Origin of the sequence: Xanthomonas hydrangeae, from assembly GCF_032697525.1 — a bacterium.
GTDB classification, from domain to species: Bacteria; Pseudomonadota; Gammaproteobacteria; order Xanthomonadales; family Xanthomonadaceae; genus Xanthomonas; species Xanthomonas hydrangeae.
The window spans coordinates 4,312,922-4,428,264 of record NZ_CP103836.1; the positions used below are offsets into that span (position 1 = coordinate 4,312,922).

78 protein-coding genes, 1 other RNA gene and 2 pseudogenes (2 of these 81 running past the window's edge) are annotated in these 115,343 nt (G+C 64.0%); 50 read left to right on the forward strand and 31 right to left on the reverse strand.

Annotated elements, in window-relative coordinates:
• From NYR97_RS18420 to NYR97_RS18460, 9 genes and pseudogenes are all read left to right on the forward strand, one after another.
• Positions 1-13,271, forward strand: the 3' portion of a protein-coding gene (locus NYR97_RS18420; protein WP_316695196.1) for a two-partner secretion domain-containing protein. 748 nt of this gene lie to the left of the window's left edge; 13,271 of the gene's 14,019 nt are visible here — the last part of the coding sequence; the start codon falls outside the window, past its left edge; the stop codon is at positions 13,269-13,271.
• Positions 13,272-14,183, forward strand: coding sequence for a hypothetical protein (locus NYR97_RS18425; protein ID WP_205391625.1), 912 nt, complete (start codon positions 13,272-13,274; stop codon positions 14,181-14,183).
• Positions 14,184-14,574: 391 nt separating this feature from the next.
• Positions 14,575-19,641: pseudogene (locus NYR97_RS18430) on the forward strand (hemagglutinin repeat-containing protein); the annotation flags it as partial.
• Between the two features lie 19 nt (positions 19,642-19,660).
• Positions 19,661-19,855: a DUF4926 domain-containing protein gene (locus NYR97_RS18435; protein ID WP_316695198.1), complete on the forward strand. Its 195-nt coding sequence runs from the start codon at positions 19,661-19,663 to the stop codon at positions 19,853-19,855.
• 72 nt (positions 19,856-19,927) lie between these two features.
• Positions 19,928-20,164: a hypothetical protein gene (locus tag NYR97_RS18440; protein WP_316695199.1), complete on the forward strand. Its 237-nt coding sequence runs from the start codon at positions 19,928-19,930 to the stop codon at positions 20,162-20,164.
• Positions 20,165-20,401: 237 nt separating this feature from the next.
• Positions 20,402-21,246, forward strand: a pseudogene (locus NYR97_RS18445) (hypothetical protein).
• Between the two features lie 112 nt (positions 21,247-21,358).
• Positions 21,359-21,847: a TspO/MBR family protein gene (locus NYR97_RS18450; RefSeq protein ID WP_425613006.1), complete on the forward strand. Its 489-nt coding sequence runs from the start codon at positions 21,359-21,361 to the stop codon at positions 21,845-21,847.
• Positions 21,848-22,369: 522 nt separating this feature from the next.
• On the forward strand, positions 22,370-24,877 hold the full coding sequence (gene thrA, locus NYR97_RS18455; RefSeq protein ID WP_316695201.1) for a bifunctional aspartate kinase/homoserine dehydrogenase I: 2,508 nt from the start codon (positions 22,370-22,372) through the stop codon (positions 24,875-24,877).
• A 29-nt stretch (positions 24,878-24,906) separates the two neighbouring features.
• Positions 24,907-25,857 (forward strand): homoserine kinase, encoded by a 951-nt coding sequence (locus tag NYR97_RS18460; RefSeq protein WP_316695202.1) that lies wholly within the window; start codon positions 24,907-24,909, stop codon positions 25,855-25,857.
• A gap of 74 nt (positions 25,858-25,931) precedes the next feature.
• Here NYR97_RS18460 and NYR97_RS18465 read toward each other — a convergent pair whose 3' ends face one another.
• Entirely contained in the window at positions 25,932-26,246 is a 315-nt protein-coding gene (locus NYR97_RS18465; RefSeq protein ID WP_316695203.1) for an EthD family reductase, read from the reverse strand.
• Positions 26,247-26,419: 173 nt separating this feature from the next.
• On the opposite strand from NYR97_RS18465, the gene thrC reads away from it, so the two are divergent.
• Together thrC and NYR97_RS18475 are read left to right on the forward strand one after the other, a co-directional pair.
• Positions 26,420-27,727 (forward strand): threonine synthase, encoded by a 1,308-nt coding sequence (thrC, locus tag NYR97_RS18470; RefSeq protein ID WP_316695204.1) that lies wholly within the window; start codon positions 26,420-26,422, stop codon positions 27,725-27,727.
• Between the two features lie 101 nt (positions 27,728-27,828).
• The gene (locus tag NYR97_RS18475; RefSeq protein WP_205391620.1) at positions 27,829-28,575 is read left to right on the forward strand and encodes a murein L,D-transpeptidase catalytic domain-containing protein; all 747 of its coding nucleotides are present in this window, start codon (positions 27,829-27,831) and stop codon (positions 28,573-28,575) included.
• Between the two features lie 248 nt (positions 28,576-28,823).
• Here NYR97_RS18475 and NYR97_RS18480 read toward each other — a convergent pair whose 3' ends face one another.
• Positions 28,824-29,489: a Crp/Fnr family transcriptional regulator gene (locus NYR97_RS18480; RefSeq protein WP_425613083.1), complete on the reverse strand. Its 666-nt coding sequence runs from the start codon at positions 29,487-29,489 to the stop codon at positions 28,824-28,826.
• Between the two features lie 203 nt (positions 29,490-29,692).
• On the opposite strand from NYR97_RS18480, the gene hisS reads away from it, so the two are divergent.
• The 11 genes from hisS (at position 29,693) to NYR97_RS18535 (ending at position 40,582) form a co-directional block, all read left to right on the forward strand.
• Entirely contained in the window at positions 29,693-31,129 is a 1,437-nt protein-coding gene (hisS, locus tag NYR97_RS18485; RefSeq protein ID WP_316695206.1) for a histidine--tRNA ligase, read from the forward strand.
• A gap of 224 nt (positions 31,130-31,353) precedes the next feature.
• Positions 31,354-31,680 (forward strand): YerC/YecD family TrpR-related protein, encoded by a 327-nt coding sequence (locus tag NYR97_RS18490; protein WP_205391618.1) that lies wholly within the window; start codon positions 31,354-31,356, stop codon positions 31,678-31,680.
• 9 nt (positions 31,681-31,689) lie between these two features.
• The gene (hisG, locus tag NYR97_RS18495) at positions 31,690-32,604 is read left to right on the forward strand and encodes an ATP phosphoribosyltransferase (protein ID WP_023903812.1); all 915 of its coding nucleotides are present in this window, start codon (positions 31,690-31,692) and stop codon (positions 32,602-32,604) included.
• The gene (gene hisD, locus NYR97_RS18500; RefSeq protein WP_316695207.1) at positions 32,601-33,896 is read left to right on the forward strand and encodes a histidinol dehydrogenase; all 1,296 of its coding nucleotides are present in this window, start codon (positions 32,601-32,603) and stop codon (positions 33,894-33,896) included. The genes hisG and hisD overlap by 4 nt, the downstream gene beginning before the upstream one ends.
• A complete protein-coding gene (gene hisC, locus NYR97_RS18505) occupies positions 33,893-34,984 on the forward strand; it encodes a histidinol-phosphate transaminase (protein WP_316695208.1) in 1,092 nt (363 codons plus the stop codon). The genes hisD and hisC overlap by 4 nt, the downstream gene beginning before the upstream one ends.
• A complete protein-coding gene (gene hisB / locus NYR97_RS18510; RefSeq protein ID WP_316695209.1) occupies positions 34,981-36,108 on the forward strand; it encodes a bifunctional histidinol-phosphatase/imidazoleglycerol-phosphate dehydratase HisB in 1,128 nt (375 codons plus the stop codon). The genes hisC and hisB overlap by 4 nt, the downstream gene beginning before the upstream one ends.
• Positions 36,105-36,707, forward strand: a complete 603-nt coding sequence (gene hisH / locus NYR97_RS18515; RefSeq protein ID WP_023903816.1) for an imidazole glycerol phosphate synthase subunit HisH — start codon at positions 36,105-36,107, stop codon at positions 36,705-36,707. Before hisB ends, hisH begins: the two co-directional genes overlap by 4 nt.
• Positions 36,704-37,438: a 1-(5-phosphoribosyl)-5-[(5-phosphoribosylamino)methylideneamino]imidazole-4-carboxamide isomerase gene (gene hisA / locus NYR97_RS18520; RefSeq protein WP_316695210.1), complete on the forward strand. Its 735-nt coding sequence runs from the start codon at positions 36,704-36,706 to the stop codon at positions 37,436-37,438. Before hisH ends, hisA begins: the two co-directional genes overlap by 4 nt.
• Positions 37,432-38,208, forward strand: coding sequence for an imidazole glycerol phosphate synthase subunit HisF (gene hisF / locus NYR97_RS18525; RefSeq protein ID WP_205391611.1), 777 nt, complete (start codon positions 37,432-37,434; stop codon positions 38,206-38,208). Before hisA ends, hisF begins: the two co-directional genes overlap by 7 nt.
• The gene (gene hisIE / locus NYR97_RS18530; RefSeq protein WP_316695211.1) at positions 38,198-38,824 is read left to right on the forward strand and encodes a bifunctional phosphoribosyl-AMP cyclohydrolase/phosphoribosyl-ATP diphosphatase HisIE; all 627 of its coding nucleotides are present in this window, start codon (positions 38,198-38,200) and stop codon (positions 38,822-38,824) included. The genes hisF and hisIE overlap by 11 nt, the downstream gene beginning before the upstream one ends.
• A gap of 171 nt (positions 38,825-38,995) precedes the next feature.
• Positions 38,996-40,582 carry a calcineurin-like phosphoesterase family protein gene (locus NYR97_RS18535; RefSeq protein WP_316695212.1) on the forward strand — a complete coding sequence of 529 codons (1,587 nt, stop codon included), beginning with the start codon at positions 38,996-38,998 and terminating at the stop codon, positions 40,580-40,582.
• A gap of 287 nt (positions 40,583-40,869) precedes the next feature.
• Here NYR97_RS18535 and NYR97_RS18540 read toward each other — a convergent pair whose 3' ends face one another.
• Positions 40,870-41,961 (reverse strand): C13 family peptidase, encoded by a 1,092-nt coding sequence (locus tag NYR97_RS18540; RefSeq protein ID WP_316695213.1) that lies wholly within the window; start codon positions 41,959-41,961, stop codon positions 40,870-40,872.
• A gap of 212 nt (positions 41,962-42,173) precedes the next feature.
• On the opposite strand from NYR97_RS18540, the gene NYR97_RS18545 reads away from it, so the two are divergent.
• Positions 42,174-42,237: non-coding RNA, sX9 sRNA (locus NYR97_RS18545), on the forward strand.
• 187 nt (positions 42,238-42,424) lie between these two features.
• Here the strand turns inward: NYR97_RS18545 and mtnC are convergent.
• The 5 genes from mtnC to NYR97_RS18570 all read right to left on the reverse strand — a co-directional run bounded on the left by mtnC (position 42,425) and on the right by NYR97_RS18570 (position 48,420).
• The gene (gene mtnC, locus NYR97_RS18550; RefSeq protein ID WP_316695214.1) at positions 42,425-43,123 is read right to left on the reverse strand and encodes an acireductone synthase; all 699 of its coding nucleotides are present in this window, start codon (positions 43,121-43,123) and stop codon (positions 42,425-42,427) included.
• Positions 43,124-43,125: 2 nt separating this feature from the next.
• Complete coding sequence (locus NYR97_RS18555; RefSeq protein ID WP_316695215.1) at positions 43,126-43,692, reverse strand: 1,2-dihydroxy-3-keto-5-methylthiopentene dioxygenase; 567 nt, start codon at positions 43,690-43,692, stop codon at positions 43,126-43,128.
• A 39-nt stretch (positions 43,693-43,731) separates the two neighbouring features.
• Complete coding sequence (locus tag NYR97_RS18560) at positions 43,732-44,385, reverse strand: methylthioribulose 1-phosphate dehydratase (protein ID WP_205391605.1); 654 nt, start codon at positions 44,383-44,385, stop codon at positions 43,732-43,734.
• Between the two features lie 1,028 nt (positions 44,386-45,413).
• Entirely contained in the window at positions 45,414-46,844 is a 1,431-nt protein-coding gene (locus NYR97_RS18565; protein WP_006451508.1) for an amino acid permease, read from the reverse strand.
• A gap of 103 nt (positions 46,845-46,947) precedes the next feature.
• The gene (locus NYR97_RS18570) at positions 46,948-48,420 is read right to left on the reverse strand and encodes an amino acid permease (RefSeq protein WP_205391603.1); all 1,473 of its coding nucleotides are present in this window, start codon (positions 48,418-48,420) and stop codon (positions 46,948-46,950) included.
• A 142-nt stretch (positions 48,421-48,562) separates the two neighbouring features.
• On the opposite strand from NYR97_RS18570, the gene NYR97_RS18575 reads away from it, so the two are divergent.
• Positions 48,563-49,150 carry an NUDIX hydrolase gene (locus NYR97_RS18575; protein WP_316695216.1) on the forward strand — a complete coding sequence of 196 codons (588 nt, stop codon included), beginning with the start codon at positions 48,563-48,565 and terminating at the stop codon, positions 49,148-49,150.
• Between the two features lie 536 nt (positions 49,151-49,686).
• Here NYR97_RS18575 and serA read toward each other — a convergent pair.
• Complete coding sequence (gene serA / locus NYR97_RS18580; RefSeq protein ID WP_316695217.1) at positions 49,687-50,928, reverse strand: phosphoglycerate dehydrogenase; 1,242 nt, start codon at positions 50,926-50,928, stop codon at positions 49,687-49,689.
• Positions 50,929-51,136: 208 nt separating this feature from the next.
• Here serA and NYR97_RS18585 point away from each other — a divergent pair, with 208 nt between their 5' ends.
• From NYR97_RS18585 to NYR97_RS18595, 3 genes are read left to right on the forward strand one after another with little or no spacing between them, the layout of a single operon-like run.
• Complete coding sequence (locus NYR97_RS18585) at positions 51,137-52,555, forward strand: FAD-binding oxidoreductase (protein ID WP_316695218.1); 1,419 nt, start codon at positions 51,137-51,139, stop codon at positions 52,553-52,555.
• A 34-nt stretch (positions 52,556-52,589) separates the two neighbouring features.
• The gene (locus tag NYR97_RS18590) at positions 52,590-52,883 is read left to right on the forward strand and encodes a DUF2388 domain-containing protein (RefSeq protein ID WP_006451514.1); all 294 of its coding nucleotides are present in this window, start codon (positions 52,590-52,592) and stop codon (positions 52,881-52,883) included.
• Positions 52,880-54,739: a DUF7844 domain-containing protein gene (locus NYR97_RS18595; RefSeq protein WP_316695219.1), complete on the forward strand. Its 1,860-nt coding sequence runs from the start codon at positions 52,880-52,882 to the stop codon at positions 54,737-54,739. The genes NYR97_RS18590 and NYR97_RS18595 overlap by 4 nt, the downstream gene beginning before the upstream one ends.
• A 177-nt stretch (positions 54,740-54,916) precedes the next feature.
• On the opposite strand, the gene NYR97_RS18600 is transcribed toward NYR97_RS18595, so the two are convergent.
• From NYR97_RS18600 to NYR97_RS18620, 5 genes are all read right to left on the reverse strand, one after another.
• Positions 54,917-55,309 (reverse strand): hypothetical protein, encoded by a 393-nt coding sequence (locus NYR97_RS18600; RefSeq protein WP_316695220.1) that lies wholly within the window; start codon positions 55,307-55,309, stop codon positions 54,917-54,919.
• The gene (yeiP, locus tag NYR97_RS18605) at positions 55,309-55,875 is read right to left on the reverse strand and encodes an elongation factor P-like protein YeiP (RefSeq protein ID WP_055823478.1); all 567 of its coding nucleotides are present in this window, start codon (positions 55,873-55,875) and stop codon (positions 55,309-55,311) included. The genes NYR97_RS18600 and yeiP overlap by 1 nt, the downstream gene beginning before the upstream one ends.
• A gap of 100 nt (positions 55,876-55,975) precedes the next feature.
• Entirely contained in the window at positions 55,976-56,746 is a 771-nt protein-coding gene (locus tag NYR97_RS18610; RefSeq protein WP_316695222.1) for an SDR family oxidoreductase, read from the reverse strand.
• Between the two features lie 150 nt (positions 56,747-56,896).
• A complete protein-coding gene (locus NYR97_RS18615; RefSeq protein WP_316695223.1) occupies positions 56,897-57,793 on the reverse strand; it encodes a hydroxymethylglutaryl-CoA lyase in 897 nt (298 codons plus the stop codon).
• The gene (locus tag NYR97_RS18620; protein WP_316698351.1) at positions 57,790-58,587 is read right to left on the reverse strand and encodes an enoyl-CoA hydratase-related protein; all 798 of its coding nucleotides are present in this window, start codon (positions 58,585-58,587) and stop codon (positions 57,790-57,792) included. The genes NYR97_RS18615 and NYR97_RS18620 overlap by 4 nt, the downstream gene beginning before the upstream one ends.
• A gap of 116 nt (positions 58,588-58,703) precedes the next feature.
• On the opposite strand from NYR97_RS18620, the gene NYR97_RS18625 reads away from it, so the two are divergent.
• From NYR97_RS18625 to recJ, 12 genes are all read left to right on the forward strand, one after another.
• Positions 58,704-58,952, forward strand: a complete 249-nt coding sequence (locus tag NYR97_RS18625; RefSeq protein WP_104576802.1) for a FeoA family protein — start codon at positions 58,704-58,706, stop codon at positions 58,950-58,952.
• Positions 58,949-60,808, forward strand: a complete 1,860-nt coding sequence (gene feoB / locus NYR97_RS18630; protein ID WP_210761784.1) for a ferrous iron transporter B — start codon at positions 58,949-58,951, stop codon at positions 60,806-60,808. Before NYR97_RS18625 ends, feoB begins: the two co-directional genes overlap by 4 nt.
• A 1-nt stretch (position 60,809) precedes the next feature.
• Positions 60,810-61,064, forward strand: coding sequence for a DUF6587 family protein (locus NYR97_RS18635; protein WP_205391593.1), 255 nt, complete (start codon positions 60,810-60,812; stop codon positions 61,062-61,064).
• Positions 61,065-61,122: 58 nt separating this feature from the next.
• The gene (locus NYR97_RS18640; RefSeq protein WP_205391592.1) at positions 61,123-61,623 is read left to right on the forward strand and encodes a nuclear transport factor 2 family protein; all 501 of its coding nucleotides are present in this window, start codon (positions 61,123-61,125) and stop codon (positions 61,621-61,623) included.
• A gap of 258 nt (positions 61,624-61,881) precedes the next feature.
• Positions 61,882-63,084, forward strand: a complete 1,203-nt coding sequence (locus NYR97_RS18645) for an aminotransferase-like domain-containing protein (protein WP_316695224.1) — start codon at positions 61,882-61,884, stop codon at positions 63,082-63,084.
• Positions 63,085-63,228: 144 nt separating this feature from the next.
• A complete protein-coding gene (gene dapB / locus NYR97_RS18650) occupies positions 63,229-63,945 on the forward strand; it encodes a 4-hydroxy-tetrahydrodipicolinate reductase (protein WP_316695225.1) in 717 nt (238 codons plus the stop codon).
• A 239-nt stretch (positions 63,946-64,184) separates the two neighbouring features.
• On the forward strand, positions 64,185-65,318 hold the full coding sequence (carA, locus tag NYR97_RS18655; protein ID WP_316695226.1) for a glutamine-hydrolyzing carbamoyl-phosphate synthase small subunit: 1,134 nt from the start codon (positions 64,185-64,187) through the stop codon (positions 65,316-65,318).
• The gene (locus tag NYR97_RS18660; RefSeq protein ID WP_316695227.1) at positions 65,315-65,671 is read left to right on the forward strand and encodes a hypothetical protein; all 357 of its coding nucleotides are present in this window, start codon (positions 65,315-65,317) and stop codon (positions 65,669-65,671) included. Before carA ends, NYR97_RS18660 begins: the two co-directional genes overlap by 4 nt.
• Before the next feature lie 114 nt (positions 65,672-65,785).
• Positions 65,786-69,028, forward strand: a complete 3,243-nt coding sequence (gene carB, locus NYR97_RS18665) for a carbamoyl-phosphate synthase large subunit (RefSeq protein WP_316695228.1) — start codon at positions 65,786-65,788, stop codon at positions 69,026-69,028.
• A gap of 8 nt (positions 69,029-69,036) precedes the next feature.
• Positions 69,037-69,501: a transcription elongation factor GreA gene (gene greA, locus NYR97_RS18670; RefSeq protein WP_172453391.1), complete on the forward strand. Its 465-nt coding sequence runs from the start codon at positions 69,037-69,039 to the stop codon at positions 69,499-69,501.
• Positions 69,502-69,544: 43 nt separating this feature from the next.
• A complete protein-coding gene (locus NYR97_RS18675) occupies positions 69,545-70,465 on the forward strand; it encodes a phosphoglycerate mutase (protein ID WP_316695229.1) in 921 nt (306 codons plus the stop codon).
• A complete protein-coding gene (recJ, locus tag NYR97_RS18680) occupies positions 70,462-72,204 on the forward strand; it encodes a single-stranded-DNA-specific exonuclease RecJ (RefSeq protein ID WP_316695230.1) in 1,743 nt (580 codons plus the stop codon). Before NYR97_RS18675 ends, recJ begins: the two co-directional genes overlap by 4 nt.
• A gap of 900 nt (positions 72,205-73,104) precedes the next feature.
• Here recJ and NYR97_RS18685 read toward each other — a convergent pair.
• Both NYR97_RS18685 and NYR97_RS18690 read right to left on the reverse strand, forming a co-directional pair.
• The gene (locus NYR97_RS18685; RefSeq protein ID WP_316695231.1) at positions 73,105-74,142 is read right to left on the reverse strand and encodes a DUF1176 domain-containing protein; all 1,038 of its coding nucleotides are present in this window, start codon (positions 74,140-74,142) and stop codon (positions 73,105-73,107) included.
• Between the two features lie 101 nt (positions 74,143-74,243).
• The gene (locus NYR97_RS18690; RefSeq protein ID WP_316695232.1) at positions 74,244-75,458 is read right to left on the reverse strand and encodes an acyltransferase family protein; all 1,215 of its coding nucleotides are present in this window, start codon (positions 75,456-75,458) and stop codon (positions 74,244-74,246) included.
• 166 nt (positions 75,459-75,624) lie between these two features.
• Here NYR97_RS18690 and NYR97_RS18695 point away from each other — a divergent pair, with 166 nt between their 5' ends.
• The 6 genes from NYR97_RS18695 (at position 75,625) to rpfC (ending at position 83,606) form a co-directional block, all read left to right on the forward strand.
• The gene (locus NYR97_RS18695) at positions 75,625-76,455 is read left to right on the forward strand and encodes a LytTR family DNA-binding domain-containing protein (RefSeq protein WP_316698353.1); all 831 of its coding nucleotides are present in this window, start codon (positions 75,625-75,627) and stop codon (positions 76,453-76,455) included.
• A 221-nt stretch (positions 76,456-76,676) separates the two neighbouring features.
• Positions 76,677-77,802 (forward strand): peptide chain release factor 2 gene (gene prfB, locus NYR97_RS18700; RefSeq protein WP_104591659.1). Its coding sequence is split into 2 segments (ribosomal slippage): positions 76,677-76,751 and positions 76,753-77,802, totalling 1,125 coding nucleotides; the frame shifts between segments, so codons are not numbered across the junction.
• Between the two features lie 183 nt (positions 77,803-77,985).
• The gene (gene lysS, locus NYR97_RS18705) at positions 77,986-79,503 is read left to right on the forward strand and encodes a lysine--tRNA ligase (protein ID WP_316695233.1); all 1,518 of its coding nucleotides are present in this window, start codon (positions 77,986-77,988) and stop codon (positions 79,501-79,503) included.
• 138 nt (positions 79,504-79,641) lie between these two features.
• On the forward strand, positions 79,642-80,778 hold the full coding sequence (gene rpfG / locus NYR97_RS18710; RefSeq protein ID WP_074057552.1) for a cyclic di-GMP phosphodiesterase response regulator RpfG: 1,137 nt from the start codon (positions 79,642-79,644) through the stop codon (positions 80,776-80,778).
• Between the two features lie 10 nt (positions 80,779-80,788).
• Positions 80,789-81,406 (forward strand): RpfH protein, encoded by a 618-nt coding sequence (locus tag NYR97_RS18715; protein ID WP_316698355.1) that lies wholly within the window; start codon positions 80,789-80,791, stop codon positions 81,404-81,406.
• 7 nt (positions 81,407-81,413) lie between these two features.
• A complete protein-coding gene (rpfC, locus tag NYR97_RS18720; RefSeq protein ID WP_316695234.1) occupies positions 81,414-83,606 on the forward strand; it encodes a sensor histidine kinase RpfC in 2,193 nt (730 codons plus the stop codon).
• 13 nt (positions 83,607-83,619) lie between these two features.
• Here rpfC and rpfF read toward each other — a convergent pair whose 3' ends face one another.
• Together rpfF and rpfB are read right to left on the reverse strand one after the other, a co-directional pair.
• The gene (gene rpfF / locus NYR97_RS18725) at positions 83,620-84,489 is read right to left on the reverse strand and encodes a diffusible signal factor synthase RpfF (protein ID WP_228328034.1); all 870 of its coding nucleotides are present in this window, start codon (positions 84,487-84,489) and stop codon (positions 83,620-83,622) included.
• A gap of 178 nt (positions 84,490-84,667) precedes the next feature.
• Positions 84,668-86,350 (reverse strand): fatty acyl-CoA ligase RpfB, encoded by a 1,683-nt coding sequence (rpfB, locus tag NYR97_RS18730; protein ID WP_210761778.1) that lies wholly within the window; start codon positions 86,348-86,350, stop codon positions 84,668-84,670.
• A 97-nt stretch (positions 86,351-86,447) separates the two neighbouring features.
• Here rpfB and NYR97_RS18735 point away from each other — a divergent pair, with 97 nt between their 5' ends.
• Complete coding sequence (locus NYR97_RS18735; protein ID WP_205391577.1) at positions 86,448-86,897, forward strand: YybH family protein; 450 nt, start codon at positions 86,448-86,450, stop codon at positions 86,895-86,897.
• A 209-nt stretch (positions 86,898-87,106) separates the two neighbouring features.
• Here the strand turns inward: NYR97_RS18735 and acnA are convergent, their stop codons facing one another.
• Positions 87,107-89,875, reverse strand: a complete 2,769-nt coding sequence (acnA, locus tag NYR97_RS18740) for an aconitate hydratase AcnA (protein ID WP_316695235.1) — start codon at positions 89,873-89,875, stop codon at positions 87,107-87,109.
• 151 nt (positions 89,876-90,026) lie between these two features.
• Between acnA and NYR97_RS18745 the strand changes: the two genes are divergently transcribed.
• The 4 genes from NYR97_RS18745 (at position 90,027) to NYR97_RS18760 (ending at position 94,394) form a co-directional block, all read left to right on the forward strand.
• Positions 90,027-90,275: an AbrB/MazE/SpoVT family DNA-binding domain-containing protein gene (locus NYR97_RS18745; RefSeq protein ID WP_002806474.1), complete on the forward strand. Its 249-nt coding sequence runs from the start codon at positions 90,027-90,029 to the stop codon at positions 90,273-90,275.
• Complete coding sequence (locus tag NYR97_RS18750) at positions 90,272-90,682, forward strand: type II toxin-antitoxin system VapC family toxin (RefSeq protein ID WP_006451233.1); 411 nt, start codon at positions 90,272-90,274, stop codon at positions 90,680-90,682. Before NYR97_RS18745 ends, NYR97_RS18750 begins: the two co-directional genes overlap by 4 nt.
• Before the next feature lie 75 nt (positions 90,683-90,757).
• The gene (gene acnB, locus NYR97_RS18755) at positions 90,758-93,349 is read left to right on the forward strand and encodes a bifunctional aconitate hydratase 2/2-methylisocitrate dehydratase (RefSeq protein ID WP_316695236.1); all 2,592 of its coding nucleotides are present in this window, start codon (positions 90,758-90,760) and stop codon (positions 93,347-93,349) included.
• 196 nt (positions 93,350-93,545) lie between these two features.
• Positions 93,546-94,394, forward strand: coding sequence for an alpha/beta fold hydrolase (locus tag NYR97_RS18760; protein ID WP_316695237.1), 849 nt, complete (start codon positions 93,546-93,548; stop codon positions 94,392-94,394).
• 657 nt (positions 94,395-95,051) lie between these two features.
• Here the strand turns inward: NYR97_RS18760 and NYR97_RS18765 are convergent.
• The 12 genes from NYR97_RS18765 to NYR97_RS18820 form a co-directional block, all read right to left on the reverse strand.
• Positions 95,052-97,394: an EAL domain-containing protein gene (locus tag NYR97_RS18765; RefSeq protein WP_316695238.1), complete on the reverse strand. Its 2,343-nt coding sequence runs from the start codon at positions 97,392-97,394 to the stop codon at positions 95,052-95,054.
• A 6-nt stretch (positions 97,395-97,400) separates the two neighbouring features.
• Entirely contained in the window at positions 97,401-98,477 is a 1,077-nt protein-coding gene (locus NYR97_RS18770) for a protein-glutamate methylesterase/protein-glutamine glutaminase (protein WP_006448344.1), read from the reverse strand.
• Entirely contained in the window at positions 98,474-99,070 is a 597-nt protein-coding gene (gene cheD / locus NYR97_RS18775) for a chemoreceptor glutamine deamidase CheD (protein WP_006448345.1), read from the reverse strand. The genes NYR97_RS18770 and cheD overlap by 4 nt, the downstream gene beginning before the upstream one ends.
• Complete coding sequence (locus NYR97_RS18780) at positions 99,067-99,930, reverse strand: CheR family methyltransferase (protein WP_023903866.1); 864 nt, start codon at positions 99,928-99,930, stop codon at positions 99,067-99,069. Before NYR97_RS18780 ends, cheD begins: the two co-directional genes overlap by 4 nt.
• Before the next feature lie 242 nt (positions 99,931-100,172).
• Positions 100,173-102,551, reverse strand: coding sequence for a methyl-accepting chemotaxis protein (locus NYR97_RS18785; RefSeq protein WP_316695239.1), 2,379 nt, complete (start codon positions 102,549-102,551; stop codon positions 100,173-100,175).
• Positions 102,552-102,635: 84 nt separating this feature from the next.
• Entirely contained in the window at positions 102,636-103,019 is a 384-nt protein-coding gene (locus NYR97_RS18790; RefSeq protein WP_005993867.1) for a hypothetical protein, read from the reverse strand.
• 312 nt (positions 103,020-103,331) lie between these two features.
• The gene (locus tag NYR97_RS18795) at positions 103,332-103,817 is read right to left on the reverse strand and encodes a chemotaxis protein CheW (protein WP_006451575.1); all 486 of its coding nucleotides are present in this window, start codon (positions 103,815-103,817) and stop codon (positions 103,332-103,334) included.
• A 147-nt stretch (positions 103,818-103,964) separates the two neighbouring features.
• A complete protein-coding gene (locus NYR97_RS18800; RefSeq protein ID WP_316695240.1) occupies positions 103,965-104,750 on the reverse strand; it encodes a flagellar brake protein in 786 nt (261 codons plus the stop codon).
• Positions 104,751-105,568: 818 nt separating this feature from the next.
• Positions 105,569-108,241 (reverse strand): methyl-accepting chemotaxis protein, encoded by a 2,673-nt coding sequence (locus tag NYR97_RS18805; RefSeq protein ID WP_316695241.1) that lies wholly within the window; start codon positions 108,239-108,241, stop codon positions 105,569-105,571.
• A 349-nt stretch (positions 108,242-108,590) separates the two neighbouring features.
• Positions 108,591-110,849, reverse strand: coding sequence for a methyl-accepting chemotaxis protein (locus NYR97_RS18810; RefSeq protein WP_316695242.1), 2,259 nt, complete (start codon positions 110,847-110,849; stop codon positions 108,591-108,593).
• 520 nt (positions 110,850-111,369) lie between these two features.
• On the reverse strand, positions 111,370-113,628 hold the full coding sequence (locus NYR97_RS18815; RefSeq protein WP_316695243.1) for a methyl-accepting chemotaxis protein: 2,259 nt from the start codon (positions 113,626-113,628) through the stop codon (positions 111,370-111,372).
• Between the two features lie 473 nt (positions 113,629-114,101).
• Positions 114,102-115,343: the 3' portion of a methyl-accepting chemotaxis protein gene (locus tag NYR97_RS18820; RefSeq protein ID WP_316695244.1), read on the reverse strand. The gene runs 1,233 nt beyond the window's last position; only the last 1,242 of its 2,475 coding nucleotides appear in the window; the start codon falls outside the window, past its right edge — the gene reads right to left on this strand; it ends in the stop codon at positions 114,102-114,104.

Here is a 115,343-nt window from a genome sequence, read left to right on the forward strand (position 1 = left end):
CGATCGGTATCGACGTGGCGCAGCTGGGCGGCATGTACGCCGACCGCATCCGCCTGATCGCTACCGAAGCCGGCGTCGGCGTGGTGAGCCGTGGCACCTTGGCAGCGCAAAGCGGCGATCTGCAGATCGACAGTGCTGGCCAGGTGAGTCTGAGCGGCACCACTGTGGCGCGCGATGGAATGAGTGTGCGTGCGGCAAGTGATCTGGATCAGCGCGGCGTACTCGGTTCGCAGCAGGGTGATGTGCGTCTGCGTGCTGCGCGCATGACGTTGGCCGGCGATCTGGTTGCCGCCGGTGGATTGGATGCGCAAGCCAGCGGCGTGGTGAGCCATATTGGCCGCAGCAGTGCCGGGTCGATCCGTCTGTTCGGTTCGGAATTGAATGCCGATGGCAGCCTGCATACCGCCGGCGCCTTGGATTTGGCCGCTGATGGTGTGCTGCGCAGCGGCGGGGTGGCGTATGCAGGCGCGGGTGCCAACGTGCGCGCGTCGCGGATTGCCTTGACGGGCATGCTGCAGACTGGCGCTGCAATTGCATTGAATGCAAACGCGATCGATGCACTCGGCACCGTGGATGCTGCGACGACACTGCGCGTGAGCGGTGGCGGCGACGTGCGCCTGGGTGGACTGGCGCAGGCCGGGCAGGGCGCCGATGTGCAGGCTGGCGGCCGGCTGGAATTGCAGGGTCAGTTGATTGCGGCGGATGCAGTGGCGCTGAACGCGGCGAGGATCGACATCACGCAGCGCGGTGCGGTGTCTACGGGTGGCGATCTGGACTTGCGCAGTGCAGGTGCATTGAACAATGCCGGTAGCAGCTACGCCGGCCGTGATCTCCGTCTCCAGGCAGCGACTGTGACCACGGCGGGCAGTCTATCTGCTGCGCGCGATGCGCAGGCGGCGGTTGCGGGTGGTCTGGTCAATAGCGGCAAGTTCGTTGCGGGCAATGCGCTGAGCATTGATGCGGCGCAGTTGGAAAGTCGCGGCGATATCGGCAGTCAACGTGGCGATGCCACGCTGCGTAGTCGCGGTGGTCTGACCCTGAGCGGCAACACTGTGGCAGGCGGTGCATTGGCATTGGACGCCGCAGCAGGTGCGCAGGTCTCCGGCACAGTCAACGCGGGCAGCTTCAATCTTCGTAGTGGCAGCGAGACCGCAATCTCCGGCACCCTGCAGACCACTGCTGGTGGGTTGGTGATCGCCACCGGCGGCGATCTTTCCAGCGAAGCGCTTGTGCGTTCGGCAAGCACGATCGATCTGCAGGCAAACGGCGCACTGCGTCAACGCGGGCAACTGCGTAGCGATGGTGCGTTGCAGTTGCGTGGCGCGGCGATCGAACACAACGGTGTGATCGATGCAGGCGGCGATCTGCGTATCGCAAGCGCTGCCGATCTAGTGTTGGACGACACCGTGCAGAGTGCCGGCACGGCCACATTGCAGGCGGGCGCAGTACTGGATAACCGCGCGAAGGTCATCGCCGCCGGTGCGCTGGCTGTGGATGCAGCAACGCTGCGCAATGCACAGGGTGCGGCGTTTTCGTCGGATGCCGATGCACGCGTGCGTACGACTGGCGCGATAGACAATGCCGGCAGCCTGTATGCGGCGAACGATCTGCAGCTCGTCGCAGGCACGTTCACGCAAAGCGGTAGCGCCAGTTCGGGCAACACGCTTTCGGCAACTGTGAGCGGGTCATTCGACAACGCAGGCAATGTGGTCGCCAAGAATGCGCTGGAGATCGATGCCGGCAGCTTGCGCAGCACCGGTCAACTCGGCAGCGAAGCGGCGAGTGTTCGTCTGGGCAGCCAGGGCGATATCGCGCTACAAGGCGTTGTCGCCGCTGCGACCACGCTGCAGGCCAACGCCGCTGGCGATCTGCAGCAGGCAGGGTCGTTGAGGGCTCAATCACTGGCATTGAGTGCCGGGCGTGATCTCACCGCCGCTGGCACACTGCAATCGACGTCCACATTGGATCTGCAGGCACAACGCGCACTCAGGTTCGCAGCCCAGGGCCAGGCCGGCGGTGACGCTTCGATGCGCGCTGCCGCACTGACAACCAGCCAGGATGCGGTGTTGCAGAGCGCGGGGGTGATCGCGCTGGACGGTGCGGCCATCGACAGCCGCGGCAAGCTGGATGCGGGTAGCGATCTGCAGATCCGTAGTCAGGGCGATCTGGCGCTGGCGGGCGTGGCTCAAGGCGGCCGCGACGTCGCCTTGAATGCCACCGGCGCGCTCAGTAACGCAGCGCAGGTGTTTGCAGGCCGCGATCTGTCGTTGCAGGCAGGTAGCCTCGACAACACCACGAGTGGTGTGTTGGCGGGCGAGGGCAACATCGCCCTGACCACTACGGCACTGCTGAACAACGCTGGCCGCGTGCAGGCCGGTGGCGATCTGCAGATCAGCGCAGCAAATATGGACCAGGGCGGCAGCGCTTCTGCAGGCAAGGCGCTGCACGCCACCATCGCAGGCACGCTGGCCAATCGCGGCAATCTGATCGCCAAGGATGCGTTGCAGGTCGATGCGGCCACGCTGCGTAGCAGTGGGCAGTTGGGTAGCGAGCGGGCCGATGTCACGTTGAACAGCCTGGACGCGCTGCAACTCGATGGTGTGGTTGCAGCGGCCACTGCATTGCGTGCGACTGCCGGCGGCGACTTGCAGCAGGCCGGTTCGCTCAAGGCACAATCGATCGCATTGCAGTCGGGGCGCGACCTCTCTGCAAATGGCACTCTGCAATCGGCATCCACGTTGGATCTGCAGGCGCAGCGCACGCTCGCTTTGAACGGGCAAGCATCGAGCACCGGTGACGCGAGTGTCACCGGCGCGAACATTGTGACTGGTGCAGCAGCAGTGCTGCAGAGCGGTGCCACCATCACCCTGGATGGCGGCTCCATCGAGAGCCGCGGTTCGCTCGATGCGGCGACCGATTTGAACGTGCACAGCGCCGGTGATCTTGCACTGGCTGGCGTGGTCCAGGCCGGGCGCGATGTTGCGCTGACTGCTGCGGGTGCATTGAACAATGGCGCTCAAGTCGTCGCGGCGCGCGATCTGCGTGTGGAAGCGGCTACTGTCAACAACGCCACGGCTGCGACTTTGGGCGCGCTACGCGACCTGCGTGTCGATGTGGCTGGCGTGTTGGAAAACAATGGCAGCCTGCATGGCGAACGTGGCCTTGCACTGAACACCGGAGCCCTGCTGCAGCGCGGCCGTGTTTATAGCGGCGACGCGGTGTCGATCACTTCGACGGGCGCATTCGAGAACGCGGGCCAGTTGGTGTCCGGCAAGGACCTGACCATCGCTGCCGACAGCATCGTCAGCAGTGGGCAACTGGGCTCGGTCAACGGCGCACTGACGCTGACCAGCCAGAACAATATCGATCTGCAAGGCGTTGTGGCTGCGAAGACCACACTGCAAGCAACGGCGGGTACCGACCTGCTGCAGGCCGGCTCGCTCAACGCGCAGGCCGTCACGTTGCAGGCTGGCCGCGATCTCACTGCCGGTGGCACGCTGCAGTCCGCGTCTACGCTGGATCTGCAGGCGCAGCGCACCTTGACGTTGAACGGTCAGGCACAAGCCGGTGCCGACGCCAGCTTGCGTGGTAACACCATCGCCACCAGTCGCGATGCCGTGCTGAAAAGCGTCGGCGCAATCACCCTGGATGGTGCGGCAATCGACAGCCGCGGCACGCTCGATGCCGGTACGGATCTGGGTGTGCGTAGCACGGGTGGTCTTGCGCTCGCAGGCGTGGCGCAAGCCAATCGTGATGTTGTGCTGAGCGCAGCCGCGACCTTGAGCAACGCGAGCCAGGTCGTTGCAGGCCGTGATCTGTCGGTGCAAGCCGGCAACGTCAATAACCTGGCCGCTGGTGTGTTGGCGGCCGATGGTAGCGTCACGCTGAGTACCGGCGCGCTGCAGAACGCCGGCAGCCTGCAGAGTGGCGGCGTTCTGCGCATCACCGCCGCCAGCATGGATCAGAGCGGTGCTGCCATCGCAGGCAAAGCATTGACTGCAACCGTGACTGGAACACTGGACAACCGTGGCAACCTCATCGCCAAGGATGCGCTGCTGGTGGAGGCAGGCACCTTACGCAGTAGCGGCCAGCTCGGGAGCGAAGCCGCCAGTGTCACTCTGACCAGCCAAGGCGATATGACGCTGCAAGGCGTTGTCGCCGCAGCGACCACACTGCAGGCAACGGCGGTTGGCGATCTGCAGCAGGCCGGCTCGCTCAAAGCGCAATCGATCGCGCTGCAGGCAGGTCGCGATCTCACCGCCGCAGGCACGCTGCAGTCGGCAACCCAGCTCGATCTGCAGGCACAACGCACACTGACCTTCAACGGGCAAGCCGTGTCTGCAGGCAATGCCACGTTGCGCGGCGCGGGTATTGCAACCGGGCAGGCTGCAGTGCTGCAGAGCGGTGGCGCGATCAGCCTGGATGGCGCGTCGATCGACAGCCGTGGCGCACTCGATGCAGCCACTGATCTGAATCTGCGCAGCACCGGCGACCTGGCGGTTGCCGGTGTGGCGCAAGCCGATCGCAACGTGGTGCTGAGCGCAACCGGCGCCTTGACCAACGCAGCGCAAGTCGTCGCTGGTCAGACCTTGAACGTTACGGCAGCCAGCGCAAGCAATGCCGCTAACGGCGTCTTGCTCGCGCAAGGCGATGCCACCTTCGCCATCGGCGGCTTGCTCGACAATGCCGGTGCCGTCCGTGCCGGCAACCAACTCACATTGGGTGTCGGTTCGTTGCGTCAGACCGGGCAGGCCTACGGCCTGCAACGCTTGGGTGTGATCGCCAGTGGAGCGGTGGACAATCGCGGTGACCTGATCGGCGGCAACGGCTTGCGCGTGGAAGCGGCGCAACTCAGCAGCAGCGGCCAGTTGGGCAGCGAGCGTGGCGATGTCGCATTGATCAGCCGCAGCAACCTGCAGCTCGGCGGCAGCCTGGCATCGGCTGGCAGCTTCTTGGCGCAGGCCGATGGGGCGTTGGCACAGAGCGGCACCCTGAGCGCGGGCAGCACGCTGGAATTGCGCTCGAAGGGCGACTTGAGCGTGGCCGGCCAGGTCGGCGCTCAGCAGGTCACCTTGACCAGCGATGCAGTGTTGCGTCAACAGGGCACCGTCAGCGGTACGACGGTGGGTCTGCAGGGTGCGCGTATCGAGAATGCGGGGCAGACCACCGCCTCGGGCAACTTGAGCCTGCGCGCGGGTGAGATCAGCATCGCCGGCACGGTGGGTGCCGGTATCAACGCAGACGGCAATCTCGGCAGCGGACTCACGCTGAGCCTGATCGCCGATCGCCAGCTCAGCGCCTCCGGCAAATTGCTGGCCGGCGGCAACCTCACCGCACAGGGCAGTCAGCTGCAACTTGCGGGTGCCAGCACACGTGCCACCGGCAATGTTGCACTGACCACCGGCGGCAACCTCGATCATCGCGGTGGCGACTTGCTCGCTGGTGGAACGCTCACCGTGCAGGCAGGCGGCAACATCGACAACAGGCGTCTCAACAACGTCGCAGGTCAAATGCAGGCCAACCAGCTGAGTATCGACGGCGGCAGCTTGAGTAATGTCGGCGGCCGACTGGTACAAAGCGGCAACGGGTTGACCCGCGTCAGTATCGGCGGCGCCATCGACAACACCGGTGGCACCCTGGCCAGCAATGCGCAGGATCTGAGCATTACTGCGGCCAGCCTGGAGAATGCGCAGGGACGGATCGAACACGCCGGCACCGGCGCCCTGTCGGTCACCAGCCGTGGTGCGTTGGGCAACAGCAGTGGGCGCATCCTCACCCAGGGTCAACTGACCCTGGACGCCAGCGGCGCGTTGAACAACCAGGGCGGCGCGATTGCCGCAGCGGGCGATGCAGTGTTGACTGCTGCCGGCCTCAATAACGTCGGTGGTTCGGTGTCCGCACGTGGATTGAGCGTGCAAAGCACTGGCGCAGTCGACAACCGTAACGGCTTGCTGCAGGCCAGTGGTGGCGCGCTAACCTTGCGCGCCGACAGTCTCAGCAATGCAGGCGGTACCGTGCAGGCAGTTGCCAATGCGGGCGCGGGCGGCAGCTTGCGCGTGGATCTCAACCGCGGCCTGGACAATGGCAACGGCACCATTGGTGCCAGCACCGATGCAGTGATCACGGCAGAAAATCTCAGCAGCGCAGGCGGCAGCCTGCAAGCCGCACGCGACCTCAGCGTCACCGCACGCGGCCAGCTGGACAATCACCAAGGCGGCAAGCTCAGTGCGGGGCGCGATCTCAACGTTGCCGTCACCGGTGCGCTGCTCAATAGCGGCGGCCAGCTCGATGCCGGCAACACGCTGACCGCATCGGGCGGCCTCATCGACAATACCCAGGGCAGCATCGTCAACAACGGTGGCGGACTGACGCGCATCACCACGGGCGGGGCCCTGACCAACACCAGCGGCAATCTCGGTGGGCGCGGCAGCGTGGTCATCGATGCCGCCCGCATTGCCAACAACGGCGGCCAGCTGGTTGCTGGTGGCGATCTCATCGCCAATACCAACGGCTTGAACAACCAGGGCGGCAATGTCTATGCCGGCGCGAGCTTTCTATTGCAACGCGCAGGCGCCACGCTGGACAACCAGAACGGCAGGATCAAGGCCGAGCAGGCGGTGCGCCTGAACCTGCAGAATCTGAGCAATGCCGGTGGTCAGATCGGTGCCGGCAGCGCGACCGGCGGTGCTGGCGATGTGGTGATCGATACCGTCGGCTTCGACGGTGGCGGCAGCATCCTGGCGCAGAACCTGCTCGATCTGACCTTGCGCAGCGACTATACGCATCGCGCCGGCGCAGACCTCACCAGTAACGGCAATTTCAACCTGCGCGTGGGCGGGAGTCTGGTCAATGAGTCCACGCTCAAGGCTGCGCGCGCCCTGGATATCAGCGCTGGCAGCATCACCAACCGCGCCGGCGCGAGCATCCTGTCCAACGACACTCGCCTCAACGGCAGCAGCATCGACAATGCCGGCAGTATTTCCGGCAATGGCGCACTGTCGCTGGTGGCCAACAGCATCAACAACACCGGCAGCATCGTCGGCGGCAACGTCTCGGTGAACACCGGCACTCTGGTGAACGGTGCAGATTTCGGTGGTGCTACGGGCAATGCTGCCTATGGCTCTGCCTTGCTCGGCTCCACCGGCAACATGAACCTGATCGTGCGCGATCAGCTGCTTAACCGCGACGCGCGCATCTTCAGCCTGGGCAATATCGCCGTCGGTGGCGCGCAGGATGGCGGCGGTACGTTGGTAGCGCGTACGGGTGTGGTGAATAACCTGTCGGGCAGTATTGAGGCGGATGGGAATATTTTGATCGCGGCTGGGCAGTTGAATAATCGACGGCGCGTAGTCGATGCTAAAACTGGACCGCTAACAGATGCAGAGCGGGCTGCGGCCAATGCGGCAATGCCTGAGGATGTCATTAGACGAGATCCGAGACCCGGCACTTCGGGCGCTGGCGGTGTCCGTTATGCGGGTCATGATCCTGGCGTTTATCGCACTTATAACGTGCGCGAGCGTGAGCAGTTAATTTCGGCCAGTGCAGAAGGACGTATTGCAGCAGGCGGAAATATCGGTCTGTCGGGCTATGTGATCAATAACGCGTCGACGGTAGCCGCGGCAGGTGCGCTGCTGGTGAATCAACGCGGCGTCGGAGGTTTGTCAGACGGAATGCTTGCGAGCAGCGATGACGTGCTGAATCAAGCGTTGGCGCTAAAGCAGGTAGCTGATTACACAGATACCGAATACACAGCTAGGGCAGTCTATAACGACTGTATGCAGCGGCCCGGCCAGAGCGTCGTCTGCTATTGGGAAACCGATGAGCGCGTCGTGGGCTCTGGCACCTTGGATAGCAGCTACCTTGCGCTAGGTGCGAGCATGACCGGCGGCCAAGGCGTCAGCATCAACGGTGCCAACATCAGCAACGGCGCCGTCGGCAGCGATGGTCGCAGCATCAGCGGCGCCTCACTCACTGGCGTTGGTGCACAAGGTGGGTTGAACGGGCGCACCACGCAAAGCGCCGGTGGAGTTGGCGGTCAAGCAGTGATCGGCCGTGCAAACGGCGGCGCGTCCGGCATCAGTGTGGCCACCGGTACTGCCGGTAGCGCAGGCACCCAAGTCGGCGCCAATACGCAGGACGCAACGCTTGCCACCTCGGGCGGCATCGTGAAGATGTCGGTGGCACCGGTGATGTCCAACGACAGCGGGCTTGTGCACAGCACTGTCGATCAGGCAAACGTGCAGACCACCGCTGCTGGCACCGGCGTTGTTGCAGGTGCGAACGAAAGCCGCACCCGCGTTGACCTGGCCAGCATTCCTGTGACCAATATTGTTGGCGGCGCGCAAACCTCGCTGACGCAGATCGATCTGCCCATTGGCGGGCTATATCGCCTCTCCAGCGGCACCGGCACCGATCGCACCGCAATGAGCCGCGCCGCCAACGGGCTGGGCGGCATCAACGCCTGGCGCAGCAACGGCCCCGGCCGTCGTTACCTGATCGAGACCGATCCGCGCTTCGTCAATTACGACAACTTCATCAGCAGCGACTTCCTGCTGGACAAGCTGGGCGTGGACCCGGAGTGGACCCAGACCCGCCTGGGCGATGGCTTCTACGAGCAGCGCCTGGTGCTGGACCAGATCACCCAGCTCACCGGGCGCCGCTATCTCGGCAATTACGCCGATGGCGTGGCGCAGTACCGCGCCTTGCTGGAATCTGGCGTGGCGGCGGCAGGTCAGCTGCAGCTGAGCATGGGCGTAGGCCTCACCGCCGCGCAGGCCGCCGCGTTGACGCAAGACATCGTGTGGATGGTGGAGCAGGACTACCAGGGCCAGAAGGTGCTGGTGCCGGTGGTCTATCTGGCCTCCAACTCGCTGCAGTTGCGCGGCAACGGTGCCTTGATCGCCGGCGGCAACGTCGAGCTCAACGCCACCAACGCCATGAGCAACCAGGGCGTCATCGCGGGTGCCGATGTCAGCATCACCGCCGGCAACCTGCTCAACCAGGGCCGCATCAGCGGCACCGGCAGCGTGGCCCTTGAAGCCCGCAACGACCTGCTCAACCAGGGCCAGATCCAGGGCCGCGATGTGGCGTTGGTTGCCGGCAACAACCTGGTCAGCGAAGCATCCAAGGCCGTCAACGGTGTCGGCATCCTGTCCGGCATCAGCGCCAGTAACACCCTGCAACTGTTCGCCGGCAACGACATGACGCTGACCGGCACCCGCGTGCAGGCCGATGGCAGCGCGGCGTTGATCGCAGGCAACAACCTCAGCCTTACCCCAAGCGCGTTGCGCAACGACAACGGCCTGCTGCGCGGCGGCGATGCGGTGTCGATTACCACCGGGAAGGATCTGGTGATGTCTGCAGGCAACGACCTGCAACTGCATGGCGTGACCATCAAGGCCGGCGGCGGTGCCGCACTGCAGGCAGGCAACAACCTCTCGTTGACCCCGACCACTGGTCTCGACGGCAAGGTCGCTGCCCGTACCAACATCAGCACCGGCGACAGCCTGCAACTCACCGCAGGCAACGACCTGACCATCCGTCAGGCCGAGGTCAAGGCAGGCGGCGATCTCATCGCGGCAGCAGGCAACAACCTCAACGTCGAATCCGTCCTCAACGAGAGCGAGACCAACAGCTACAAGACCCGCAACGGCAAGACCCGCGTCACCACCACCACAACCACGCAAACCATCGACCAGCAGGCGCTCACTGCCGGCGGCAACCTGATCCTCAGCGCCGGCAACGACGTCAACCTGGTCGCCGCCAAGCTGGACGCCGGCAAGGGTCTTGGCATCAGCGCCGGCAACGACATCAATGCCAGCACGCTGACCACGGTGGACACAAGCAACACGCTCGAGACGCGCAAGCGCTTCAAGCAGACCACCAGTACCAGCGACGAAACCGTCCACGGCACCGAGTTCAGTGCCGGTGGCAACCTCGCCATGCAGGCGGGCAACGACATCACCCTGACCGCCGCATCGGCCGCCACCAAGGACGGCGGCATTACTCTGGCCGCCGGCAACGACGTCAACCTGCTTGCCGCCAGCGAGCAGCACGATGCCGTGCAGGACATGACCAAGAAAAAGAAGGGCACGTTCTCCAGCAAGACGACGACCACGCATGACGAGTGGCACGACAACGTGGCGGTCACCACCACGCTCAGTGGCGACACGGTGCAGATCGCGGCGGGTAACGATCTGCTGTCGCAAGGCGCACAGGTCGCCAGCACCGGCGATGTGGTGTTGGCCGCAGGCAACAACATCACACTGGACACGGTGCAGAACACGCACAGCGAGGAACACGAAAAGACCGTCAAGAAGTCTGGTCTCTACGGCGGCGGCGGATTCAGCGTCGCATTGGGCGTCACCAAGAAGACCGACGGCCTGGACGTCACCGAGGTGACCAACAACGGCAGCCTGGTCGGCAGTACCGATGGGTCGGTGACGATGACCGCCGGCAACAAGGTCGCCATCACAGGCAGCGATGTGTTGAGCGCGACAAGTACCACCATCGTCGGCAAGGAAGTCACGATTGCCGCAGCGGAAAATACCGTAGATACGGTGCAAACGTTCAAGCAGCAGAGTGCGGGCATTACTTTGGGTATCAGTGGTGGCGTCGTCGATACCGCATTGGCGGCCTATGGTGCCGCCAAGCGGATTTCCGATGTGGACGACGATAGGTTGAAAGCGCTCTATGCGGCGCGTGCTGCTTACGCAACGGGTGCGACGGTCGATCAAGCCAAAACGACACCAGACAATCTCTTGGCTGGCTATCAAGGTCAAGCGGTCGGTGGCAATGTGGCAAAACCTGGCAAAGAGCCAGCGAGTGGACTTGAAGGGGCAGGTGCCGCAACTGGCATGAGCTTTCGTCTCGGCATTGGTGCGAGCAGTTCGTCAAGCAAGACCAGCACACATGAAGAAAGCACCGGGGGCAGCCGTATCCTCAGCAACGGCAATGTCACCATTGCAGCCACCGACGGCGATCTCAATGTCATCGGCAGCAAGATTGCCGGTAACAACGTGGCATTGGCCGCAGCAAACAATCTCAACCTGCTCAGCAATCAGGAGACCAACACCACTAAGTCCGAGAACAAGAACGCTGGCGGTGAGATTGGTGTCAGCGTCGGTGCAACGACTGGCTACTATCTGACAGTGTCGGCAGGCAAGGGCAGCGCCAAGGGCAATAGCGATCTACGCACAGAAAGCGTGGTCACTGCCAACGACACGTTGACCTTGGTGAGCGGCAACGACACTACGATCCAGGGTGCACAAGCTGTTGGCAACAAGGTCCTGGCGAATGTCGGCGGCGATCTGCTGATCAAGAGCGAGCAGGACACCAATGAGTACAAGAGCAAACAACAGCAGGCCAGTCTGACCCTGGCGACCGGCTCGGGCAGTGGCGGCAGCTACAGCCAGCAGAAGGTCAACAGCAGCTACACCAGCGTGACTGAGCAGAGCGGCATCCAGGCTGGCAATGGTGGCTTCGACATCACTGTGGGCGGTAACACAAAGTTGGTCGGCGGCGCGATAGCCAGTGCAGCCGATTCCAGCCTCAATCGGCTGTCAACCGGCAGCCTGACCGTCGAGGACCTCCAGAACAAAGCGGAGTACAAGACCAGCGGTGTGACAGTTGCCGGCGGCACAGGTAGCAGCATGGCCAGTGTCGGCATCGGTGCCGGACTGAGCATGTTGGGCAATGCCAGCGACAGCTCAAGCAGCACGACCAAGAGCGATATCGCGGCCGGCACGATCCAAATCCGCAATGGCGACGAGTCTGCGTTGGCAGGGTTGGATCGCAGTGCCACCGAGTTGCAGCAGTCTGGGCTGAAGGAGATTTTCGATCAGAAGAAGATCGAAGATCAGAAGGAGTTGATGGGGCTCGCGGGGGAGATTGGGTTTCGGATAGCGGGTGATGTTGCCTCGGCTATGTATCAGAAAGCCCAGCTTGATTTGGCCAGCGCACCGGATGAAGCGTCGAAAGCTCAGGCACTGGCACGTCTGGACGCATGGAGCGATGGGGGTACGAACAAGATTTTGCTGCATGGCCTGACAGGTGCGGCGATTGCGGCACTCGGCGGCGAAGACGTTCTGCAAACAGCAGCTGGTGCAGCGGGTGCTGAAGCAGCCAAGGTTGCGATGTCGGATTATTTGGTCAAGAACGGCGTTACCGACCCAGCCACTTACAACGCACTCATGGAGCTAGGAAGTGCGGCGCTTGGTGGTATTGCGGGGGGACAGGTTGGCGCAACAACCGCGCTGGCGGGAGATCAGTTCAATCGGCAGTTGCATCCTGATGAAGTGACATGGATTCGCCAGAACGCTGAAGCGTTTGCATTACAGGAAGGCATCAGTGTCAGTGAAGCGAAGCAGCGTCTGACGGTGGAAGCTGCGGCGCAAGTGGATTCAGTGATCGCAAAGAAGGTCGGTATCGAAAATATCGACACAGAAGCGCTAGCTTTTCTGAATTCCAATAAAAATGAATACAAGTGGGGTCAGGCCTTTAAAGCAACTGATGACGAGTATGCCAATTTCCACCAGTATGGAAATCTTCTTACGAAGAATCCGGATCAATTCCGCGAGGTATATAACGCTCTTGGCGCATCTGGAATAGCGAAGGACTCCTTGCAGCAGGTATATCAGAGCGAGCTGTTGGCTTGGTCTACTGCGACGCGTGGGTCGGACGGTGTGGCCATGCTCGAGACGTTTACCGGTGATGTAGGGATGGCGGCAGGCATCATCCGTAATATTGCACAAGGCGACACCCAGGCTGCCGGCACGAGCATCGCTCTTGCGGCGATGCCGACAATTGTAGGAAAAACAGTTGGTCCCCTGTTGCGCCCTCTGGCGAAGGCGGCTGACGAAACGCTCTGGCTAAATGGTCAGGTCATTAGTAGTACTTGGATGAATGCCAAGAATGAGCTGACTTGGATCAATCCACTGACTGGTGCGAAGGAAGCAGTTCCTGCAACGGCTAAAATTCATGTGGATCACGTCCTGCCACAAAATGCTATTCGGCAAATTGAAGGTTTTGATTCTTTGCCAAAAAGCGTTCAGAATGAGATTCTGAAAGACCCTGCGAATCTGCAGCCAATGATCAAATCAGCGAACTGTTCAAAGGGGTGTAAGGTAGAGGCCGAGGGTGCGGGGTGGATGACGTGGAATGGAAAGCCGGTTAGTGAAAGGTACAAGATGTACTTGGAAGAGGCGCAGCAAGATTTTCGGATGAAAGTTTCAAAGATTATTGATGATAATAATGCGTTAAAAGGAAAGTAAATGAAGAATTTGTCGGGTCGAAGCGATCGGTCATGGGAGTTGATGGGTGTCTTCAAAGATGAGTTTATTTTGGAATTCAATGGGGGTATTTATTCTGATGTGGATGGTATTTGTGATAAATATAATTTTTTGCATGAGCGAGACGGTGCTGGATATAGGAATGTCGACTATTCTGGGTTGCTTTTAAATGGTAAGAATTGGACTCTAGAACCTTTGCGGCTGCTCCAGCCGAACTCCTATCAAGCTTTTCAAGAAGCTGCGGAGCCATTGTTGCTCGGTGTTATGTTAATCGAGGATTTGAGGAACCCAGGAGGTCCTCCGATGGTTCGGCCAATTTTATTTCTAGAGGTGCATGGTAGGATGGTGGAAGTCTTCGCAACGTTCCCAAGCTCGACTTACGAGGACGGTAACGACTGCTTCGGTTCTTTGCTCAGCTTGCCGGATGGCTTGGCGAAGTCCTGGTTGTGGCGAACCGACGGATGGCGTATTCCAGGAAGTGTAGGTGAAGGTCCTATGACCAATCGTCAGTTGATTGGGCATCCTTCATCAAGGTGGCGGGATGCGGATACTTATTTGGATAGCCTGGGTAAAGGGTGGAAAAAGAAGTATTTACCGAAAATAAAAGAATTATTCCCTGATGCAGTGACGAATATAAATGGCGTAAAAAGAATTAAGTTTAGATGCTTTTTGGATACGAGGCCGGTAGGCGTCGGTGGTCCAGAGGGAGATCAATTCTTCGTTTGCTCGACCCGTCAGGATCAGGTGGTCTACCATGTCCATGAAGGGGATGTTGAAAATTTACGCGTGTTGCGTAATCCGGAGGATGCGATAGATCGTTATTGCGCTCATGTATTGCGCCGCAAACCGGGTCAATTTGACTTCAGCGATTGGAGTGAGCCATTTCGTCCTTAATAGTGGGACGGTGGTGGATTTGATATTGGTTAGATATGGCACTCATAGTGCTGGACCCAGCAAGTAAAGTTCCTCCGGAATTTGCTCTTTGAAAATTTAGTAATAGCCAGCTCAAAATTATGCTCGGTGGGTGTGGTTATGATCGGCACGGCTCTAGCCATCAATCTGATCGCTGAGGCCGGAGTCTGTAAATTGCAGCCTCCGTTTGCGGCGCGTGCATTGACCACTTGGCACCGATCGCACCGCAATGGGTCGCGCAGCAACCGGCCTTGGTGGCATCAACGCCTGGCGTAGCAACGGCCCGGGCCGCCGTTACCTGATCGAGACCGATCCGCGCTTCGTCAACTACGACAACTTCATCAGCAGCGACTTCCTGCTGGACAAGCTGGGCGTGGACCCGGAGTGGACCCAGACCCGCCTGGGCGATGGCTTCTATGAGCAGCGTTTGGTGCTGGATCAGATCACCCAGCTCACCGGCCGCCGCTATCTGGGCAACTACGCCGATGGCGTGGCGCAGTACCGCGCCCTGCTGGAATCCGGCGTCGCGGCCGCAGGTCAGCTGCAGCTGAGCATGGGCGTGGGTTTGACCGCCGCGCAGGCCGCAGCGTTGACGCAAGACATCGTGTGGATGGTGGAGCAGGACTACCAGGGGCAGAAGGTGCTGGTGCCGGTCGTCTATCTGGCCTCCAACTCGCTGCAGTTGCGCGGCAACGGTGCCTTGATCGCCGGCGGCAGCGTCGAGCTCAACGCCACCAACGCCATGAGCAACCAGGGCGTCATCGCAGGCGCCGACGTCAGCATCACCGCCGGCAACCTGCTCAACCAGGGCCGCATCAGCGGCACCGGCAGCGTGGCCCTGGAAGCCCGCAACGACCTGCTCAACCAGGGCCAGATCCAGGGACGCGATGTGGCGTTGGTGGCCGGTAACAACCTGGTCAGCGAAGCGACCAAGGCCATCAACGGCGTTGGCGTCCTGTCCGGCATCAGCGCCAGCAACACCCTGCAACTGTTCGCCGGCAACGACATGACGCTGACCGGCACCCGGGTGCAGGCCGATGGCAGCGCGGCGCTGATCGCCGGCAACAACCTCAGTCTCACGCCCAGCGCCTTGCGCAACGACAACGGCTTGCTGCGCGGTGGCGATGCGGTGTCGGTGACCACAGGCAAGGACCTAGTGGTCTCGGCAGGCAACGACCTGCAACTGCACGGCGTCACCATCAAGGCCGGCGGCAGCGCAGCGCTGCAGGCGGGCAACAACCTCTCGCTGACCCCGACCACTGGTCTCGACGGCAAGGTCGGCACGCGCACCAACATCAGCACCGGCGACAGCCTGCAATTGACCGCCGGCAACGACCTGACCATCCGCCAGGCCGACGTCAAGGCCGGCGGCGATCTGATTGCCGCAGCAGGCAACAACCTCAACGTCGAATCCGTCCTCAACGAGACCGAGACCAACAGCTATAACAGCCGCAACGGCAAGACCCGCGTCACTACCACCACGACCACCCAGAGCATCGACCAGCAGGCGCTCACTGCCGGCGGCAACCTGATCCTCAGCGCCGGCAACGACGTCAACCTGGTCGCGGCCAAGCTGGACGCCGGCAAGGGTCTTGGCATCAGCGCCGGCAACGACATCAATGCCAGCACGCTGACCACGGTGGACACAAGCAACACGCTCGAGACGCGCAAGCGCTTCAAGCAGACCACCAGTACCAGCGACGAAACCGTCCACGGCACCGAGTTCAGTGCCGGTGGCAACCTCGCCATGCAGGCGGGCAACGACATCACCCTGACCGCCGCATCGGCCGCCACCAAGGACGGCGGCATCACTCTGGCTGCCGGCAACGACGTCAACCTGCTCGCCGCCAGCGAGCAGCACGATGCCGTGCAGGACATGACCAAGAAGAAGAAGGGCACGTTCTCCAGCAAGACCACGACCACGCATGATGAGTGGCAGGACACGCTGGCAGTTGGGACGTCACTGAGTGGCGATTCGGTTCAGATCGTTGCAGGTAACGACTTGCTGTCGAAGGGCACCCAAATCGTCGGCACTGGCGACGTCACGCTTGCAGCAGGCAACAACCTGACCTTGGAAACCGCTCAGAACACGCATAGCGAAGAGCATGACAAAGTCACCACCAAGTCCGGTCTGTTCGGAAGTGGCGGTATTGGGGTGACGCTCGGTAAGCAAAAGGTCACCACTGGCGCCGACATCGACCAGATCACGCATACCGGAACGACGGTCGGCAGCCTTGAGGGTGACGTCACCCTGGTGGCCGGCAACAAGTTGGCGATCACCGGCAGCGATGTCATGGCGCTTCAAGGCGACCTGACCGCGACCGGCAAGGACATCGCGATCACCGAGGTCTACAACGACACTGATACGGAACAGCGCAGCAAGTTTAGCCAAGGCGGTTTGTCGCTGACCTTGAGCTCGGCTGCGATCAGCCTGGCGCAGGCGGCAAACGACAGCTACAAGGCCAGCAAGGAGGTCAAGGGCGACAGTCGCATGGAAGCACTTGCGCTCGGATCGGCGGCCTACAGTGCATATGGCGCAGGTCAGGCCCTCGCACAGGCAGGCGGTTCGCTAGGCGGCAGCGCAAAAGATGCGGCTCAGGGGGCCAATCTGAGCATTGCAATCAGCATCGGCGGCAGCAAGAGCGAGAGCAAGAGCACGCAGACGGCCAGTGTCGCGCAAGGCTCCAAGCTACAGGCAGGCGGTGACGTCAACCTGATTGCGACCGGTGGCGGCGACCAGAGCAACTTGTTGATTCGTGGGAGTGACATCAAGGCGGGCAATGATCTGCTGCTGGCAGCCGATCACGATGTACTCATCGAAGCAGCCAAGAACACGGCCGAGCAAAAAAGTACCAGTAAGAGCAGCAGCGCGTCGCTGGGTGTCGGCATCACTTACGGCCCGGATGGTGCCGCATTTGGCGTGATGATCAGTGCAGCTGGATCGCGCGGCAAGGCCAATGGCGAGGACGTGACCTACAGCAATAGTCATCTGGCTGCGGGCAACACGGCCACGGTCATCAGTGGCAATGACACCACGCTCAAGGGCGCGCAGCTGTCGGCGGACAAGGTGATCGCCGATGTCGGTGGCAATCTGAGCATCGAGAGCCTGCAGGACACCAGCACGTACGACAGCAAGGACAAGAGTGTTGGCGCGAGTGTGACCTTTGGCGCAGGGTTTAGTGCCAGCGCGAGCTACAGCAGCAACAAGGTCAGTGGCGACTTCGCCAGCGTGACCGAACAGAGCGGTATCCAGGCCGGCGACGGCGGTTTCAACATCCGTGTCGGCGGCAATACCGATCTGAAAGGCGCGGTGATCGCCAGCACCCAGGCGGCGGTGGATGCCGGCGTCAACCGCCTGCAGACCGGCACGCTGACCTATAGCGATATTGAAAACACCAGCAGTTACGACGCCAAAGGGTTCAGTCTGTCGGGCGGATATAGCAAGGGAACAGGCGACAAGAAGCAGCAAGGAGAAACCGGTCAGGTCCAGCCGACAGTCAACAACGGCGCAAACTGGTCGTGGCAGAACTTCCAGACTGGAAGCACCGGTACAGCGGCTGGCATTGGGAGCAAGAGTGGCGATGCGACATCGACCACCACCAGCGGGATCAGTGGTGGCAGCTTGCTCATCACCGACGAGGCTGGGCAACTCGCCAAGTCTGGTAAGACCGCTGCAGATGCATTGGCGGGTCTTAAGCGCGATGTGATCAGCGGCGATGACGCAGGTGGCTTGACCAAGCAATGGGATGGTCAGGCACTGCGTGACCAAGTTGCCGCGCAAGCGCAGATCACCGCCACCGCAGGGCAGCAGGCAACGAAGTTTGTTGGCGATTACGCACAGGGAAAAGTTGACAAGGCAGCCGAGCTCTATGCCGAAGCCGAAGCAACCGGTGACGACAGCAAGCGGGTCGAAGCTGATCAGTTGATGAAGGATTGGGGCAATGGCGGCACGTTGCGTGTGCTGTCACATGCGGTTGTGGGTGGTCTGACAGGTGGCACAGAAGGAGCGCTAGGCGCAGCCGCAGGCACCGTGGCGGCACCGTACCTGGCAGAAGCGTTGGGGAAAGCCGGAATCAATAAAGCGGTGGCTGCCACGTTGACAGGGTTGTCAGCGAGCGCGCTAGGCGCTGCGGCCGGTGGTGCTGCAGGCGGTGCCGCAGCCTTGAATGAGGTGTCCAACAATTACCTCGGCCACCAAGAGCGGATGGAATATGCTACGGCGCTGATCGCTTGTTCCAAGTCTGGCACCCAGTGTGAGCGCGCCGAGCAACTGAAGGCGCTGTCGGAAGAACGCAATCTCGCGTTGCGCGGTGCGTGTAGCGATCCAGCCAGCGGCGGATGCGCGGAGCAAAAACAGCTGGCCGCTGCAGCCATGCAAGATCAGCTCGATCACGCTGGGGAATACACCGCTTGGCTTGCGGGTCATGTGCCTGAGTTGGCTGGCCTGTTTAATTCCGACAAGGACGGAACGCTGACCAAGGACTTCGTCACCCATGTGACGACTGCGGATCTTGGCCACAAACTGGCGTGTGCGATGGCGGGTGATTGCAGCAACCAAGCGCTGGTTTCGGCAACATGGAACGGTAGCATCCCGCTATCAGTTGCAACCGCTGATTCTGCGCTGCGCGCGGCGCTGGGTATGGGAGCAGGTACGGTCGGTGCTAACGGCCGGGTCTGGGAAATGGTTGCCGGTGTGGTAGAGCTGGCCAAAGGTATGAGTCCTGCAGGCCAGGTCGGGAAAACGGTTGATCAACTAGCCTACCTGTGGGGGAATGGTTACGCAGCTACTGCCGAGAAGAACTTTGACGACGCAAAGGGCGCGTTAAATGCAATAAAAACTGGTATCAGCGGCTATGCAGAGGATCTTGCGTTTGCTGCCTACACGAACACGCACGGCTCTTGGGATATCTATGACATAGCCAAGGCGGGTGCAATTGGTGGCAAGGTCAGCGTTGACGTGTTCTCGCTTGTTGCGCCAGAACTCTATGCAGGAAAGGGCGGTATCGCTGCAAAGGCAGCCACAAGCGTGGGCGACGCGTTTAAGGCTGATGATGTAATTGAGTACATAAATGGCTTACGGCCTAATCAAGGTGTGAAAGGGCCAGACTTAGTAGAGGGTGCCCAGTCGCTTGTTGGTGCTAATCGTGCTGTCATCGATCCGCGTAAACTGACAGAGTATGCGCTGGATCCTAGTCATCCTGTTGGCGGAAATAAAGCGCGCGTTTTCGAATCCGTGCTAGGTTTTACCAAAAATAATTCAGACATGCTCATGAGTCAGATTAAGGGTGGTATTATGAATAACACCCCGGTCCCAGGAAAAGTTGACCAATATGGAGTGCGGTTCACCGTTGATATTCCAGTTGTGGGCCCAAAGGGTAGCGGCATAGTTCGGAGTGGGTGGATATATAGGCCCGGCTCAGATACGCCGGAATTAACGACAATATTTGTGAAATAAAATTATGTTTAAAGTAAATGATGTTGTGCAAATAGTCGTTGATATTCCTCAATGCGGTATCGTAAGCGGTTCAGTTGGTGCGATAGTTCACGTGTTTTCGGTGCCGAATGAGGCTTATGAAGTTGAATTTATTGATGCGGACGGTAAAGCTGTTGCATTGCTTACACTTGTGGCTTCCGAAATCGAGAAGGTCAAATAAATATAATTAAAAATTTTCGAATAGAGGTTATATGGATTTGTCGCGGGAGTGAATAAACTAAGGTTTTTTTAAGTGAAGATTGATGAAATGGCCTGCCTTTTCTTCAGATATGCTGAGGCGCAAGGGATGCCTTACAAGTGTCTTCCTCTGGGGACTGATGTTGAGGAATTCGGTGCTCCATACATAGAGATTAATGAGTCTGGAGTTTTAGCCATTGTTGCAAAGGATCGTGGTAATGAATGTCTAAGGAAGGAAACAAATTCTCCTGAAGTTCTAGCGAGGTGGATTTATGAAATCTATAACAAATAAATTATTTAACAATAAAGTTACTGGGGGCGAATTAGTTGGAAGGGGGATTATTTTTAAAATCTTTCACTGATAGTCGGCGCTAGGTTCAAGAGTACGGGCCGCTCGGCAACCGGCCTAGGCGGCATCAATGCCTGGCGCAGCAATGGCCCGGGCCGCCGTTACCTGATCGAGACCGATCCGCGCTTCGTCAACTACGACAACTTCATCAGCAGCGACTTCCTGCTGGACAAGCTGGGCGTGGACCCGGAGTGGACCCAGACCCGCCTGGGCGACGGCTTCTACGAGCAGCGCCTGGTGCTGGACCAGATCATCCAGCTCACCGGCCGCCGCTATCTGGGCAATTACGCCGATGGTGTGGCGCAGTACCGCGCCTTGCTGGAATCCGGCGCGGCTGCCGCAGGTCAGCTGCAGCTGAGCATGGGCGTGGGCTTGACCGCCGCCCAGGCCGCCGCGTTGACGCAAGACATCGTGTGGATGGTGGAACAGGACTATCAGGGTCAGAAGGTGCTGGTACCGGTCGTGTATCTGGCCTCCAACTCGCTGCAGTTGCGTGGCAATGGCGCCTTGATCGCCGGCGGCAACGTCGAGCTCAACGCCACTAATTCCATGAGCAACCAGGGCGTCATCGCAGGCGCCGACGTCAGCATCACCGCGGCAATCTGCTCAACCAGGGCCGCATCAGCGGCACTGGCGCTGTATCGCTGGAAGCCCGTAACGACCTGCTCAACCAGGGCCGGATCCAGGGTCGCGACGTTGCACTGGTGGCCGGCAACAATCTGGTCAGCGAAGCATCCAAGGCCATCAACGGTGTCGGCATTCTGTCCGGCATCAGCGCCAGTAACACCCTGCAACTATTCGCCGGCAACGACATGACGCTGACCGGCACCCGCGTGCAGGCCGATGGCAGCGCGGCGTTGATCGCAGGCAACAACCTCAGTCTCACGCCCAGCGCCTTGCGCAACGACAATGGCTTGCTGCGCGGTGGCGATGCTGTCTCCGTCACCACAGGCAAGGACCTGGTGATATTGGCAGGCAACGACCTGAAACCGTGTCAGCCTCCCGTAAAGTTGATCCATCCATGATCATAGGTGTGCGTTCTGTTTGCATTGCCTGGACAGGCTATGTGGCAACGTGCCCGACATCCGGATGCCTGAATAGCATGCTCTCACTCGCTAGTTCTGTATGGAGATGTCGATGACCAAGAAATCGCAGTGGCTTGGACTGCTGGGTTCGCTGATGCTCTGCTATCTGGTGGCGGCCCTGGGAGCGATGGCGTCGATCAAAGCGGCAAGCTTCTACGCCGAGCTGCAGCGTCCTGCGTGGGCGCCACCAGGGTGGTTGTTCGGGCCCGCGTGGACTGTGTTGTACGGAATGATGGCGGTGTCGGTGTGGTTGGTATGGCGGCGCGGTGGGTGGAACAGTACGCGTGGGGCGCTGAGTCTGTTCGTGCTGCAGTTGGGGTTGAACGGGTTGTGGAGCTGGTTGTTCTTTGCCTGGCACTTGGGCGCCTGGGCGTTTGTCGATATCGCGGCGCTGTGGTTGGCGTTGGTGCTGACGATCGTGGCGTTCGCCAAGTGGCAACGGGTTGCTGCGTGGTTGTTGGTTCCGTATCTGCTGTGGGTGAGTTTTGCGGCGGCGTTGAACTATTCGGTGTGGCAGCTCAATCCGCAGGTGCTTGGCTAAGGGCTGTATGGATCAAAAGTGGCCGATGCACTTCTGCGTTCGGCGCGAGATGGGCGCGCGGCCGCTAGGCGGAATCGGCCGAATCCGACCTCGTCTGGCACCAGGTCTCCGCTACACCATGCTGCGCAAGCACCGCTTGGGCCAGCGCATTAAAAGTTTCCATGGCAATCAATCGCTTGTGGTTGCATCTCTTAAATCTTTGTCCTGCAAGGTTTTCTGTAAAGGACGCTCGGCTTGCTGGTAAGCAAACACACGCAGTGCTTGACAGCGTTCGGTCTGGTGATGTCTTTTGCATACATGCCTAACGCTTCCGCCATCGCATCGCTCCTTTGCCAGCCGCATCTGCGGCAGGGTGCGGGCGTGGCCGGCATTAGCACCACCATTACCACCGCCACCATTCGCCCGGTGCGGTCCGTCGTCTTCGCGTAATTTCCGAAAACAACGGCCCCGCACCCGGATCAGGATGCGGGGGTCTCCCTCTCTCACCTGAAGCGGACGGGGCCTCCCTAACGAGGTCTGTCGATGTCATCGCTTGCTGTTTCGCTCGAACCCGCTGCAGTTCCCGCGTCCTCTGCGCGCACCGTTGTGCACAAATTCGGTGGCACGTCGGTGGCCGATGCCGAGCGCTACCGGCATGTGGCGCAGCTGTTGCTTGCACGCGAGGAGACGGTGCAGGTCACCGTGGTGTCGGCGATGAAGGGCGTGACCGACGCGTTGATCGAATTGGCCGAACTTGCAGCGCAAGACCGCCCCGAGTGGCGCGAGCGCTGGCATGAAACGCGGGCGCGCCATCGCGGTGCCGCAGTGGCGTTGCTGGGTGAACATTCCGGGCCAACGGTAGAGTGGCTGGACGAGCGCTTCGAGCATCTATCGCAAATCCTCGGCGCGCTGGCGGTGATCGGCGAGCTGCCACGCGAGGTGCTCGACCGCGTGCAAGGCCTGGGCGAGGTGTATTCGGCACAATTGCTCGGCGATCATTTCCGCGCGCTTGGTGAGGATTGCGCGGTGCTGGATGCGCGCGATGTGCTGGTGGTCAATCGCGGTGAACTGGGCGTGGACGTGGACTGGGACACCAGCGCGCAGCGGCTGGCAACCTGGCGCCAGGCGCATCCGCAGAAGCGCGTGGTGGTCACCGGCTTTGTGGCACGCGATCGCGCCGACCGCATCACCACGTTGGGGCGCAACGGCAGCGATTATTCCGGTGCGATCTTCGCGGCCTTGTTCGATGCCGATGAGCTACATATCTGGACCGACGTGGATGGCGTGCTCTCGGCCGATCCGCGCGTGGTGCCCGAGGCGGTGCAGCTGGAAACGCTGAGCTATGACGAAGCCTGCGAGCTGGCCTATTTCGGCGCGAAGGTGGTGCATCCGCAGACCATGTCGCCGGCGATCGAGCGCGGGCTGCCGATCATCATCCGCAATACCTTTCAGCCCGAACATCCGGGCACGCGCATCACCGCCAGCAGCAAGGTCAGCGGTCCGATCAAGGGGCTGACCTTGAGCCCGGATCTGGCGGTGCTGAATCTGGAAGGTACCGGCCTGATCGGCGTGCCGGGCACGGCCGAGCGGGTGTTCGCGGCACTGCGCACGGCGCAGGTGTCGGTGGTGATGATCTCGCAGGGCTCGTCGGAGCATTCGATCTGTTGCGTGGTCAAGCAGCATGAGTCAGAGCGTGCGCGCAATGCCTTGTTGCAGGCCTTTGCGCACGAACTCACGGTTGGCCAGGTGCAGCGCGTGCAGCTGACCACCGGCATCAGCGTGCTCGCGGCAGTGGGCGATGGCATGGCCGGGCAGCCCGGTGTGGCGGCGCGGTTGTTCGAGTCGTTGGGGCGTGCACAGGTCAATATCCTGGCGATCGCGCAGGGCTCGTCGGAGCGCAATATCTCGGTGGCGATCGATGCGGCACATGCGACCAAGGCCTTGCGTGCGGCGCATGCGGGCTTCTGGTTGTCGCCGCAGACCTTTTCGGTGGGCGTGATCGGGCCGGGCAATGTGGGCGCGGCGTTGCTGGATCAACTGCGCATTGCGCAGCCGCAATTGCTGGGCAAGGCCAACATCGATCTGCGCCTGCGCGCAGTGGTTTCGCGCGGCCGCATGTTGCTCGACGAGCGCGGCCTGGTCGGCAACTGGCGCGATGCGTTTGCCTCCGCAGCCACTGCCACCGATCTGGAACAGTTCACCACGCATCTGCTGTCTGCGCATCTGCCGCATACGGTGATCATCGATTGCAGCGGCAGCGCGGAAGTGGCCGATCGCTATGCGGACTGGTTGGCCGCCGGCATTCACGTAGTGACGCCGAACAAGCAGGCCGGCTCCGGCCCGTTGCAGCGCTATCGGGCCATCCGTGCGGCGACCGATGCCAGCGGTGCGCGTTTCCGTTACGAAGCCACCGTGGGCGCCGGCCTGCCGGTGATCACCACGCTGCGCGATCTGGTCGATACGGGCGATGCGGTGACCTCGATCGAAGGCATCTTTTCGGGCACGCTGGCTTGGTTGTTCAACAAATACGATGGCAGCGTGCCGTTCGCCGAGCTGGTCACGCAGGCGCGCGGCATGGGCTATACCGAGCCGGATCCGCGCGACGATCTGTCCGGCGTGGATGTGGCGCGCAAGCTGGTGATCCTGGCGCGCGAAGCCGGGCGCGAGATCAGCCTGGAGGACGTGCAGGTCGAGAGCCTGGTGCCCGAAGCATTGCGCCAGGCCAGCGTGGACGATTTCATGGCGCGCCTGCATGAAGTGGATGCCACGTTCGCACGGCGTCTGGCCGATGCGCGTGCACGCGGGAATGTGTTGCGTTACGTCGCGCAGCTGCCGCCAGATCGTGTGCCCAGCGTGGGTCTGGTCGAGCTGCCGGCCGATCACGCGTTCGCCAATCTGCGTTTGACCGACAACGTGGTGCAATTCACCACGCGCCGTTATTGCGAGAACCCGCTGGTGGTGCAGGGGCCTGGCGCGGGGCCGGAAGTCACTGCGGCAGGTGTGTTTGCCGATCTGCTGCGGGTTGCGGCAGGCGAGGGGGCGCGGTTGTGAATCAGGCGGTTGCAGACCAGTCCGCGGAGATGCAACAGGTGGCGATTGCTGCGCGAAAGCTTGGCCAGGGACGCGCCTTCGCACCGGCCTCGGTGGCGAATGTGGCGGTGGGATTCGATCTGCTCGGCTATCCCATCGACGGCGTCGGCGACACCGTCACGGTGCGCCGCATCGATGCGCCACTGGTGCGCATCGCCGCCATCCGCGGCACTACCGTGGCCTTGCCGCTGGATGCCGAACGCAACACTGCGGGTGCGGCCTTGATGTCGCTGCGCGCGGCGTTATCGCTGCCGTTCGGCTTTGAAATCGAAATCGACAAAGGCATCGCGCTGAGTTCGGGCATGGGCGGTTCGGCAGCGTCATGCGTGGCGGCGTTGGTTGCCGCCAACGCGCTGCTGGATGCGCCGCTGAGTAACGAGCAGCTGTATCAGTACGCACTCGATGGCGAGGCGGTGGCCAGCGGGAGTCGCCATGGCGACAACCTGGGGCCGCTGTTCTTAGGCGGCCTGGTGTTGTGCACGCTGGAACGGTTGGTGCCGATCAGTGTGCCGGCCGCGTGGCATAGCCTGCTGGTGCATCCGGATGCGGTGTTGGAAACCCGTCGCGCGCGCGAAGCCCTGGCCGGCGACTATCAATTGCGCGAGTTCGTCGCGCAGAGCACCAACCTGGCGTTGGTGTTGGCTGGCTGCCATGCCGGCGATGCGGGCCTGGTCCGCGCAGGCTTGCGCGATGTGTTGATCGAGCCACGCCGCGCGCCGTTGATCGCCGGGTTCGCGGCTGCCAAGCAAGCTGCGCTGGATCATGACGCACTGGGTGCCAGCATTTCCGGCGCCGGCCCCAGTGTGTTCGCCTGGTTCGAATCGCGCGCGGCCGCCGACGCTGCGGCCGCATCGGTGAAGGCTGCATTCGCAGGCGTCGGCCTGGACAGCCAGCACTGGGTGTCTCCGATTGCCAGCCCGGCCGCGCGGTTGCTCGCATGAGGCGGCGCGCGCCTGCGGTACTCGACCAATCACGCTTGCAGTGCACGCATGCCGTGCAACCTGCGACGCAGCATTCAACCGACCACGACCTCGCTGATCTGCATCACCGGCGCAAGATCGGTGTAGTTGGAGATGTCGCCCAGGATTTCCTCGGCATGCGGCCCGAAACTGGCGCCGAAGGCCTCCACCGATTCGCAAAAAATGTGGCACATGCCGATGTAGGGCGGGGTGCTGCCCGGCTCACCGCCACTGATGCCTTTATCCACCGTGTAACTGAGGCAAGCCGCGCCCATCCGCGCGCTCACCAGCGGCATGTGGGTGTCGCGGTAGTAAGCGTGGTCGAAGCGGGCGCCGTCGCGGTACGGGTACATCACGCTGACCTTGATCATCTGCCTGCTCCACGGAAAGGTGCCCGCAGCATAGCGCCGCGGCGCCGGCGGTGGATGACCATCTGGCCCGGTGCGGCCAGGGCACCGACATCGGCCCAAGCGCCAATCCCGGTCTCCGCATTCCCGGGCAATGCCGCATTGCCCACCTCGTTCTCGCTTTGTCTGGAGTCACCATGAACTTCATCTCCACCCGCGGCGGCGCGCCTGCCGCAAGCCTGAGTCAGGCGATCGCCGCCGGCCTGGCGCCCGATGGCGGCCTGTACGTGCCGCAGATCCTGCCGCCGGCACGCACGCTCGCTGCCGGCGCCGATCTGGCCGAAACCGCCGCTACGTTGCTGCAGCCTTTCTTCGAAGGCGATGCGCTGGCAACAGAGCTGCCGGCCATCTGCGCCGAAGCGTTCGACTTCCCCGCGCCGTTGGTGGCGCTGGCTACGCCTGGCGATTACGCGCTGGAGCTGTTCCATGGGCCGACCGCCGCATTCAAGGATTTCGGCGCACGCTTTCTTGCCGCCTGCCTGACCCGCCTGCGCCGCGCCGAAGACCGCCCGCTCACCATTCTGGTCGCGACTTCCGGCGATACCGGCGCTGCGGTGGCTGCGGCCTTCCATCGCCAGCCCGGCTTGCGGGTGGTGGTGCTGTATCCGGACGGGCGGGTGTCGCCGCGCCAGGCGCATCAGCTGGGCTGCTTCGGCGACAACATCCAGGCCTTGCGCGTGGCCGGCTCGTTCGACGATTGCCAGGCAATGGTCAAGCAGGCCCTGAACGATGCCGGCCTGCAGGCGCAGCTGCCGCTGAGCTCGGCCAACAGCATCAGCCTGGGGCGCTTGCTGCCGCAGATGAGCTACTACGCGCATGCCGCTCTGCAACACCATGCCGGCGCGGGCGCCGCGCTGAATCTGGTGGTGCCCACCGGCAATCTGGGCAACGGGCTGGCGGCGATCCTGGCGCGTGCGCTCGGTGTGCCGCTGGGTCGCATCGCGCTGGCGTCCAATGCCAATCACGTGTTGCCGGATTATTTTGCCGGCGACGATTACGCGCCGCAGCCCAGCGTGGCGACGCTGGCCAATGCGATGGACGTGGGTGCGCCGAGCAACTTCGAACGCCTGCGTTGGCTCTACCAAGGCGACGATGCCGCATTGCGCGAGGCATTCCGTGCGTTGTCGGTGGACGATGCGGCGATCCGCCACACCGTGCAGCAGCGCTTTGCGCGCTACGGCGAAGTGCACTGCCCGCACACCGCCACCGCCGTGCACGTGCTCGAACAACTGCGCGCAGAAGGGGCCGAGGGCGGAACCGGCGACTGGGCGGTGGCGGCCACTGCGCATCCGGCCAAGTTCGAGGGCGTGGTGGAACCGCTGATCGGCCGCGCTGTCGAGGTTCCACCGGCACTGGCCGCGCTGTTGCAGCGTCCCGCACACGCCGAAGCGCTTGCGCCGGACTACGCCGCCTTCCGGCAGCGCCTGCTTGCGGATGCGGCCTGACCCAACGCATTCAGGCGCCAGGGGTTGGAAAGTTCCGCACATGGGGCTATCTCTATCCGGTGCGGCCCCGGCGTGGCGCCGCGTCCGCCGTGGGTTGTTGCATGTCTTATCGAGTGATTGCCGCTGCCATCGCCTTATGCGGTTGGGCAGCGGCTGGAACGGCCAGTGCGGCCGATGCCATTTCCGCCGCCCCATTGGCATCGTTGGGGACACCCAGCATGGGGTTGGTGGATGCCCTGGCACGCCAGGCGCCGTCGCTGGACCGCCAGGTGCTTACCTTGGCTGCCGAGGCGCTGCAATGCGCGCGGCAGCGCCAGCAGGTGGGTGCCGAGCGCGTGCTCAGCGTCATCGACTACAGCCGGCCATCGACCGAGCGCCGGCTGTGGGTGTTCGATCTGCAGCGGCAGCGGCTACTGTTCCAGGAATGGGTGGCGCACGGGCGCAACACCGGCAACAACCTGGCGGCGAAGTTTTCCAACGACGATGGCAGTTTCCAGTCCAGCCTGGGCGCGTTCACCGCGCAGGAGTCGTATACCGGCCACAACGGCTATTCGTTACGGCTCAAGGGCCTGGAGCCCGGGTTCAACGACCATGCGCGCGACCGCGCGATCGTGATCCACGGCGCGCCCTACGTCAGCGAGGCGGTGATCCGCTCCCAGGGCCGGCTCGGGCGCAGCCTGGGCTGCCCGGCCGTGCGACCGGCGGTGGCCAAGCAATTGATCGATACCTTGCGTGAAGGCGCCTTCGTGTTCGCCTACTACCCGGACCGTGCCTGGCTACGCCAATCGCGGTTGCTGAGTGGCGGATGTGGCGCATCGGTGGCGAGTGCGAACGTGGGCGGGCGCTGATTTCTTAGGGTCTGCGTCGCGGGGCTGTCACCAGCGCGATCGGCCCGCAACGCTGGCAATGCTTTCGAACTGGCGAATCGGTCACTCGGCGATGCGGTTACCGGGGCGACCTGCAACGCGTCGGCAGCGGCCTTCAGTGATCCGGTGCGGGCAGGCGTGCAGAGGTTATGTGCTTGGTGCTGCCGGCCGCGCTTGTTGGGTGCGCGCGCGTTAGCTAGACGAACCGGTCTGACCAGAACCGCCACACCTCAAGCCGTATCGCCGGCCAGGCTGCGCAGTGCCGCGTAATCCAGGATCTGCACCAGATGCAGTTGCGGCAGCGCGATCAGCTGCTGTTGCCTGAGCTTGGTGAACGTGCGGCTCACCGTTTCCACGGTCAGCCCGAGATGGTCGGCGATATCGCTGCGGCTCATCGGCAGCGCCACGGTGTCGCCGCTGGCGCCGGGCTGGGTGGAGCGCGCCGCCAGCCGCAGCAGGAAATGCGCCAGCCGTTCGCCCGGTTGCAGGCGTGCCAGCAGCAGGCCGGTGTCCTGCGCGGCGGCCAGTTCCATGCTGGCGCGCTGCAGCAGCTTGCGTTCCAGCTGCGGGTAGCGGTCGCGCAACTGGCGCATCTGTGCGATCGGCGTGCGGCAGACCCTGCTGTCGATGATGGCTTCGATGTCGTGGCGGTGCTGTGGCGTTTCGGTCAGCCCGACGTAGTCGCCGGGCAACACGAATCCGGTGATCTGGCGGCGCCCGTCGGCCAGCGTGCGCACCAGCCGCAACGCGCCGGAGGTGACGGTGTAGACGTGATGGCGGCTCTCGCCTGCGCGCACCAGGGTGCTGCCGGGCGCACAGGTCTGGGCGTGGGTGGCCTGATCCAGTGCTTCCATTTCCTGTGGCGACAGCGCCGCGCAGATGGCCCGGCCGCGCACCGCGCACTGCGCGCATTCGGAATGGCGCGCGTCGCTGCCCGATACGGCGCTTGGCACCGCACAGTTCGTGCTGGGATCTGAAAGCTGCCGGTACATGGGCCACGCATTGCCAAGAGGCGCTGCAATGATACGCCATGCGGTCAGCGCGGCCGCCAGCCGGTAGAATTGCGCGTTCGCCACATTGCCCTGCAGGAGTTTCGCTCGTGATCAAGCCCCGTACGCCGCCCGGCATCATGGAATTGCTGCCGCGCGAGCAGATCGCGTTCCAGCGCATGCTGGACGTCATCCGCCGCAATTACGAGCGGTTCGGGTTCCTGCCGGTCGAAACCCCGGTGTTCGAGCTCTCCGACGTGCTGTTGACCAAATCCGGCGGCGAAACCGAGCGCCAGGTGTACTTCGTGCAGTCCACCGGCGCGCTGGCCAATGCGGCTGCCGCCGCCGACGAGGGCGCCGAGAGTGGCGGTCTGCCGGAGCTGGCGTTGCGTTTCGACCTGACCGTGCCGCTGGCCCGCTACGTGGCCGAGCACGAGCACGAGTTGAGCTTCCCGTTCCGCCGCTACCAGATGCAGCGCGTGTATCGCGGCGAGCGTGCCCAGCGGGGACGGTTCCGCGAGTTCTACCAGTGCGACATCGACGTGATCGGCAAGGATGTGTTGAGCATCCGCTACGACGCCGAAGTGCTGGCGGTGATCCACGCGGTGTTCGCCGAGCTGGGCATCGGCGCGTTCAAGGTGCAGTTGAACAATCGCAAGCTGCTGCGCGGTTTTTTCGAAAGCCTGGGCGTGGCCGAGGGCGAGCTGCAGCTGGCGGTGCTGCGCGAGGTCGACAAGATCGACAAGCGCGGTGCCGATTACGTGCGCGATACGCTGGTGGGCGAGGGCTTCGGCATTGCTGCAGAACAGGTCGACAAGATCCTGGCCTTCGTGGCGGTGCGCTCGAACGGGCATGCCGATGCGCTGGCGCAGTTGCAGGCGCTTGAGGCTTCGGTCGGCGCGAATGCGACCCTGGGCGAGGGCATTGCCGAATTGCGCGAGGTGCTGGAACTGGTCAAGGCGCTGGGCGTGCCCGAGAGCGCGTACTGCCTGAACTTCTCGATCGCGCGCGGGCTGGATTACTACACCGGCACCGTCTACGAGACCACGCTGACCGACCATCCGCAGATCGGCTCGATCTGCTCGGGCGGCCGCTACGAGAGCCTGGCCAGCCACTACACCAAGTCCAAGCTGCCGGGCGTGGGCATCTCCATCGGCCTGACCCGGCTGTTCTGGCAGCTGCGCGAAGCCGGTCTGATCCAGGGCATCGCCGAAAGCAGCGTGCACGCGATGGTGGCGCTGATGGACGAGTCGCGCCTGGGCGATGCGCTGGATATCGCGCGCCGGCTACGCATCGGTGGCATCAATACCGAAGTGCAGATGGAGCCGAAGAAGATCGGCAAGCAATTCCAGTACGCCGCGCGTGCGGGCATCCGCTTTGTGGTGCTGGCCGGCGACGACGAACTGGCGCGCGGGGTGGTGGCGGTCAAGGACCTGGTGCGCGAGCAGCAGTTCGAAGTCGCCCGCGACGAGCTGGCCAGCACCTTGCTGGTGGAGCTGGAGCAGGCCAGGGCGATGCTGGTGGCCGGAGGCATCAAGGCCGATTGAGGCGCTGGCCGGCCAGATAGGGAATGCAGCCAGGTTGGTACAGCGTACGCGACGGCGCCCCCGGTACCGATGCGGAAACAAACCCACTGACGGCTCGCTGTCGGTGGGTTTTTCGTTTCCGGTCCGCAGCAGGGTCCGCTACTTCGCTGAACGCTTCGGACTGCGGCGCTTGTCCTACGGATCCTCCTTGCGTTAATGTACTAACACGCTATTACATTAACGCAATGAAACAACGACCTGCCCCCCGCGAAAGTGCCGATGCCGCCGCTTCCCTCAAGATGCTGGCCGATGCGCTGGCGTGCCTGAAGGAACCCGGCGCGGTCGAGGCTTTCCTGCGCGATCTGTGCACGCCTGCCGAGCTGGAAGCGATGTCCGACCGCTGGCGCGTGGTGCCGCTGTTGATCAAGGGCGTGCCGTACCGCGAGATCCACGAGCTGACCCAGGTCAGCGTGACCACCATCGGGCGCGTTGCACGCACCCTGGAACACGGTGCCGGCGGCTATGCCACGGCCCTGCGCGAGCAATCGGCGCGCCCTGACGAATCCCACTGAGAGAACAAGATGAGTGCTTCCACGGCAGCGCCGGCACGTGACCGGTTGCGTATCGCCATCCAGAAGAGCGGCCGTCTGGCCGAACCGGCGCGCAGCCTGCTGGCGGCCTGTGGGCTGAGCTGGCGGCAGAGCCGCGACAAGCTGTTCTGCTACGGCGAATCGCTGCCGGTGGACCTGCTGCTGGTGCGCGACGACGACATCCCCGGCCTGATCGCCGATGGCGTCTGCGACCTGGGCATCGTCGGCCAGAACGAACTCGAGGAGCAGGCATCCGAGCGCCGCCGCAATGGCCTGCCGGCGGCGTACCACGCGGTGCGCGGGGTCGGTTTCGGCCAGTGCCGGCTGATGCTGGCGGTGCCGGAAGAGTGGGACTGGCAGGGCGTGGCGCAACTGGCCGGCAAGCGGATCGCCACCAGCTACCCGGCGATCCTGGCCGACTGGCTGGAGCGCCAGGGCATCGACGCGGCGGTGGTGGAATTGTCCGGCTCGGTGGAAATCGCCCCGCGTCTGGGCACTGCCGATCTGATCTGCGATCTGGTTTCCAGCGGCGCCACCCTGGCCGCCAACCAGCTCAAGCCGGTCGAACTGGTCATGGAAAGCGAAGCAGTGCTGGCCGGCGCAGTGCGCGAACCGGCCGATGCACGTGCCGCCTTGTTGGCGATGCTGCTGCGGCGCATGGACGGCGTGCTCAAGCTGCGCGACAGCAAGCTGCTGATGTTCCGAGCCGAACAGGACAACGTGGATGCGTTGCGCCGCCTGCTGCCCGACGCCGACCCACTGGTGCAGTTGCCAGACGATGGAAACGGCGTACTGCGGTTGCAGACCATGTGTCATGGCGCGGTGACCTGGCAACGCTTGGAAGAACTCGAACGCGCCGGTGCGCAAGGTTTGATGGTGTTGACGGTGGAGCGCTCGCTGGCATGAACATTCTCGATTGGTCCCAACTCGATGCCGCTGCACGCAGCCAGGCATTGACCCGCCCGGTGCAGACCGTGGCCACGCAGACACGCGAGGCGGTCGCTGCGTTGATTGCCGATGTGCGCGCCCGCGGCGATGTCGCATTGCGCGACATCACTCTGCGCTTCGATGGCGTGTCGCTGGAGAGCTTCGCGGTAAGCGAGGCCGAATTCGCGGCCGCCGAAGCGGCGGTGGCCCCGGAGCTGCGTCAGGCCATGCAGGACGCGGTGGCGCGGATCGACACCTTTCACCGCGCCGGCATGAGCGCAGGCTATGCGGTGGAAACCGCGCCGGGCGTGGTGTGCGAAAAGATCGTGCGGCCGATCGGCCGGGTCGGCCTGTATGTGCCGGCCGGAAGCGCGCCGTTGCCGTCGACTGCATTGATGCTCGGTGTGCCGGCTCGCCTGGCCGGTTGCCGCGAGGTGGTGCTGTGCACGCCGCCGCGCAAAGACGGCAGTGTGGATCCGGCGGTGCTGGTCGCCGCGCAGCTGACCGGCGTGCGTCGCGTGTTCAAGCTCGGCGGTGCGCAGGCAATTGCGGCGATGGCGTATGGCAGCGAATCGGTACCGAGTTGCGACAAGTTGTTCGGGCCAGGCAATAGCTATGTCACCGAAGCCAAGCAGCAGGTGGCGCAGTCCGGCGCTGCGGCGATCGACATGCCAGCTGGCCCGTCCGAAGTGCTGGTGATCGCCGATGCCGGTGCGCAGCCGGCCTTTGTCGCCGCCGATCTGCTCTCGCAGGCCGAACATGGCCCGGACTCGCAGGTGTTGCTGCTATCCGACAGCGATGCGTTGATTGCAGCTGTAGAGGTGCAGTTGGACGTTCAGCTGGCGCAGCTGTCGCGTGCAGAGATCGCGCGGCAGGCATTGGCGCAATCGCGCCTGATCAAGGTGACCACGCTGGACGAGGCGTTTACGATCAGCAATCGCTATGCGCCCGAACACCTGATTCTTGCACTGCGCGAACCGCGTGCCTGGCTGAGCCAGGTCGAAGCGGCCGGTTCAGTGTTTCTGGGCGATTACACGCCCGAAGCGCTGGGCGACTACTGCAGCGGCACCAACCACGTGTTGCCGACCAGTGGCGCGGCGCGCGCCTACAGCGGCGTGAGCGTGGCCAGCTTTCAGAACATGGTCAGCGTGCAGGCCGCCAGCAAGGCCGGCATCGATGGCATCGGCGAATGCGTATTGATTCTGGCGCGCGCCGAAGGCCTGGATGCGCACGCCAATGCGGTGGCGTTGCGGATGGGAGTGGCAGCATGAGTACCTCATCGATTCTGGATCTTGTGCGCGAGGATCTGCGTGCGTTTGCCGGCTACTCGTCGGCACGTACCAGCGCGTTGCAGGGCGATGTTTGGCTCAACGCCAACGAGTCGGCGTGGGGAAATCCGGCCGACCCGGGCGCCAGCACGCGGCGCTATCCGGATCCGCAACCCAAGGGTTTGCGCAGCGCGCTGGCGGCGCTGTACGGCTGCGCGCCCGAGCAGCTGTTGATCGGCCGTGGCAGCGACGAGGCGATCGATCTGCTGGTGCGCGGACTGTGCGTGCCCGAGCGCGATGCGGTGGTGGTGACGCCGCCGGTGTTCGGCATGTACGCGGTATGCGCACGCTTGCAGAACGCGCCGTTGGTCGAAGTGCCGCTGGTGGATGGACCGCAAGGTTTCCACGCGGATATCCCGGCGATTGTCGAAGCAGCGCTGAGCTCGCAGGCCAAGTTGGTCTTTCTTTGCTCGCCGTCCAACCCGGCCGGCTCGGCGATTCCGCTGGACGACATCGAAACCGCTTTGCAGGCCCTGCAGGGCAAGGCGCTGGTGGTGGTCGACGAAGCCTATGGCGAATTCTCCGACGTGCCGTCGGCAGTGGGCTTGCTTGCGCGCTACGCCAATCTGGCGGTGTTGCGCACGCTGTCCAAGGCGCATGCGCTGGCGGCGGCACGCATTGGCAGCCTGATCGCCGATGCCGAATTGATCGCCTTGCTGCGGCGCTGCCAGGCGCCGTATCCGGTGCCGACCCCGTGCGCGGCGATGGCCGAGCAGGCCTTGTCGGCGCCGGCGCTGGAGGTCACGCGCCGGCGCATCGCCGAGGTGCGCAACGAGCGCACACGCGTGCACACCGCGCTTGAGCAGCTGGCCGGCGTGCGTCAGGTGTATCCCTCGCAGGGCAACTTTCTGCTGGTGCGTTTCGACGATGCCGAAGCCGCATTCCAGGCGCTGCTGGAGGCTGGCGTGGTGGTGCGCGACCAACGCGCGGTTGCGCAGCTGTCCGACGCGCTGCGCATCACCCTGGGCACGCCCGAACAGAACGCGCGCGTGCTGAGCGCGCTGCAACGCAAGCAGGAGGCCGCCGCATGACCCCGATTCTTTTCGTCGACCGCGATGGCACGCTGATCACCGAGCCGGCCGATTACCAGATCGACGCCTACGAAAAACTGCGCTTGGTCGACAACGTGATTCCGGCGATGCTCAAGCTGCGCGATGCCGGCTACCAGTTCGTCATCGTCAGCAATCAGGACGGCCTGGGCAGCGAGAGCTATCCGCGTGCGTCCTTCGACGGCCCCAACAACCTGATGCTGCAGATCTTCGCCAGCCAGGGCATCGTGTTCCGCGAAGTGTTGATCGACTGCAGCTGGCCCGCCGACAACGCGCCCACGCGCAAGCCCGGCGTCGGCCTGATGGTGCCGTATCTGCAGGATCGCAATATCGACTGGGCACGCTCGGCGATGGTGGGCGACCGCATCACCGACATCCAGTTCGCGCAGAACCTCAATATCCGTGGCTTCCAGCTGCGTACCGACGAGTTCGGAGGCGAGTGGGACTGGCCCGGTATTGCGCACGAGCTCGCGGATGCACCAAGGCGCGCGGTCGTCCAGCGCAACACCAAGGAAACCAGGATCCGCGTCGAGCTGGATCTGGATCGCGTGGCCGAACCGCACACCGCCACCGGCCTGCCGTTCTTCGATCACATGCTGGAACAGATCGGCAAACACGGCGGCTTTGCGCTGGACATCCGCGCCGAAGGCGATCTGCACATCGACGAGCACCACACCATCGAGGACACCGGTCTTGCGCTGGGCCAGGCCTTGCGCGAAGCGCTGGGCGACAAGCGCGGCATTGGCCGTTACGGCTTCGATCCTGAAGACAGCCCATGGCGTGTTGCCGGCGGCACCGCGCAACATGGCTTCACGCTGCCGATGGACGAAACCATCGCCAGTGCTGCGCTGGATTTCAGCGGCCGGCCGTACTTCGTGTTCGAAGGCGAGTTCAAGCGCGAGCGCGTGGGCGACATGCCCACCGAACTGGTGCCGCATTTTTTCCGCTCGATCTGCGATGCGTCTGGTTTGAATCTGCACCTGAGCGTGCGCGGCGAGAACGATCACCACAAGGTCGAAGCCTGCTTCAAGGCCCTGGCGCGTGCGCTGCGTCAGGCGATCCGTCGCCAAGGTACCGCGCTGCCATCGACCAAGGGTGCGCTATGACCGACCTTGCGCTGATCGATGCCGGCGGCGCCAATCTGGGCTCGGTGCGCTATGCGTTGGAGCGGCTGGGTGTGGAAGCGCGCGTGGTACGTGATGCCGAAGGGCTGCAGGGCGCGCAGCGCGTCATCCTGCCCGGCGTCGGCGCCGCACCCGAGGCGATGTCGCGCCTGCGCGCGCAGGGCTTGATCGAACCGTTGCGACAACTGCAGGTGCCGCTGATCGGCATCTGCTTGGGGATGCAATTGCTGTTCGAACATTCCGAAGAAGGCGATGTCGATTGCCTCGGGCTGTTGCCGGGCATCGTGCGCCACATGACGCCTGCGCTCGGCATTCGCGTGCCGCATATGGGCTGGAATCAGCTGGTGCCGATGCGCGAATCCGCGTTGCTGGCCGGTCTGCCGGAGCGTGCAAGCGCCTACTTCGTACATGGTTACGCCGCACCGGTGACGGCCGACACAGTAGCCGCCTGCGATCACGGTGGCTTGTTTACCGCAGTGGTGCAGCAAGGCCTGCGTTGCGGCGCGCAGTTCCACCCCGAGCGTTCGGCCGAGACCGGTGCACGCATCCTGCGCAATTTTCTTGAGATGAGCTTCCCATGAGTTTCACCGTTTACCCGGCGCTGGATATCCGCAATGGCCGCGTGGTGCGTTTGCTGCAAGGCGATTACGCGCGCGAAACCCAGTACGGCGACGATGTACTGCCGCGCGCGCAGGCGTTTGCCGATACTGGCGCGCAGTGGATGCATCTGGTCGATCTGGATGCGGCGAAGGCGGGCGGCTACACCTTGGCCGCGACACTCGGCGAGATCGTGCGTCAGACTGGCCTGCAGGTGCAGACCGGCGGCGGCGTGCGCTCACGCCAGGACGTGGCGCGCATCCTCGATGCCGGCGCCGCGCGCGTGGTGATCGGTTCGTTGGCGGTGCGCGAGGCCGACACCGTCATCGGCTGGCTGCAGGAATTCGGTGCCGACCGGCTGACCATCGCGCTGGACACGCGCCAGGACGCCCACGGCGTCTGGCAATTGCCAGTGCATGGCTGGACCGAAGCGGCCGAGGCCACGCTGGATCAGCTGGCCGTGCGTTACGCGCAGGCCGGCCTGCAGCATCTGTTGTGTACCGACATTGCCCGCGACGGCATGCTGTCCGGCCCGAACATGGACTTGTACGCACACCTGCGCACGCTGGCGCCGCAACTGCAGGTGCAGGTTTCCGGCGGCGCGCGCAATCTGGCCGATGTGGCTGCCGCCAAGGCCGCAGGCTGCGCCGGCATCGTGCTCGGCAAGGCCTTGCTGGAAGGGCATCTGGCCTTGAAGGAGGCACTGGCATGCTGAGCCGCCGCATCATTCCCTGCCTGGACGTGCGCGACGGGCGCGTGGTCAAGGGCGTCAAGTTCCGCGACCACATCGACATGGGCGACATCGTCGAGCTGGCATTGCGTTATCGCGCGCAAGGTGCCGACGAACTGGTGTTCTACGACATCGGCGCCAGCCCGGAAGGACGCTCGGTCGATTACACCTGGGTCGAGCGGGTGGCGCGGCTGATCGATATCCCGTTCTGCGTGGCCGGTGGTATTCGCGATGTGGACACCGCGCGCGCGGTACTGCATGCCGGTGCCGACAAGATTTCGATCAACTCGCCGGCACTCGGCAGGCCGCAGCTGATCTCCGAGCTGGCCGATGCCTTCGGCGTGCAATGCGTGGTGGTCGGTGTCGACTCGATCCGCGAGGACGATGGGCAGTGGCGCGTGCGCCGCTACACCGGCGATCCGAGCAAGACCCAGGCCCTGCCGATGCGCACGCTGGAGTGGGTCGCCGAAGCGCAGCGTCTGGGCGCCGGCGAGATCGTGCTCAACTGCATGGACAACGATGGGGTGCGGCGCGGCTACGACATCGCGCAGTTGCGTCAGGTGCGTGCGCTGTGCCACGTGCCGTTGATCGCCTCGGGCGGTGCCGGTGAGATGCAGCACTTCGCCGACGTGTTCGACCAGGCCGATGTCGATGGCGCATTGGCCGCCAGCGTGTTTCATAGCGGCGCGATTCCGATCCCGGAACTCAAGCAATTCCTGCGCGCGCAACAGATCGAGGTACGTGATGGGCAGTAACGACAACGAGACGGCAGCGGGCGACGCGCTCGCCGCGCTGGACTGGAGCAAGGGCGGCGGCTTGCTGCCGGTGGTCGTGCAGGACGCCGACAACCTGCGCGTGCTGATGCTGGGCTACATGAATGCCGAAGCGCTTGCGGTCACCCAGCAACGTGGCGAAGTCACCTTCTTCAGCCGCAGCAAGCAGCGTTTGTGGACCAAGGGCGAGAGCTCGGGCAATGTGTTGCGCGTGGTGTCGATCCAGACCGATTGCGATGCCGACACGCTGCTGGTGCAGGCCCGCCCGCATGGGCCAACCTGCCATCTTGGTCGCACCAGTTGCTTCCCGAGCGCGCCAGGCCAGTTCCTCGGCAGTCTGGATGCCTTGATCGCCACGCGCGAAAAAGAGCGCCCGCACGGCAGCTACACCACCAAACTGTTCGAGCAGGGCATCCGCCGTATCGCGCAAAAGGTGGGCGAGGAGGGCGTGGAAACCGCACTGGCCGGCGTGGTGCAGGGCGATGCCGAGTTGCTGGGCGAATCGGCCGATCTGCTGTATCACCTGATCGTGCTGTTGCGCGCGCGCGGCCTGGGCCTGGGCGATGCGGTGGCGTTGCTGGAGTCGCGGCACAAATAACGTGGCGTCGTAGGAGCGCCCTTGGGCGCGATGAGGCGTTATCGATAACGCCCCATCGCGCCCAAGCGCGCTCCTACGGGGATGTGTCGTATGTCTTTCGGCCTTCAAACCCGCGCCGTGCGCCTCGCCACCACAGGTACAATTTCCGCTGATCTTTTCGCGGGAAAACGCATGCAGCTTCGTATCGCTCTGTTGGCCCTGGGATTGCTCGCGGGAAGCGCATACGCGCGCGATGCGGTTGTCGACGGCATCGTCTACGAAGCGCGCGACGGGCGGGCCGGACGCAGCGCGGATGACCCGGGCATCGCCGGTGTGACAGTTTCCAACGGCGAGCAGCTGGTGCGTACCGATGCGCAAGGCCGTTACCGCTTGCCGGTGCGCGACGGGCAGACGGTGTTCGTGATCAAGCCGGGCGACCGCAGCTTTGTACCAACCGCCGACGGACTACCGGGTTTCTGGCGTCACTACGCGCCCAAGGGGTCGGCCAGGCGCAAGTACCCAGGCATCGCCGCCACCGGGCGCAATACGCGCAACTGGGATTTCGCACTGACCCCGCGCGCAAGTGCTGCCGCCGACGGCTTTCAGATGCTGGTGTTCGCCGACAGCCAGACCGCCAGCCTCGTTGACGTGGGTTACTACCAGCGCGACATCGTGGCGCCGATCGTCGGCAAGACCTCGGCCCGGCTCGGCACCACGCTGGGCGATATCGTCAGCGACGATCTGAGCCTGTATCCGGCCTTGAACAAGGTCACCACGCAGTTGGGCGTGCCATGGTTCCATGTGCCGGGCAATCACGATCTCAACGTCGATGCTGGCGACGATGCGCATTCGCTGGATAGCTGGCGTGCGGTCTACGGCCCGGACACCTATGCGGTGGAAGAGGCCAACGCCAGCTTCGTGTTTCTGGACGATGTGATCTATACGCCCGGCGCTAGGCCGGCGTATGTCGGCGGACTGCGCGAGGATCAATTCGTGTTTCTGCAAGCCTATCTGGCGCAGTTGCCGCGCGAGCGCCTGCTGGTGCTGGGCATGCATATTCCATTGTTCGATGCAGCCCCAGGACAGGAAACCTTCCGGCATGCCGATCGCAGTCGCTTGTTTGCGCTGTTGAAGGAGTTTCCGCATGTACTGGTGCTCAGCGGGCACAGCCATACCCAGCGGCAGGTCGATCACGGCGCCGACGAAGGGTGGCAGGGCGCCCGCCCGTTGCACGAATACAACGTGGGCGCGGCCTGCGGTGCGTTCTGGTCGGGCGCCAAGGACGGCGACGGCATTCCCACCGCCACGATGAGCGACGGCACGCCGAACGGTTATGCGGTGCTGCAGGTGGCGCCCAGCGGCGACTACGCACTGGCGTATCACGCCGCGCGCTTGGCCGATGACGCGCAACTGCTGTTGCATGCGCCCAAGGTGCTGCGCCAGGGCGCATATGCGGCGTGGGGCATCTACGCCAATGTGTTCATGGGGCAGGACGATACCGTTGTTCAGATGCGTATCGACAATGGCGCATGGCAGCCGATGAAGCGGGTGGAGCGTGCCGACCCGCGCTTGCTGGCCGAGAACGTGCGCGACGATGCGGCCGAGCAATTGCGCGGCTACGACCGCTCGCCGGAGGCCACACCGTCCACGCATCTATGGCGTGGCGCGTTGCCGACCACGCTGGAGGTTGGCGAGCACACCGTTGAAGTGCGCGCTGCGTTGCCGACTGGTGAGTACAGCACAGACATTGTGTATCGCTTGCAGCGTGCGGATCCTTGATGGAAAGGCGTGCGTCGTGCGTGGGTTCTTGGTGTGGAGCCCATCGCGCATAAATGCGCTCCTACGGCATTTATTGGTCGAAACGTTTGCGTTGGATGCGACGCATCAACCCTGTCGCCAGACACACAAACGCCTCCACAAGGGAGGCGTTCTGTGATCCGGGCTGGCAGGCGATGGCGCGCTGGCGGGGATCGAGGCTGGCTGGCGTGAGCTGGCTGGCTGCGCGAGTGTAGCGAGGCCGCGCGCGCGCTGACGAAATGAGAATTAGTCTCAGCGCGTTGCAGCTGTCAGGGTGTCGACGGCGCAGGTGCAGGCGACGGTTTGCGCGCAGTGGTGGAGGTCGTCGGCAGCTTGGTTTGCCTCGGGCTGTCCGCTGACTCAGCCTCGGAGTCGGCCTTCGGATCGCTTTCCTGCTCGGCGTCCGGCGCAACCTCCAGCGGCGGATACGGATAGGCAACCGCCGGCCCTGCGTGCAGCCCTGCACGCCAGCGTGCCAGCACCGGCGCGATGCGTCTGCCGAGCGACTGCTGCGGCAACGAGGGCAATTCGCCGTCCTGTTTCTCGCGCGCAGTGATGGCGGCCTTGGCCATATCGAACGCAGCCAACGGGTCGTCGCGCTGGTTCATCGCATCGATCAGCCAGGCCTGGCCGAAGTAGGTCGCGTTGGAGGTATTGCCACAACCGAACGATGGACGATCGGCGCGCGCGGCGGTGAGGATCAGCGTGTCCGGCGAGCGCAGCGCCGGAATGAAGCCGCCCGAGTAGCAGGCCGACAGCACGATGATGCGATTGCCGATGCCGGCATCGTCCAGCGCCTTGCGCAAGTCCTGCGGGCTGATGAAATCTTCTTCGTTCTCGTCCACCTGCACGTACAGCGCGTGGTCTTCGGTACCATGGGTGGTGACGAACAGCAGCAGCGCGTCTTCCTTGCGATCCATGCGCTTGCCGACTGCGGCAAGCGTGTCGTAGAGGTTGTCGTAGGTTGCCAGCGGTGCGTATGGCTGCTCGCCCAGATTGTCCGGGTTGTTGACCAGCGTGACCACACGTCCTCGCGCATCGAAGCGCTGTTCGAACAGCTGCTTGAGGTACAGCGTCTCGTTGCGGAACACGTCGTCGCTGGCATCGCCGGCGAAGCCGACCACATACAGATCGGTGATGCCGGGGCGCTGCGGCTGCAGCGCTTTCAATGCCTGCGCGAGTGCGGCCTGGTCGACTGCATCGACCTCGTCCTGGGTTGCCGCAGCCTGGCTCGTCGCAGACTGGCTCGGCAACGCGGCACCGGCATCGGGATGGCAGCCGGCCATCAAGGTCACGATGACGATCAACAGCGACAGGCGCCGCAGCAAGGCATTCGGTCCGATGGTGAAATGCAGCGACATGAAAAACGCCGAGGTCTGAGAGAAACGGGTGGAGCGCCTGGGCGCAGTGATCGCAACGCAGACCGCGACGTTGCACGACGTCCACCGATCCATTTCATGCATCTGTTGAAGAACAGGTCTTGCGGAACACGTTTTGTAGAGCGCGCCTTGAAGAGTGGCTGGCAAACTACTGCGCAGCCGCCAGGCGGGCGCGAGCGGTGCTCGGAATCGGCATGTACCACTTGTACACTCCGGTTCCTCCACGCCCTCCGCGCCCACCTGACAGTTTTGTTAGCCGCTCTGAGTGCATGCGTCGCCGATACTTCATCGGCATCATCCGCCGGCATAACCGGCTAACAAAATCAAGCCGGCGGACGTCCCGGACGACGCGCTCAAGGCCCGTACCACATGCGCGCGCTACATGCCGCACCGAACACCGACTGCACTCACATGCCAATGCGCCCAGCCGGTTTGTCGAGCGCGCTTACAGCACCAGCTGGGTAAAACTCTCCACACGCTGATGGCTACCGACATCCTCGGCCGAGCGCGGGGTGGGGTAGTCCTCCAGACGGTCCAGCAACGCGGTGCGCATGCCGGCGCGTTTGGCGGCATCGAGCTCTTCGATCACGTCCGACAGAAACAGGATCTCGCCAGGCGGCACCCCGATGCGTTCGGCAATACGCCGATAGCTGGCGGTCTCGCGCTTGGGGCCTACTTCGGTATCGAACCAGTCGCTGACCAGCCCGCTCAGGTCGCCCGCATCGCTATGCGCGAAGAACAGCTTCTGCGCTGGTACCGAGCCGGACGAATACACATACAGCGGAATGCCGGCCGCATGCCAGGCCTGCAGCTGGATCGCCGCATCGGCATAGATATGCGCAGTGAAGTCGGCGGTCTTGTAGCCATCGCCCCAGATCAGCCCCTGCAAGGCCTTGAGCGCGGTGTGCTTGCGGTCCTCGTCGATCCAGGTCTGCAGCGTGCTGATCAGGACCTCGTCAGGCACGTCCTCGCCGATTTCGTCGGCCACCTGGTTGAGCCAGTGGCGCACCTGTGGGTGGCTGCCGTGCTCTTGCACATAGGCCGGCATGGCGCGGCGCGCATACGGAAACAACACGTCCTTGACGAACGAGATGCTGCTGGTAGTGCCTTCGATATCGGTGAGGATCGCTTGCGGTCGTGTCATCGTCAGCTGGCCTTGTGAGGTTTCTCGGGGGCGTAGCGGGGGAATTGTTGGGCGATTTCGGTACCGGTGAAGTGGCCGACCCAGCCATCGGGCTCGGTGAAGAAGCGGATTGCCACGAAGTGCGGCTCCGGCCCCATGTCGAACCAGTGCAGGGTGCTGTCGGGCACGGCGATCAGGTCGTCCTTCACGCATTCGATCTCGTAGACCTTGTCGTCCACGTGCAGTGTGAACTGGCCTGAGCCGGCCACGAAGAAGCGCACTTCGTCTTCCTTGTGGAAGTGCTCGTCCAGAAATTTGGCGCGCATTTCTTCGCGCTTGGGATTGTCCGGCGCGATGCTGACCACATCCACGGTCTTCAAGCCGCGCTCGGCGCTCAGCCGCTCGATATCCTCGCGATAGGCGGCCATGACCTGTTCGGGTGTGGCGCCCGGCTCGATCGGCTGATTGGCCTGCCAGCGCTCGAAGGTCACGCCGATCTTGCTCAGTTCGGCGGCGATCTGCTCGCCGTCGCGGCTATCGAACTGCGCCAGGTTGGGGTCGGAATCGTTGTAGATGCGAAGTCGGCTCATGGCGATCTGGCTCACAAGGGAAGGGGAGGTGGCGAGGACTCAGCGCGTGCCGCGCAGTTTCAGCAGCTCGAGTTCGCAATGCAGCAGGAACTCGAATGCCTCCAGGTGACGGCGCGCCTCGGCCATGTTGCGGCCCCAGGCATATAGGCCGTGTCCTTCGATGAGATACCCCCACAGGTTCTGTTTGTCCAGCAAGGCTTCGACCTGCGCGGCCAGCACCTGCATGTCCTGGGTATTGGCGAACACTGGCACGTCCACCGCAGTTTCATGGGTGGTGTTCCCTTCGAAGGCTTTCAACAGCTCGTAGCCCTCCAGCCGGATCACGCCGTTGCCGGCGTACAGCCGCGAGGCGATGGTCTGCACCGGCGAATGCGTGTGCAGCACGCAGCCGATCTCCGGAAACCGGCGGTACAGCTGGGTGTGCAGCAGGGTTTCGGCAGACGGGCGCAACGGACGGCCGACGGCCAGGCCATCGAAATCCACCACCATGATGTCTTCTTCGACCAGGCGGCCCTTGTCGCGGCCGGAGACGGTGATCGCGGCGTGCTGTTCGTCCAGGCGATGGGAAAAATTGCTGCTGGTGGCGGGCGTCCAGCCGGCCTGGGCCAGCTCGCGGATGTTGCCGATCAACAACTGCGCCAGCTCGTGCAGACGCGCGGCGCTATAGGGCAGGGGGGCAGTGGTCGCATTCATGGACCTATTCTACTGCGCCACTCGATTACGGCCAGGTGCAGCGCAGCAGGGTTTGTTGCTGCTACGCCCGGGTCGCGATTGGCTGACAGAATATAAGGAGCGCGCGTCAGGCAGTGAACGCAATGGTTGTTGTCAGCCGCCTCTTGTCGGATGCAGTCAGAGGCCCAGTTGAAACGCTTGGTCGGTCGAGGGCGCGATGCCCTCACCGCTTGCGGGACACGCCGTGAATCCGTCCCTGGAGGCTCGGTGGCGGCATCCATGCCGCCACACGGTCCCGCAACCGGCGAGGGCACCGCACCAGACAGTTGGTCGGCGGCTTTCTTGAAAGCATGTTGCTCGGCCTGCGGTGGCAGGCGGGACGTTTTCAGGGTGCGCGTTAAAAAGCCTGTCTGTTGCTCGGCTTGCGATGGGAAGGTGGTGAGAAGTTGGTCGACGCACAACGACCCGACCAGCACACGTCATGTCTTGCTCTTAATTTAGGCACACCGACCATCTCGACGGGCCCTTGCCCGCCCACCATCGCGGGACCTTACGCGGCATGGATGCCGCGTAAGAGCCTCCATGGACGGATTCACGGCGTGTCCCGCGATGGTGGGCGGGCAAGGGCCCTGCAGCCAAGCCGCAGATCAGATCAGGGCCCTGCAGCCAAGCCGCAGATCAGATCAGGGCCCTGCAGCCAAGCCGCAGATCAGATCAGGACCCTGCAGCCAAGCTGCAGATCAGATCAGGGCCCTGCAGCCAAGCCGCAGATCAGATCAGGGCCCTGCAGCCAAGCCGCAGATCAGATCAGGGCCCTGCAGCCAAGCCGCAGATCAGATCAGGGCCCTGCAGCCAAGCCGCAGATCAGATCAGGACCCTGCAGCCAAGCCGCAGATCAGATCAGGACCCTGCAGCCAAGCTGCAGATCAGATCAGGGCCCTGCGACCAAGTCACAGATCAGCCGCCTCAGCAGCGGAAGACCTGTCACCCGCTCTGCCATAAACCGGCGGGCGGTCGTTTTGTCAGTGGCTGCTGGCTCGCGCGGGTGATCAGCGGCCGTCGCGCAAACGGCTGTGGCGATAGCCGTAGCCGAAATAGACCACCAGCCCGACCAGCGTCCATACCCCCATCAGCATCCAGTTGTGCAGCGTCATCGCCGACAGCAGGGCCAGGCAGCTCAATACGCCGGCGCTGCAGATCAGCCAGGCTACCGGCATGCGGAACGGGCGCGGCAGTTCCGGGTGGGTGCGGCGCAGGATCAACACGCCCGCGCACACCGCCGCGAACGCGATCAGCGTGCCCATCGAGGTCAACTCGCCCAGCACATCCAGCGGGAACACCGCTGCGAGCAAGGCAATGCCGACACCGGTGATCACGGTATTGACGTGCGGGGTGCGGTACTTGGGATGGATGCGGGTGAAGATCGACGGCAGCAAGCCATCGCGCGCAATGATCATGAAGATGCGCGGCTGCCCGATGATCATCACCAGCACCACCGACGACAGCCCGATCAACGCACCCACTTCCACGATCACCCGCAACCAGGCCAGCTGCGGATGCGCCGCCACCGCGGTCACCACCGGCTCGTCGGTACCCAGCAAGGTGTACGGCACCAGCCCGGTCATCACCGCGGCCATCGCGATGTAGAGCACGGTGCAGATGACCAGCGACAGGATCATGCCGATCGGCAGATCGCGTTGCGGGCGGTGCGATTCCTGCGCCGCCACCGACACCGCCTCGAAGCCGATGTAGGCGAAGAACACCATCGCCGCGCCACGCAGCACGCCTTCCATGCCGTATTTGCCCGGGCCTTCATTGGCCGGGATGAACGGGTGCCAGTTGGCGGTGTCCACGTACTTCCAGCCCACCCCGATCACCAACAGGATCAGCCCGGTCTTGAGGATCACCATGGCCATGTTCATCGCCGACGACTTGCGGATGCCCACGTAGCACAACCAGGTCAGCAGCAGCACGATGCCGGCGGCAGGCAGGTTGGCGATCGCACCGGTGCGCTGCAGCTTGCCGTCCAGTGGCGCGCTGACCAGCGCGGCCGGCAGATGGATGTCGAAATGTTCCAGCAGGCTGAGGAAATACCCGGTCCAGCTGACCGCTACCGCCGAGGCCGAGACGCCGTATTCCAGCACCAGCATCCAGCCGATGAACCAGGCCGCCAGCTCGCCGAAGGTGGCGTAGGTATAGGTGTAGGCGCTGCCGGACACCGGCACCATCGCGGCGAATTCGGCGTAGGCCATCGCGCAGAACGCGCAGCACACCGCTGCCAGCACGAACGACAGCATGATCGCCGGGCCGGCATGGTCGGCCGCTGCCTGCCCGGTGATGACGAAGATGCCGCCGCCGATCACCGCGCCAATGCCCAGGGCGGTCAGCCCCCACGGCCCGAGCGCGCGTTGCAGGCCGAGCCCGTCGGCCGCCTCATGGCTGGCGTGCGGGTGTTTGGTAGCCCAGAGTTGCTTGAACATGCAGCGGTTCCTGTTGAATCCCTGCACATGGCGGTGCGGGCGTGTGCGAGGGGTTCGCGTTACCAAATCCCCGCATGTGGAGATGCGGGCGAGGGACTCGCAGTTACACCTTACGGGCCAGACGGCTATGGCGAATGCCGTAACCGAAATAGATAAACAGACCGATTACGGTCCAGCCCACGAACACTTTCCAGTGCTCCTGGAAGGCCTGGAAGAACAGGAACAGGCAGGCCAGCGCACCCAGCGGGCAGATCACCATCGCCAGCGGCACCCGGAACGGGCGCTCCAGCCCGGGCTTGGTGAAGCGCAATACCATCACGCCGGCGCACACGGTGGCGAAGGCGAGCAGGGTGCCCATCGACACCAGTTCGCCCAACACGCTGAGCGGGACCAACCCGGCCAGTAGCGCCGCGACCACTCCGACGAAGATCGTGCCGACATAGGGCGTGTGGAACTTCGGATGCACCTTGCCGAACAGTCTGGGCATCAACCCGTCCTTGGCCATGGTGTAGAAGATGCGCGGCTGCGCCATCAGCATCACCAGCACCACCGAGGACAGCCCGGCGATCGCACCGATTTCCACCGCGGTCTTGAGCCAGGTCAGTTGCGGATGCGCTTCCAGTGCGGTGGCCACCGGCTTGGCGGTGCCGAGCTGGGTATAGGGCAGCAATCCGGTCAATACCGCGCAGACGATGATGTAGATGACGGTGCAGACCGCCAGCGACACCAGGATGCCGATCGGCATGTTCTTCTGCGGATCCTTGGTCTCGCCGGCGGAGGTAGAGACCGCGTCGAAGCCGATATAGGAGAAGAACACGATGGACGCCGCACGGAATACCCCGTCCCAGCCGAACTTGCCCGGCCCGGTGTTTTCCGGGATGAAGGGGTGCCAGTTGGCCGGGTCGATATACGAAATGCCGAAGCCGACGAACAGGCAGATCACCACCACCTTGATCGCCACCACGATGGCATTGGCGAACGCCGACTGGGTGACGCCGACGTAGCAGAGCATGCTTACCGCAGCCACGATCAGCACGGCCGGCAGGTTGATGAGGTTGCCGGAACTGACGAAGTTGTGGCCGTCCCAGGCCAATGGCGCACCGGCAAGTTCTGCCGGGAACGGCAATCCGAGCGTGCCGGTCAAAAAGCTGATCAGGTAGGCGGACCAGCCGACGGCGACGCTGGAGCCGGCGAACAGGTATTCCAGCACCAGGCACCAGCCGATGAACCAGGCGATTCCCTCGCCGAGCGTGGCGTATGAGTACGAATAGGCGCTGCCGGACACCGGCATCATCGCCGCGAACTCTGCGTAGCACAGGCCGGCGAACGCGCAGGCGATGCCGGCAAACACGAACGACAGCATCACCGCCGGTCCTGCGTGGTTGGCAGCGGCCTGGCCGGTCAGCACGAAGATGCCGGCGCCGATCACCGCGCCGATGCCGAGCATGATCAGGTGCTTGGCGGTGAGGGTGCGTTGCAGGGTGGCTTCGCCTTGCAGGCTGCCTTCGACCGGTTCGCCCGCATCGACACGTCCGGCGGGTTCGATCGGTTTGACCCTCAACAAAGACTTCAGCATTCGGTACATCCCTAAGTGGCAAAGCTAAGGCGCAGGCGCCCGGACGAAGGTGGTGCGCCGCATCCCGGTGGGACAGGCAAGCGGCCTACCTTGCCAAAGCTACACGCTCACGACAAGCACGTACGCAGCATGAACGACGATAATGGTCGCCTGGCCCGCAACGGGCGACCGAGAACGACAGATGGTGGATGCGACGCTGCAACAGCAATTGGCTGCCTACCGCGCACGCTGGCCGGACCAAGCCGAGCTGGCCGGGCAATTCGCGCAACTGCTGGACGATGCCAGTAATCCATTCGTGCGCGAGCGTGTCGAAGGTCATTTCACCGGTTCTGCGTGGGTGGTCAGCGCCGATGGCACGCGCACGTTGCTGACCCATCACCGCAAGCTGCAGCGTTGGCTGCAGCTGGGCGGACACGCCGACGGCGACCGCGATCTGGCGCAGGTCGCTTTGCGCGAGGCGCAGGAGGAGTCTGGCTTGAGCGGGCTGCGCCTGGCCGAGACGGCAATCTTCGACCTGGACCGGCACTGGATTCCAGCCAGGGGCGAGGTAGCCGGGCACTGGCATTACGACGCGCGCTATGTGGTGGTGGCTGGGGCTGACGAGGCGTTCGAAGTCAGCGAAGAGTCGCTGGCGTTGGCCTGGCGGCCGATCGTCGAGCTGCTTGCCGAGCCCGAGCTGGATCCATCGATGCGGCGCATGGCGGAGAAATGGGTTGCGCGCGCGAGTTAAGCAGCTTGCTAAAGCCTCTCCGCCGGGGCGATGAAACGCTGCCTGCGCGCCTTGGAGCGCTCGTGCCGAAAACTTGGGCCGGGGGCAGAGCGGGGGTTGGGGCGAATGTGCGGACCCAGGCGCGGCCTAGCACTGCCTGTTTCGCTTACTGGCTTCGGTGGGCGGCAGCAGCACGGCCGGGGATCGGCTCCTCGGCTCGGTCAGACATCCTGTCTGACTCGCCGCCGCGGCACATCCCCGTGCCGCTCTCCGCCAATCCCCGGCCACGCTGCTGCCTCGGCAAGTGGTTGCCATGACCTTGGAACGCCTTGAGGAGTTATGAGGAGCTAGAGGAATTGATAGTGCGTTGCTGAAAGCCCCTCTCCCGTCGGGAGAGGGGTTGGGGTGAGGGTACGGTGAGGCAGCGGCTGTCAGTTTGCGATTCACCCTTGCTGGCGCGTAGCGACGCGTTCGCCACGGCCGACTTCTGAAGCCGCTCGCGGCGCCCCTCATCCGGCCGTTCGGGCCACCTTCTCCCGCTGGGAGAAGAAATCGAATCAATACAAAATCCGCGTCCGCAACGTCCCTTCGATCAACGCCAATCCTTCCTTCAGCGCGGTGGCCTGCGCCTCGCTGGCGCTGACATCGATCACCACGTAGCCCACCTTGGCGTCGGTGCGCAGGAACTGGCCGTCGATGTTGACGTTATGGCGCGAGAACAGTTCGTTGATCTTGGACAGCACGCCCGGCACGTTGCGATGGATATGCAGCAAGCGCAGGCTGTCGGGATGTTCGGGCAGGGTGACCTCGGGGAAATTCACCGCCGACAAGGTGCTGCCATTGTCGCTGTAGCGCACCAGTTTGGCGGCCACTTCGACACCGATGTTGTCCTGCGCTTCCAGCGTGCTGCCGCCCACGTGCGGGGTCAGGATCACGTTGTCGTGCGCAATCAACGGGGACTCGAACGCATCGCCATTGCCCTTGGGCTCGATCGGGAACACGTCCACTGCCGCGCCGCCGATCTGGCCGGAGGTCAGCGCCGCATCCAGCGCGTCGATGTCGATGACGGTGCCGCGCGAGGCGTTGATCAGATGCGCGCCATGCTTCATGCGGGCAATTTCTGCGGCGCCGATCATGTCCTTGGTGGACGGCGTCTCCGGCACGTGCAAGGTCACCACGTCCGAGCGCGCCAGCAGGTCGTTCAGATCGATCGCCGCGCGCGCGTTGCCCAGCGACAGTTTGGTTTCGATGTCGTGGAAGATCACCTGCATGCCCAAGGATTCGGCCAGCACGCCGACCTGCGTGCCGATGTGTCCGTAACCGACGATGCCCAGCACCTTGCCACGCGTTTCGTGGCTGCCAGCGGCCGACTTGGACCAGCCGCCGCGATGGCATTCGGCGTTTTTCTGCGGAATGCCGCGCAACAGCAAGATTGCCTCGGCGATGACCAGTTCGGCCACGCTGCGGGTATTGGAGTAGGGCGCGTTGAAGACCGGAATGCCGGCCAGCTCGGCCGCGTCCAGATCGACCTGATTGGTGCCGATGCAGAAGCAGCCAATGGCGATCAAGCGCTTGGCATGCGCCAGCACCTCGGCACTCAATTGCGTGCGCGAGCGGATGCCGACGATGTGCGCCTCGGCGATGCGCGTCTTAAGCTCGTCTTCCGGCAACGACTTGGCGTGCAGTTCGATCTGCGAATAACCGGCGGCGCGCAGCACATCCACGGCGGTCTGGCTGATGCCTTCCAGCAACAGGACGCGGATGTCCTGCTTGGGAAACGAGGTTCTCTTCGGCGACATGAGGGGGCGTATTGCAGCAATCGGGTCGGCAACTATGCCAGATGGGGTGCCGGATTTGGCGGCCGCAACGCAGTGTTTGCGCACGCAAAGCCCTTGCAGCGCAACGGTTTCAGCTGAATCCAACGCGGCGTCGGGGCCACGCAACGCAGCTGGACGAGGCTGGCGCACACTGGCAGGCTGTGCGGTTCCTATCGCAGCGCCGCGTGCCATGACCGATCCCCGCATCCTTTCGTTGCAACAGGCCGTGCCCGCGTTGCGTTTGAAGACCGAGCCGGCCGACCTGGAGCATTACGGCCGCGACTGGACGCGGCGCTGGACGCCCAACCCGCTCGCGATCGCTTTGCCCGGCTCGGTGAACGACGTGCAAGCGGTGGTGCGCTGGGCAAATGCGCAAGGTGTGGCAGTGGTGCCGTCGGGCGGGCGCACCGGGCTGTCCGGCGGCGCGGTGGCGGCCAACGGCGAGCTGGTACTGAGCCTGGAGCGCTTGAACAAGCCGCTGGAGTTCAACGCGGTGGACCGCACGCTCACCGTGCAGGCCGGCATGCCGCTGGAAGCGGTGCACAATGCCGCGCGCGAACATGGCTTGATCTATCCGGTGGATTTCGCTGCGCGCGGTTCGTGTTCGATCGGCGGCAATATCGCCACCAATGCCGGCGGCATCCGGGTGATCCGCTACGGCAATACGCGCGAATGGGTGGCCGGCTTGAAAGTGGTCACCGGCGCCGGCGAAGTGCTCGAGCTCAATAACGCGTTGGTGAAAAATTCCAGCGGCTACGACTTCCGCCATCTGATGATCGGTTCCGAAGGCACGCTCGGCATCGTGGTCGAAGCGACGCTGCGGCTGACCGACCCGCCGCCGCCGAGCAACGTGATGCTGCTGGCGCTGCCGTCCTTCGAGGTATTGATGCAGGTGTTTGCCGCGTTCCGCGCGCAGCTGCGTCTGGAAGCGTTCGAATTCTTCACCGACCGCGCGCTGGAACACGTGCTGGCGCATGGCGCACAGGCGCCATTTGCGGAAGTCCACCCTTATTACGTGGTCACTGAATTCGCTGCCGGCGACGAGGTGCAGGAAGCCGCCGCGATGGCGGCGTTCGAGACCTGCATGGAGCAGGGCTGGGTCAGCGACGGCGTGATCAGCCAGAGCGATGCGCAGGCTGCGCAGCTGTGGCGCTTGCGCGAAGGCATTACCGAAGCATTAGCGCGCTACACGCCCTATAAAAACGACGTCTCGGTGCGCATCTCGGCAATGCCGGCGTTTATGGCCGAAACGCAGGCGTTGTTGCATGACGCCTATCCGCATTTCGATGTGGTGTGGTTCGGCCATATCGGCGACGGTAATCTGCACATCAATGTGCTCAAGCCCGATGCCATGACGCAGGCCGATTTCGTTGCTGCCTGCGACCACGTCACCAAGCTGCTGGCGCAGGCCTTGCAGCGTTTCGGCGGCAGCATTTCTGCCGAACACGGGATTGGGTTGGTCAAGAAGGCGTACCTGTGGAGCACGCGCTCTGCGGCGGAAATCGCCTTGATGCGCGGCATCAAACATGTGCTCGATCCTCATCTTTTGCTGAATCCCGGCAAGCTGTTCGAGATGGACGAGCTGCCCGGCACCACGCGCGCCGGTTAGTCTCTCACCACCTTCACATGGAATCGATACGCCGATGATGCGCTCTCTCGTGTTTTGCGCTTTGACGCTGCTGCCGCTGGCAGCTTTCGCAACCAGCCTGGCCGGTACCTCGGCGGGTGCCTCGTCGGCCGGTTCGTCCGACAGCAGCAGTTCGGGCGACGACAAAGTGGTTGCCGATGCGCGCGAAGACGCGGCCGGCTTCGTCGCCAGCGATGGCGCCATCCGTGGCGCGCGTCTGGAAGCGGCGCTGCTGCAGCTGCGTAGCCGCAACGATGCGGCGCGGCTGTCCAGCGACCTGCAACTGGCTCAGTCCATCCTGGCCCAGTGAGTTTGCGCCGCTGGTGCGGGTGGCTGTGGTTGGCCACCGTGATCGCACCTGCGGCGCAGGCCGAGTTGCATGTTGAAGTGGCTGCGTCGGGCCTTGGTCCGGCGCAGATAGATGCCACGCATGCATTGATTGAACAAGTTGCTCAACGTCTGCCGCAAGGATGGACGGAGCGCATCACGAAGCCGATCCAGCTGCAATGGCGCACGGATCTACCGGCCCACGTGCATGGTCGTGCGATCGGCCAGCGCGTTCTGCTCGATCGCGCGTTGCTGCAGGCGTGGAGCGCGCAATCGGCGACGGCGCAGGCGGATATCGATGCACCGGCCACGCGCGCGGCAATGGCCGCCGTGGTGCACGAACTGGCGCATGTGCTCGATCGTGGCCCGCAAGGCGGGTTGTCGCGCGACCCGCGTCTGCGCGATCTGGCTGGCTGGCAGGTGCGTCCATGGCGGCTCGGACGCGGCGAAAATCAATTTAGCGATCGCAGCCCCGACGACTACGAACGGCGTAGCCCCGCCGAGTTTGTTGCGGTGAATCTCGAACATTACGTGCTGGATGTCGACTATCACTGTCGGCGCCCGGCGCTGTCTGCCTGGTTCGGTGAGCAGCTTGGCGCGCCACGCGCGGTGGTGGCATGCGACACGACGCTGCCGTACCTGCAGGCCGATGGCGATGCCGGTGCGATGTCGCTGCTGAAACTGGATCCGTCGCGCGTGTATGCAGTGGATTATCTGCTTGCTGAAGGCAACGAGCAGCCGATGAGCCGCTGGGGCCACAGCATGTTGCGTCTGGTGATCTGCGCGCCTGGCCGTCTACCTGGCCCGGATTGCCGCATGGATCTGCAGTATCACCGCGTGCTGTCGTTTCGCGCGTTTGTTGGCGATGTGCAGATTTCCAGCTGGCGCGGGCTGACCGGTTCCTATCCATCGCGGCTGTTCGTGCTGCCGTTGAATCAGGTCGTCGACGAGTACACCAAGGTCGAACTGCGCGCCTTGTCGTCGGTCCCGTTGAAGTTGACACCCGACGACATCGCCGCGCTGCTCGCCCGTGTGGCGCAGGTGCATTGGAGCTACGACGGGCGCTACTACTTCATCGGCAACAACTGTGCGGTGGAGACCTTCAAGCTGCTGCACGACGGCGTGCCACGCCTGGCCGCAGCCAGGTTATCGTCGATCACACCGCGCGGTGTGCGGCATCGCCTGCAACGCGCCGGCGTCGCCAACATGCAGGTGCTGGACAATCGTGCGCAGGCGATTCGCCAAGGCTATTACTTCGAATCGGCAGCCGCGCATTACCAGACCATGTTTGAGGTGATCCGCCGCGGCATGCCGGTGCCGCAGACGAGCGTGGAGCAATGGCTGGATGCGCGACCGGATGCGCGTGCGCAATGGGTCGACCAAGGCGGTTTGCGCGAAACGGCAGCTGCGTTGCTGCTCGAACAAGCTGCATTGCGGCGACAGGAATTGCTGGCGCGCGATGCGCTCAAGCGCCTGCTGCAACCGGGTGCTGCCGGGCGTGACGTTGTGCGAGGCCAGCTACAGGCGTTGTTCGCGCGGCAGGCGCAACTCAGCCACCCGGCTACGCTGCTGGGAACGTCCGGTTACGGAGTGCCCCAGGCAGACGAGCAACAACAACTGACCGCACGCGTGGCGCAAGAGAGTGGCGTGTTGATCGACGGTTGGAAGCAGCTACAAGCGCTGGGTCGGCAGCAATTACCGGCCGACGTGCGTATTGGCTTGGAGCAAGGCGAGGCGAATGTTGAGCGCTTGCGCGCGCGACTGCGCGTGCTTGCGCGCGGCGACGCGGCCGCCGACAAGGTGCAGTCGGATATGGGCATGCCGCCGGAAGCGCAATAGCGCCCCGGACTCCCGGGTTAGCTGAGCAGTACAAGCCCCTCTCCCATCGGGAGAAGGGTTGGGGTGAGGGTACGGGGCGAAGCTCTCGTGTGGGTCCAGCTGCACGAGGCTCCCGTACCCTCATCCGCCCCTGCGGGGCACCTTCTCCCGATGGGAGAAGGGCTACACCGGCATACCTTAGCCAGTTGGTTTCAAATCCGCTTGTACCGAATACTTGCGCAGCCATTCGATGACATGCGCATCGCTGCGGTACTGCTTTAATAGCCGGGCCAGCCGCGCCGGTGCCGGCGTGCAGAACTGCGCAATCGCCACTTCGATCTCATGCCGACGGTCGGCATCGTACGGCTCCTCGCCCGCGAAGTGCTCGCAGGTGTCGTAGTCCTCCACCAGCGTGCGCACATCCTCCGGCATGCCGCACAGGCCCGGGGGATGTTGCAGCCACTCGTCGTCCACCTTGGCGTCGGTGCAGGCCACCGGCGCGGGCTTGGATGCGGATGTCGGCGCCGGGGCGGGTTGCTCCGTGCAGGCAGCCAACAGCCCCAGCGTCAGCACAACGACCAGCTTGCGCATCAGTCGGCGCGACCCGCGAATTCGCCGGTGGTGGTATTGACCAGCACGCGCTCACCGTTGGTGATGTACTCGGGCACCATGATTTCCAGGCCGGTGTCGAGCTTGGCCGGCTTGGGGCGCTTGGTTGCGGTGCCGCCCTTGAGCTCGGGTGGGGTCTCGATCACTTCCAGCGTCACCGTTTGCGGCAACTGCACGGCTACCGGCTGGTCGTCGATCACCTGCACGTAGATGCCGGTCAGCCCGTCGGTGATGTAGCCGGCATCGGTGCCGATCACATCCGCGTCCAGCGTGTACGGGGTGAAGTCCTCGTCGTCCATGAACACGAAGGCCTCGCCGTCCTTGTACGAAAACGTGGACAGACGACGCAGCAGCTCCACTTCCGGCAGGTTGTCGTCGGCATCGAAGCTGGCGTCGGTTTTCACTCCGCCCGGCACGCTGTACATGATGAAGCGGAAGCGTACATTGCCGCCGCGGCCCTGCGGCGAGCTGCGTTCGATGTCGCGGATCTGGTAAATGCCGCCGTTGTATTCGACGACGTTGCCTTTCTTGATGTCGTTGGCTTTCATGGGAATCGGGAGTTGGGAATGGGGAATCGAAAAAGCCGGGGCCGGGGCACTGAGAGTAGGGCGTCGTTACGATTCCCCATTCCCGATTCCCCATTCCCGGCTACTTGGGGGCCAGCCGCACACCGCCGTCCAGGCGAATCACTTCGCCATTGAGATACCGGTTGCGCAGGATGAAGGCGACGGTGTCGGCGTATTCGTCGGGTTGGCCCAGGCGCGAGGGGAACGGGATCGACGCAGCCAGCGATTGCTGCACGGCCTCGGGCATGCCATCCACCATCGGGGTCCAGAACACACCCGGCGCGATCGTCATCACGCGGATGCCGAAGCGCGCCAGTTCGCGTGCCATCGGCAAGGTCATGCCGACCACGCCACCCTTGCTGGCGGCATAGGCCGCCTGGCCGATCTGGCCTTCATAGGCGGCCACCGACGCGGTATTGATGATCACCCCGCGCTCGCCATCGTCGCCGGCGGCGTTGTGCTGCATCACATCGGCCGCCGCCTTGGCGACATTGAAGCTGCCGACCAGGTTGACCAGCACGGTGGTGCGGAAGGTCGCCAGCGGCATCGGCGCTTCCTTGCCCAACACGCGGCCCGAGCCCAGGACGCCGGCGCAGTTCACCGCAAGGTTGAGCCCGCCCAGCGCCTGCGCGGCCTGCGCCACGTTGGCGGCAACCTGCGCCTCGTCGGTGACGTCGGTGGCGAAGTAATGCGCGTTGCCGGCGCCAAGCAGCGCCAGCGCTGCCTCGGCCTTGTCGGCATTGACGTCGAACAAGGCGACCTTGCCGCCGTCGGCCACGATGCGCTGCGCCACGGCCAGGCCCAGGCCGGACACGCCGCCGGTGACAATGGCAAGAACAGAAGATGGCTGCATGCGGTGGTTCCCCGGGAAACGTTGGATGCCGATGGAGGCTGGCGGCGATCGGTGGACGAAGCGGTCGGCAATTCTAGCCGAAGCGTCCAGGCGATCGCCTTGGCGGCAGGGGGCGTGAGCAGGCCGTGGGCGAGCTGTTGCGTTAACGCCTCAGCCAGCCGCCGCCAACGCCTTGCCGACCTTGCTGCCGGTCTCGCGGCCGAGCAGTTGCGCCAGCCAGCAGCCCGTGCGGGCTAGGGCAGCCAGATCGATGCCGGTTTGCATGCCTAATCCGTGCAGCAGATAGACCACATCTTCGCTGGCCACATTGCCGCTGGCGCCCTTGGCATACGGGCAGCCGCCGGCGCCGGACACCGCCGCATCGACCACGCGCACGCCTTGCTCCAGGCAGGCGGCGATGTTGGCCAGCGCCTGGCCGTAGGTGTCGTGAAAATGCACGGCCAATGCCTGCATCGGCACGACTTGCGCCACTGCGGCCAACATCTGGCGCGCCTTGACCGGCGTGCCGACGCCGATGGTGTCGCCCAGCGAAATCTCGTAGCAGCCCAGCGCGTACAGCCGCTGCGCGACATCCACCACGTCAGCCACCGGCACGGCGCCCTGATACGGGCACCCCAGCACGGTGGAGACGTAACCGCGCACGCGCACACCGTCGAGCGCGGCCTGTTCCAGGACCGGGCGAAAGCGCTCGATCGATTCGTCGATGCCGGCGTTGGTATTGGTGCGATTGAAGGCTTCGGACGCCGCAGTGAATACCGCCACTTCCTGCGCACCGGCTGCGCGTGCCCGCACATAGCCCTGCAGGTTCGGCACCAGCACCGGATAGGCGATGCCCGGTGCCTGCGTGATGCCGGCAAACACCTCGGCCGCGTCGGCCAGTTGCGGCACCCAGCGCGGGCTGACGAAACTGGTTGCCTCGATGGTGCGCAGGCCGGTGGCCGACAGCTGATCGATCAAGGCGATCTTGTCGGCTGTCGCGATCGGTTGCGCTTCGTTCTGCAAGCCATCGCGCGGGCCGACTTCGACAATGCGCACGAACGCGCTCATGCCATGTCCTCAGGCACCCAGGCTGGCGCGCGCTTGTCGAGAAAGGCGCTCAAGCCTTCCTGGCCCTCGGGCGAGACGCGCAGGCGCGCGATCCACGCGGCATTGGCTGCATCGATGGCATCGCGGTCGGCAGGCGGCAACACCGAACGCACCAGGGATTTGGCGCTGGCCGCCGCCAGTGGTGCGGCCGCCAGCAGCAAGCGGACCTGGCGCTCCACTGCGATATCCAGTTGGTCGGCGGCGACCAGTTGATGCAACAGGCCCAGCAACTGCGCCGTGCCGGCGTCGAAGATTTCGGCAGTAGCGAACCAGCGCCGCGCCTGGCGCGCGCCGATCGCTGCAATCACATACGGTGAAATGACCGCTGGAAGCAGGCCTAGCTTGCTCTCGGTCAGACCGAAGCGCGCCTCGGTGCAGCCGATGGCGATATCGCAGCACGCCACCAGGCCCACGCCGCCGCCGAAGGCCGCGCCATTGACGCGTGCGATGGTCGACTTGGGTAATTCGTCGAGCGTGCGCATCAGCCGGGCCAGTGCCAATGCATCGGCAGCGTTGTCGGCCTCGCTGGCGCTGGCCATGCCGCGCATCCAGTTCAGGTCGGCGCCCGCTGAGAACGCGACGCCAGCGCCGGTGATCACGACTACCCGGATCTGGGCCGCCTGGCCGGCCTGCTGCAACGCTTCGGTGAGAGCGCCGATCAAGGTCGCGTCGAAGGCGTTATGCACCGCCGGGCGGTTCAGACGCAGCGTGCGGACCGCTCCCTGGTCCTCCACGATCAAGCCGGTGTCCTGCATTGCATCGACGTCCATGAATGGGATGCGAACCATGATAGCGGCACAGCTGGCCCCAGCCATGACGCGGTGCGTCGATGCTAGAATTGAGAACCATTCCTAACAATCAGGCCGTCTTTGTGACGCTGTCCGACATGCCCTTGCATCGCGCCGCCATCGTGGATTCCGTGGAGGATCGCCTCCCCAACGACACGATTGCCCGGCGCCTGCGCGAACTGGGCTTTGTCGCCGGCGAGGAAGTGACGGTATTGGCGACCGGGCCGGTTGGACGTGAACCGTTGCTGGTGCAGGTCGGTTACACGCGGTTCGCCCTGCGGCGCAGTGAGGCCGCGCGCGTGCAGGTGCGCGTCGAAGGAGCACAGGCATGAATGCGGCAAGTGTCCCGCTGCGCCTGGCTTTGGTCGGCAACCCCAACAGTGGCAAGACCGCGCTGTTCAATCAGCTGACCGGCAGCCGGCAGAAGGTCGCCAATTACACCGGCGTCACCGTCGAGCGTAAAGAAGGGCATTTCCGCGCGCCGTCCGGACGCGACTTCGCGGTACTGGATCTGCCCGGCGCCTACAGCCTGCAGCCGGCCAGCCTGGACGAGGCGATCACCCGCGACCTGTGCCGCGGTTTCTATCCGGGCGAGCCGGCGCCAGACGTGTTGGTCTGCGTGATGGACGCCACCAACCTGCGCCTGCATCTGCGCTTTGCGCTGGAGCTGCGTGAGTTGGGCCGGCCGATGATCGTGGCCCTGAACATGGTTGACGCCGCGCAGCGGCGCGGCATCGTCATCGACCTGCCGGCGCTGGAACAGGCGCTCGGGGTGCCGGTAGTGGAAACGGTGGCGGTGCGCCGCGGCGGTGCCAAGGCGCTGGTCGAGCGCATCGACGCGCAGGCCGCGAGCCTGGCGGCACCGAGCGCCACGCCGCCTGCCGATGGTAACTACCATGCGCAGGTGCGACAGATCCTGAGTGCGGCGGTGACCATGCCGACGCGGACCTCGCGCGTGGACGATGCGCTGGACCGCTGGCTGCTGCACCCGCTCTGGGGCCTGGTCACGCTGGCGGTGGTGATGTTCCTGATCTTCCAGGCGGTGTATGCCTGGGCCAACCCAGTGATGGACCTGATCGATGCCGGCACCGCAATGCTGGGCGAGTGGGTGGGCACCACGCTGCCGGAGGGCCCGCTCAACAGCCTGCTCAAGGACGGCATCGTCACCGGCCTGGGCGGGGTGATCAAATTCCTGCCGCAGATCCTGATCCTGTTCGCCTTCATCCTGGCCCTGGAAGAATCGGGTTATCTGCCGCGCGCGGCCTTCCTGCTCGATCGCATGATGTCGGCGGCTGGTTTGTCCGGGCGCTCGTTCATCCCGCTGCTGTCGAGCTTTGCCTGCGCGGTGCCCGGCATCATGTCCACCCGCAGCATCCAGGACCCGCGCGACCGGCTCGCCACCATCATGGTCGCGCCATTGATGACGTGTTCGGCGCGATTGCCGGTGTATGCGTTGCTGATCGGCGCCTTCATCCCGCAGAAGACTGTTTGGGGCATCTTCAATCAGCAAGGCCTGATCCTGTTTGCGCTGTATGCCGCGGCCATCGTCAGCGCGCTGCTGGTGTCGTGGACGATGAAGAAGTGGCGCCGCGACAAGAGCGAGCATCCGCTGATGCTGGAGCTGCCGTCCTATCGCCTGCCGCATTTGCCCGACCTGGCGCTGGGGCTGTGGGAGCGTGCGCTGATCTTCCTCAAGCGCGTCGGCGGCATCATTCTGGCCCTGACCATCCTGCTGTGGTTTCTGCTGTCGTTCCCGGCCGCGCCGGCCGACGCCACCTTGCCGGCGATCGATTACAGCTTCGCCGGGCGCATCGGCCATGCGATGGCGATCTTTTTCGCGCCGCTGGGCTTCAACTGGCAGATCTGCATCGCGCTGATCCCCGGCCTGGCAGCGCGCGAGGTGGCGGTGGCCTCGCTGGCGACGGTGTATGCGCTGTCGGCTGCCGACGACGATGCCGCCGCGCAGGCCTTGTCGCCGCTGATCAGCGATGGCTGGTCGCTGGCCACCGCGCTGTCGCTGCTGGTCTGGTACATCTACGCGCCGATGTGCATCTCCACGCTGGCGACCATCAAGCGCGAAACCAATTCTTGGAAGCAGATGACCATCAGTACGGTGTACCTGTTCGCGCTGGCCTATCTGGCCTCGCTGGTGACCTACCAAGTGGCCGTGCTGCTCGGAGCCGGTTGAGGTGGATCTCTCGCTCACCCTGCAATACGTTGTCATCGCATGCGCAGTGCTGCTGAGCGTGTGGGTGGTGCTGAAGAAGCAGTTCCCCGGCGTCCTGCGACGCATGCGTGGCGCGCTGGCGATCGGTCTGCTGCGCGATGGGCGACCTGCATGGATGCAATCGCTGGGCCGTCGCGTGGCACCACCGGCGACGCAGAGCGCCGCGGCCTGCGGTGGTTGCGACAGCTGCGGGCCCACGCCGCCGCGTAGTCACTGACGCGCCTGGTCCTCTACACTTGCGTGGCCGCAGGATGCGGCGGTACAGGGGACAGATCATGCGTTTGTTGGTGTTGTTGGCAATCTTGGCCGCCGTTGCGGGCATCTATAACTACGGCGGCAATGCGCTCGACGAAACCCAGGTGCGCGATTTCTACGCTGCGCACGATAAAGCGATGCTGAGCCAGGACGGCGAGGCGCTCTGCGCGATGACTGCGCCGGAATTCGAAATGGTGGTGTTGTACCGCATGGACTCGCACCAGAAGCGGCAGACCGCCACACGCGAGAAATACTGCAAATCCAATGGCGAATGGGCGCAGGTGCTGGGTCAGATGCGCCATGTGGCACCGCCGGAAGAGTTGATCGACTACAAGCATTCGATCACCAAGATCGAGATTGCTCCCGATGAAGCCTCGGCCATGGTCGAGACGCGCGCCACGCTCGGTTTGCCGGGCTTGCGCATGACCTTCCGCTCGCGCGACAAGGTGATCCGCAAACGCTGGAAGACCTTGATCGAACACAGCGAAGGCACTGCCTGGGTTGGCCCGGCGTACGAATAAGCGCCGCTGGCACTATCGCTACCCATCGTCCGGCCTGCGCCATCGATGCGCGCGTGACGATTGCCTTGGTGGATGGCGAGAACGCGTGTACATCGGCGTCGCCGCAGGACGATTTCGGTAGCGTCACCGCAACGCGAGAAGGCGCATCGCGACGCGTGGCGATGGTGGATGCACCGGTAACACCGGCATTGGCCGAGTGCCGTCGTCAACGCTGCAGTGCACAGCGCCTCGGTCACGCGCCTTCGCTATGCTTGACCGATGACGACCTCCTTCCAGATCTCCCGACGTGCGCAGGCGCTGACCAGTTCGGCGATTCGCGAAATCCTCAAGGTGACCGAGCGGCCGGAGGTCATTTCCTTCGCCGGTGGCTTGCCGTCGCCGGCCACCTTTCCGGTGGAGCGCATGCGCGCGGCCAGCGATCAGGTGCTGCGCGATGCGCCACAGGCGGCATTGCAATACGGCCCCACCGAAGGCCATGCGCCGCTGCGCGAATGGGTTGCCGCACGCCTGAGTCGCGACGGCGCCAGCATCCGGCCCAGCCAGGTGCTGATCACTACCGGCTCGCAGCAGGGCCTGGATTTGCTCGGCAAAGTTTTTATCGACGAAGGCAGCAAGGTGCTGGTGGAAACTCCGAGTTACCTGGGTGCGTTGCAGGCGTTCTCGTTGTTCCAGCCGGCGTTCGTCGGCATGCCGTCGGACGAGGACGGCGTGGTGGTGGATGCGCTGGATCCGGCGATGCTGGCCGATGCGCGTTTTCTGTATTGCCTGCCGAATTTCCAGAATCCCACCGGCCGCCGCTTGCCGCTGGCGCGGCGTCAGGTCTTGGTCGCACGCGCAGCCGAAGCGGGCGTGCCGATCGTCGAAGACGATCCGTACGGCGAGCTGTACTACAGCGGCCAGCCGTTGCCGAGCCTGCTTTCGCTCAACCCGGAGGGCGTGATCTATATGGGCTCGTTCTCCAAGGTGCTCGCGCCCGGGCTGCGACTGGGCTATGTGGTCGCACCGGAGGCGGTGCTGGGCAAGCTGATCCAGGCCAAGCAGGCGGCCGATCTGCATACGCCGTCATTCACCCAGCGCCTGGTCTACCAGACACTGCAGGACGATTTTCTGGAGACGCACATCCCGCAAATTCGCGCACTGTACGCACGTCAATGCAGTTTGATGCTTGAGGCTTTGGATTGGCATTTTCCGAGCCAAGTGCAGTGGAATCGCCCAGAAGGCGGCATGTTCCTGTGGGTGACCCTGCCTCCCGGACTGGATGGCACCGCACTGCTGGCGCGTGCGATCGCGCGCAATGTCGCGTTCGTGCCTGGCGCCCCGTTTTACGCCACGTTGCCGCAGACCAATACCTTGCGGCTGTCGTTCGTCACTGTGCCTGGCGAGAAGATCGATGCCGGCATCCGGATCCTGGGCGAGGTGCTGCGCGAAGCGCTGGCCCAGTTGCCAGGGCAGGGCGCATAACCTCGGCCAGCACGCCACTGCAAGGCGCACCGATCGCGACAACGCCGGCACTGCTCGGCGCTTTGGCGTTTTCCGAATCCCCAATCCCGACTCCCCAATCCCGGCTATCTTGTACAACCCACATCGCCTAGCTAGCCTGCCGCCATGACAACGTCTCCTGTGAAAGTTCTGATCCACGGCGCCTCCGGGCGGATGGGCAAGGCACTGCTGCGCTTGGCCGCCGAAGACGAGGGCTTGCACGTCGTCGGCGCGGTGGTGGGACGTTCGCCGTCGCAACGCGTGGTGGACGGCGTGCCGTACTTTGCCGCCAGCGAACTCGGCGGCGCGCCGGCCTTCGATGTGGCAATCGACTTCAGCCTGCCGCAAGGCTTCGCACCGATCCTGGCCTTGTGTGCGCAACGCGGTAAAGCGCTGGTGTCCGGCACCACCGGGCTGGATGAAGCGCAGCGTGCCGCGTTGCTCGACGCTGCGGGCAGGATCCCATTGGTGTGGGCGTCCAACTTCAGTCTGGGTGTCGCGGTGCTCACCGAGCTGGTGGAGCGTGCCGCCGGCAGCCTGCCGGGTTGGGATTGCGACATCGTCGAGGCGCATCACGTGCACAAGCAGGACGCGCCATCCGGCACCGCACTGACACTGGGCGAAGCGGCCACCGGTAGTGGCGCGCAGCCGCGCTTTGCCAGCCTGCGCGCCGGCGATATCGTCGGCGAGCACACGGTGCAATTCACCGGGCTGGGCGAGCGGGTGGAACTGATTCACCGCGCCAGCAACCGCGACATCTTCGCGCGTGGTGCGCTGCATGCGGCCAAACGGCTGATCGGCAAGCCGGCCGGCAGCTATCGGGTGCGCGACCTGGTGCTGTAACCCGGCGCGCAACCGCGCATGAATGGCGAGCTGCTCTAGCAGCGCATTCACCTTGCTGTTGCGATGGCACTGCGGCATCGCGTGCTCTTCAGGCTGGCATGCCGGGGCACTTGCCTTTACAATTCTCGCTTGCCCGAACCAGCGTCGGACCGGTCCTCAGCACCGCGTCCGCGCTTTGCTGCAACCGGAATTTGGCCGGAAGCGCATCGGAGTCCCAGGCAGCCAGAGCGAGACCCCACGTGACCCAACCCGCAATCCTTGTCCTCGAAGACGGCACCGTGTTCGAGGGCGAATCCGTAGGCGCCAACGGGCTTTCCGTCGGCGAAGTGGTGTTCAACACCGCCATGACCGGCTATCAGGAAGTCCTGACCGATCCGTCCTATGCCCGCCAGATGGTCACGCTGACCTATCCGCATATCGGCAATACCGGTTTCACCGATCAGGACGACGAGGCCACAAAGATCTGGGCTGCCGGTCTGATCGTGCGCGATGTGCCGCGTCGTCCCAGCAGCTGGCGTAGCGAAGTGGCTTTGCCGGAATGGCTGCAGGCCCGCGGTGTGGTGGCCATTTCCGGCATCGACACCCGCAAGCTGACCCGTCTGCTGCGGCAGAAGGGCGCCCAGAACGGAGCGCTGATGGCCGGCGAGATCGACGTCGAAAAGGCGCTGGAAGCGGCGCGCAATTTCCCCGGTCTGAAGGGCATGGACCTGGCCAAGGTGGTTTCCACCGAGACCAGCTACAACTGGCAGGAAGGCTCGCTGGATCTGAACTCCGACACCTTCGTGCGGGCCGAGCTGAAGCACAAGGTCGTAGCCTATGACTACGGCGTCAAGCTCAACATCCTGCGCATGCTGGCCGATCGTGGTTGCGACGTCACCGTGGTGCCGGCACGCACGCCGGTGGCCGAGGTGCTGGCGATGAATCCGGACGGCGTATTCCTGTCCAACGGCCCGGGCGATCCGGAGCCGTGCGATTACGCCATCAGCGCGATCCAGGAATTGATTGCCCAAAAAGTGCCGACCTTCGGCATCTGTCTGGGCCATCAGCTGCTGGCGCTGGCCGCCGGCGCCAGCACGGTCAAGATGGCCACCGGCCACCACGGCGCCAATCACCCGGTGCAGGATCTGGATGGCGGGCGAGTGATGATCACCTCGCAGAACCATGGCTTTGCGGTCGACGAAAGCACGTTGCCGGCCAATGTGCGGGTGACCCATCGTTCGCTGTTCGATGGCACCAACCAGGGCATCGCACTGACCGACGCCCCGGCGTTCTCGTTCCAGGGCCACCCGGAAGCTTCACCCGGCCCGCGCGATGTGGGGCCGTTGTTCGATCGGTTCGTGGAGTTGATGGCCGAGGATGCCGAGCACGCATGAGCGCTCGATTGATGGGTGTGCTGATTCTGCTGGTGGGCGCAGTCGTGGCCTATTGGGGCATCTGGATGCCGCTGGAGCAGGCGCGGGACGGTGCCGAGTCGATCACGCTGCACGGCGGCATGAAGCTGGCCTTGCTGGTGCCGATGTGTGTCGTTTTCGGCATCGGCTATGTGCTTGGAGGAGGATCCTTTCACCATCGCATGCAGAACACCGACCCGGACAAGGCGCGTCGCTGGGGCAAGACCTCCGGGACCGGCTGGCTGTTGCTCCTGGTCAGCTTCGCCGCCGCGTTCGCGCTGCATCAGTGGATGCAGAACACCCTGCGCGCCCTGGGCTATGGATACGCCGGATGAACCCGGCTTTCGGCTCCGTGGAGTCGATGCAACATCATGCCGCGTCGCGATGCGATCGCCGCGGCCACTCTTCCGCACTTGCGGCTCGCCGCAAGTCCTTAATCGAGTAAAGAAATGCCAAAGCGCACCGACCTAAAAACCATCCTGATCATCGGCGCCGGCCCGATCGTCATCGGCCAGGCCTGCGAGTTCGACTACTCCGGCGCGCAGGCGTGCAAGGCGTTGCGCGACGAGGGCTATCGCGTGGTGCTGGTCAACAGCAATCCGGCCACGATCATGACCGACCCGGACATGGCCGATGCGGTCTACATCGAGCCGATCAACTGGCAGACGGTCGAGAAGATCATCGCCAAGGAACAGCCCGACGCCCTGCTGCCCACCATGGGCGGGCAGACCGCGCTGAACTGCGCGCTGGACCTGGCCGACCACGGCGTGCTGGAGAAGTACAACGTCGAGCTGATCGGCGCCAAGCGCGAAGCCATCCGCATGGCCGAAGACCGCGAGCTGTTCCGCGTGGCGATGGGCGAGATCGGCCTGGATTGTCCCCGGGCCGAAGTGGCGCACACGCTGGAAGAAGCGCTGGATATCCAGACCCGCGTCGGCTACCCGACCATCATCCGCCCCAGCTTCACGCTGGGCGGCAGCGGTGGCGGCATCGCCTACAACCGCGAAGAGCTGATCGAGATCGTCGGCCGTGGCCTGGAACTGTCGCCGACCACCGAAGTGCTGGTGGAAGAGTCGGTGCTGGGCTGGAAGGAGTTCGAGATGGAAGTGGTCCGCGACACCGCGGACAACTGCATCATCGTCTGCGCGATCGAAAACCTCGACCCGATGGGCGTGCACACTGGCGACTCGATCACCGTGGCGCCGGCGCAGACGCTCACCGACAAGGAATATCAGCGTCTGCGCGATGCCTCGATCGCGGTGCTGCGCAAGATCGGTGTGGATACCGGCGGCTCCAACGTGCAGTTCGGCATCAGCCCGACCAACGGCCGTGTGGTGGTGATCGAGATGAATCCGCGCGTGTCGCGTTCCTCGGCGCTGGCGTCCAAGGCCACCGGCTTCCCGATCGCCAAGGTCGCCGCCAAGCTGGCGGTGGGCTATACGCTGGACGAATTGAAGAACGAGATCACCGGCGGCCTGACCCCGGCTTCGTTCGAGCCGTCGATCGACTACGTGGTCACCAAGATTCCGCGCTTTGCCTTCGAGAAATTCCCGCAGGCCGATGCGCGCCTGACCACCCAGATGAAGTCGGTGGGCGAGGTGATGGCGATGGGCCGCACCTTCCAGGAATCGCTGCAGAAAGCGCTGCGTGGCCTGGAAACCGGCAAGATCGGGCTGGACCCGACCGGCCTGGATCTGAGCAGCGAAGACGATATCGCCGCGCTCAAGCGCGAGCTCAAGGCGCCGGGCCCGGAGCGTTTGTTCTATGTGGCCGATGCGTTCCGCGCCGGTATGAGCGTGGCCGATATCTATGCGTTGTCGTTTATCGATCCGTGGTTCCTGGACCAGATCGAAGAACTGATCAGCCATGAGCAGCAGCTCGCCGACGACGGTATGGCCTCGCTGGACGCCGCGCGCCTGCGCACGCTCAAGCGTGCCGGTTTCTCCGATGCGCGCCTGGCCGAGCTGACCGGCACCAACGAGGAATCGGTGCGCACGCTGCGTCGCGCGCTGAAGGTTCGCCCGGTCTACAAGCGCGTGGATTCGTGCGCGGCCGAATTCGCCACCAGCACCGCGTACCTGTATTCGACCTACGAGGACGAGTGCGAAGCGCTGCCGACCGATCGCGACAAGATCATGATCCTGGGCGGTGGCCCCAACCGCATCGGCCAGGGCATCGAGTTCGACTACTGCTGCGTGCACGCAGCGCTGGCGCTGCGCGATGACGGCTTTGAAACCATCATGGTCAACTGCAACCCGGAGACCGTGTCCACCGACTACGACACCTCCGACCGTCTGTACTTCGAGCCGCTGACGCTGGAAGACGTGCTGGAAATCGTCGAGCTGGAAAAACCCAAGGGCGTGATCGTGCAATACGGCGGCCAGACCCCGCTGAAGCTGGCGCGCGCGCTGGAAGCCAACGGCGTGCCGGTGATCGGCACCTCGCCCGATTCGATCGATCTGGCCGAAGACCGCGAGCGTTTCCAGCAGCTGGTCGACAAGCTGGGCCTGAAGCAGCCGCCGAACCGCATCGCGCGCAATGCCGAAGAAGCCTTGGTGCTGGCGCGCGAGATCGGCTACCCGCTGGTGGTGCGCCCGAGCTATGTGCTGGGCGGTCGCGCGATGGAGATTGTTTACGGCGAATCCGACCTGGCGCGCTATGTGCGTGACGCGGTCAAGGTCTCCAACGATTCGCCGGTGCTGCTGGACCGCTTCCTGGATAACGCGGTGGAAGTGGACGTGGACATCATTGCCGACAAGGACGGCAACGTGCTGATCGGCGGGCTGATGGAACACATCGAAGAGGCCGGCGTGCATTCGGGCGACTCGTCCTGCTCGCTGCCGCCGTACTCGCTCTCGCCCAAGACCCAGGCCGAGCTACGCCGTCAGGTCGTCATGCTGGCCGAAGGCTTGAACGTGGTCGGGCTGATGAACACGCAGTTCGCGGTGCAGGTCGATGAGGCCGGCGACGATGTGGTGTTCCTGCTGGAAGTGAACCCGCGCGCCTCGCGCACCGTGCCGTTCGTGTCCAAGGCCACCGGCATGCCGCTGGCCAAGATCGCCGCACGCTGCATGGCCGGCAAGACGCTGGCCGAGCAGGGCGCCACCAAGGAAATCGTGCCGGATTACTACTCGGTGAAGGAAGCGATCTTCCCGTTCGCCAAGTTCCAGGGCGTGGACCCGATCCTCGGGCCGGAGATGCGCTCCACCGGTGAGGTGATGGGGGTGGGCCGCAGCTTCAGCGCCGCGTTCGCGCGCGCGCAGGAAGCCGGCGGCATCAAGGCGCCGCCGGTGGGCAAGGCGTTCGTGTCGGTACGCGACCCGGACAAGCAGCGCGTGTTGCCGGTGGCGCAGGCGCTGGTGGAGCGTGGCTATACGTTGGTCGCCACACGTGGCACCGGCGCCTGGCTGCAGCAGAACGGGTTGAGCTGCGAAATCGTCAACAAGGTCGCCGAAGGGCGCCCGCATATCGTCGATTCGATCAAGAACGGCGAGATCGTGTACATCGTCAACACCACCGAAGGGCGCGCCGCCATCTCCGATTCGTTCTCGATCCGGCGTGAAGCGTTGCAGCATCGCGTGACCTATTCGACCACTGTCGCCGGCGCCAAGGCGCTGGTGCATTCGCTGGAATTCCGCGGCACCGGCCCTGTGTGGTCGCTGCAGGAACTGCACAAGGAGCTGCAAGCATGAGAGCACCCATGACCGCGAAGGGCGCCCAGCGTCTGCGCGAAGAACTCGATCAGCTGAAGTCGGTCAAGCGCCCGGCGGTGATCAGTGCGATCGCCGAAGCGCGTGCGCACGGCGATCTGAAGGAAAATGCCGAATACCACGCCGCGCGCGAGCAGCAGAGCTTTATCGAAGGCCGCATCAAGCAGCTGGAAGGCGAGCTCTCGCATGCGGAGATCATCGACATCACCAAGCTGTCGGCCGGCAACAAGATCGTGTTCGGCGCCACGGTGACGCTGGCCGACACCGAGACCGACGAAGAGAAGCGCTACCAGATCGTTGGCGATCTGGAAGCGGACATCAAGCTGGGCATGATCGCGATTTCCTCGCCGCTGGCGCGTGCGTTGATCGGCAAGCTGGAAGGCGACTCGGTCACCATCGATGCGCCGGCCGGCCAGCGCGAGTACGAAGTCGTCAGCGTTGCGTATCTCGATTGATTGCCTGCACTGATCGACTCGGCTTGATCGACGCCACCGACCAATGACGACCGCCACGCTGCTGCTGCCGGAAACACGCCGTCTGCCCGGTGCGTTGGGCGACACGGCGGTGGCGCGTGCGCTTGCGCGCGCCGACCAGCACACTGCGGAAGCAGGCGAAGTGGCGCAGTTGCAACGCCACTTCACGCTGACGCCTGCGCAGTGGCCGGTGGCAGCGCTGACCCGTCAGCTCGATGCCGGCGATGCCGCCGGCGCGACCTGGGTGCGTGCCGATCCGGCCTATGTGGTGCCGGACATGCAGGGCGCGCGGTTGATGGGGTATGGCGAAGCGCTCGGTCCCACTGCAGAAGACCTGGCGGTGTTGTTGCCCGTCCTCAAGCCGATGTTCGGCGATGCCGGCTTCCTGCTGGATGCGCCGACGCCCTCGCGCTGGTATCTGCGCTTGTCGCCGGACGCCACGCTGCCGGAATTCGCGCCGCCGGATCTGGCGATCGGCGACGACTTGTTCGAGCATCTTCCCGCCGGCGATGTCGGCCGGCGCTGGCGCGCGTTGTTGACCGAGGCGCAGGTGCTGCTGCATCAACATCCCTGGAACGAGGGCCGCGTGGCCAGCGGCAAACCGGCGATCAATTCGCTGTGGTTCTGGGGCGGCGGCGTGCTGCCGCATGCGGTGAGTTCTCCGCATCGGCAAGTGCGCAGCCGCGAGTCGCTGCTGCGTGCGCTGGCGCTGGCGGCCGGCGCCGATGCGCAGGGCGAACAACGCGTGGATGCCTTGGTGGATCTGCGTCATCTGCGGTCGCTGCAGCAATTCAGCGACGACGCGGTGGCCCCGTTGTTGGCGGCGATGGCGCGTGGCGAGCTGGATCGGCTGGTGCTGGATTTCCAGGACGGGCAAACCATTTCGCTGACGCACGCGCAACGCTGGCGTTTCTGGCGCAAGCCGCGCTTACAGCTGGCGCAATGACGTCCACTCCGCAGATCGTCCGGCGCCCACCCGGGCAGGCCGGCAGTTGGCCCGATGCCATGTTGCCGCTGTTGCGCCGTATCTATGCCGCGCGTGGCGTCACCGATACGCACGGCGCGCATCCGCGGTTGGGGCAATTGCTGTCGCCGGAGTTGCTGCACAACAGCGGCGCTGCCGCCGAGCTGCTGGCCGATGCGATCGCACACCAGCGCCGCATTCTGGTGGTGGGCGATTTCGATTGCGATGGCGCCACCGCCTGCGCGGTTGGCGTGCGTGGCTTGCGCATGCTCGGCGCGCTGGATGTGCATCACGCAGTGCCCAATCGCATGGTGCACGGCTATGGCCTGTCGCCTGCGCTGGTGGACGAACTGGCCGCGTTGCAGCCGGATCTGCTGGTCACCGTCGATCATGGCATCGCCTGTCATGCCGGTGTGGCCGCCGCGAAGGCGCGCGGCTGGACCGTGCTGGTCACCGATCATCACTTGCCCGGCGAGGTGTTGCCGCCGGCCGATGCGATCGTGGATCCGAATCTGGCCAACGACACCTTCCCGAGCAAGTCGTTGGCCGGCGTCGGGGTGATCTTCTATGTGCTGCTTGCGCTGCGCAGTGTGCTGCGCGCGCGCGGCGCATTTGCCGAGCGCGCCGAACCGGATCTGTCGGTGTTGCTGGATCTGGTTGCCGTCGGCACGGTCGCCGATCTGGTGCCGCTGGATACCAACAACCGCGCGCTGGTGTCGGCCGGGTTGCGCCGCCTGCGCGAGGGCAGGGGCTGTATCGGACTGCGCGCCCTGATCGATGCCAGCGGTCGCGATGTGGCACGCCTGAGCGCCAGCGACATCGGATTCGCGCTCGCCCCGCGTCTGAATGCCGCGGGCCGGCTCGAAGACATGGCCTTGGGCATCGAGCTATTGCTCAGCGAAGACTGGAGCCGCGCACGCGAGATCGCCGGCACCCTGGAGGAGATCAACGCCGAGCGCCGCGCGGTGCAGCAGTTGATGACCGACGACGCCGAGCAAGCCGTCACCAAGGTGGTGCTGGATGCCGATGGCGAATTGCCGATCGCGGCGTGCCTGTTCGATGCCGAGTGGCATCCCGGCGTCATTGGATTGGTCGCTTCCAAACTCAAGGACCGCCTGCATCGCCCGGTGATCGCGCTGGCGCCGGCCGAGCCGGGCAGCAGCCTGTTGCGCGGCTCGGCGCGATCAATTCCCGGCCTGCATATCCGCGATGTGCTGGCGGCGGTGGATGCGCGCCACCCGGGCCTGATCCAGAAGTTCGGCGGGCATGCGATGGCCGCCGGGTTGAGCATGGATCACGCCGCGCTGGCCACGTTTGAACAGGCATTCCGGTCGCAAGTGCAATCGATGGTGGATGCCTCGCTGCTGCACGCCGAACTGCACAGCGATGGCGAACTGGCCGCGCACGAACTCGATCACCTGCATGCCGAAGCGTTGCGCGTGGCCGGGCCGTGGGGGCAGGGCTTTCCCGAGCCGCTGTTCGATGGTCAGTTCGAAGTGCTGCAGTGCCGCGTGCTCAAGGAGCGCCATCTCAAGTTGACGCTGCGTTGCCCCGGCCGCGCCGAACCGCTCAATGCGATCCACTTCAACGGCTGGCGCGGTAGTGAGCCGGGTCGGATGGTGCGGCTGGCCTACCGCCTGGTCAGCGACGATTATCGCGGCGGCACGGCGGTGCAGTTGATCGTCGAGCATTGCGAGCCGGCGGCAACAGTCACTGGCTGATCTGGGGGCTCGGCGTGCTCGCTATGTCTTGCTGGCCAACCCTGGCGTCAAGGGTCCCGCAATTGGCAAAGACCCTGCGCCAGGGGGGTGGTCGGTGGTCGGGTCAAACCTGCTATCGACAGGTCTGCCTTTGTAGGCTGCACCTGGCGTCATCTGGATCGTTCCAAGCCGTGTTAATCGAGGGCGCGGTGTCCTCATCGCTCGCGGGTACGCCGTGAATCCGTCCATGGAGGGGGCTGAGGGTAGGGTTCTCCAAGCGCGCGGCTGTCAGTCGCTGGCTTAGATAGGGGGGCGGCAGCGCGGCCGGGGATCGGCTCCTCGGCTCGGTCAGACATCCTGTCTGACTCGCCGCCGCGGCACATCCTGAGTGCCGCTCTCCGCCACTCCCCGGCCACGCTGCCGCCTCGGCTTGTCGTTTCCATGACCTGGTCAAGACACGACAATTCGTCATCTTGTTTTGCAGTGACCTACGCGATTCGCGATGACAAGTCTGTCGGTGCTTTCTTGAAGGCCTGTGTTGTTCGGCGTGTGCCGGGAAGCTGACCGGACGCGCCGTGATCCGAGAAGCACGCGTCATGCTCTGCTAGCAACCACGCACACCGACCATCTTCGATGGTCCTTGCCCGCCCACCGTCGCGGGACCTTACGCGGCATGGATGCCGCGTAAGAGCCTACAGGGACGTACTTGCGGCGTGTCCTGCGATGGTGGGCGGGCAAGGACCCTGCAGCCAAGTCGCGGATCAGCCGCTCTGCAAGGGACGGCGTACTCACAGGTGGCATGTGCGCGGTGGTGTGTGCCGCAAGTGGCGCACGCCTGACAGCCGCGAAATCGTGTCGCTCGCCGCGTCAAAGCGGCTTGCAAGACAGTGCAAGCGCACACGCGCACTGTCCTCGCTTCGATCAAGGTGACTTCTTGACCTCGGTCACCAACGTCGGCAACTCCCACGCGCCGCCCGCGGCCGCCAGCCGGCACAGGCCGGAGGTGGATTTGGAGGTCGGCACAAACCGGCGGCCGTCCCAGGTCCAGCTGGCCTGGCTGTAGCAATCGCCCAGACCGCGTCCCTTGTGCGAAGCGAGGATGGTCGAACCATCCAGATCGCTGGCCTGGGTGGTGATCAAGGTGGGCGCGAACGGCGCGCGCGCATTGATGACCCAATAGCCAGTGCCGACGTTGTAGGCGCCCATCCAGCAGTCGGTCGACACCAGCAATTTGTCGCTGCTGAGCCGGGTGATCGTCAGCGGTTCCGATGCAGTGCTTGCGTCCAGTCCCTTGCATTCGTCGTTGGCCGGCAAGCTGGCACGCAGCGCCTGATAGAGCGCCGGCAGTTTGCCCAGGCGCGCATCGGCCGCTTGCGGCGCGGCGAGTTTGGCTTCACGTATCTGCGGTACCGGCACGGCCGGCAGCACGGAGGTTTCGTCGCGATCGCCCTTGCGCACCAGCGCACCACGCGTGCCCAACCGGCCCTGGAATTCGTCCATCTTCAGCAGCACCGCCGCCGCGCCGCGATCGGACAGCTGCCAGCGGCGACCATCGTTGCCGACCGCCACGATCGTGCTGCTGCGGGTCAGCGCGGCCAGCAGTGCGGTGACCTGCGCGCTGGTCAGCAGCGCGGTGCCGCTGTCGCGATTGAGCGCCAGCTTGCCCAGATCGCGCTGGTCGATACGCAATGTGAGCGAGGTCGGCATCTTGACCTCGTCGTACTGGCCCAGCATCAACTCGGCCGTCACCGCTTGCCCGGCCCCGGCCTTGCGAGTCAGCAGCACCGACACCGGCGTGCTGTCGCCTTCGTCCCGCTGGTAACCGGCAGCGCGGCAGGTGCGGGTGTTGTCGCAGGCGATGGTCCAGTCTTCATGGTCGAAGGCGATGCCGACCGGGGCCTGGGCAAGGGCGGCGACGGGCGTCAGCAACAAGGCGGCGGCAAGCAGGGTGGGGCGCATGGTGTTCTTCGAAAGAGCGTGTCCGGCGCGCATCTTGCGTTGCTGCCGACAGGCCGTCCAGTGAATCGCAGGCTAAACAGCGCCACACATGCGCAATGCGTTCATGACGGCATCGGCATGACGTCGACCTTGCTCGCCGAACGCTGCGTGCGCCCACGCAATCCGAACAAGGGGCGTAGCCAGCGCACGCGGCCGATCGCATATTCATGCAGTGCCAGACAGCCGATCACGGTGGCGGCAATCACCAGCGCCGGCTCCAGCCAGGCATTCAAGTGCAATGGCATCAGCCAGTAGAGCACCACGATGATCAGGCTCTGATGCAGGATGTACCAGGGAAACACGGCGTCGGTGCAGTACGGCAGCCAGCGGAACGGTCGGTTCAAGCGGTGCCTGGCCCAGCCAAGAATCGTCAGCAGCGCCAGCCAGGTGTAGGCGGCACGTGCGCTGTGTTCGATGGTCTCCCACGGCAGCGCAGCCAGCATCGCGCCAAGTTGCGCGGGCTGCATATGGATGCCGAGATAACGGATTGCCAGTTCGGTGCCGATCGCCAACACCGCAGCGCCCAGGGTGATCCACCGCAGCCGCACTGCCCAAGCCCAGAAGCGCTCGCGACGTGCCAGCAGGTACCCCAGCACAAACAGCGGGAACGATTCGGCATGCACGAACCAGTCGCCGACCAGCGCATGGGTCGGCGGGTGGCGCGGCATCACCCACAGCACGCAGAACGCTTCCCACAGGATCGGCAACAGCAGCAGAGCAGGCACCGCAACCGCTGTCGGCATCTGAGGCAGCGCCGGTAGCCGCAGTAACCGCGACAGCGACACCAACCCCATCAACGCCACGGTGTAGGGCAGCAGGTAGGCCAGATACCACAGATGGTTCCAGGTGATGCCGTGCTCCCAGCCATCGAAACTACCGGCCGGCCACGGCCGCACCTGCCAATAGCGCAACAGGAAGTTGCCCAAGCCCGGGCCGACCTTGCCGTTGCTTACGCCCTGGCAATACGCCTGCACCGCAACCACCACGAACATGCCGAACAGCAACGGCGGCAGCAACCGCCCGCAGCGTTGCAAGGCAAAGCGCCACGGCCTGGCCTGCGGCCGCGCCAGCCCGATCGCGATGCCGGAGATCATGAACAGCAACGGCATCCGCCAGCGATTGAGTACGATCATCGGCCACTGCAACCATTGCGCCGTATGCACGCTCTTGAGGTGGAAATCCCAGCCGGCCACATAGGCCATGCCCACGTGGTAGAGGATTAGTAGTGCGAAGGCGAAGACGCGCAAGGCGTCGATATCGTGGCGGCGCTCGGTCATGGTCGTGTCGGTTGAAGGCGTGCCTGCATCCTCGGCAGATCCGGCCCCATGCAGCTGCGCCAAGGGTGGCAGTGCCGTCCCTGAGTGACCAGTTGCGGTCCTGCAGGGACGAACCGGGGACGGCAGGCGGGCGGTTTGCCTAGAATGCGCGGATGAATTCACCAGCATCCGGGGCCATGCGCTCGGCAACACCGCGACTGCATGGCTGGCGGCGCGTCGCGATGGTCAGCCGTTGCTGCTATGGCAGGTGCTGACCTGGGAGCTGAGTAGTGCGACCGCCTCGTTACTGCTCCTGCCGCTGTTGCTCTGGCTATGCCGGCGCTGGCCGCTGCATGCCGATGTCTGGCGGCGGCGCCTTCCGCTTTATATGGCGGCCGGGCTGGTCTGGTGGTTGCTGCACGTCAGCGGCATGGTGCTGTTGCGCAAGCTGGTCTATCTCGCGGTGGGGGCGCACTACGACTTCGGTGGCTGGCGCTTGCAGTGGGTGTACGAACTCTCCAAGGATCTGCGCACCTTCGCCTTGCTGGTGGCGCTGCAACACACGCTGGCCTGGTATGGGCGGCGTCGGCAGGGCGAGGCGCATCTGCTGGCCGCGCCGGACGAAGGCGCGCCGGTGGAGTCGCTGGATCGCCCGCAACGCTTTCTGGTGCGCAAGCTGGGACGCGACTTCCTGGTCGCCACTGCCGAAATCGAATGGGTCCAGGCGTCGGGCAACTACGTCAATCTGCACGTGCGCAGCCACGACTACCCGCTGCGCAGCACCATGGCCGCGATCGAGGCCAAGCTCGACCCGGCCGTGTTCGTGCGCATCCACCGCAGCTACCTGGTGAAGCTGACACGCGTGCAGGCGATCGAACCGCTGGAATCCGGCGATGCCCGCGTGCACCTGACCGATGCGACGGTACTGCCATGCAGCCGCCGCTATCTGGCTGCGTTGCGGACAGTGGCCGGGCAGGCGCCCGTCGCGCAACGTGCCGAGGCTGCACCGGCTGGCTGAGTGGAGCGGTGGCGATCATATGCAATGCCGCCTGTGTCCGGCCTGGGTCAGTCAGCGCCCCGGCACCTGACCTGTGCGCTGCCCAACTGCCGACTGCACCGACCGGCGCTTCCCGATGCTTGCTGTGCCCGCAGAACGCTGCGACCCGGCATGGCCACCGCCGCGTTCCGCCGCCGCCGCCCGCTTGCTAAACTACCGGGCTTGTTTGCCGGAAGTCCGTCATGATCGAAACCAATCCGATCCGCCAGCGCATCACCGATCTCAACGATCGCGTGCTCTCGCTCAGGGGGTATCTTTGACTACGACGTCAAGAAAGAGCGTTTAGAGGAAGTCACCCGGGAGCTTGAAAACCCCGATGTGTGGAACGATTCCGAGCGCGCACAGGCGTTGGGCCGCGAGCGCTCCATGCTGGAAAAGACCGTCATCGGCATCGCCGACGTGCTGGCCGGCCTGGCCGATGCCGCCGACCTGCTGGAGCTTGCCGAAAGCGAGCAGGACGAAGACACCGCCGTGGCGGTGCTTGCCGACCTGGACAAGTATCAGGTGCACGTCGAGAAGCTGGAATTCCAGCGCATGTTCTCCGGCCAGATGGACGGCGCCAACGCGTTTGTCGACATCCAGGCTGGCGCCGGTGGTACCGAGGCGCAGGACTGGGCCGAAATCCTGTTGCGCATGTATCTGCGCTGGGCCGAGTCGCGTGGCTGGAAGACCGAGTTGATGGAAGTGTCCGGCGGCGAAGTCGCGGGCATCAAATCGGCCACCATCCGCATCGAAGGCGAGTTCGTCTATGGCTGGTTGAAGACCGAAATCGGTGTGCACCGGCTGGTGCGCAAGTCGCCGTTCGATTCGGACAATCGCCGGCATACCAGTTTCACCTCGGTATTCGTGTCGCCGGAAGTGGACGACAACATCGAGATCGACATCAATCCGGCCGATCTGCGCACCGACGTGTATCGCTCCTCCGGCGCCGGCGGTCAGCACGTCAACAAGACCGAATCGGCGGTGCGTATCACGCATATTCCGACCAACACCGTGGTGGCCTGTCAGACCGGCCGCAGCCAGCACCAGAACCGCGACAACGCGATGAAGATGCTGGCCGCCAAGTTGTACGAGCTGGAGGTGCAGAAGCGCAACGTCGAACGCGACGCGCTGGAAGCCACCAAGTCCGACATCGGCTGGGGCAGCCAGATCCGCAACTACGTGCTCGACCAGAGCCGCATCAAGGATCTGCGCACCGGCATCGAGCGCAGCGATACGCAGAAGGTGCTCGACGGCGATCTGGACGAATTCGTCGAGGCCAGCCTCAAGGCCGGTCTGGCGGCAGGCTCCAAACGCCTGGATGCCTGACCTCGCACAGCCTGCGGCCGCAATGCATCCTGATCGTGCAGCGGCTGCAGATTGCGCAACAGTCGATGCTGCTGCACCGCGCAGTCGTCACAGTCCCACCGTAAAACAAGGCAGGAACCGGCAAGTCCGGTTCCTCACTCCCCACCGGGCACGCGCCCGACCCATAGCAGATCGATTCCCGCCATGACCGAGCAGACCCCCGCGCCGCAGACTCCCGCCGACGAGAACAGCCTCATCGCCGAGCGTCGCGCGAAACTGGGCGCGTTGCGCGGCCAGGGCATCGCCTATCCCAACGATTTCGTGCGCGAACAGTTCGCCGGCGATCTGCAGGCCGAATTCGCCGATGCCGACACCTGGACCCCCGAGGTGCTGGAAGCGAGCGGCCGCACGGTCAAGATGGCCGGCCGCCTGATGGCCAAGCGGGTGATGGGCAAGGCGAGTTTTGCGCAGATCCAGGACGAATCCGGGCGCGTGCAGCTGTTTCTGCAGGGCAATGTGTTGGGCGATGCCTACACCGCGTTCAAGGGCTGGGATGTCGGCGACATCGTGGCGGTGGAGGGCGGACTGACCCGCACCAAGACCGGCGAGCTGTCGGTCAAGGCCACTGCGCTGCGCCTGCTGACCAAGTCGCTGCGCCCGCTGCCGGACAAGTGGCACGGCCTGTCGGACGTGGAGCAGCGCTATCGCCAGCGCTATGTCGATCTGATCGTCACCCCTGAAGCGCGCGAGGTCTTCATCAAGCGCTCCAAGATCATCCGCGCCATGCGCGCCTGGCTGGACGCGCGCCGCTTCCTGGAAGTGGAAACGCCGATGATGCATTACATCCCCGGTGGCGCCACCGCCAAGCCGTTCACCACCCACCACAATGCACTGGATCTGGATCTGTACCTGCGCGTGGCGCCGGAGCTGTATCTCAAGCGGCTGGTGGTCGGTGGGCTGGAGCGCGTCTACGAGATCAACCGCAACTTCCGCAACGAGGGCGTGTCGACCCGGCACAACCCCGAGTTCACCATGCTCGAACTCTACGAGGCCTATGCCACGTATCACGAGATCATGGACCTGACCGAGCAGGTGATCCGCGACATCGCGCAGTCGGTACTGGGCACCACGCAGGTGAACTGGGACGGCGCCGCCATCGATCTGGCGCCGGCTTTCCGGCGCTGGCGCATGGATGAGGCCGTTCGGCACCACAATCCGGACATCAGCGCAGCCGATTGCACCGATCGCGATGCGCTGCTGGGCCATTGCGAGCGCCTGAAGATCAAGGTCAAGCCGTCCTACGGCTGGGGCAAGCTGCTGCTGGAAATCTTCGAAGCCACCGTGGAGCACACCTTGGTGCAGCCGACCTTCATTACCGATCATCCGGTCGAAGTGTCGCCGCTGGCGCGTTCCAGCGACACCGAGCCCGGTTACACCGATCGCTTCGAGCTTTTCATCAACGGCAAGGAACTGGCCAACGGTTTCTCCGAACTCAACGACCCCGAAGACCAGGCCGCGCGCTTCCAGGCGCAGGTGCAGGCCAAGGAGGGTGGCGACGACGAAGCGATGCATTACGACGCCGATTACATCCGTGCGTTGGAGTACGGCATGGCGCCGACCGGGGGTCTGGGCATCGGCATCGACCGCCTGGTGATGCTGCTGACCGGCAGCACCTCGATCCGCGATGTGCTGCTGTTCCCGTATATGCGTCCGGAAGCCTGATGCTCTGTGCCGTCGGGTCGCCGACGGCACAGATACTGCATATGCTTGAGCGGAGCCCCGAATGGCGTATCGTCGGGGGAGTCGGCAGTACCGTCGGCGTTATCGCTTTCCCGTTCTCGAGACAGAGGAGCAACGGCTATGCAGGATGTTTTAGGGAATCCGGTCGGTGTATCGTCGACGGATACATGGGGAAGCTGGTCGGAAAAGGCGGATCTGGGATTGAACATCGTGATTGTCGATGACCAGATGTCTGCGCGGACGATGCTGCGTCACGTCATCGAAGACATCGCACCGGAGTTGAAGGTCTATGACTTCGGTGACCCGCTCGACGCGCTCGCCTGGTGCGAAGCCGGACGCGTGGATCTGCTGCTGCTCGACTATCGCATGCCGGGCATGGACGGCCTGGAGTTCGCACGCCGGCTACGGCGGCTGCCGAGCCATCGCGATATTCCGATCATCCTGATCACCATCGTCGGTGACGAACCGATTCGTCAGGCCGCACTGGAAGCCGGCGTGATCGACTTCCTGGTCAAGCCGATCCGCCCGCGCGAATTGCGCGCGCGCTGCGCCAACTTGCTGCAGCTGCGTCAGCAGAGCGAAAGCGTCAAGCAACGCGCGTTGTCGCTGGAACAGCGCCTGCTGGCCAGCATGAACGAGGTCGAAGAGCGCGAACGCGAAACCTTGTCGCGGCTGGCGCGCGCCATCGAGTACCGCGACTCGGGGACCAGCGCGTTCCTGGAGCGCATGTCGCATGTGGCCGGCCTGATCGCCGAGCAACTTGGCCTGTCGGAAGAGGAGGTGCGCATCATCGAGATGGCCGCACCGCTGCACGACATGGGCAAGATCGCCATTCCCGATGCGGTGCTGCTCAAGCCGGGCAAGCTCACCGACGACGAGATGAGCATCATGAAACGGCATCCGCGCATCGGCTACGAGCTGCTCAGCGGCAGCCAGAACCGGTTCATCCAGGTCGGCGCCCTGATCGCACTGCGTCACCACGAACGCTACGACGGCACCGGCTACCCGGACGGACTGGTGGGCGAGGCGATTCCGCTGGAAGCGCGCATCGTGGCGGTGGCCGACGTCTTCGACGCGCTGCTGTCGCCGCGCCCGTACAAGGAGGCCTGGACCATGGACGCCGCGCTTGCATATCTGTACGCACAACGCGGCCGCCTGTTCGACCCGCGCTGCGTGGATGCGCTGCTACGCGGCCGCGCGCAGCTGGATCAGATCTGCGGCGAGTTCTCGACCGCATCGGCACGACCCGGGGTGTGAAGTGAAGGCGGTGCTTGGCCAGCTGCGCGCTCGACTCGCCCGGCGTGCCGACAGCGAGCATGGTCAGGCGCTGGTGCGCATCGTATTGATTCTGCTGATCCTGGTCTATGCGCTGACCTTCGCTCAGCAGTGGCAGGTCTCCAGGTACCAGCTGCAGCAGCTGTTTTGCCTGATCGCAATCGGTCAGGGGATGGCGCTGGTGCTCTTCGGCTGGATTGTTGCAGACCCACAGCGCTCGCATCTGCGTCGCACGCTAGGGATGCTGTCCGATTACGGCTTGATCGGGCTGGCGATGACCTGGATGGGGGCGCCAATGGCATTCTTGTATGTCGTGTTGCTTTGGATAACGATCGGCAATGGGCTGCGGTTCGGTAGCGAGGCTCTGCACAACGCAGTGGCCATGGCCACGCTCAGCTTCGGCACAACGCTGGCCAACAGTAGCTATTGGCAGGGTCGGCTTGGCTTGGCGATCGCGCTGCTGGGTGCGTTGATCGTGATTCCTATGTCATTGTTGCGTACGCTGCGCGAGCACGATCAGGCGATCATTGAGCCACCGCCCGCTGCAGGTATCGACGCTGCGACGCAGCACGGAAGGATCCCAACCCCATCGACGCCACCGCGCGTCTGAGGCGTCTATGAAGTTTCCACTGCCATGGTTGAAGCAACGTCTGTCAGGACGGGCGGACACGGAGCACGCGCAAAATCTGGTCCGTATCATCATTACCACCCTGTTTATTTCTTACCTGGGCTGGCGCTACCAACATACGCATGGCGACACGCTGGTTGCCACTTGGTTGATCCTGGTGGGCGAGCTGGTGGTGTCGCTTGGCCTGATGGTGTCGCTTGGCCTGATGGTGGCGATCCTGCTGCGACCGCAGGTGTCCCACACGCGGCGCCTGATCGGCATGCTGCTGGATTACACCTGCACCGGCGCCATCATGGCGATCCAGGGCGAGCCTGCCTCACCGTTGTACGCAGTGTGCATGTGGGTGACCATCGGCAACGGTCTGCGCTACGGCAGCAACTATCTGCGCGCCGCTACGGCAATGGGCAGCCTGTGTTTCCTCAGTGCCATCCTGATTTCACCCTACTGGAAAGCCAATCCATACCTGAGCTGGGGCTTGTTGCTGGGCCTGATCGCCGTGCCGCTGTACTTCGATTCGCTGTTGCGTGCGATGACACGGGCGGTGCGCGAGGCGCGTCATGCCAATCAGGCAAAGAGCCGTTTTCTGGCCAATATGAGTCACGAATTCCGCACGCCGCTCAATGGGCTGTCGGGCATGACCGAAGTGCTGGCAACCACGCGCCTGGATGCTGAGCAGAAGGAGTGCGTCAACACCATCCAGGCGTCGGCACGCAGCCTGCTGTCGCTGGTCGAAGAAGTGTTGGACATTTCAGCGATCGAGGCCGGCAAGATTCGCATCGACCAGCGCGATTTTTCGCTGCGTGAGCTACTCGGCGCGATTGGACTGATCCTGCAGCCGCAGGCCAGGGCGCGAGGCTTGCACTACAGCACCCAGGTTGCTGCCGACGTTCCCGATTTGCTTAAGGGTGACACTGGCCATCTGCGGCAGGTACTGCTCAACATCGTGGGCAACGCCGTCAAATTCACCGAGCAAGGCCGTGTGCTGCTGCGGATCACGCGAGTGTCCGTCGGCAGCGCGCTGCGACTGCGGTTCGATGTGGAAGACACCGGCATCGGGGTACCGCTGGATATGCGGTCGCGGCTGTTCGACGCGTTCGAGCAGGCAGACGTTGGCCTGTCGCGGCGTTATGAGGGGACCGGGCTTGGCACCACCATTGCCAAGGGGTTGGTGGAGGCAATGGGCGGCAGCATCGGGTTCAAGGAGAATCAGCCCAGCGGTAGCGTGTTCTGGTTCGAACTGCCGATGGCGATCGGCGCACCTGTGCAGGCGGCACCCGCACAGGCGTCCGGCGGCGCACTCGTGGGAACGCAAGACGAACTGGAAGCCTCCAACGTCATCGCGTTCTCCAATCCGTTTCTGCGTCATCGCGCGCGCGTGCGCAACATGCGCATGCTGGTGGCCGACGACCACGAAGCAAACCGCATGGTGTTGCAGCGGTTGCTGGAAAAGGCCGGGCACAAGGTGAGGTGCGTCAACGGCGCCGAGCAGGTGCTGGATGCAATGGCTGAAGAAGATTTCGATGCGGTCATCGTCGATCTGCACATGCCGGGCATGAGTGGTCTGGACATGCTCAAGCAACTACGCGTGATGCAGGCCAGCGGAATGCGCTATACCCCGGTGGTCGTGCTCAGCGCCGATGTCACTCCCGAAGCAATTCGTAGCTGCGAACAGGCTGGCGCGCGTGCCTTTTTAGCCAAGCCGGTGGTGGCGTCCAAGCTCCTGGATACGTTGGCGGATCTGGCCGTCAGTACGCGGGCCTTGGCCACGCCGACCGCGAGCGTACAGATTCCGGCCACCTTCGAAGGTGTGCTCGATTCCAGTGTGCTCGATGAGTTGGCCTCGCTCGGAATGGGCGACGAGTTCGAACGTCAGTTCATACGGCAATGTCTGGAAGATGCGCAGAACTGCGTAGAGGCAATCGAGCGCGACGGTACGCGCTCGGACTGGGAGCAGTTGCGTGAAAGTGCACACGCGCTGCGGGGGGTGGCGAGCAACCTGGGACTGGCCCAGGTTGCCAGCAATGGCGGTGAGCTGATGCGCATGGCCGACTGGCAACTGCAGGCGGAGTGGCGGCAACGGCTGTCTGGATTGCGCGAGCAACTGAAGGCCGGTAGGGACGCACTCGACTCACGCATGCAGCATGTCGAGGACGGCGAGCGCTCCCCCCTTGGCAGCGAATAAGACCCCTGGCGCATCAGCCCGCGTCGATCCCTGAGCGGCGCGACTGCGCACGCACCAGGCGGTCCATGGTGCGCAGCGATTTCTCGCCGAGCTGCATCGCGGTGTCCACCCAGATCTCGGTGATGCGCATCATCTCCTGTAACGGCACGGCGGTGGTCATTTCGCGTACCTGCTGCATCGCCGCCCAGGCGTGTGGGGTGCGCTTGCTCTCGCGGATCACCTGTTCCACAGCTGCCACGCCCTGGCCACGCGGCACGACGCGATCAATCAGCCCCATGCCGAGCAGTTCCTCGGCCGAATACAGATTGCCGTCGAGCATGATCTTTTGAGCCAGCTGTGCACTGACGCGCTGGCACATGAAAGAGTAGGCGCCCATGCCCGGGAACAGATCGAACAGCACCTCCGGCAAACCCATCATCACGCCTTCCTCGGCAATGATGGTGTGGCAGCTCAGCGCTGCTTCGAACCCGCCGCCGAGTGCATTGCCCTGCACCAATGCGATGCTGTGCGCACGCGCGCCGAGGCCGACGTGGAACGCATGCACTCCACGCACGCAGCGCTGCGCATAGTCGAGCAGGCGTGCACGGTCGCCTTCGCGGATCAGCTGGCAGAACAGCGCCAGATCGCCTCCCAGATTGAATACGTCGCTGTCCGATGCCAGCACCACGTGCGGTGACAGCACGCCAGCCGTCTTCAGCCGCTGACCGAGGTTGGTCTGATATCCGGTGATGTCGTCGACCAGCCGCGACGAGAAGCAGGCAGGTCCCGGATTGGTGGCCAGGTCGGCATGCATGTGGATCCAGTACACGTCACGCTGCGGTTCTTCGATGATGCGTAGGGTCGAGCCGATGTTGGTGCGAATGAAAGGTTGAACTGCAGACATGGTGGTTCTCCGTGAAGACCGTCCGGCCGGCCGCCTTACGGACGGAGAGTGAGATGAAAAAAGCGTGCGCCGACGTCCGATTCTATGCGTGCAAAAGCAAACGCCCGCAAGGCCTGGAGGCAATGCGGGCGTGGAATGGCAGCCGGGGGTGGCCGTCGATCTGCGGTGGCGCTGGTGATTATCCCTTGGGCGCATCCCGCAATTCGCGACGCAGGATCTTGCCGACGTTGGTTTTCGGCAATTCCTTGCGGAATTCGATCACGCGCGGCTGCTTGTAGCCGGTCAGGTTGGCGCGGCAATGCGCCTTCACGGCGTCGGCAGTCAGGGCAGGGTCCTTCTTGACGATGACAGCCTTGACGATCTCGCCGGACTTCTCGTCCGGCACGCCCACGGCGGCCACTTCCAGTACGCCTGGCATTTCGGCGATCACGTCTTCGATCTCGTTCGGATACACGTTGAAACCGGAGACCAGAATCATGTCTTTCTTGCGATCGACGATGTAGACGAAGCCTTGTTCGTCCATGCGGGCGATGTCGCCGGTATGTAGCCAGCCCTCGGCGTCCATGACCTTGGCGGTTTCTTCGGGTTTCTTCCAATAGCCCTTCATCACCTGCGGGCCCTTGATGCACAGCTCGCCGATCTCGCCCTGCGGCAGCACGGCGCCGGCGTCGTCCTTGATGCAGGCATCGGTGGACGGAATCGGCAGGCCGATCGAGCCGTTGTAGTCCTTCAGATCCATCGGGTTGATGCAGGCGGCCGGCGAGGTCTCGGTCAGGCCGTAGGCCTCGACCAGGGTCAGGCCGGTGACCTTCTTCCAGCGTTCGGCGACCGAGCGTTGCACCGCCATGCCGCCGCCGAGGGTCATCTTGAGCGAGGAGAAATCGACCTGATCGAACCCTGGCGTATTGAGCAAGCCGTTGAACAGCGTGTTGACCCCAGTGAAGGCGGTGAAGCGGGTCTTCTTCAATTCCTTGACGAAGCCGGGCATGTCGCGCGGGTTGCTGATCAGGTGATTGCAGCCGCCGATCTTCATGAAGACCAGCCCGTTCGCCGTCAGCGCGAAGATGTGATACAGCGGCAGCGCGGTGATCACCACCTCGGCGCCTTCTTCCAGTCTACCGGTGCCGGCCAGCCACTGGTGGGCCTGCTGCATGTTGGCGACCAGATTGCGGTGGGTGAGCATCGCGCCCTTGGCCACGCCGGTGGTGCCGCCGGTGTATTGCAGGAAGGCGATGTCGTCGGACTCGATCTGCAGCGTCGGAACCTTGTGTTTGCGGCCCAGCGCGAGTGCTTCACGGAAACGGATCGCGCCCTTGAGGCGATACTCCGGCACCAGCTTCTTGACGTACTTGACGACGAAGTTGACCACCGCCGCTTTCGGGAAGCCGAGCATGTCACCCAGGCCGGTGGTGATCACCTGCTTGACCGGGGTATCGGCGATGACCTGCTGCACGGTGGTGCCGAAATTGTCGATGACCACCAGTACGCTGGCGCCGGAGTCGATCAGTTGATGCTTCAGCTCGCGCGGGGTGTACAGCGGATTGACATTGACCACGGTCAGACCGGCACGCAGGATGCCGAACGTGGCGACCGGGTACTGCAGGCAGTTGGGCATCATCAAGGCGACGCGGTCGCCTTTTTTCAACTGCAATTCGCCAAGCAGATAGGCGGCAAATTGCTCGACCAGCTGATCGGCTTCGCGGTAGGTGATGGTCTTGCCGAAGCTGTGATACGCGGGGCGATCGGCGAAGCGCGCGACCGAAGTGGCGAATACTTCCGCAACGGTGCGGAACTGCTCAAGATCGATCTCGGCGGCGACGCCGGCCGGATAACTCTGTAACCAAGGACGTGCCTGATTCATCTGCCCCCCTCCAGGGTGTTCGGTGCGTGACGCGGTGTGTTCCACGGCACGACTGCAAGTGGCAGCATACCGTCATGCATGTAAAAGGCGAAGTGTGATGCAGGGCAGCATTCAAGTGCGCTTGCGATGGTGGGGTGCCGCGCTGTGCCTTGTAGCGCTATTGGGTTGCGCACGGGCTGCGCCGGAGCAACGTTTGCGCGCGACGCTTGAACAACTGCATCAGGCGATCGAGGCGCGTGATATCGGCGATGCGATGGCGCCGGTGGCCGACGATTTTGTTGGTGAACACGGTTTGGATGCGGCAGGTTTGCGGCGGTTGATGCAACTGCAGATGCTGGGCAATCAAAAGATCGGCGTGACCATGGGCCCAGTGACCGTGGAGCTGCATGGCGACACGGCAACGGCGCGCTTCACCGCATTGCTGACCGGTGGTAGCGGGGCGTGGCTGCCCGAGCAGGCGCAGACCTATCAGGTGACCACCGGCTGGCGATTGCAGGACGGCGACTGGCAGCTGTATCACGCGCAATGGGAGCCGACGGGGCGCTGATACGGCGCTTCTCATGCGTGTATCGCCAGGCGAGCGCGGCCAAGTGCCTGTTGGAAGCGCATCTGCCCGTCGCGCTGCGTTCGCGCGCATGGTCTCTGTGCATCTGACGATTGCTCACTTGCCCGGCGTTACAAAGTTCTGTCCGCCCAAAACGACACTCCCGCCAAGCGGCGGGAGTGTCGTTACGCCTATATCGCAGCGCTGTGCGATCAGGCCGCCTTTCGTGCAGCCAATTGGCGCAGCACGTACTGCAACAAACCACCGTGCTTGAAGTACTCCACTTCCTTGGGCGTGAGCAGCAGCACCTTGACCTGGAACTGCTTGACGCTGCCGTCGGACTTCCTGGCGTCGACGGTGGCGCGACGGCTGGCGCCATCTTGCAGGCCGGTGATGTTCAAGACCTCGGAGCCATCCAGACCCAGCGTCTGCGCGTTTTCGTTTTCAAGGAACTGCAGCGGCAGCACGCCCATGCCGACCAGGTTGGAGCGGTGGATGCGCTCGAAGCTCTCGGCGATCACCGCCTTGACGCCGAGCAGGTTGGTGCCCTTGGCCGCCCAGTCGCGCGACGAGCCGGTGCCGTATTCCTTGCCGGCCAGTACCACCAGCGGCACGCCGTCGGCCTTGTACTTCACTGCCGCATCGTAGATCGCCAGCTTTTCCGGCTGGCCACCGTCGGCGGGGTAATACAGCGTGTTGCCGCCTTCTTCGCCGCCGAACATCAGGTTCTTGATGCGGATGTTGGCGAAGGTGCCGCGCACCATCACGTCGTCGTTGCCGCGACGGCTGCCGTAGCTGTTGAAGTCGGCCGGCTGCACGCCGCGCTCCTGCAGGAAGCGACCCGCCGGCGAATCCTTCTTGATGTTGCCGGCCGGCGAGATGTGGTCGGTGGTGATCGAGTCGCCGAACAGGCCCATGATGCGCGCGCCGTGCACGTCCTCGACATGGCCGACCTGCATGGTCATGCCGTCGAAGTAGGGCGGGTTCTTGATGTAGGTCGAGGCCGCATCCCATTCGTATAGCGCGCCATCCGGGGAGGCGATGGTGTTCCAGCGGCTGTCGCCCTTGAACACGTCGGCGTAGTTCTGCTTGAACATCTCCGGGCCGACGGTGGCGGCGATGGTGTCGCCGATTTCCTTGTTGCTCGGCCAGATGTCGCGCAGATACACCGGTTGCCCGTCGCTACCGGTGCCCAGCGGGTCGGTGGTGAGGTTGATGTCGGTAGTACCGGCGATCGCATACGCCACCACCAGCGGCGGCGAGGCGAGGTAATTCATCTTCACTTCGGGATGCACGCGGCCTTCGAAGTTGCGGTTGCCCGACAACACCGATGACACCACCAGGTCGTCCTTGGCGATCGCCGCCGAGACGTCGTCCGGCAGCGGGCCGGAGTTGCCGATGCAGGTGGTGCAGCCATAGCCAACCACGTAAAAACCCAGCGTTTCCAGATCGGCCAGCACGCCGGCCTTGCTCAGATAATCGGTGACCACGCGCGAGCCCGGCCCGAGCGAGGTCTTCACCCACGGCTGCGCCTTCAGCCCCTTGGCCGCCGCGTTACGCGCCAGCAGGCCGGCACCGAGCATCACCGCCGGGTTGGAGGTGTTGGTGCACGAGGTGATCGCCGCGATGACGACCGAGCCATCGCGTAGCTGCCAACCGGCGCCGCTGTCGTTTGAGGCTTCGGCTTGCGAGGCCTTGGCGCCCACTGCCGTGCCGCCGCCGCCTTCGTTCTTCAGGCGGTCTTCCTGCTTGATATCGGTCAGGCGCTTGCTGCGCGCATCGACGAACGGCTTGAGGCTCTCGCGGAAGTTGGTCTGCATGTCTTCCAGCAGCACCCGATCCTGCGGCCGCTTGGGGCCGGCCAACGACGGCTTGACCTCGCCCATATCCAGCTCCAGCGTGGCGCTGTACTGCGCCTGCGGGGTGTTCACGTCGTGCCACAAACCCTGCGCCTTTGCGTAGGCCTCGACCAGCGCAATCTGTTCCTCGCTGCGGCCGGACAGGCGCAGGTAGGTCAGCGATTCTTCATCGACCGGGAAGATGCCGCAGGTGGCGCCGTATTCCGGTGCCATGTTGCCGATGGTGGCGCGATCGGCCAGCGGCAGATGCTGCAGGCCTTCGCCATAGAACTCGACGAACTTGCCGACCACCCCGGCCTTGCGCAGCATCTGGGTGACGGTGAGCACCAGGTCGGTGGCGGTGGCGCCTTCAGGCAGCTTGCCGCTGAGCTTGAAGCCGACCACCTGCGGAATCAGCATGGAGGACGGCTGCCCGAGCATTGCCGCCTCGGCCTCGATCCCGCCCACGCCCCAGCCCAGCACGCCGATGCCGTTGATCATGGTGGTGTGGCTGTCGGTGCCGAACACGGTGTCCGGATAGGCGATCTGTGTCCCGTCCTTGTCCGCGCTCATCACCACGCGCGCCAGGTTTTCCAGGTTCACCTGGTGGACGATGCCGGTGTTGGGCGGCACCACCTTGAAGTTTTCGAACGCCTTCTGGCCCCAACGCAGGAAGCCGTAACGTTCCTGATTGCGCTGGAATTCGATCTTGCCGTTGAGGTCGAGCGCATCGGCCGAGCCGAACACATCCACCTGCACCGAGTGGTCGATGACCAGTTCGGAGGGAATTTGCGGATTGATCTGGTCGGCGTTGCCGCCGAGCTTGACCACGGCATCGCGCATCGCGGCCAGGTCGACCACGCACGGCACGCCGGTAAAGTCCTGCAGCACCACGCGGGCCGGCATGAAGGCGATCTCGATATCGGGCTCGGCCTTGGGGTCCCATTTGGCGACCGCCTCGATGTGGTCCTTGCCGACGGTGACGCCGCCGTCTTCGTGCCGGAGCAGGTTCTCCAGCAGGATCTTCATGGAATAGGGCAGGTGGCCGATATCGAAGCGCTCGCCCAGCTTTGGCAGGCTGTAGTACTCGTAGCGCTTGCCGTGGACCTCAAGCGAGGTGCGGGTGGAAAAGGAATCGCTCATGCATCACTCCTATGGCAGCAGGCTGTAGGTTTCTTCTGAACAGTGTGACTAATTCAGTGTGTACGTTCGGTTGCAGGACTGGGTATGTGGTCTTGAGTACGACAAGTCAAGTATGTAAAATCGCTGCATACTTTATGCCGGGGCCACCTTCATGGAAGCCACAGTTGCCGAACGCGGGCAGATCACGCTGCCCAAAGCCGTACGCGATGCCCTGGGCCTGACCAAGGGCACCACGCTCAAGATCGAGCTCGACGGCGGCCGTATCATCCTGCGCAAGGACGTCAGCGAGGCGCTGCGCAAGGTGCGCGGCAAGTTCAAGCTGGTCGACGGCCTGACCAACACCGACGAAGCCATGCGCGCCATCCGTGGCCGCGCGCCCGGGGATCCGTTCGACCCATGATCGCCCTGGATTCTTCGGTGTTGCTGGACATCCTGATCGGCGATGCGGTCTACGGCGAGGTGTCGGAGATCTGCATCGGCGATGCGCTGGCGCGCGACGAGGTGGTGGTCTGCGATGCGGTGGTGGCCGAGGTGCTGGCCATGCTCGATACCCAGGTCGACCTGATGGAAACCCTGGCCTCGATCGGGGTGCGCTACGAAGCCACCCAGGAAGCGGCGGCGGTACGCGCCGGCCACATGAACAAGCGCTTCCGCGCGCGCGGCGGCAAGCGCGAGCGGGTGGTGGCCGATTTCCTGATCGGCGCCCACGCGATGCTCCAGTGCGATGGGCTGATCACCCGCGACGAGGGTTTTTTTCGCGACTACTTCAAGGGTTTGAAGATCGTTGTTCCCAAACCCGCAAGCTGATCTGCACGCATCCACGTTTCGCATTTACACATTCACGTTTTACACATTCACACGTTGTCTTTTCGGAGAATCCGCATGTTGGAAGCCTATCGCCACCACGTTGCAGAGCGCGCCGCGCTCGGTATCCCGCCGCTGCCGCTGACCGCGCAGCAGACCGCCGAGGTCATCGAGCTGCTCAAGGCCCCGCCTGCGGGTGAAGCGGAGTTCCTGGTCGAGCTGCTCAGCCAGCGCGTGCCGGCCGGTGTCGACGACGCCGCCAAGGTCAAGGCCTCGTACCTGGCCGCGCTGGCGTTCGGCACCGAGACCACCTCGCTGATCAACCCCACGCGTGCGACCGAGCTGCTCGGCACCATGCTGGGCGGTTACAACATCCAGCCGCTGATCGACCTGCTCGACAACGCCGAGCTGGGCGCCACCGCCGCCGAGGCGCTCAAGCACACCTTGCTGGTGTTCGATGCCTTCCACGACGTGCAGGAAAAGGCCGAGGCCGGTAATGCGCACGCCAAGGCCGTGCTGCAGAGCTGGGCTGAGGGCGAGTGGTTCACCAGCAAGCCGGAAGTGCCGCAGAGCCTGACCGTCACCGTGTTCAAGGTGCCGGGCGAGACCAACACCGACGACCTGTCGCCGGCCCCGGATGCGACCACGCGCCCGGACATCCCGCTGCATGCGTTGGCAATGCTCAAGAACGCCCGCGACGGCGCGGCGTTTGTGCCGGAAGAAGACGGCAAGCGCGGCCCGATCCAGGCCATTGCCGATCTCAAGGACAAGGGCCATCTGGTCGCCTATGTGGGCGACGTGGTCGGTACCGGTTCCTCGCGCAAGTCGGCCACCAACTCGGTGCTGTGGTGGACCGGCGAGGACATTCCGTTCATTCCGAACAAGCGCTTCGGCGGCGTGTGCCTGGGCGCGAAGATCGCGCCGATCTTCTATAACACGATGGAAGATGCGGGCGCATTGCCGATCGAGCTGGACGTGTCGCAGATGGAGCACGGCGATGTGGTCGAGCTGCGTCCGTACGACGGCAAGGCGCTGAAGAACGGGCAGGTGATCGCCGAGTTCGCGATGAAGTCGGACGTGCTGTTCGACGAAGTGCGCGCCGGTGGCCGCATTCCACTGATCGTGGGCCGTGGTCTCACCGCCAAGGCGCGCGAATTCCTGGGCCTGCCGGCGTCTGACCTGTTCCGTCTGCCGATGGTGCCGCCGGATACCGGCAAGGGCTTCTCGCTGGCGCAGAAGATGGTCGGCCGTGCCTGCGGTCTGCCGGAAGGCCAAGGCATGCGCCCGGGCACCTATTGCGAGCCGAAGATGACCTCGGTGGGCTCGCAGGACACCACCGGCCCGATGACACGCGACGAGCTCAAGGACCTGGCCTGCCTGGGTTTCTCGGCCGATCTGGTGATGCAGTCGTTCTGCCACACCGCCGCTTACCCGAAGCCGGTCGACGTCAAGACCCACCACACCTTGCCGGAGTTCATCTCCACCCGTGGCGGCGTGTCGCTGCGTCCGGGCGATGGCGTGATCCACAGCTGGCTCAATCGCATGCTGCTGCCCGACACCGTTGGTACCGGTGGCGACTCGCACACCCGCTTCCCGATCGGTATCTCGTTCCCGGCCGGCTCCGGCCTGGTGGCGTTCGCCGCTGCCACCGGCGTGATGCCGCTGGACATGCCCGAGAGCGTGCTGGTGCGCTTCAAGGGTGAAATGCAGCCGGGCGTGACCCTGCGTGACCTGGTCAACGCGATCCCGCTGTATGCGATCAAAGACGGTTTGCTGACCGTGGCCAAGCAGGGCAAGAAGAACATCTTCTCCGGCCGCATCCTGGAAATCGAAGGCTTGCCGAACCTGAAGGTGGAGCAGGCGTTCGAGCTGTCCGACGCCTCGGCCGAGCGTTCGGCCGCAGGTTGCACCGTGCACCTGGACAAGGCGCCGATCATCGAATACCTGACCAGCAACATCACTCTGCTGCGCTGGATGATTGCCGAAGGCTATGCCGATGCGCGCACGCTGGGCCGCCGCATCAAGAAGATGGAAGAGTGGCTGGCCGATCCGCAGCTGCTGCAGCCCGATGCCGACGCCGAATACGCGGCGGTGATCGAGATCGACCTGGCCGACATTCACGAGCCGATCGTGGCGTGCCCGAACGACCCGGACGACGTCAAGACACTGTCCGAGGTTGCCGGTGCGGCGATCGACGAGGTGTTCATCGGTTCGTGCATGACCAACATCGGTCACTTCCGTGCCGCTGCCAAGTTGCTGGAAGGCAAGCGCGATATCCCGACCCGTTTGTGGGTTGCGCCGCCGACCAAGATGGACGCCTCCGAGCTGACCAAGGAAGGCCATTACGGCACCTTCGGCGCGGCCGGCGCACGCATGGAAATGCCGGGCTGCTCGCTGTGCATGGGCAACCAGGCGCAGGCACGCGAGGGCGCCACGGTGTTCTCCACCTCCACGCGTAACTTCCCGAATCGTCTTGGTCGCAACACCAACGTATATCTGGGTTCGGCAGAGTTGGCCGCGATCTGCTCGCGTCTGGGTCGCATCCCGACCAAGGACGAGTACATGGCCGATGTGGGCGTGATCAAGACCAGTGGCGACCAGATTTATCGCTACATGAACTTCGATCAGATCCAGGAATATCAGGATGTCGCAGATACCGTCGCTGCCTGATTCAGAGAGTTGATCAGGTGTTCGAAAACGCCCGGCAATGCCGGGCGTTTTTCGTTATTCGGGCGGTCACTTCGCTTTGCCTGCATGATGCCGGAAGTTAAAGCCAATAGCAGTTAACTCGCCTGTCGCGTTGCAATAAAAATCTGAAGTGCAGGGGACTAGAGTGGCGCCGCTCCCATGGCTCTCATGATTTCCAATGCCTATTTGCACGATCGCTGGTCAAACGCTGCACTACGCACAATACGGTCAAGGGTTTCCGGTGTTGCTTGGCCACAGTTACCTCTGGGATGCGGCCATGTGGGAGCCGCAGATCCAGGCGCTTTCGCAGCACTATCGGGTCATCGTTCCCGAGTTGTGGGGACACGGACAATCGGCAGCATTGCCGGCAGGCACGCAGACGGTGGGAGATCTTGCCGAGCAGATGCTGCTGTTGCTGGATGAATTGGAACTGCCGCACTGCGCGGTGGTCGGTTTGTCGGTCGGTGGCATGTGGGGCGCAGAGCTCGCGTTGCTTGCGCCGGAGCGCGTGCGCAGCCTGGTGTTGATGGATACCTTCCTGGGTGCAGAGCCGCAGGCCACGCAAACACGTTATTTCGGTCTGCTCGATGCGATCGAAGCGGCAGGGCAGGTGACGCCTGCGTTGATCGAGGCGATCGTGCCGATCTTTTTCCGTCCCGGGATCGATCTGAATTCCGCGCTGCCGGCTGCGTTTGCACAACGATTGGCGGCGATGTCGGCCGAGCAGCTGCGCGCATCGGTGGTGCCGATGGGCAGGTTGATCTTCGGGCGTGCCGATCGGTTGGAGGCGATGTCGGCGCTGAACCCCGCAAACACGTTCTTGCTGGGCGGCGAATACGATATTCCGCGCCCGCCTGAAGAGCTATGGCTGATGGCCGAAGTGATCGGCTGCGATTACGAGTTGGTGCCCGATGCCGGGCATATCGCGTCGCTGGAGAATCCGGCGTTCGTTACTGCGCAGTTGTTGGGTTGGTTGAAGCGGACAGTGGGGCAAGGTGTTGGCATGGTTGCTGAGAGCTACGCTTGAGGCAGCGCTCAGAAGGATGGTCCTAAGCGACGTAGGTCGGGCGCGCGGTGTCCTCACCGCTTGCGGGACACGCCGTGAATCCATCCCTGGAGGCTCGGTGGCGGCATCCATGCCGCCACACGCTCCCGCAAGCGGTGAGGACACCGCACCAGGGAGTTGGTCGGTGGTTGGATGAAAGCCTGCCTGTAGTCGCGTTGCGTTTTGCGTTGCGAAGCTGATCGGCCGCGGCGTTACCGAACACCGCATGTCTTGCATCGCTTGCACCACGCACACCGATCATCTCGACTGGTCCTTGCCCGCCCACCGTCGCGGGACCTTACGCGGCATGGATGCCGCGTAAGAGCCTACATGGATGTACTTGCGGCGTGTCCCGCGACGGTGGGCGGGCAAGGGCCCTGCAGCCAAAGCAACGGCCCTGCAGCCAAGGGACTTGCAGCCAATCCGCAGATCAACCGCTCTGCAGCCTACGCATGCATAGCATCCAAGCTTCCGAAGATAATCGAGATCTCACCGCCTTGCAGTGGCTGACCAAACGTCGCGAGCAAGGGGCACGTGAGCGTGGACGGCGCACTCAAAAGTGGTATGTACGCGTGGTACATGCCGCATCGAGCAACAGCGGCGCTCGTCTGATGGCCACGAAGTACAGGGTCGGCCGCTCTAAGGCTGCGCGCCCAACCAGGCTTCCAATGCTGCAGCCGGCAGCGGCCGTGAGAACAGATAGCCCTGCAGCACTTCGCAGCCCAGGTCGGCGAGGAACAAGCGCTGCGCTTCGTTTTCCACGCCTTCTGCAACCACATGCTTGCGCAGATGCTCGCCGATGCGCAGCACCGAGGTGGTGAGCGCGCGAGCGTCTTCGCTGTGTTCGATATCGCGCACGAAGCTCATGTCCAGCTTGAGTTCGTCGATCGGCAGACGATGTAGATGGCTCAGGCTTGAATAGCCGGTGCCGAAGTCGTCCAGCGATAACGAGATGCCGGCTTCGCGGATGGCGTGCAGGTTTTCCAGCACGCCGGGTTGCCCCGAGAGCATCACGCTTTCGGTCATTTCCAATGTGAGATCGGAGGGCAGCACGCCCATGTCGGCGATGAGTCTGAGCAGGTCGCTGAGCATGCGCGGACTTTCGAAACTGCTGGCCGACAGATTCACCGATACACGGGCCACCGGTACGCCGCGTTGGCGCCAGTCGGCGACCTGCTGGCAGGCGCGGCGCAGTACCCAATCGTTGAGCTGCGGCATCATGCCTTGTTCTTCGGCCACGGGCAGAAACCGTGCCGGCGACACCGCGCCGAGTTGCGGGTGGTTCCAGCGCAGCAGCGCTTCCACGCCATACAGCGCGTGCGGTGCGGCGCTGTGCAGCTGCGGTTGATAGTGCAGTTGCAACTGATCGCGCCCGATGGCCTGGCGCAGCTCCGCTTCCAGCGCAACGCGCTCCTGCGCCATGCGATTCATGTCGGCGCTGAAGAAGCGGAACCGTCCGCCGCCTTCCTGCTTGGCGCGATTCATCGCCAGATCGGCATGCCGCAACAGGATGTTGATGTCGCGACCGTCCTCGGGAAACATCGCCACGCCCACGCTGGCAGATGGATGCACGGTCATGTGGCCGACCGGCAACGGCACGGCGATGGTGCAGAGCAGCCGCTCCGCGGCGGCACTGGCCTGTTCGGCACTGCATTGCGGCAGGGCGAGCGCGAATTCGTCGCCGGCCAGGCGCGCCAGCATGGCGGTGGCGGTGAGTTGTTCGCCGATGCGTAATGCGATGTCGCGCAACAGGCCATCGCCTGCGGCGTGGCCCTGGCTGTCATTGATCAGCTTGAAGCGGTCGATGTTGATGAACATCAACGCGGCCGGTTCGCTGGCGTATTCGGCCTGCGTCAACGCCTGCTCGGCGCGTGCGCTGAACATGATGCGGTTGGGCAGGCCGGTCAGCGCATCGTAGAACGCGAGCTGATGCACGCGTTGGCGGATCTGTTCGCGTTCCAGCGCCAGCGTGCACAACTGTTGGCACAGATCGGTGAGCCGCACATGCCAGGCATCGGCACGTTGTGCCTTGCGGTAATACAGCGCGAAGGTGCCGAGCACGCGCGAGCTGTTGGAGCGGATCGGCGTGCTCCAGCAGGCGCGCAGGCCCATCGGCAGCAGCAGGTCGCGGTACGGTGCGAACAGCGGGTCGGTGGCGATGTCTTCCACCATGACCGCGCGCCCACGCCAGGCGGCGGTACCGCAGGCGCCTGCGCCCGGCGCGATCTTCAACCCGTTCACTGCATCGGCGTATTCGGGCGGCAGGCTGGGGGCGGCCAGCGAATGCAGGCAGCCCTGGTTGTCCGCGCTCATCACCGTGGCCAGCACGTCCGGTGCGATGCGTTCGACCTCGGTGCAGATCAAGGTCATCACCTCGATCAGCGGGCGCTCCTGCACCAGCGCCTCGAGCACGCGGTGCTGCAGCACCTCGTGCATCTTGGTGTCGGTGATGTCGGTCAGCACCGCCACGTAATGCGATGGCAGATGCCTGGCGTCGTAGATCGGATTGAAGTTGAGCGAGATCCACAGCGGCGTGCCGTCCTTGCGATAGACCAGTAGGTCGGCCTGGGTCTGCTGCAAGGCGTCGGCACGATCGCGGATGCGCGCCACCTCGCCCTGGTCGCTTTGCGCGCGGGTAAGCACGTCCGAGGGACGCTTGCCGACCAGTTCGGCCTCGGTGTAGCCGAACATGCGCTGGAAGCCGTCGTTGGCATAGAGCAGGTGCGATTGCAGATCGCAGATCAGGATCGCACTGCTGCTGCCATCCAGCGCTTCGGCCAACAGGCGCGAGCGCGTGGCATCGGGGCGTTCGTCGGGTTTGCCCATGCCGGCAGTGACCGGGCCGGCCTTGATCGACGGTGTGTCGAGTGCACCAAGTTCTGTCGCGCTATCTACCGTTGAATCCGCAGCAGCGACCGGCGTGGTTCCCGGTGCGCCGGGAACTTCCGCCTGGTCGGTCGGAGACGGGGGCAGGGCGCTCATGCCGGATCAGCGTGCCTGCGCCGACAGCGCGATCAAACGCTCGGCAACGCGGTCCAGCGGCACTACTTCCTGCGCGGCGCCCAGCTTGTAGGCGGCACCGGGCATGCCCCACACCACGCTGCTGGCTTCGTCCTGCACCAGCGTGGGCGCGCCGGCCTGCAGCATTTCCAGCAGGCCGCGTGCGCCGTCGTCACCCATGCCGGTGAGGATCGCACCGACCGCATTCGGGCCGGCGTTGGCGGCGACCGAACGGAACAGCACGTCCACCGCCGGCTTGTGGCGATTGACCGGCGGGCCGTCGTCGATGCGGCAGCGCCAGCGGGCACCGTCGCGGATGATGCGCAGATGCTGGCCGCCGGGCGGCAGATAGGCGTGGCCGGGCAGGATCGCTTCGCCATCGCTGGCTTCGCGCACCGACATGGCCGAATGACGGTTGAGGCGCTCGGCAAAGGCGGTGCTGAAGCTGGCCGGCAAGTGCTGGGTCATGACCACCGCCGGTGCATCGGCGGGCATGTGTTCGAGCACCACGCGCAAGGCTTCAGTGCCGCCGGCCGAGGCGCCGATCGCGATCAGGCGGTCGGTGGTGCGGAAGCGCAGCGCGCTGCCGGCCACCGGCGCGGCCTGCATGTCCAGGGTGACCTTGGGCGCGCTGGGGCGATTGAGCGCGCTGACCTTGGCCTTGGAGGCCATCTTGACCTTGCTGACGATTTCTTCGGCATAGCCTTCCAGCCCGCGTGCGACATCGATCTTGGGCTTGGAGATGAAATCCACCGCGCCCAGCGACAAGGCCTGCAAGGTGGTGTCGGCGCCACGCTCGGTCAGCGATGAAATCATCACCACCGGGGTGGGGCGCAGGCGCATCAGGTTTTCCAGGAACACCAGGCCGTCCATGCGCGGCATTTCCACATCCAGCGTGATCACGTCCGGATTGAGGCGTTTGATCTTTTCGCGCGCCAGGATCGGGTCGGCGGCCGAGCCGATCACTTCGATGCCGGCATCGCGCGACAGGATCTCGGTCAGCATCTGACGCACCACCGCCGAGTCGTCGACGATCAATACGCGAACAGGGGTTTCCAGCGTCATTCGAACAACTCCACTCCACCGGTGACCGGTGCTTTGGACAGACGGGCGCGCACGGCAGATTCGGTAGCGGCGACTTCGGCTTCGTGTGCGTGCGGCAACCGCTGCACGACAACGCGTCCGGTCGTCGGGAAGAACCAGACCTTGCGCGGATGGATGCCGCACAGATCCTCGGCAATGATGGGGATGTGCTCGGCCAGCAGATACTGGCGCACGAACTCGGCGTTGCGGGTGCCCACCGGGTTGCTGGTGAAGCCCTTGAGCACGTTGGCGCCACCGAAGACCTTGGCTTCGATCCGCTTGCGATGCGCGCCGCGCTTGAGCATGTCGTTGATCAGCAACTCCATCGCATAACTGCCGTAGCGCGCGGGTGCGCCATCGCCAACCTGGCCTTCCGGCAGCAGGAAATGGTTCATGCCGCCGATCTTCAACACCGGGTCGCGAAGACAGGCCGCAACGCACGATCCCAAGGTGGTCGTCAACGCGGTGTCGTCGTCCACCACCAGGTATTGGGTGGGCAGCAGCTTGGCGGTGATGGTCTGGAACCGCGAGTCGCGGTAGCGCATGACATCGTCGACCTGCACAGCGGTACTCATGTAGCGGCTCCCGCGCGCGGAGCGCGCCGATACAGCGTGCGCCCGCACGGCTGGATCAGGTCGGCCGCGTGCAGGTAGTTCTCCGAGTGCCCGGTGTAGAGCAGGCCGTCGTCGCCCATGTGGCTGACCAGACGCGACAGGATGCCGCGCTGGGTGGGCTTGTCGAAATAGATCATCACGTTACGGCAGAACAGCGCCGCATACGGGCCGCCGACGTCGTAGCGCGGCGACAGCAGATTCAACTGCTTGTATTCGATGAGCTGGCGCAGCGCCGGAATGACCCGGCACTTGCCTTCGTTGGGGCCGCTGCCGCGCTGGAAATACTTGCGCTTGATCGATGCATCCAGCGAGGCGACGCGGTCAATGGCGTAGACGCCGCGCGAGGCGGTTTCCAGCACCTGGGTATCGACGTCGGTGGCGATGATGCTCACCGGTGGCGTCAGCGAGCCGAAGGCTTCGCAGGCGGTGATGGCGATGGAGTAGGGTTCCTCACCGGTGGAGGCCGCACACGACCAGATCTTCAGCGGTGCCTGTGAGGCACGCTTTTGCAGTTCTTCGCGCAGCTTGTCGAAGTGATGCGGCTCGCGGAAGAACGAGGTCAGGTTGGTGGTCAGCGCGTTGGTGAACGCCTGCCATTCTTCCTCGTCGTTGCCTGCTTCGAGCTGGTCGATGTAGTCGCGGAAAGAGCGCAGACCGAGCACGCGCAGACGACGCGACAGCCGGCCATACACCATGTCGCGCTTGGCCGGAGCCAGGGCGATGCCGACACGCTGATAGATCAGATCGCAAACGCGTTTGAAATCGCGGTCGCCAAAATCAAATTCGCGTGTGTCTGAAGCGGAAGTCGAGGTGGTCGTCATATCCGTACGCGTCGTTAGCTAGTACTGGATATCGGCCATGTGGTCATGCAACTGAAGCACCAATCTGCGCCGTCGCGGGCGGTTGGGGCCGGTTGCCGAGGATCTGTCGAGCATGGCGCTGCGGCATGGCGCCGGCAGCAGGGGATGACGGCGCAGCTGCGCGTTGCAACAGAGGGCAGAAATACACCGTAGAAACACACCGCCCCCGGCTTGGCCGGGGCGGTGTGGGTGACGGCGGTGAATCAGAACTCCTGCCAGTTACCGTCGGCCAGTGCGGCCTGCGGCTTGGCCTGGCGCGAAGGCGCGGCCGTTGCACGTGCAGCCGGTTTGGCAGCGGTCTTGGCTGCGAGCGGACGTGAGGCAACCGCCACCGGGCGCGCGCGTGCGACCGGCGCGGCGGGCTCGTCCAGCTTGAACACCGAGACTGCTTCGGCCAGGTGACCGGCCTGCTCTTCCATCGAGCGTGCGGCGGCAGTGGCTTCTTCCACCAGCGCGGCGTTCTGCTGGGTGGTTTCGTCCATCTGGGTGATGGTCTGGTTGACCTGTTCGATCCCGGTCGACTGTTCCTGCGAAGCGGCAGAGATCTCGCCCATGATGTCGGTCACGCGCTGCACGCTGGCCACGATGTCGGCCATGGTCGCACCGGCCTTGCGCACCAGTGCCGAGCCTTCGGCGACCTTGTGCACGGAGTCGTCGATCAGTCCCTTGATCTCCTTGGCCGCACCGGCCGAACGCTGCGCCAGGGTGCGCACTTCCGAGGCCACCACCGCAAAGCCGCGGCCCTGTTCGCCGGCACGTGCCGCTTCCACCGCCGCGTTCAATGCGAGGATATTGGTCTGGAAGGCGATGCCGTCGATGACGGAGATGATGTCGGCGATCTTCTTGGACGAGGCTTCGATGCCGGACATGGTGGCGACCACCTGCGAGACCACATCGCCGCCTTGCGAGGCCACACCGGTGGCGCCGATGGCAAGCTGGTTGGCCTGACGGGCGCTTTCGGCGTTCTGCTTCACGGTGGAGGTGAGCTCCTCCATCGAGGCGGCGGTTTCTTCCAGATTCGCTGCCTGCTGCTCGGTACGATGCGACAGATCCTGATTGCCCGAGGCGATCTCGCCGGCCGCCGAGTTGATGGCGGTGGAGGAGACCTTGATGCGCCCGACGATGTCGGCCAGCTGCTCGGCGGTGGCATTGGCATCGTCACGCATCTGCGCGAACACGCCGCTGAATTCGCCGTGCATGCGCACGGTCAGATCGCCACGCGACAGCGCCGACAGCAGCGAGGAAATCTGCTCCAGGCTGGCGGCGTTGGCATCCAGCAAGCCGTTGAGCTGCTGCGCCAGCTGCAGGAAGAAACCCTGCTTGCCGTCGGTTTCCACCCGGCCGCTCATGTCGCCGCTGGCAGCGGTACGCACGATGCGGGCGACTTCTTCTTCGACCTGGACTTCGATGGTGCGGTCGCGCCATTCGCAGACATCGCCGGTGCTTTCGTCCTGCTCGTTCTTGATGACGGTGACGGTCTGCATCATCACGAACTCGCCGTAGCGTTCTTCGAAGCTGGTGATGCCGTCGCGTTCCAGTGCGGCGATGGCCTTGCGCACGGTCGTCTCGGGCAGGCCGAGATAACTGATGTGCTGACCGATGATCTTGCTGGCTTCAAAATCCGACGATGCCAGACGGATGCTGCCTTCGTAATGCGCGACGAGCTTCATGAACGCTTCGTTGGCGTAGATGATGATGCGATCGGTATCGGTGATGAAGGTGGCGGTGGAGGACTTGTCCAGCGCGGTGCGAATGCGCAGGTTTTCGTCGGCAATCTTCTGGTCGCGTTCGATGCGTTCCTTCAGATCGCGCTGCATGCGCTGCATGGAGCGCATCAGTTCGCCCACTTCGTCCTGGCCCTGCACGTTGATCTGGCCATCGAGTTTGCCGCCGGCGATTTCGGTGGCAGTCGAGACGGCGCCGCGCATGCTCTTGACGATGGAACGGGCGAACAGAAACGCCAGGCCCAGGCCGCCGGCGATGCCGAGCAGCAACACCACCATGCTCAAGGTGACCGAGGTGGCGTGGACCTTCTCGGCCTTGCTCTTGGCGGCCTGTGCCAGGCGGTTGTCTTCGACGATCAACGCGGCCAGCGAATCCTTGGCCTTGTTGTGCAGGGTGCGGGTTTCGCCGACGAAGGTGTCGACGGCATCGTCGGGCAGATTCAGTTCGAGCATTTCGTTGACGCTGGCGTAGGAGGCCGAGGCCTTCTTCCAGTCTGCCACGAAGCTCGCAAACAGCTTCTTCTGCTCCGGGCTTTCGATCAGGCGGGGATAGCCCTTGATCGTCGCTTCGATTTCGCCATCGAGCCGCTTGGCGCGGAGCTTGGCTTCCTGCTTCACCGCGTCGCTTGCGCGCACCAGACTTTGATAAGAAGCATTACGGTATTCGCCGAGCATGCCGCGCAGGTCGCCTGCTTCGCGCACGCTGGACATGGTGTTGCCGGCCAGGTCACTGGTGACGTTGTTGAGCGAGGCCAGACCCGAATAAGCGATGATCCCCTGCACCAGCAAGATCAGCAGCACGATGCCGAATGCCAGCATCAGCTTGGGCATCAATTTCAGATTGTTGATCCATTGCATTGACACGATTCCCCGTAGAAGTCAGTCCGCATAAGCGCATACAGCAGATCGCCACGCGCGAGGGCGTGGCGATGTGCGAGGCGATTACTTGATGGTGGCGAGCTTCAGGCTGGCCGGCGAGCTGACTTCGATTTCGGCACGCGAGCTGTCGCGCTGGATCTTGCCGAGGACACAGACGTCCTTGCCTTCCAGGGATTCGGGAGCAAAGCTGAACTTGCCGCGGTTGGCGCCGTCGATACGGGCCGAGAAGGTGTGACGCGGGAACATGCCGCCCATGTACAGGAAGGTGGGTTCGCCTTCCGAGCTCTGCGCGTACTTGGCCTTTTCGACCTTGCCGCACACCATGCCGTCCTTGCCGACGAAGCGGGTGGCCATTTCCGGCGGAATCATTTCCTGCGACTGAGCCGAAAGCGTGGGAGCAACGATGACGAGAGCAGCGACGGGGAGGAGCGAGAGCAGGAACTTCATTGGGATTCTCCAGAATCAAAAGTCGAACGGTGACCCGTTTAAGTGCGCGGGCTTCTATTCAGCTATCGGCTAGCTGCCGTTCAACTTGAATCTAAAAAACGTGATTTCTATCTCACTTCACTCTAGGCGCACGTCTCGTGTCGGGAAGCTCCCGACACCAGATGGTCGTAACAGCGACTGCCGACACCACTGCAGCCCCCAGGCGGGTTTGCTGCGTGCAGAAAGTCGTCGTGTAGCGCGCCACACGACGGCTTTCGTGCTCTGACTAAGCATGCATAACGAGCGCTTGTTACGTGCCTTGATCGCTATACGTCAGGCGGCTTCTTCGGCCAATTGCTGCTGACCGAGTTCGGCGCTGTCCAGCAAGGTTTCGATATCCAGCAGGATCAGCATGCGATCGTCCTGGGTACCGATGCCCGAGATGAAACGGGTGTCGACGGCGGCGCCGAATTCCGGCGTCGGGCGGATCTGGTCGTCGTTGAGCGGGATCACGTCGGAGACGCTGTCCACCACGATGCCGACCACGCGGTCTTCGACGTTGAGCACGATCATGACGGTGAAGGCGTCGTAGCGCGCTTCTTTCAGCCGCAGCTTCAGGCGCAGGTCGATCACCGGCACGATGGTGCCGCGCAGGTTGATCACACCCTTGATGTAATCGGGAGCGTCGGGCAGGCGGGTGACCGAATCGTAGCCGCGGATTTCCTGCACTTTCAGGATGTCCACGCCGTAGTGTTCTTCGCCCAAGGCGAAGCTGAGGAATTCACCACCGGTGCCGGTGGCAGTGCTTTTGTCGTTCATGGAAACTCCGGGCGTTGCGGCTGAGTGTCAGATTGCTGAAAAAATGCGGCAGAAGCGTGCGAAAAAGAGTGTGGAAGAGGTTGCCCTAGCAACATCGGCGCAGCGCACGGCAACTTTAGCGGTGCGCTGTGCACGGTACGGGCGGGTTCAGAACACGCCGCTCTTGCGCGCGTTGCGCTGGCGGTCGACGCGAAAAATATAGCGTTGAATGGTTTCGTCGGCGCCACGCGGCAGATCGCTGAACTGCATGCCGACACGGAAGCCTTCGCTGCCGTTGGGCAGGGACTGCTTGTATTGGCTGCAGACGGTGAGCGGTAGCGTGATCGGCGCGGTGTCGGGCAACTGCAGCGTGCAATTGCGGTAGGTGCGTTGCGGTTCGAGCAGCGGCATGCCGTCCGTGATCGCTACCGCCAGGCCGCCGCTGCTGATGTCGATCACGCGCAGCTGCAAGTTGAGATTGCCGCCCTGTGCGTCGTCCTGACGAATGGTGCAGATGGGCGAATCGGTGATCGGCGTTTCCAGCCGGTACGATTCGCGGCGCTGCATGTGATACATGGCGTCGGGCAATGCAGCGCTGAAGGCGACGTGGATGTCGCGCTCCAGCCGGTCGGGCGTTTCCAGACGGAAACGGATATTGACCCGTTCCAGTTGCGCGTAGCACAGCAGATACTTGGCATCTTCGATGGCGCGGTTGGAAGCCTCGTTATGGCTGCCGTCCAGAATCACGCAGTCGTCGTCTTCGTCCACTTCGAGCACGGCGGTGGGCACGGCCATGTCGCGGCCGGCCACGTGCATGGTCACCACGGCGCGTTGGTCGAGCAGCTGGCGCAGCAAACCACGGATCTGCCGTTTGTTGCGCAGCAGATAGCGCTCGTCGCCTTCGGCAAGGTGATCGGCGTCGTGGTTCAGCTCTGAGGTATCGCCTTGAGACATGAGCACCAGCACAGTGAATGCGGGAATGCGCCCGGACGGTTGTCCCGGCGTCGCCTTGATATCGGCGGCAAAACCAAATCTTTAAGAGCGGCTCATAAAACGACTTGGGCTTGGCTGCAGGGCCCTTGCCGGCCCACCGCCGCGGGACACGCTGCAAGTACGTCCCTGTAAGCTCTTCTGCGGCATCCATGCCGCATAAGGTCCCGCGACGGTGGGCCGGCAAGGACCAGTCGAGATGGTCGGTGTGCATGGCTTTGAATAAAACTGCCAGCAAACTGTCCTGTGCGATGAGGGGACCGCGCCCTCAACGCTGGGGGTTTGCTGCAGGGCCCTTGCCCGCCCACCATCGCGGGACACGCTGCAAGTACGTCCTTGTAAGCTCTTACGCGGCATCCATGCCGCGTAAGGTCCCGCGACGGTGAGCGGGCAAGGACCAGTCCAGATGGTCGGTGCGCACGATTAAGAACAGTGCGTGATGCGCGTTGTTCGATGACGTAGCGCCGGCTCAACGTCCGATGCACATCGCGCGGCAAACAGCTTTTCACGCGACCACCGACCAACGTTCTGGTGCGGTGTCCTCGCCGATTGCGGGACCGTGTGGCGGCATGGATGCCGCCACCGAGCCTCCAGGGACGGATTTACGGCGTGTCCCGCGAGCGGTGAGGGCGCCGCGCCCTCGACTGACTAGGCTTTGGTGCATTTAAACGCCGCCACAACTCGAAATTTTGCTTGTCTCCCTAAGTGGTTGGACAGTGCAGACGGATCATGCTGAGCGGCGAGGGCACCGCGCCCTCGACGCACCGAGCGTTTGCCTTACATCAGTGGTAGGCGTGGCGTGCGTTGGCCAGCAGGGTGCTCAGTTGGTCCTGCTGTTCCAGGCGGAACACCGCCACCGCGTCCACCAGCTGTGCGGCCTGGTCTTCCATCGAGCGCGCTGCGGCGGTGGCTTCTTCCACCAGTGCGGCGTTCTGCTGGGTGGTTTCGTCCATCTGGGTGACAGTCTGGTTGACCTGGGTGATGCCGGCGGCCTGCTCGCGCGAGGCGCTGGTGATCTCGCCCATGATGTCGGTGACGCGCTGCACCGAGCTCACCACCTGCTGCATGGTGTTGCCGGCTTCGGAGGCGAGTGCGGCACCGCTACCGATGCGTGCAACCGAGTCTTCGATCAGGTGCTTGATCTCCTTGGCGGCGCCGGCCGAGCGCTGGGCGAGGCTGCGCACCTCGGAGGCGACCACGGCGAAGCCGCGGCCCTGTTCGCCGGCACGTGCGGCTTCCACTGCGGCGTTCAAGGCCAGGATGTTGGTCTGGAAGGCGATGCCGTCGATGACGCTGATGATCTCGGCGATCTTCTTGGACGAGGTGTCGATGTCGGCCATGGTGGTGACCACGCGGCCGACCACATCGCCGCCCTTGGCCGCCACGCCGGCTGCGTCCAGCACCAGGCGATTGGCCTGGTCGGCGTTGTCGGCGTTCTGCTTGACGGTGGCGGTGAGTTCTTCCATCGAGGCGGCGGTTTCTTCCAGCGCGGCGGCTTGTTGCTCGGTGCGACGCGACAGGTCGCTGTTGCCGGTGGCGATTTCGCTGGCGGCCGAGTTGATCGCCAGCGAGGAGTCCTTGATCCGGCGCACGATGCCGGCCAACTGGTCGGCGGTGGCATTGGCGTCGTCGCGGATGCTGGCGAACACGCCTTGCAGGTCGCCGTCCATGCGCGCGGTGAGATCGCCTTGCGACAACGACGAGAGCAGGGCAGACACGCGCGACAGGCCGTCGGCGTTGTTGTCCAGCAGCACGTTGAGTTGTTGTGCGAGCAGCAGCAGGAAGCCCTGCTTGCCCTCGGTGCCGACGCGCTCGCTCAGGTCGCCAGCGGCGGCGGCCTGCACGATACGCGCGACTTCTTCTTCGACCTGCACTTCCTGGGTGCGGTCGGTCCACTCGACCACAAAGCCCAAGCGTTCGCCGGCCGGGCCCAGTACCGGGTTGACCACCAGCCGCATGGTGCGGCCGCCAATGCGGATCTGCGCGGTGTGGGTGCCGGTGAGTTGATCGAGCATGCGTGCCTGGTGTTCGGGCTTGCGATGGAATTGGTCGATGCTGGCATTGATCAACGCATCGGCATCGAAGTGGGGCAGGTCGCGGCGCAGTTCGTCCTGCACGCTCTTGAGCATGCGTTGCAGCGGGCGGTTGACGTAGATGATGCGGCGATCGGCGTCGGCGATCATCACGTTGGTGCTGACGTCGTCCAGTGCGGTACGCACGCGCAGCGCTTCGCTGGCAATCAGGTGGTCGCGTTCCAGACGCGCACGCAGGTCGTCGCGCATGGTGCGGGCGCTGAGCAGCAGGCGGCCGAGTTCGTCGTGCCGGTCGATCTCGATCGGGTTGTCCAGGCGGCCGGCCGCGACATCGCCCAGCACGCGCTCCACCGCCAGCAACGGGCGGGTGACCATCTTGCGTGCCGCCACAAAGACCACCGCGATGCACAGCGCCAGCACCACCAGCGAGAACAGCAGCATGCTGCCCATCAGCTCGTCCAGCGGGCCGTCGATGGCGCTGCGCGGCTGGGTGCCGATCACCGCCCACTGCCACGGCGCATAGCGCTGGGCGGTGACTTCGAACGCCTGGCTGTTGCCCTTGGCGTCGCGCAACTGCAGGTTGGCGCTGGGCTGCTTGCCGTCCAGCACCGATTGCAACAGCGCCTGCTGCCCGGCCGGTACCAGTGCCGCCAGGGTGGCCTGGGTGCCCGGCGGGGCAGCGATGACCTGGCCCTGATGCTCGCCCGGGGCCATGTCGACGATGACGAAGTAACCGTCCTGGCCGAGCTTGGTGGTGCCGACCTGGGCCTTGAGCGCAGCCAGGCCCTGGGTGTAGTTGCGACCGACGAACAGCGCGCCGATCACCTCGCCGGCGGCATCGCGCAGCGGCTGGTAGTGGGTCATGTACTGCTCGCCGAACAGCTGCGCCTGGCCGGTGAAAGGCTTGCCTTGCGACAACGCGGCGTAGGCCTTGCCCTTGCGGTCGAGCAGGGTGCCGATCACGCGTTCGTTCTGCTTGTTGCGCAACGAGGTGGTGATGCGCACGAAGTCCTCGCCGGTGCGCGCGAAGATCGTCGCGACACCGCCGGTGGCCTGCGCAAAGCGGTCCACCGCGTTGACATTGAGGTTGAGCGCCTGCTTGCCGGCGCGCAGGGACGGGGTGGCCTGCTCGCCGATGGTGACGGTGCTGGCGGTATCGAGCGTACGCGCGCCGCTGGGGAGCATGTCGTCGAACACGCTACCCAGGCGCTGGGTGCTTTCGGTCAGGGTGACGTCGTACATCGCCACCGACTGCTGCATCAGCCGGGTGCTGGAGCGCAGTTCGGCCTTGACCTGGGATTCGATATCGCCAGCGGACTGGCGGTAGATGGTCAGGGCCAGCAGGCCCAGCGAAATGGCGATGACCAGGGTCAACAGCGCGGAGAGCCGGGTGCCAACGGAAAGCCGGTTGAAGGAATGCATGAGGAATCGACCTTGCCCGGGGGAGGGCGTTACGGATGCGTGAAGTCGATAGCGGCCGTCTATGCTCAAAATTGATGTTTTGTGTTGAATTGGGCACAAATTGTCGCGTTCGCTTGGCTCCAGAGCAGGGGGGGCGAGAGTGTTACTTGTTAAGGATGGGTGAGTTTTTACGATCAGGCAGCGTCTACATCCAGCATGCTCATGCGCTGATTTGAAGAAACCTCTCGGCACAAAAAAAGGGCCGCCTCCCTCGCAAGGAAGCGACCCTCAAGATTCGTTGACCACGAATCAAACTACTCTCGAATGCTGTTCTTGGCTGCGGCCTCTGTTGCGGGGTGCGGCGTGTGTCTTAGAACTCCTGCCAGTCGTTCGGCCCGGCCGCCGCGGTCGCCGTGCCGTTGGCGCTGCGACGTGGCGGGGCGATGCTGGTGGCACCGACGGCCGGGCGCGCAGCGAAGCGTGCATTGACCGGCGCAGCCACCATCGACGATGGCTGACGTGCCACCGGGCCTTGCTCGACGATCTTGAACACGGCCACCGCTTTGGTGAGCTGCTGGGCCTGTTCTTCCATCGCGCGGGCGGCGGCGGTGGCTTCTTCCACCAGCGCGGCGTTCTGCTGGGTGGCTTCGTCCATGTGGGTAACGGTCTGGTTGACCTGCTCGATACCGGCCGACTGCTCCTGCGAGGCGGCGGAAATCTCCCCCATGATGTTGGTGACGCGCTGCACGCTGGCGACGATCTCGGCCATGGTCTTGCCGGCCTGGTCCACCAGTTGCGAGCCGTCGGCCACGCGTTGCACCGAGTCGTCGATCAGGCTCTTGATCTCCTTGGCCGCGGCGGACGAACGCTGTGCCAGCGTGCGTACCTCGGAGGCGACCACCGCAAAGCCACGGCCCTGGTCGCCGGCACGCGCCGCTTCCACCGCTGCATTCAAGGCCAGGATATTGGTCTGGAACGAGATGCCGTCGATGACGCTGATGATGTCGGCGATGCGCTTGGACGAGGCCTCGATGCCGCTCATGGTGTCGACCACCTTGCTGACCACTTCGCCGCCCTGCGAAGCCACGCTTGCGGCGCCGATGGCGAGCTGATTGGCCTGGCGTGCGCTTTCGGCGTTCTGCTTGACGGTGGAGGTGAGCTCTTCCATCGAGGCGGCGGTTTCTTCCAGGTTGGCAGCCTGCTGTTCGGTGCGCTGCGACAGATCCTGATTACCCGTTGCGATCTCGCTGGCGGCGGCATTGATCGAGGTCGCCGAGTGCTGGATGTGCCCGACGATACCGGCCAGCTGGGTGGCGGTGGCGTTGGCGTCGTCGCGCATCTGTGCGAACACGCCCCTGAAATCGCCGTCCATGCGCGCGGTCAGGTCGCCCGCGGCGATGGCGCGCAAGATGCCCGACAGCGACTGCAGGCTGCCATCGGCGGTGGCCATCAACTGATTGAGGCTCTCGACCATCACGCGGAAATCGAACTGGAACTGCGCCGCATCGCCGCGTGCGCTGAAATCGCCGTTGGCGGCGGACTGCGCCAGCTGCTTGATCTGCTGATTCATCGACGCCAGGTTGGTTTTCACCTGCGCCATGGTGTCGGTCAGCATGGCTTTTTCGCCGGGCAGCGCGTCCATGTCCTGGCTGAGGTCGCCGATCGCATAGCGGCCCATGATCTGCGCCAGGCGCTGCGTGAGCTGGATGTGGCTGTCGACCAGCGCGTTGGTGTCGCCGGCCATGCGGCCGTAGTCGCCCGGGAATGCGCCGGCCTCCATGCGGAAGCTGATCTGGCCGCTGTCGTGGCGCTTGGCCATGTCCAGCTGCGCGGTGATCAGGTTGCGCACCTGCGATTGCATCTTGTCCATCGCCTGCAGCAGGCGGCCGGTTTCGTCGCTGGCCTCGCTGTGCACTGCGTTGTCGAGCTTGCCCTCGGCAATCGCCTCGGCAGCGCGGGTGGCGCGGTTCAACGGGCCGGTGAGGCTGCGGGTGATCATCCAGGCCAGCAGGGCGCTCAGCAGCACCACGGCAACGCCGCCGCCGATCAGCATGCTGCGGCCACGCGCCATCGAGGCACTGGCCTGGTCATAGGCCAACTGGCTGCTCTTGCGTTGCGCGTTCGAGTAGGTGCGGATCGCATCCTGCCAGCGCTGGGTGGCCGGCGCTGCGCGTTCGAGCAGGATCGGCATGGCCTGGTCGACCTTGCCGGCCATCCCCAGCTCGCGGACCTGCTGGTTGTGCGACAGCGCCTGCTCGCGGGTCAGATCCAGCGCGTTGCGCAGCTGCTGGTCGTGCGCATCGGCAGGAAACGCGTAGAGCTTTTCGCGCAGTTCCTTGTAGCGGATGCGCTGGGCATCGATCACTTCGGCGAACTGCCGGTTTTGCTCGTCGGTGGTGGGCAGCACGATGTTGCGCAGATTCAACGAGATGGTGGCATTGGCGTCCAGCATGTCGGTGGCGTACTGGATCATCGCCATGTTGCGGTTGACGATGGTGTCCAGGCGCTCGCGCGCCTGGCTGAGCGTATACAGGCCGGCGGCCACTAGCGCGCACGAGAGAAGGATCAAAACGCCAAAGGCCAGCGAGAGGCGCTTGCCGACGTTGAAGCGGTGCAGGAAGGAATTCATTGAGGGACCTGAGCGGATGTGCCGTTGGGGTGGCAGGACGTACAACGCAGCGCTGGAGCATTGCGTCAGGCGTCATGCCTTGTGTGATGCATGGGTCAGATAACGGCGTTGGACGCGCTGCATTGAGGCAAGCAGAACTGGCTGGTAAAGCCCGGTCTCAGCCACGTGATCGCCATGTGTAGAACGGGTAGGGGATTGGTGGGGAGGTGTCAGGAATATCCTGAAAAAGCACCCCTGAATGGCGATTTTGACCCCAGCTTGGCGCGGGGTGACGTGCACGATGTGAAGTGCGATTTCACGCTTGCCGCAGTGCCTGCGGGGTGCGTGCAGGCAGGGATGTCGCGCACAACGCAAAACGGCACCGCAAGAGCGGTGCCGTGGTGAACATCTTGCAGATGCAGATGCAGATTCGCGTGAGCGCGTACTTGAGAAGTTGCGCAAGGCGCAACCGTCTCAAGCGCGATGTGGAAGCGCTTAGGCGCACTTGAAACCGCATTGCCGACAGCGGTGCGGGCGTGGCTCAGAACTCCTGCCAATCGCTAGGATCGGCCGCTGCTGCCGAGGCGCCAGTCACGCTGCGACGCGGCGGAGCAATGCTGCCGGCACGTGCGGCCGGACGCGCAGCGAAGCGGGCATTGGCCGGTGCCTCGGCAATGGCAGAGAGCTGACGCGCCACCGCAGTGTGCTCGGCGACCTTGAACACGGCGACCGCTTCAGTGAGCTGCTGGGCCTGTTCTTCCATTGCCCGTGCCGCGGCAGTGGCTTCTTCCACCAGTGCGGCGTTCTGCTGGGTGGTTTCGTCCATCTGGGTCACGGTCTGGTTGACCTGTTCGATGCCCGCGTATTGCTCCTGCGAGGCCGACGAAATCTCGCTCATGATGTTGGTGACGCGCTGCACGCTTGCGACGATCTCGGCCATGGTGGTGCCGGCCTGGTCGACCAGGGTGGCGCCCTGGGTGACCTTGCTGACCGAGTCGTCGATCAGGTGCTTGATCTCCTTGGCCGCACCGGCCGAACGCTGCGCCAGGGTGCGCACTTCGGAGGCCACCACCGCAAACCCGCGGCCCTGTTCGCCGGCACGCGCCGCTTCCACTGCGGCATTCAAGGCCAGGATGTTGGTCTGGAAGGCGATGCCGTCGATGACGCTGATGATCTCGGCAATCTTCTTCGACGAGCCCTGGATGTCGGCCATGGTGGTGACCACCCTGGCCACCACATCGCCGCCTTGCGAGGCCACGGCAGCGGCGCCGATGGCGAGCTGATTGGCCTGACTTGCGTGTTCGGCGTTCTGCTTGACGGTGGAAGTGAGTTCTTCCATCGAGGCGGCGGTTTCTTCCAGGTTGGCGGCCTGTTGCTCGGTACGCTGCGACAGATCCTGGTTACCGGAGGCGATTTCGCCCGAGGCCGACCCAATCGCATTGGCGGCCAGCTGGATGCGGCCCACGATGCCGGCCAGTTGTTCGGCGGTGGCGTTGGCGTCGTCGCGCATCTGCGCAAACACACCCTGGTACTGGCCGCTCATGCGTGCGGTGAGATCGCCGGCGGCGATCGATTGCAGCAGACCGGAGAGCGATTGCAGGTTGCCGTCGGCGGTGGCCATCAGGTTATTGAGGCTCTCCACCATGACGCGGAAATCGTACTGGAACTGCTCGGCATTGCCGCGGGCGGTGAAGTCGCCGTTTGCCGCCGACACGGCCAGGTGCTTGATCTCGGTATTCATCGCACCGAGATTGACCTTGACCTGCGCCATGGTGTCGCTGAGCACGGCCTTTTCGCCGGGCAGCTTTTCCATGTCCTCGGACAGGTCGCCGATCGCATAGCGGCCCATGATGTGCGCCAGGCGCATCTTCACCGCGAGGTGCGAGCCGACCAGGGCATTGGTGTCCTTGGCCATGCGGCCGAAGTCGCCCGGGAAGGCATCGGCATCCATGCGGAAGCTGATCTTTCCCTCGTCGTGGCGCTTGGCCATGTCCAGCTGTGCGGTGATCAGATTGCGAACCTGGCCCTGCATGCGATCCATGGCCTGCAACAGGCGGCCGGTCTCGTCGTTGGACTGCGTGCGCACGTCGTTGTCGAGATTGCCGTTGGCGATCGCTTCAGCGGCGCGGGTGGCCTGGGTCAGCGGGCGTACCAGGCTGCGGGTGATCAGGAAGCCGAGCAGGGCGCTGAACAGCACCACCGCCAGGCCGCCGCCGATTAGCATGGCCCGGCCGCGGACCATTTCCGCTGTCGTGGCCACATAGGCTTCCCGGGTGCGCTGACGCTGCAGGTCCGAATACTCCGTCAACGCGTTCTGCCATTCCTGCGTGCCCGGTGCGGCCTTTGCCAGCAGCAGCTTGAGTGCTTCATCAGGCTTGCCGGTCAGGCCCAGCTGCGCGACGTCTTCGTTGGTCTTGCGGGCCTGGTCGCTGGCAAGGTCGATGCGGTCACGGATCCGGGTCGCTTGGGGCGAAGCGGAAAACTCGTACAGCTTGCGGCGCGTGTCTTCGTAGCTCTTCAGCTCGTCCTTGATGATGGCGTAGAAGCGCAGATTGTCTTCTTGCGAGGTCGGCAACACGATGTTGCGCAGCTGCACGGCGATGACCGAGGTGGCGTTGGTCATGTCCTGTGCGTACTGCATGATCGTGATGTTGCGGTTGACCACCGTGTCCATGCGGTCGCGCGCCTGCGCCAGCGTGTAGAGGCCTGCGGCGACCAGCCCGCATGACAACAGGATCAGCGTGCCGAAAGCGAAAGTCAGGCGCTTGCCGACGTTATACCGTTGAAGAAGAGCGATCATTGTGGGGTCTCGAGGCAGTGGCAAGAAGGACAAGACGCGTCGGCGCGGACGCGTAGGGCACTAGGTGAGGTAACGCGAGGCTGGGCATGGAGCGAGCCGATCATCGGTGCATGTGATACGTCGTCACGACGCGACCGAGTGCAGGGCAGGTATGCATGCTTGGGATCTGTAACGGCCGGCTTGCTTGCCGCTTGATTCGCCAGGCCCATCGCGTATGGGTGGCCGTCATTGAAGTGAAGTGGATGTGCACAACCTGCCCGGAACGCCCGGTGGGGCGCGCTACCCAGACACGCGCCGATGGCGGCGGATTCACCTCGTGATCACGCTTTCAAAAAGCACTGCGAAGGTGCCGCATCGAGGACGGTGGGGTAAAAACCACCGAGTGCGCTTGGATGCACGCTAGCTGTTTCGGCATACCGGCGTGCGGCATCAGACCGATGGATGCAATACCGCGTGCAAGGGGGCTCATGCCGTCACGCGGCGCGACCAAGCCGGGCGGGTGTGGAGGCTGCCTGTAACTGAAACACCGAGACAGCATCGCGCAACTGCTGCGCCTGTTCTTCCATCGAACGCGCGGCGGCGCTGGCTTCTTCCACCAGCGCGGCATTCTGCTGGGTGGCCTGGTCCATCTGTGCGATGGTCTGGCCCACCTGCTCGATGCCTTGCGACTGCTGCTGCGAGGCTTCGCTGATCTCGTGCATGATCTCGGTGACGCTGCGCACCGAGTTGACGATGTCCTGCATGGTGCGGCCGGCCTGACCGACCAGCTGGTTGCCGTGTTCGACCCGGCTCACCGAATCGTCGATCAGCTGCTTGATCTCTTTTGCGGCGCCGGCCGAACGTTGTGCCAGCGTGCGCACCTCGGAGGCGACCACCGCGAAACCGCGCCCCTGTTCGCCGGCACGCGCGGCTTCCACCGCCGCATTCAAGGCCAGGATGTTGGTCTGGAAGGCGATACCGTCGATGACGCCGATGATGTCGGCGATCTTCTTGGAGGCGGCCTGGATGCCGGCCATGGTGCCTACCACTTGCCCGACCACCTCGCCACCTTGCGAGGCCACGGTTGCTGCGCCGACCACCAGCTGATTGGCGCGGCGTGCATGCTCGGCGTTGTTGCGCACGGTGGAGGTGAGTTCTTCCATCGAGGCGGCGGTCTCTTCCAGATTGGCCGCTTGTTGCTCGGTGCGCTGCGACAGATCCTGGTTGCCGGAGGCGATTTCGCTGGCGGCATCGTTGATCGCATCGGTGGAGTGCTGGATGCGCCCGACGATGTCGGCCAACTGCAGCACGGTGGCATTGGCATCGTCGCGCATGCGCGCGAACACGCCGTGGAAGTCGCCATGCATGCGGGCGGTGAGATCGCCGGCGGCGATCGCCTGCAGCACGCTGGAGAGCGAGGTCAGATTGGCGTCGGCGGTGGCCATCAGTTGATTGAGGCTGTCCACCATTGCGCGGAAGTCGTATTGAAAACGCTGCGCATCGCCACGCACGCTGAAATCGCCGTTGGCGGCGGCCTGCGCGAGCAATTTGATCTCGCTGTTCATCGCCGCCAGATTGCCCTTGACGGTGTCCATGGTGTCGCTGAGCACGGCCTTTTCGCCGGGCAGGCGATCCATGTCCTGGCTCAGATCGCCGATGGCGTAGCGCGACATGATCTGCGCCAACTGCATCATCACCGCGATGTGCGAGCCGACCAACGTGTTGGTCTCGCGCAC

Excerpts from the sequence above, each read along its gene's own strand:
- NYR97_RS18425 (WP_205391625.1), top strand. The coding sequence starts at position 13,272 with ATGAAGAATTTGTCGGGTCGAAGCGATCGGTCATGGGAGTTGATGGGT.
- NYR97_RS18435 (WP_316695198.1), top strand. The coding sequence starts at position 19,661 with ATGTTTAAAGTAAATGATGTTGTGCAAATAGTCGTTGATATTCCTCAA.
- NYR97_RS18450 (WP_425613006.1), top strand. The coding sequence starts at position 21,359 with ATGACCAAGAAATCGCAGTGGCTTGGACTGCTGGGTTCGCTGATGCTC.
- thrA (WP_316695201.1), top strand. The coding sequence starts at position 22,370 with ATGTCATCGCTTGCTGTTTCGCTCGAACCCGCTGCAGTTCCCGCGTCC.
- NYR97_RS18460 (WP_316695202.1), top strand. The coding sequence starts at position 24,907 with ATGCAACAGGTGGCGATTGCTGCGCGAAAGCTTGGCCAGGGACGCGCC.
- NYR97_RS18465 (WP_316695203.1), bottom strand. The coding sequence starts at position 26,246 with ATGATCAAGGTCAGCGTGATGTACCCGTACCGCGACGGCGCCCGCTTC.
- thrC (WP_316695204.1), top strand. The coding sequence starts at position 26,420 with ATGAACTTCATCTCCACCCGCGGCGGCGCGCCTGCCGCAAGCCTGAGT.
- NYR97_RS18475 (WP_205391620.1), top strand. The coding sequence starts at position 27,829 with ATGTCTTATCGAGTGATTGCCGCTGCCATCGCCTTATGCGGTTGGGCA.
- NYR97_RS18490 (WP_205391618.1), top strand. The coding sequence starts at position 31,354 with ATGAAACAACGACCTGCCCCCCGCGAAAGTGCCGATGCCGCCGCTTCC.
- hisG (WP_023903812.1), top strand. The coding sequence starts at position 31,690 with ATGAGTGCTTCCACGGCAGCGCCGGCACGTGACCGGTTGCGTATCGCC.
- hisD (WP_316695207.1), top strand. The coding sequence starts at position 32,601 with ATGAACATTCTCGATTGGTCCCAACTCGATGCCGCTGCACGCAGCCAG.
- hisC (WP_316695208.1), top strand. The coding sequence starts at position 33,893 with ATGAGTACCTCATCGATTCTGGATCTTGTGCGCGAGGATCTGCGTGCG.
- hisB (WP_316695209.1), top strand. The coding sequence starts at position 34,981 with ATGACCCCGATTCTTTTCGTCGACCGCGATGGCACGCTGATCACCGAG.
- hisH (WP_023903816.1), top strand. The coding sequence starts at position 36,105 with ATGACCGACCTTGCGCTGATCGATGCCGGCGGCGCCAATCTGGGCTCG.
- hisA (WP_316695210.1), top strand. The coding sequence starts at position 36,704 with ATGAGTTTCACCGTTTACCCGGCGCTGGATATCCGCAATGGCCGCGTG.
- hisF (WP_205391611.1), top strand. The coding sequence starts at position 37,432 with ATGCTGAGCCGCCGCATCATTCCCTGCCTGGACGTGCGCGACGGGCGC.
- hisIE (WP_316695211.1), top strand. The coding sequence starts at position 38,198 with ATGGGCAGTAACGACAACGAGACGGCAGCGGGCGACGCGCTCGCCGCG.
- NYR97_RS18535 (WP_316695212.1), top strand. The coding sequence starts at position 38,996 with ATGCAGCTTCGTATCGCTCTGTTGGCCCTGGGATTGCTCGCGGGAAGC.
- NYR97_RS18540 (WP_316695213.1), bottom strand. The coding sequence starts at position 41,961 with ATGTCGCTGCATTTCACCATCGGACCGAATGCCTTGCTGCGGCGCCTG.
- mtnC (WP_316695214.1), bottom strand. The coding sequence starts at position 43,123 with ATGACACGACCGCAAGCGATCCTCACCGATATCGAAGGCACTACCAGC.
- NYR97_RS18555 (WP_316695215.1), bottom strand. The coding sequence starts at position 43,692 with ATGAGCCGACTTCGCATCTACAACGATTCCGACCCCAACCTGGCGCAG.
- NYR97_RS18560 (WP_205391605.1), bottom strand. The coding sequence starts at position 44,385 with ATGAATGCGACCACTGCCCCCCTGCCCTATAGCGCCGCGCGTCTGCAC.
- NYR97_RS18565 (WP_006451508.1), bottom strand. The coding sequence starts at position 46,844 with ATGTTCAAGCAACTCTGGGCTACCAAACACCCGCACGCCAGCCATGAG.
- NYR97_RS18570 (WP_205391603.1), bottom strand. The coding sequence starts at position 48,420 with ATGCTGAAGTCTTTGTTGAGGGTCAAACCGATCGAACCCGCCGGACGT.
- NYR97_RS18575 (WP_316695216.1), top strand. The coding sequence starts at position 48,563 with ATGGTCGCCTGGCCCGCAACGGGCGACCGAGAACGACAGATGGTGGAT.
- serA (WP_316695217.1), bottom strand. The coding sequence starts at position 50,928 with ATGTCGCCGAAGAGAACCTCGTTTCCCAAGCAGGACATCCGCGTCCTG.
- NYR97_RS18585 (WP_316695218.1), top strand. The coding sequence starts at position 51,137 with ATGACCGATCCCCGCATCCTTTCGTTGCAACAGGCCGTGCCCGCGTTG.
- NYR97_RS18590 (WP_006451514.1), top strand. The coding sequence starts at position 52,590 with ATGATGCGCTCTCTCGTGTTTTGCGCTTTGACGCTGCTGCCGCTGGCA.
- NYR97_RS18600 (WP_316695220.1), bottom strand. The coding sequence starts at position 55,309 with ATGCGCAAGCTGGTCGTTGTGCTGACGCTGGGGCTGTTGGCTGCCTGC.
- yeiP (WP_055823478.1), bottom strand. The coding sequence starts at position 55,875 with ATGAAAGCCAACGACATCAAGAAAGGCAACGTCGTCGAATACAACGGC.
- NYR97_RS18610 (WP_316695222.1), bottom strand. The coding sequence starts at position 56,746 with ATGCAGCCATCTTCTGTTCTTGCCATTGTCACCGGCGGCGTGTCCGGC.
- NYR97_RS18615 (WP_316695223.1), bottom strand. The coding sequence starts at position 57,793 with ATGAGCGCGTTCGTGCGCATTGTCGAAGTCGGCCCGCGCGATGGCTTG.
- NYR97_RS18620 (WP_316698351.1), bottom strand. The coding sequence starts at position 58,587 with ATGCAGGACACCGGCTTGATCGTGGAGGACCAGGGAGCGGTCCGCACG.
- feoB (WP_210761784.1), top strand. The coding sequence starts at position 58,949 with ATGAATGCGGCAAGTGTCCCGCTGCGCCTGGCTTTGGTCGGCAACCCC.
- NYR97_RS18640 (WP_205391592.1), top strand. The coding sequence starts at position 61,123 with ATGCGTTTGTTGGTGTTGTTGGCAATCTTGGCCGCCGTTGCGGGCATC.
- NYR97_RS18645 (WP_316695224.1), top strand. The coding sequence starts at position 61,882 with ATGACGACCTCCTTCCAGATCTCCCGACGTGCGCAGGCGCTGACCAGT.
- dapB (WP_316695225.1), top strand. The coding sequence starts at position 63,229 with ATGACAACGTCTCCTGTGAAAGTTCTGATCCACGGCGCCTCCGGGCGG.
- NYR97_RS18660 (WP_316695227.1), top strand. The coding sequence starts at position 65,315 with ATGAGCGCTCGATTGATGGGTGTGCTGATTCTGCTGGTGGGCGCAGTC.
- carB (WP_316695228.1), top strand. The coding sequence starts at position 65,786 with ATGCCAAAGCGCACCGACCTAAAAACCATCCTGATCATCGGCGCCGGC.
- greA (WP_172453391.1), top strand. The coding sequence starts at position 69,037 with ATGACCGCGAAGGGCGCCCAGCGTCTGCGCGAAGAACTCGATCAGCTG.
- NYR97_RS18675 (WP_316695229.1), top strand. The coding sequence starts at position 69,545 with ATGACGACCGCCACGCTGCTGCTGCCGGAAACACGCCGTCTGCCCGGT.
- recJ (WP_316695230.1), top strand. The coding sequence starts at position 70,462 with ATGACGTCCACTCCGCAGATCGTCCGGCGCCCACCCGGGCAGGCCGGC.
- NYR97_RS18685 (WP_316695231.1), bottom strand. The coding sequence starts at position 74,142 with ATGCGCCCCACCCTGCTTGCCGCCGCCTTGTTGCTGACGCCCGTCGCC.
- NYR97_RS18690 (WP_316695232.1), bottom strand. The coding sequence starts at position 75,458 with ATGACCGAGCGCCGCCACGATATCGACGCCTTGCGCGTCTTCGCCTTC.
- lysS (WP_316695233.1), top strand. The coding sequence starts at position 77,986 with ATGACCGAGCAGACCCCCGCGCCGCAGACTCCCGCCGACGAGAACAGC.
- rpfG (WP_074057552.1), top strand. The coding sequence starts at position 79,642 with ATGCAGGATGTTTTAGGGAATCCGGTCGGTGTATCGTCGACGGATACA.
- rpfC (WP_316695234.1), top strand. The coding sequence starts at position 81,414 with ATGAAGTTTCCACTGCCATGGTTGAAGCAACGTCTGTCAGGACGGGCG.
- rpfF (WP_228328034.1), bottom strand. The coding sequence starts at position 84,489 with ATGTCTGCAGTTCAACCTTTCATTCGCACCAACATCGGCTCGACCCTA.
- rpfB (WP_210761778.1), bottom strand. The coding sequence starts at position 86,350 with ATGAATCAGGCACGTCCTTGGTTACAGAGTTATCCGGCCGGCGTCGCC.
- NYR97_RS18735 (WP_205391577.1), top strand. The coding sequence starts at position 86,448 with ATGCAGGGCAGCATTCAAGTGCGCTTGCGATGGTGGGGTGCCGCGCTG.
- acnA (WP_316695235.1), bottom strand. The coding sequence starts at position 89,875 with ATGAGCGATTCCTTTTCCACCCGCACCTCGCTTGAGGTCCACGGCAAG.
- NYR97_RS18745 (WP_002806474.1), top strand. The coding sequence starts at position 90,027 with ATGGAAGCCACAGTTGCCGAACGCGGGCAGATCACGCTGCCCAAAGCC.
- NYR97_RS18750 (WP_006451233.1), top strand. The coding sequence starts at position 90,272 with ATGATCGCCCTGGATTCTTCGGTGTTGCTGGACATCCTGATCGGCGAT.
- acnB (WP_316695236.1), top strand. The coding sequence starts at position 90,758 with ATGTTGGAAGCCTATCGCCACCACGTTGCAGAGCGCGCCGCGCTCGGT.
- NYR97_RS18760 (WP_316695237.1), top strand. The coding sequence starts at position 93,546 with ATGCCTATTTGCACGATCGCTGGTCAAACGCTGCACTACGCACAATAC.
- NYR97_RS18765 (WP_316695238.1), bottom strand. The coding sequence starts at position 97,394 with ATGAGCGCCCTGCCCCCGTCTCCGACCGACCAGGCGGAAGTTCCCGGC.
- NYR97_RS18770 (WP_006448344.1), bottom strand. The coding sequence starts at position 98,477 with ATGACGCTGGAAACCCCTGTTCGCGTATTGATCGTCGACGACTCGGCG.
- cheD (WP_006448345.1), bottom strand. The coding sequence starts at position 99,070 with ATGAGTACCGCTGTGCAGGTCGACGATGTCATGCGCTACCGCGACTCG.
- NYR97_RS18780 (WP_023903866.1), bottom strand. The coding sequence starts at position 99,930 with ATGACGACCACCTCGACTTCCGCTTCAGACACACGCGAATTTGATTTT.
- NYR97_RS18785 (WP_316695239.1), bottom strand. The coding sequence starts at position 102,551 with ATGCAATGGATCAACAATCTGAAATTGATGCCCAAGCTGATGCTGGCA.
- NYR97_RS18790 (WP_005993867.1), bottom strand. The coding sequence starts at position 103,019 with ATGAAGTTCCTGCTCTCGCTCCTCCCCGTCGCTGCTCTCGTCATCGTT.
- NYR97_RS18795 (WP_006451575.1), bottom strand. The coding sequence starts at position 103,817 with ATGAACGACAAAAGCACTGCCACCGGCACCGGTGGTGAATTCCTCAGC.
- NYR97_RS18800 (WP_316695240.1), bottom strand. The coding sequence starts at position 104,750 with ATGTCTCAAGGCGATACCTCAGAGCTGAACCACGACGCCGATCACCTT.
- NYR97_RS18805 (WP_316695241.1), bottom strand. The coding sequence starts at position 108,241 with ATGCATTCCTTCAACCGGCTTTCCGTTGGCACCCGGCTCTCCGCGCTG.
- NYR97_RS18810 (WP_316695242.1), bottom strand. The coding sequence starts at position 110,849 with ATGAATTCCTTCCTGCACCGCTTCAACGTCGGCAAGCGCCTCTCGCTG.
- NYR97_RS18815 (WP_316695243.1), bottom strand. The coding sequence starts at position 113,628 with ATGATCGCTCTTCTTCAACGGTATAACGTCGGCAAGCGCCTGACTTTC.